At 73.6% G+C, this 84699-nt stretch carries 68 protein-coding genes; 39 read left to right on the top strand and 29 right to left on the bottom strand.

From position 1 onward, the window contains the following. The first annotated feature begins 416 nt into the window (after positions 1–416). Positions 417–1622: an extracellular catalytic domain type 1 short-chain-length polyhydroxyalkanoate depolymerase gene (locus tag ACWEFJ_RS30515; protein ID WP_449715823.1), complete on the top strand. Its 1206-nt coding sequence runs from the start codon at positions 417–419 to the stop codon at positions 1620–1622. Positions 1623–1660: 38 nt separating this feature from the next. Here ACWEFJ_RS30515 and ACWEFJ_RS30510 read toward each other — a convergent pair whose 3' ends face one another. Next, on the bottom strand, positions 1661–2536 hold the full coding sequence (locus ACWEFJ_RS30510; protein ID WP_449715822.1) for an alpha/beta fold hydrolase: 876 nt from the start codon (positions 2534–2536) through the stop codon (positions 1661–1663). Between the two features lie 109 nt (positions 2537–2645). Here ACWEFJ_RS30510 and ACWEFJ_RS30505 point away from each other — a divergent pair, with 109 nt between their 5' ends. Together ACWEFJ_RS30505 and ACWEFJ_RS30500 are read left to right on the top strand one after the other, a co-directional pair. Beyond that, a complete protein-coding gene (locus ACWEFJ_RS30505; protein WP_449715821.1) occupies positions 2646–3488 on the top strand; it encodes an AGE family epimerase/isomerase in 843 nt (280 codons plus the stop codon). 110 nt (positions 3489–3598) lie between these two features. Beyond that, complete coding sequence (locus ACWEFJ_RS30500) at positions 3599–5005, top strand: amidohydrolase (protein ID WP_449715820.1); 1407 nt, start codon at positions 3599–3601, stop codon at positions 5003–5005. 10 nt (positions 5006–5015) lie between these two features. On the opposite strand, the gene ACWEFJ_RS30495 is transcribed toward ACWEFJ_RS30500, so the two are convergent. From ACWEFJ_RS30495 to ACWEFJ_RS30475, 5 genes are all read right to left on the bottom strand, one after another. Beyond that, positions 5016–5594 (bottom strand): hypothetical protein, encoded by a 579-nt coding sequence (locus ACWEFJ_RS30495; protein ID WP_449715819.1) that lies wholly within the window; start codon positions 5592–5594, stop codon positions 5016–5018. 18 nt (positions 5595–5612) lie between these two features. Next, complete coding sequence (locus ACWEFJ_RS30490; protein WP_449715818.1) at positions 5613–6947, bottom strand: hypothetical protein; 1335 nt, start codon at positions 6945–6947, stop codon at positions 5613–5615. After that, positions 6944–8299, bottom strand: a complete 1356-nt coding sequence (locus tag ACWEFJ_RS30485; RefSeq protein WP_449715817.1) for an alpha/beta hydrolase domain-containing protein — start codon at positions 8297–8299, stop codon at positions 6944–6946. The genes ACWEFJ_RS30490 and ACWEFJ_RS30485 overlap by 4 nt, the downstream gene beginning before the upstream one ends. 106 nt (positions 8300–8405) lie before the next feature. Then, entirely contained in the window at positions 8406–8981 is a 576-nt protein-coding gene (locus tag ACWEFJ_RS30480) for a QsdR family transcriptional regulator (protein WP_378090769.1), read from the bottom strand. Between the two features lie 165 nt (positions 8982–9146). After that, positions 9147–9563 (bottom strand): hypothetical protein, encoded by a 417-nt coding sequence (locus ACWEFJ_RS30475; protein ID WP_449715816.1) that lies wholly within the window; start codon positions 9561–9563, stop codon positions 9147–9149. 183 nt (positions 9564–9746) lie between these two features. Here ACWEFJ_RS30475 and ACWEFJ_RS30470 point away from each other — a divergent pair, with 183 nt between their 5' ends. Together ACWEFJ_RS30470 and ACWEFJ_RS30465 are read left to right on the top strand one after the other, a co-directional pair. After that, positions 9747–10121 carry an ATP-binding protein gene (locus ACWEFJ_RS30470; RefSeq protein ID WP_378090771.1) on the top strand — a complete coding sequence of 125 codons (375 nt, stop codon included), beginning with the start codon at positions 9747–9749 and terminating at the stop codon, positions 10119–10121. Positions 10122–10194: 73 nt separating this feature from the next. Continuing rightward, on the top strand, positions 10195–14553 hold the full coding sequence (locus ACWEFJ_RS30465; protein WP_449715815.1) for an HAD-IC family P-type ATPase: 4359 nt from the start codon (positions 10195–10197) through the stop codon (positions 14551–14553). Here the strand turns inward: ACWEFJ_RS30465 and ACWEFJ_RS30460 are convergent. Genes ACWEFJ_RS30460 through ACWEFJ_RS30450 form a run of 3 tightly spaced genes read right to left on the bottom strand, consistent with a single transcriptional unit; the run spans position 14534 to position 17554 of the window. Then, complete coding sequence (locus tag ACWEFJ_RS30460) at positions 14534–15349, bottom strand: carbohydrate ABC transporter permease (RefSeq protein WP_449715814.1); 816 nt, start codon at positions 15347–15349, stop codon at positions 14534–14536. The genes ACWEFJ_RS30465 and ACWEFJ_RS30460 overlap by 20 nt on opposite strands. Then, complete coding sequence (locus ACWEFJ_RS30455) at positions 15346–16248, bottom strand: carbohydrate ABC transporter permease (protein WP_449715813.1); 903 nt, start codon at positions 16246–16248, stop codon at positions 15346–15348. Before ACWEFJ_RS30455 ends, ACWEFJ_RS30460 begins: the two co-directional genes overlap by 4 nt. Before the next feature lie 4 nt (positions 16249–16252). Beyond that, positions 16253–17554 (bottom strand): ABC transporter substrate-binding protein, encoded by a 1302-nt coding sequence (locus ACWEFJ_RS30450; RefSeq protein ID WP_449715812.1) that lies wholly within the window; start codon positions 17552–17554, stop codon positions 16253–16255. A 205-nt stretch (positions 17555–17759) separates the two neighbouring features. Between ACWEFJ_RS30450 and ACWEFJ_RS30445 the strand changes: the two genes are divergently transcribed. From ACWEFJ_RS30445 to ACWEFJ_RS30435, 3 genes are all read left to right on the top strand, one after another. Continuing rightward, the gene (locus ACWEFJ_RS30445; RefSeq protein WP_449715811.1) at positions 17760–18965 is read left to right on the top strand and encodes a GDSL-type esterase/lipase family protein; all 1206 of its coding nucleotides are present in this window, start codon (positions 17760–17762) and stop codon (positions 18963–18965) included. A 249-nt stretch (positions 18966–19214) separates the two neighbouring features. Beyond that, positions 19215–21209: an alpha-glucuronidase gene (locus tag ACWEFJ_RS30440; RefSeq protein WP_449715810.1), complete on the top strand. Its 1995-nt coding sequence runs from the start codon at positions 19215–19217 to the stop codon at positions 21207–21209. A gap of 411 nt (positions 21210–21620) precedes the next feature. Beyond that, complete coding sequence (locus ACWEFJ_RS30435; RefSeq protein ID WP_449715809.1) at positions 21621–22769, top strand: cytochrome P450; 1149 nt, start codon at positions 21621–21623, stop codon at positions 22767–22769. A gap of 170 nt (positions 22770–22939) precedes the next feature. Here ACWEFJ_RS30435 and ACWEFJ_RS30430 read toward each other — a convergent pair whose 3' ends face one another. The 7 genes from ACWEFJ_RS30430 to ACWEFJ_RS30400 form a co-directional block, all read right to left on the bottom strand. After that, positions 22940–24961, bottom strand: coding sequence for a beta-galactosidase (locus tag ACWEFJ_RS30430; RefSeq protein ID WP_449715808.1), 2022 nt, complete (start codon positions 24959–24961; stop codon positions 22940–22942). Further along, complete coding sequence (locus ACWEFJ_RS30425; protein WP_449715807.1) at positions 24958–25656, bottom strand: glycosyl transferase; 699 nt, start codon at positions 25654–25656, stop codon at positions 24958–24960. The genes ACWEFJ_RS30430 and ACWEFJ_RS30425 overlap by 4 nt, the downstream gene beginning before the upstream one ends. Continuing rightward, positions 25653–27185, bottom strand: a complete 1533-nt coding sequence (locus ACWEFJ_RS30420; RefSeq protein WP_449715806.1) for a GH39 family glycosyl hydrolase — start codon at positions 27183–27185, stop codon at positions 25653–25655. Before ACWEFJ_RS30420 ends, ACWEFJ_RS30425 begins: the two co-directional genes overlap by 4 nt. 185 nt (positions 27186–27370) lie before the next feature. Then, positions 27371–28966, bottom strand: coding sequence for an ABC transporter substrate-binding protein (locus tag ACWEFJ_RS30415; protein WP_449715805.1), 1596 nt, complete (start codon positions 28964–28966; stop codon positions 27371–27373). An 86-nt stretch (positions 28967–29052) separates the two neighbouring features. After that, positions 29053–29988: a carbohydrate ABC transporter permease gene (locus ACWEFJ_RS30410; RefSeq protein WP_378095502.1), complete on the bottom strand. Its 936-nt coding sequence runs from the start codon at positions 29986–29988 to the stop codon at positions 29053–29055. Continuing rightward, positions 29985–30974 carry an ABC transporter permease gene (locus ACWEFJ_RS30405; protein WP_449715804.1) on the bottom strand — a complete coding sequence of 330 codons (990 nt, stop codon included), beginning with the start codon at positions 30972–30974 and terminating at the stop codon, positions 29985–29987. Before ACWEFJ_RS30405 ends, ACWEFJ_RS30410 begins: the two co-directional genes overlap by 4 nt. After that, positions 30971–33367, bottom strand: coding sequence for a beta-xylosidase/alpha-l-arabinosidase (locus ACWEFJ_RS30400; protein ID WP_449715803.1), 2397 nt, complete (start codon positions 33365–33367; stop codon positions 30971–30973). Before ACWEFJ_RS30400 ends, ACWEFJ_RS30405 begins: the two co-directional genes overlap by 4 nt. Before the next feature lie 303 nt (positions 33368–33670). Here ACWEFJ_RS30400 and ACWEFJ_RS30395 point away from each other — a divergent pair, with 303 nt between their 5' ends. Then, positions 33671–34729, top strand: a complete 1059-nt coding sequence (locus ACWEFJ_RS30395) for a LacI family DNA-binding transcriptional regulator (protein ID WP_378095511.1) — start codon at positions 33671–33673, stop codon at positions 34727–34729. 15 nt (positions 34730–34744) lie between these two features. Here ACWEFJ_RS30395 and ACWEFJ_RS30390 read toward each other — a convergent pair whose 3' ends face one another. Beyond that, entirely contained in the window at positions 34745–35953 is a 1209-nt protein-coding gene (locus ACWEFJ_RS30390) for an erythromycin esterase family protein (protein ID WP_449715802.1), read from the bottom strand. 111 nt (positions 35954–36064) lie between these two features. On the opposite strand from ACWEFJ_RS30390, the gene ACWEFJ_RS30385 reads away from it, so the two are divergent. Continuing rightward, positions 36065–36757: a MerR family transcriptional regulator gene (locus tag ACWEFJ_RS30385; protein ID WP_378095517.1), complete on the top strand. Its 693-nt coding sequence runs from the start codon at positions 36065–36067 to the stop codon at positions 36755–36757. A 192-nt stretch (positions 36758–36949) separates the two neighbouring features. Here ACWEFJ_RS30385 and ACWEFJ_RS30380 read toward each other — a convergent pair whose 3' ends face one another. Beyond that, positions 36950–37954, bottom strand: coding sequence for a glutathione S-transferase family protein (locus ACWEFJ_RS30380; RefSeq protein ID WP_378095532.1), 1005 nt, complete (start codon positions 37952–37954; stop codon positions 36950–36952). A 223-nt stretch (positions 37955–38177) separates the two neighbouring features. On the opposite strand from ACWEFJ_RS30380, the gene ACWEFJ_RS30375 reads away from it, so the two are divergent. The 12 genes from ACWEFJ_RS30375 (at position 38178) to ACWEFJ_RS30320 (ending at position 49604) form a co-directional block, all read left to right on the top strand. Next, a complete protein-coding gene (locus tag ACWEFJ_RS30375; RefSeq protein ID WP_378095520.1) occupies positions 38178–39332 on the top strand; it encodes an AI-2E family transporter in 1155 nt (384 codons plus the stop codon). Between the two features lie 73 nt (positions 39333–39405). Next, complete coding sequence (locus ACWEFJ_RS30370) at positions 39406–39855, top strand: winged helix-turn-helix transcriptional regulator (protein ID WP_378095523.1); 450 nt, start codon at positions 39406–39408, stop codon at positions 39853–39855. A gap of 129 nt (positions 39856–39984) precedes the next feature. Then, the gene (locus tag ACWEFJ_RS30365; RefSeq protein WP_449715801.1) at positions 39985–42312 is read left to right on the top strand and encodes a helix-turn-helix domain-containing protein; all 2328 of its coding nucleotides are present in this window, start codon (positions 39985–39987) and stop codon (positions 42310–42312) included. 133 nt (positions 42313–42445) lie between these two features. Further along, positions 42446–43636 (top strand): hypothetical protein, encoded by a 1191-nt coding sequence (locus ACWEFJ_RS30360; protein ID WP_449715800.1) that lies wholly within the window; start codon positions 42446–42448, stop codon positions 43634–43636. Further along, positions 43633–43968, top strand: coding sequence for a hypothetical protein (locus ACWEFJ_RS30355; RefSeq protein ID WP_449715799.1), 336 nt, complete (start codon positions 43633–43635; stop codon positions 43966–43968). Before ACWEFJ_RS30360 ends, ACWEFJ_RS30355 begins: the two co-directional genes overlap by 4 nt. Then, positions 43965–44762 carry an ESX secretion-associated protein EspG gene (locus ACWEFJ_RS30350; protein WP_449715798.1) on the top strand — a complete coding sequence of 266 codons (798 nt, stop codon included), beginning with the start codon at positions 43965–43967 and terminating at the stop codon, positions 44760–44762. Before ACWEFJ_RS30355 ends, ACWEFJ_RS30350 begins: the two co-directional genes overlap by 4 nt. A 44-nt stretch (positions 44763–44806) precedes the next feature. Beyond that, positions 44807–45154 carry a YbaB/EbfC family nucleoid-associated protein gene (locus ACWEFJ_RS30345; protein WP_449715797.1) on the top strand — a complete coding sequence of 116 codons (348 nt, stop codon included), beginning with the start codon at positions 44807–44809 and terminating at the stop codon, positions 45152–45154. Beyond that, on the top strand, positions 45151–45471 hold the full coding sequence (locus ACWEFJ_RS30340; RefSeq protein ID WP_449715796.1) for a WXG100 family type VII secretion target: 321 nt from the start codon (positions 45151–45153) through the stop codon (positions 45469–45471). The genes ACWEFJ_RS30345 and ACWEFJ_RS30340 overlap by 4 nt, the downstream gene beginning before the upstream one ends. After that, positions 45465–46499, top strand: a complete 1035-nt coding sequence (locus ACWEFJ_RS30335) for a hypothetical protein (RefSeq protein ID WP_449715795.1) — start codon at positions 45465–45467, stop codon at positions 46497–46499. The genes ACWEFJ_RS30340 and ACWEFJ_RS30335 overlap by 7 nt, the downstream gene beginning before the upstream one ends. Next, positions 46496–47611 carry a serine hydrolase domain-containing protein gene (locus tag ACWEFJ_RS30330; protein ID WP_378098100.1) on the top strand — a complete coding sequence of 372 codons (1116 nt, stop codon included), beginning with the start codon at positions 46496–46498 and terminating at the stop codon, positions 47609–47611. The genes ACWEFJ_RS30335 and ACWEFJ_RS30330 overlap by 4 nt, the downstream gene beginning before the upstream one ends. After that, positions 47611–48681 (top strand): alpha/beta hydrolase, encoded by a 1071-nt coding sequence (locus ACWEFJ_RS30325; RefSeq protein WP_378098103.1) that lies wholly within the window; start codon positions 47611–47613, stop codon positions 48679–48681. The genes ACWEFJ_RS30330 and ACWEFJ_RS30325 overlap by 1 nt, the downstream gene beginning before the upstream one ends. A 95-nt stretch (positions 48682–48776) precedes the next feature. Further along, entirely contained in the window at positions 48777–49604 is an 828-nt protein-coding gene (locus ACWEFJ_RS30320) for an ATP-grasp domain-containing protein (protein ID WP_449715794.1), read from the top strand. Positions 49605–49721: 117 nt separating this feature from the next. Here ACWEFJ_RS30320 and ACWEFJ_RS30315 read toward each other — a convergent pair whose 3' ends face one another. From ACWEFJ_RS30315 to ACWEFJ_RS30305, 3 genes are all read right to left on the bottom strand, one after another. After that, positions 49722–51317, bottom strand: coding sequence for a cellulase family glycosylhydrolase (locus tag ACWEFJ_RS30315; RefSeq protein ID WP_378097527.1), 1596 nt, complete (start codon positions 51315–51317; stop codon positions 49722–49724). A gap of 100 nt (positions 51318–51417) precedes the next feature. Then, positions 51418–52038: an alpha-ketoglutarate-dependent dioxygenase AlkB gene (locus ACWEFJ_RS30310; RefSeq protein ID WP_378097524.1), complete on the bottom strand. Its 621-nt coding sequence runs from the start codon at positions 52036–52038 to the stop codon at positions 51418–51420. A gap of 76 nt (positions 52039–52114) precedes the next feature. Beyond that, the gene (locus ACWEFJ_RS30305) at positions 52115–52282 is read right to left on the bottom strand and encodes a hypothetical protein (RefSeq protein WP_378097522.1); all 168 of its coding nucleotides are present in this window, start codon (positions 52280–52282) and stop codon (positions 52115–52117) included. Between the two features lie 150 nt (positions 52283–52432). On the opposite strand from ACWEFJ_RS30305, the gene icmF reads away from it, so the two are divergent. Continuing rightward, entirely contained in the window at positions 52433–55672 is a 3240-nt protein-coding gene (gene icmF / locus ACWEFJ_RS30300; RefSeq protein ID WP_449715793.1) for a fused isobutyryl-CoA mutase/GTPase IcmF, read from the top strand. A 32-nt stretch (positions 55673–55704) separates the two neighbouring features. Here the strand turns inward: icmF and ACWEFJ_RS30295 are convergent, their stop codons facing one another. Further along, positions 55705–55899: a hypothetical protein gene (locus ACWEFJ_RS30295; RefSeq protein ID WP_449715792.1), complete on the bottom strand. Its 195-nt coding sequence runs from the start codon at positions 55897–55899 to the stop codon at positions 55705–55707. Next, positions 55896–57596 carry a hypothetical protein gene (locus ACWEFJ_RS30290; RefSeq protein ID WP_449715791.1) on the bottom strand — a complete coding sequence of 567 codons (1701 nt, stop codon included), beginning with the start codon at positions 57594–57596 and terminating at the stop codon, positions 55896–55898. The genes ACWEFJ_RS30295 and ACWEFJ_RS30290 overlap by 4 nt, the downstream gene beginning before the upstream one ends. Positions 57597–57743: 147 nt before the next feature. On the opposite strand from ACWEFJ_RS30290, the gene ACWEFJ_RS30285 reads away from it, so the two are divergent. From ACWEFJ_RS30285 to ACWEFJ_RS30270, 4 genes are all read left to right on the top strand, one after another. After that, a complete protein-coding gene (locus ACWEFJ_RS30285; protein WP_449715790.1) occupies positions 57744–57914 on the top strand; it encodes a hypothetical protein in 171 nt (56 codons plus the stop codon). A gap of 59 nt (positions 57915–57973) precedes the next feature. Continuing rightward, positions 57974–58780: an MBL fold metallo-hydrolase gene (locus ACWEFJ_RS30280; RefSeq protein WP_378097517.1), complete on the top strand. Its 807-nt coding sequence runs from the start codon at positions 57974–57976 to the stop codon at positions 58778–58780. A 286-nt stretch (positions 58781–59066) separates the two neighbouring features. After that, a complete protein-coding gene (locus ACWEFJ_RS30275) occupies positions 59067–59411 on the top strand; it encodes a hypothetical protein (protein ID WP_449715789.1) in 345 nt (114 codons plus the stop codon). Beyond that, positions 59411–60328, top strand: a complete 918-nt coding sequence (locus ACWEFJ_RS30270; RefSeq protein WP_449715788.1) for a hypothetical protein — start codon at positions 59411–59413, stop codon at positions 60326–60328. Before ACWEFJ_RS30275 ends, ACWEFJ_RS30270 begins: the two co-directional genes overlap by 1 nt. A gap of 97 nt (positions 60329–60425) precedes the next feature. On the opposite strand, the gene ACWEFJ_RS30265 is transcribed toward ACWEFJ_RS30270, so the two are convergent. Beyond that, positions 60426–61460 carry a LacI family DNA-binding transcriptional regulator gene (locus tag ACWEFJ_RS30265; RefSeq protein WP_449715787.1) on the bottom strand — a complete coding sequence of 345 codons (1035 nt, stop codon included), beginning with the start codon at positions 61458–61460 and terminating at the stop codon, positions 60426–60428. Positions 61461–61732: 272 nt separating this feature from the next. On the opposite strand from ACWEFJ_RS30265, the gene ACWEFJ_RS30260 reads away from it, so the two are divergent. From ACWEFJ_RS30260 to ACWEFJ_RS30245, 4 genes are all read left to right on the top strand, one after another. Further along, entirely contained in the window at positions 61733–62977 is a 1245-nt protein-coding gene (locus ACWEFJ_RS30260; protein ID WP_449715786.1) for an ABC transporter substrate-binding protein, read from the top strand. Further along, a complete protein-coding gene (locus ACWEFJ_RS30255) occupies positions 62977–63897 on the top strand; it encodes a carbohydrate ABC transporter permease (protein ID WP_378092156.1) in 921 nt (306 codons plus the stop codon). Before ACWEFJ_RS30260 ends, ACWEFJ_RS30255 begins: the two co-directional genes overlap by 1 nt. 15 nt (positions 63898–63912) lie before the next feature. Then, positions 63913–64794, top strand: a complete 882-nt coding sequence (locus tag ACWEFJ_RS30250; protein WP_378092154.1) for a carbohydrate ABC transporter permease — start codon at positions 63913–63915, stop codon at positions 64792–64794. A 106-nt stretch (positions 64795–64900) separates the two neighbouring features. Then, entirely contained in the window at positions 64901–66250 is a 1350-nt protein-coding gene (locus ACWEFJ_RS30245) for a GH1 family beta-glucosidase (protein ID WP_449715785.1), read from the top strand. A gap of 339 nt (positions 66251–66589) precedes the next feature. Here the strand turns inward: ACWEFJ_RS30245 and ACWEFJ_RS30240 are convergent, their stop codons facing one another. Together ACWEFJ_RS30240 and ACWEFJ_RS30235 are read right to left on the bottom strand one after the other, a co-directional pair. After that, the gene (locus tag ACWEFJ_RS30240) at positions 66590–67387 is read right to left on the bottom strand and encodes a DUF3152 domain-containing protein (RefSeq protein WP_378092150.1); all 798 of its coding nucleotides are present in this window, start codon (positions 67385–67387) and stop codon (positions 66590–66592) included. After that, positions 67384–68961 (bottom strand): putative glycoside hydrolase, encoded by a 1578-nt coding sequence (locus tag ACWEFJ_RS30235; protein WP_378092148.1) that lies wholly within the window; start codon positions 68959–68961, stop codon positions 67384–67386. The genes ACWEFJ_RS30240 and ACWEFJ_RS30235 overlap by 4 nt, the downstream gene beginning before the upstream one ends. A 130-nt stretch (positions 68962–69091) precedes the next feature. Here ACWEFJ_RS30235 and ACWEFJ_RS30230 point away from each other — a divergent pair, with 130 nt between their 5' ends. Then, positions 69092–70135 (top strand): polysaccharide deacetylase family protein, encoded by a 1044-nt coding sequence (locus ACWEFJ_RS30230; RefSeq protein WP_378092146.1) that lies wholly within the window; start codon positions 69092–69094, stop codon positions 70133–70135. A 171-nt stretch (positions 70136–70306) separates the two neighbouring features. On the opposite strand, the gene ACWEFJ_RS30225 is transcribed toward ACWEFJ_RS30230, so the two are convergent. After that, the gene (locus ACWEFJ_RS30225) at positions 70307–72340 is read right to left on the bottom strand and encodes a hypothetical protein (RefSeq protein ID WP_449715784.1); all 2034 of its coding nucleotides are present in this window, start codon (positions 72338–72340) and stop codon (positions 70307–70309) included. Between the two features lie 80 nt (positions 72341–72420). After that, a complete protein-coding gene (locus tag ACWEFJ_RS30220) occupies positions 72421–72849 on the bottom strand; it encodes a hypothetical protein (RefSeq protein ID WP_449715783.1) in 429 nt (142 codons plus the stop codon). A 229-nt stretch (positions 72850–73078) separates the two neighbouring features. On the opposite strand from ACWEFJ_RS30220, the gene ACWEFJ_RS30215 reads away from it, so the two are divergent. Together ACWEFJ_RS30215 and ACWEFJ_RS30210 are read left to right on the top strand one after the other, a co-directional pair. Then, a complete protein-coding gene (locus ACWEFJ_RS30215) occupies positions 73079–75121 on the top strand; it encodes a DNA gyrase/topoisomerase IV subunit B (RefSeq protein ID WP_378092140.1) in 2043 nt (680 codons plus the stop codon). A 30-nt stretch (positions 75122–75151) separates the two neighbouring features. After that, positions 75152–78559 (top strand): DNA topoisomerase (ATP-hydrolyzing), encoded by a 3408-nt coding sequence (locus ACWEFJ_RS30210; protein WP_449715782.1) that lies wholly within the window; start codon positions 75152–75154, stop codon positions 78557–78559. Between the two features lie 31 nt (positions 78560–78590). Here the strand turns inward: ACWEFJ_RS30210 and ACWEFJ_RS30205 are convergent, their stop codons facing one another. After that, positions 78591–79649: an acyl-CoA dehydrogenase family protein gene (locus ACWEFJ_RS30205; RefSeq protein WP_449715781.1), complete on the bottom strand. Its 1059-nt coding sequence runs from the start codon at positions 79647–79649 to the stop codon at positions 78591–78593. Between the two features lie 144 nt (positions 79650–79793). Here ACWEFJ_RS30205 and ACWEFJ_RS30200 point away from each other — a divergent pair, with 144 nt between their 5' ends. The 5 genes from ACWEFJ_RS30200 to hisG all read left to right on the top strand — a co-directional run bounded on the left by ACWEFJ_RS30200 (position 79794) and on the right by hisG (position 84469). After that, positions 79794–80867: an LLM class flavin-dependent oxidoreductase gene (locus tag ACWEFJ_RS30200; protein WP_378092134.1), complete on the top strand. Its 1074-nt coding sequence runs from the start codon at positions 79794–79796 to the stop codon at positions 80865–80867. Continuing rightward, positions 80864–81445, top strand: coding sequence for an FMN reductase (locus ACWEFJ_RS30195; protein WP_378092132.1), 582 nt, complete (start codon positions 80864–80866; stop codon positions 81443–81445). The genes ACWEFJ_RS30200 and ACWEFJ_RS30195 overlap by 4 nt, the downstream gene beginning before the upstream one ends. A 66-nt stretch (positions 81446–81511) precedes the next feature. Further along, complete coding sequence (locus tag ACWEFJ_RS30190) at positions 81512–82219, top strand: GNAT family N-acetyltransferase (RefSeq protein ID WP_449715780.1); 708 nt, start codon at positions 81512–81514, stop codon at positions 82217–82219. A gap of 73 nt (positions 82220–82292) precedes the next feature. Continuing rightward, complete coding sequence (locus ACWEFJ_RS30185) at positions 82293–83420, top strand: acyltransferase family protein (protein WP_449715779.1); 1128 nt, start codon at positions 82293–82295, stop codon at positions 83418–83420. A gap of 185 nt (positions 83421–83605) precedes the next feature. Next, positions 83606–84469, top strand: coding sequence for an ATP phosphoribosyltransferase (hisG, locus tag ACWEFJ_RS30180; RefSeq protein ID WP_378092126.1), 864 nt, complete (start codon positions 83606–83608; stop codon positions 84467–84469). Positions 84470–84699 lie beyond the last annotated feature (230 nt).

The raw sequence follows: 84699 nt of genomic DNA, 5'->3' as shown, positions 1-84699 counted from the left end.
CGCCGGCCAGGGCCGCGGCCAGGCGTCGTCGCGCGCCACGGGTCACCGGCCTGCCGGCGACGGTGACAGCAGTTCTGGACATCACTTCCTCCAAGGGCTCGAACCGCGGCAACCGCGACCGGAGGCGATCGAAAGTTGCGATATGGGTTTGTGAGGCTTTCGGAAAATAAGCCCGATGATCGAGTGAGTCAAGAAGAAGACTTCACCTATAGAGACGGAAGTCCGCAGGTAGAGCCGCTAGCAGCACTGATCGCACTCCGTGATGCGGGTTTCGAAAGTATCGGACTGCGGTGTGGTACCTCCACACCTGCGCGGACCCAAGAGTGGCGTGCGCCACCAGGGACGGGCGGCCCGGCGGACTCCTAGCGTCGCGGTAACGAACGTGACCGCCATCACTCAACGTGGAGGATGCGCCCATGTCGGACCGTCGCCCTGCCCCGACCGCCCGCCGTCGCGTCGCGACCCTCGTCGCGGTGCTCGCCGCCCTGGCCGGCGCCGCCGTCTCCCTCCTCGCGTCGCCGCGCCCGGCCGCCGCCGCGACGTTGCAGGAGGTCACCGGGTTCGGCTCGAACCCCGGCAACCTGCAGATGTTCCGCTACGTGCCCGCCGGCCTGACCGCGGGCCGCCCCGTGGTGGTCGCCCTGCACGGCTGCACGCAGAACGCCACCGGGTACGGCCCGGCCACCGGCTGGCTGCAACTGGCCGACCGGTGGAAGTTCACCGTCGTGGTGCCCCAGCAGAAGTCGCAGAACAACCTCAACTCCTGCTTCAACTGGTTCGAGCCCGGCGACACCCGCCGCGGCTCCGGGGAAGCGCTGTCCATCAAGCAGATGGTGGACAAGGCCAAACAGGACAACGGGGCGACGTCGGCCTACGTCAGCGGGTTGTCCGCCGGTGGCGCGATGACCGCCGTCATGCTCGCCACCTACCCCGACGTGTTCTCCGGCGGGGGCATCGTCGCCGGGCTGCCGTTCCAGTGCGCCACGACCGTGGCCGCCGCCTACGGGTGCATGAACCCCGGCACGGACCTCACGCCCGCGCAGTGGGGCGACCGGGTGCGGGCGGCCTTCCCGTACTCCGGTCCCCGCCCGAAGGTGTCGATCTGGCACGGCGCCGCGGACACGACCGTCCGGCCCCTCAACGGCACGGAGCTGGTCGAGCAGTGGACGAACGTCAACGGCACCGACCAGACCCCCGACGTCAGCGACACCGTGGCGGGTTACCCGCACCGCGTCTACGGCGGGACGGTCGAGCACTACTCGATCACCGGCATGAACCACGGCCAGCCCGTCGACCCCGGCGCCGGCGCCACCCAGTGCGGCGGCACGGCCGCCTACATGCTGGACGTCAACGTGTGCGCCGCCTACCACCTCGCCCGCTTCTGGGGCATCGACGGCGGCGGCGCCACCCCCACCACGACGAGCGGCGGCAACCCCACCACGACGTCCCGGCCGCCGTACACCGAGGTCGTCACCGCCACGGCGACCGCGCACTACGTCGCCCAGCGGATCGACGTCACCGAGTACAACACCCTCGGCGCGAGGTACGGCTACTCCACGCCTTTCGCGCTCTACCGGTGCGGTGCGGAGTGGACCGACAAGGCGGACTGTTCAGCGATCTGACACGACTTCGTACGCGGTGCAACCTCCGGGGGTGTTCGTTACCGGCTCAGGGCCTGACCGGAGTCGTGGCGGCGGACGTGGTCGAGGATCGCGTCCGCCACCACCCCGTGCACGGCGGACGGCAACGCGTGCCCGAGGCCCGGCACCTCCAGCAGCCGGGCGTCGGGCAGCACGTCGGCCAGGTGGCGGCCGAAGCCGGGCGGGAAGAACGGGTCCTCGGTGCCCTGGACGACCAGGGCCGGGGTCCGCACCTCGCGCAGGGCGTCCCCGCCGTGCGGCAGCGGCACGGAGGCCAGCCGCACGTGCCCGGTGGCGGGGAGGAACGTGCCGGCGTGCGCGATGGCGCGGCGCTCCAGCGCCCGGTACTCGTCCGCGTCGAACGGCAGCACGTCGCCGTGCAGCACCCGCCACAGCGCGACCCGGCGCTCCAGCTCGGACTCCTCGTCCGCGCCCGGCTCGGCCAGCGCGATCATCCGCTCCAGGCGCTCGCCCTGGTCGCGCGCCTCGCCGGTGCTGCCCATGTCGAGCGCGCCGGTCAGGGCGAGGGTGAGCGAGCGGAGGCGGTCGGCGTGGTCGATCGCCAGCAACTGGCCGATCAAGCCGCCCAGGGACACCCCCACCACGTGGGCGCGGTCCACGCCGTGCGCGTCGAGCACGGCCACCGCGTCGCGGGCGAGGTCGCCGACGTCGTAGCCCGCGCCCTCGGCCGGCCGCGTGGTGGACTTCCCGGTGTCGCGGTGGTCGTAGCGGACGACCCGGCAGCCACCGCGCACGAGCAGTTCGACGAACCCGTCCGGCCAGCCCGCGGACGACGCGTTCGCGCCCATGACCAGCAGCAGGGGCGTGCCCGCCGGGTCGCCCAGGTCCTCGCTCCACAGCCGGACGTCGCCCGCCTCGACCACGCGTTCCGCCACCGCACACCCCCGAGTTCTTGATCGACTCGGCCAACCTACCCGAGCCCCCCTCACCTCGACGTGGCGCGGGTGTCGGGTCACGGGCAGCAAAACCGGTTAAGTTGTGCCGGTGAGCGCTGTGCTCAGGGGTGCCGGCGGCGATGCGACGACCGACCGCGAGCTGCGGCCGGCGGAGACGGAGCTGCGGCACCGCGTGCTGCCGTTCTGGCTCGGCCTGGCCGACCGGGAGCACGGCGGCATCCACGGGCACGCCGACGCCGACCTGGTGGTGGACCGCGCGGCCGACAAGGGCGCGGTCCGGGCGTGCCGCTACCTGTGGACGTTCTCCGCCGCCTACCGGGCTTTCGGCGACCCGTCCTACCTCGCCGCCGCGCGGCACATGTACCGGTTCGTCACCGGGAGCCTGCTCGACGCCGTGCACGGCGGCGTGTTCTGGTCGGTCGACCGGACCGGCGCCCCGGCGGACACCGACGAGCACGTCTACGCCCAGGCGTTCGCGCTCTACGCGTTGAGCGAGTACCACCGCGCCACCGGCGACCGGGACGCGCTGACCAGGGCGACCGAGGTGTACGAGGTCGTGACCGGCGTCGGGTTCGACCCCGCGCGGGGCGCGTACCGGGAGCAGTTCGACCGGGCCTGGACGGCGAAGCCGAACGCCCTGCCGGCCGAGGGGCGGCCCGCCGAGATCACCATGAACACCCACCTGCACGTGCTCGAGGCGCTGACCGCCTACCACGCCGTCGTCCCGTCGCCGGCCGTGTCGGAGCGCGTCGCGGAGCTGGTCGGGATCTTCCGCGACCGGCGGCCAACGTGCCGCTGCGCCTGGAGGCGGCGGGCATGTGGAAGTGCTGCTACCACAACGGACGCCTGTGCCTGGAGCTGGTGTCGCGCCTCGCCGCGGCCGGCTGATCACGGGGTCCGCCACGCCGGCCATCCACCGATCGGGCGATAACCACCCACCGCAGTGGATCTTGCACGCGGCGTGGGCGAGGATGGCCGCGACACGAGCGAAGCGTCGCTCCCCGAGGCGACCCGACGCCCTGGCACGAACGGCGAGCCACCATGACATCTGTCGCGCGGACATCCGCCGCGAACCACCTCCTGCCGCCCTCCACCCCGGCGGAGGCCGACGTCGCAGCCGCCCCGGCGGCCGACCTCCCGCCCGAGTCGGCGGCCGACGTCCTGACCGGCACGGCGGCCGAGATCCCGGTCGGCACCGGGGCCGAGACCTGGTCTTCTGTGACGGCCGACCTCCCCGGCACGGCGGCCGAGGACCCGGTGCCGGTGGCCGACGCGGGGGAGGGGCGCGGCCCGCGGTGGCTGGACGAGTGGCTCGCGGCGAACCTCACCCGCGTGGTCTCGTGGCGGCGCGCCCTGCACGCGCACCCCGAGCCGATGCGCGCCGAGTTCCGCACCACCGCGATGATCGTGGACGTCCTGCGCTCCCTCGGCCTGGAACCGCGCGTGCTGCCCATCGGCACCGGCGTCCTCTGCGAGGTGGGGACCGGACCGCGCTGCGTCGCCCTGCGCGCCGACATCGACGCGCTGGCCGTGGCCGAGGCGACCGGGGAGCCGTTCGCGTCCCGCGTGCCCGGTGTCTCGCACGCCTGCGGCCACGACGTGCACACCGCGGTCCTGCTCGGCGCGGCGGCGGCCCTGGCGTCCGCGCCGGAGCTGCCGGGCCGGGTGCGGCTGCTGTTCCAGCCCGCGGAGGAGGAGCCGGGCGGCGCGCACGACGTGATCGCGGCCGGCGGGGTCGAGGGCGTGGAGCGCGTCTTCGGCCTGCACTGCGACCCGAAGGTGCCGGTCGGTCGGGTCGGGATCAGGGTCGGACCGGTCACCTCGGCGTGCGACATGCTCGCGCTGCGGGTCACGGGCTGCGGCGCGGGCCGGCGCAACGAGTTGAGCGCCGACGTGGTGCACGCCCTGGGCGTGGTGGCGACCGGGCTGCCCGCGATGCTCGCCCGCCGGGTCGACCCGCGGTCCGGCACCGTGCTGGCGTGGGGGCTGATGGACGCGCCCGAGACGCCCGGCGGCACGCCGCGCGAGGGCACCCTCCGCGGCACGCTGCGCACCGGCGACCCCGTGGTCAACGCCCAGTTGCCCGCCCTGGTGGAGGAGATCGTCGGCTCGCTGCTGCGGCCGACGGGCGTGCGGTTCGCGCTCGACCACGTCCGCGCGGTGCCCGTGGTGGACAACGACCCGGCCAGCACCGCCCTGCTGGAGGCCGCCGTCGCCGCCGCGATCGGCCCGCAGGCCGTCACGTCCACCACCCAGTCCACCGGCGGCGAGGACTTCGGCTGGTACCTGGAGCACGTGCCCGGCTCGTACGGTCGCCTGGGCACGTGGTCGGGCGAGGGCCCGCAGGGCGACCTGCACCAGGCGACGTTCCGCCCGGACGAGCGGGCGTTGCCGGTGGGCGTGCGGACCATGGTGCACGCGGCGCTGGCCGCGCTGACCTCCGGCTGACCGGAGCGCTTCACCAGTCGAACACGTACGTGTACCACGGTCCTCCCGACGGCCAATACTTGTAGCCGTCCACCCCGGCGCTGACCGGCGCGCGGTCGGGGCAGTGGGCCCACCCCGTCTCGTTGAGCAGGCCCGCGTCCTCCACGGCCAACAACGTGCACCCGTTGGCGGCGTCCGTCGACACGTCCACGGTGAACAGCCCCACCCGCCGATCGCGGATCGGCCGCTCCGGCGCCGTGACCGCCTCCGCGACCACCGCCTCGAGCGCCGCCCGGTGCGCGTCGAACGCGAACCGGTGCGCCACGTCGCCGCCGGCGGCGGTGAGGCTCGCCGCCGACAGCGCCGGCGCCAGCAGGAACGGCCACAGCCGCGCGACGTGCCGCCGTCGCGGCAGGGGCAGCGCCAGCACCGCGACGGTGCTCGTCAAGAGCCACGCCAGACCCACCGCGCCCCAGCACGCCAACGCGAGCACCGTGAGCACGAAGTAGCCGCCGGGTGGGGCGGACGCCCACACCAGGAGCACCGCCGGCGCCGACGCCGCGACGGCCGTCCACCACGGGGACGGCCATCGCGGCACGCGTGCGACCATCGCACCCCCTTCCGCCGATCAAGGGGACGCTGCGGACCACCCCCCGGTTGCGCCGTCGAGGTAGTCCTTGAACTGCACGGTGACGGAGTGGGTGTCCGACGGCCAGTTCGGCACCGCGATCGTGCGCGTCCGGCCCTCGCCGCCGCGCGGGGCCTGGGTGACGCGGATCGTGCCGGCGGCGTCGGGCCGCGCCGGCAGGTAGGCGTCGACCGCGGTCAGGAACGGCAGCGTGGTGAACGGCGGCAGCACGACGCCGGGCGTGGAGACCCGGTCGCAGTTGTCGTCGAACAGGAACGCGGCGAGGACCTGGCGCAGCTTCGGCGAGACGGCCGGCCCGAGGACGTCCACGCCGTTCAGCTCCAGCCGGTCGCGGTCGGGTTGGTCGGACCACCACTCGCGGTTGCGGACGACGGTCAGGGCGCTGTGCGTCGGGCACCGGTCGATGGTGTCGGTGATGCCGCCGGGGCGGGACACCTGGAGCCGCACGAAGCGGTCGCTGCGCTCGAACGGCTCGAAGTAGTGGTGGTGCGGCGGTTCGCCGTCGCGCAGCACGACCAGTTCGTGGTGCGCGCGGCCGTTGACGGGCAGCGGTCCGAACGAGCCGTCCGGTCCGGTGCGGACGCCGTGCCGCGGGCCGCCGAGCCGCGCGCCGGTGCGGCTGTCCACTTCCCAGACCTGCACCACGCCCTCGACGCCGGTGTTCTGCGGGTAGTACGTGGCCCGGCCGGAGATCCGGACCAGCGCGGGCAGCTCGGGCACCACGCGTGTGGTGAGCGCGGGCCGGCCGCGCAGGAACCGGTACATGGGGGCGAACCCGTCGGCCGAGGTCGTGGTCTCGGTGTGGCCCAACGTCGTCAGGTACACGTTCGTCGCACCGCCGATGGACCCGGTGGGCTGCGCGCTGCCCCACAGCGCCAGCGTCGGCACGCCACCGGGCAGGGCGGCGCTGGACCGGCCGTCCACGTTGACGTACTTCCGCACCGACGCGGCCCGTTCGGGGTCGGACAGGTACGTGTGCAGCACCGTCGTGCCGCGGGAGTGCGCGATCACGTCCACCTGGGACGCCCCGGTCCGCGCCTTCACCGCGGCGACGAACGCTTCGAGGCCGGCGACGGCGTGGTCGTTGGTCGGGATGCTCGTGTCGTACTCGTAGGCGTGCAGCAGGGCGTCCGGGACACCGTTGCCGGAGAACCGCTTGGCGTTGGACTGCCACTGCTGCGCCGAGCCCTGCTGGCCGTGCACGAACACGATCGGCGTGAGCGGGTCGGCCCGGGCGGGCTCCGGCGCGACGGTCGGGACGAGGGCGAGCGCGAGGGCGAGCGCGAGGGCGAGCGCCGCCGACGGGATCCTCATCGCCCGCCCCCGATCGCCAGGGCGTCGGCCAGGTTCCGCCGCGCGTCGGCCGGCTGCAGGTAGCCGGCGCGCACGTTGCCGCGGTCGGCCGCCACCACCTGTCGCAGGTGGTCGCCGCGGGTCGGGTAGAGCCGGGCGAGCGTGGCCGCGTCGAACGGCACGTGCGTGCCGAACAGCCGGCAGAACGTCTCGCCGGAGTTGTCGCCCGTGTTGAGCGCCCGAGGCGCGGCCACCTGGGACAGCCGGATGCCGCCCAGGGCGAGGCCGAGCGCGTCGCGCTTCCTGGTCACGCCGTCCGCCTCGAACTCCAGCGGCCGGGCGGTCGGCGGCGGCGTGCCGCGCTCGACCCACCGGCGCAGGTGGTCGTACGCGGCCGCGGTGACGTGGTGCATCGGCACCCGGCTGAACGGCGGGCGGTCGCAGTCGTACTGTGGCGCGCCGCCCAGGTCGCGCTCGGAGAGGGGCGCGCGGTACGCCTGGCCCTCGTAGCCGGAGTGCGCCGCGCCCGCGACCTCCCACCGGCGGAACCGGTCCGTGTCGGCCGGGCGCTGCGCGGTCCGCACGTCGGTCTCCGACAGCACCTGGAAGACGGGTTCCGCGCCGACCCGGCTCGGGGCCGTGCCGACGATGAAGCCGTACCCGTCGAACACCGGCTGCTGGTGGGGCAGCACGCGGTCGTACAGCACGGTCATCCGGGCGGCGGACTGGGACGCGCCGATGGCCAGCAACGTCCCGGTCCGCAGCCCGCCCGTCACCGCGCCGCTCGAGACCGCCCGGCCGGCCTGCGTGAACACGTCGTAGGACAGCTCGTCGGCGGTGAACCGGCCGCCACCGGTCACGTCCAGGCCGCCGTACCGGGCGGGGCTCCACGCGCGGAGCCGGTCGACGCCGACCCGCTGCGCGGACACGCCGACCCAGGCGTGACCGGCGCGGACGACGGACTCGGCGTGCCACAGCGCGTCGAGGTCGTATCCGGCGGTGACGTTCTGCCACTCGACCAGCGTGGTGCCGGAGAAGTGCCGGGCGCTCGCCGGGCGGCGGACGATCACCCTGGTCGTGTAGGGCACGCCGGTCGCGACCCGCGTGCCGTCGGGGGCGAAGCCGTCGGCCGTGCCGGACAGGTGGAACTCCTGCTCGACGTACCCGGCGGCGGCGAGGTCGTAGGTCGTGGCGAAGAACGGGTAGGTGTCCTCGATCCGGTCGGCGAGCCGGTCGCCCGGCACGGTCCCGGGCAGCGGGCCGACCACGTGCGGCGCCGGACCGGTGGACGCGGAGGCGGGGACGGAGGTCGGCAGCAGCAGGCCGAGGACGGCCGCGGCCAGTCCGACGCGACGCCAGGGGGAAGGGGGCATACCGGCTCCCACAGCGATGGGGGATGGGGCATCGCCGACCGTAGCCGGCCGCGCACGGCCCGCACCAGGACGCGCGGGGATCGTGAGACCGCCGTCGCAGCGCCGGTCAGCGGTGCTGGAGCAGCACGGTCCGGGCGGCCGTCTCGGCGAGGTCGGGGTCCAGCGGCGCGCCGGTCAGCAGCTCGGCGTACAGGGCGGACTCGACGATGCGCACGTACAGGAACGCCACCTGGTCCAGCGAGGCCGCCGACCACGGCCCGCCGTCCACTTCGAGCAGGATGTCCTTCTGGGCCGACACCGCGCGCCGGTGCACGCCGGCGGAGGCGTGGAACAGCACGCGTGCCGCGGTGTCCGGTTCCCGGCGCAGGAAGGCGCGGAACGGCGCGGCCGCGCGCAGCTCGGCCACGAACCGCCGGGTGACCTCCAGGACGCCTTCGACACCGCCGCGGGTGCGTTCCTCGCGGGCGCGGGCCAGCAACCGGTCCGCGAGCGCCCACAGGACGTCGGCCAGCAGCCCGTCGCGGCTGTGCACGACCCGGTACAGCGTCGCGCGGCTGATCGCGAGGCCGGCCGCCAACGCCTCCATGTCGACGTGTCCGTGCCGGAGGAAGAACCGGCACGCGCCGACCACCACCTGGTCCCGGCTCACCACCCGCCGGGCGCCGGTCGAGCCCACGGCCACCCCCGCTCCCGCCGGCCCGTCCGTCCGGCCCACACGGGCATCATCGCGCCCGGGGCGGACCCGAGGCGAGGGCCGTGCCGGTGATCACCGCCGGCGGGCTGTCACTTCGGCGGGCGGTCAGTGCGGCGGGCGGTCACTTCGGGGCGCTGTCACTTCGGAGGGCGGTCAGTTCGCGGACGGGGCCGGCTCCTGGAACAGCACCGGCGGCGCGTCGCCGACCGGGCGCGGGGACGTCGGGGCCGGCTGCGGCACCCACTGCGCGACCACCGGCTCCGGCTCGGGCACGACCTCTTCGACGACCGGCTCCGCGACGGGCGCGGCGACCGCCTGCACGGCCAGCTGCTGCTGGACCTGGCCGATCCACATCAACCACATGGCCTCGTCGCGGTGACCGCGGTACTCCGCCTTCAACCCCGCCAGCGCCCCGCGCACCCGCGCGGCGATCACCGGGTCCTCGCGCACCGCGGACCAGACGGCGCGCGCGGCCGCGTCCCGGGCCTTCACCAGGAGGCGGACCTGGTCGGTCAACTCCGACGCGGGCAGGCCCGCCCACGCCGCTGCGATTCTCTGTGCCTTGGTCACCGTGCCATCCTTGCCGAGCGGACGGCGCGTGATGGCCGTGACGCGATGTTATCAACCTCTCGTTTTACGAGGTCAGCCCTCGGGAATCCGGTGACGTTCCGGGACCGCTCCGGCACGGCGCGTCCGGAAATCGCAAGGCAGTCGTCAGGTGCGCGCGGGCCCGGTGGTGGGACGCTGGTCGGCGTGGCGGCCGATCAGGACACGGCGGTCCTCGTCGTCCAGGACGGGGACCGGGTCTCGCCCGACGAGGTCGCGCGGTGGCTGCGCGAGCGGCTGGAGGGGTGGCCGCCGTTCGACGTGCTGCTGGTCGGCGTCGTGGTCGGCGAGCTGTTCGACAACGCCCGACGGCACGGGTCCCCGCCCTACGTGCTCGAACTCGTGCTCGACCGGTGGCGCGAGGCCCTGGTCGTGAGCGTCCGCGACCGCGCGCTCCGCGGCGCCGCGCCCTGGTCGTCGGCGGCCGGCCTGCTCCTGGTCGGCGGGCTGTCCGAGCGCTGGGGCGTGCTGACGCAGGGGCCGTCCACCACCGTGTGGGCCGAGCTGGTGTTCGCCGACTGATCTTCCCGACCCGGTCGGGTGGTGCTCCGGCCGCGGCCGCATGCGGGGCCACCCGGTCGGGAAGACAGGCACGGTGGAACTCCTCGGCATCGACCCCGTGCGCGCCGCGGGCGGCATCGCGAAGGGACTGGTCGGGCTCGCCCTCGCCCCGCTGGAGCAGGCCGCGGTGCTGCGCCGCGACCGCCGCCGGGTGTGGTCGTGCCCGGGACGCCTGCACATCGAGGCGCACGGCGTGCACGGCCCGCGCGGCGGGCAGGTGGCCGAACGGGTCGAACGGGTCCTGGAGGACCACCCCGGCGTGCGGTGGGCCCGCGTCAACGCCCCGTCCGCCCGCGTGATCGTGGCCGTCACCGACCCCGCGCCGCCCACGGAGGAGCTGGTCGCGCTGGTGCGGCAGGCCGAGGCCGAGCCCGACACCGAGGACGAGCGCCTGGTCGAGGACGAGCTGCACCACCCGGCGGACGGGCTCAAGGGCACCCGCCTGCTGCCCACCCTGGCGGTCGACGCCGCCGGCCTGGCACTGGCCGCCGTCACCAGGCTCGTCCCGTGGGCGCCGCTCCCCGCCGAGCCGGCCGCGGTGATCGGGGCCGTCGACCTGCACCCGGGTCTGCGGGACCGGGCCGCCGGCCGGCTGCGGGGCCGGGAGCGCGCCGACACCGCCACGTCGGTGCTCGCCGCCATCGCGCACGGCCTCGCCTCGCGCAGCCAGAGCACGTTGCTGGACGTCGCCCAACGCGTGGAGCAGTGGCGCGAGGTGCGCGCCCACGAACGGGCCTGGTGCGCGGCCGAGGCCGACCTGATCAAGGGCCCGGACGACGCGGCGGCCGAGCCCGTCGTGGTCGAGCGGCCCCGCCCGCTGCCCGAGAGCCCGGTGGACCGCCACGCTCGGCGGTCGCTGGCCGCGGGCGCGGCGGCGGTGGTCGGCGCGCTGCCGTTTACGGGGCCGCGCCGGGCCGCCGCGCTCGGCGTGGCGAGCCTGCCGAAGGCCCCGGCGGTCGGGCAGGCCGCGTTCGCCGCGCAGCTCGGCCGGGTGCTGGCCACCCGCAACGCGCTGGTGATGGAGCGCTCGGCGCTGCGCCGGCTGGACGCGGTGGACGTCCTCGTGCTCGACGAGACCGCGTTCGGTCCGGGCCGGTCGGCGCTCACCGACCTCGTGCCGCTGCCGGGCACGTCGCCCGCCGAAGCCGCCGAACGGGCGTTCGCCCTGTTCGACCCCGCGGACCCCGCAGCCGTGCGCGAGGACGGCGAGTGGGCCATCGGCCCGGTCGACCGGCTCGACCCGCACGGGCGACGGGGCACGCGCGAACAACGCCGCCTGGCGGCCCACGCGGCCGTGCTCGGGCTGACCCGGGGACGGCGGCTGCTGGCCGTGCTGGCGGTCGACGTCGAGACCCCGCCCGCCGTGGACGCGCTCACGGCGGCCGCCCGGGAGGCCGGGCTGCGCGTGGTCGTGGCCACGGATCGCGACCACGCGTCGGTCCGGTCCGCCGACGGCGTCGTCCCGTCCGGCAGGGGCCTGGTCGGCGCGGTCCGCGAGCTCCAGGGCGACGGGCACGTGGTGCTGCTGGTGTCCGCCCACCGCCGGGCGCTCGGCTCGGCGGACTGCGGCGTCGGCGTGCACCACGACGGCGACCCGCCGCCGTGGGGCGCGCACGTCGTCGTCCGCGACCTGGACGCGGCGGTGCTGCTGGTCGAGGCGGTGCCGGCGGCCCGCCGGGTCGCCCGGGACGGGATCGTGCTCGCCCGCGCGTCCGCCTGCGTCGGCGCGGTCGGCGCGTTGGGCACCCGCGGCCCGGAACCCGCCCGCAGCGCGGCGCAGGCGGTCGACGGCGCGGCGGCCCTCGCGTTCGCGGACGGCGTGTGGCGGGCGAAGCGGCTGTCCGCCGGCCGGGCCGCGGCGGTCGCGCCGGCCACCGCGCAACCCTGGCACCTGATGCCGGCGGCCGCCGTGCTGGACCGCCTCGGCTCCGGCCGCGACGGGCTGACCGAGGCCGAGGCCGGCCGCAGGCTGGGCACGTCCACCGGGCGGCAGGCCGTCGGCACGAGCCTGGGCAGCGCGTTCCTGGCCGAGCTGGCCAACCCGCTGACCCCGGTCCTCGCGGGCGGCGCGGCCGTGTCGGCGGCGGTGGGCTCCCCGGTCGACGCGGCCCTGGTCGCCGGCGTGGTGGGCGTCTCCGCGTTGATCGGCAGCGTGCAGCAGGTCGTCACGGACCGGGCGCTGGCCACCCTGCTCGGCCGGTCCGCGGTGCGCGCCACCGTCGTGCGCGACGGCCGCGACCGCGAGGTGACCGCGGACGGGCTGGTGCGCGGCGACGTGGTGCGGCTGACGCCGGGCGACGTGGTGCCCGCGGACTGCCGGCTGCTCGACGGCGACGGCCTCGAAGTGGACGAGTCGTCGGTCACCGGCGAGTCGCTGCCGGTGGCCAAGGACCCCGCGCCGGTGGTGGCCGCGGACGTGGCCGACCGCGCGTCCATGCTCTACGAGGGCACCACGATCGCCGCCGGCGAGGCGCTGGCCGTGGTCGTCGCGACCGGCGACGCCACCGAGGTCGGCCGGGGGATGGCGGCAGCCCGCCGCAACGCGCCCACCACCGGCGTGGAGGCCCGGCTGGCCGAGCTGACCCGCAAGGCCCTGCCCGTCGCGCTCGGCTCGGCGGCGGCCGTCGCCGGCGCGGGGCTGCTGCGGGGCGTGCCGCTGCGGCAGAGCATGGGCGCGGCGGTGAACCTCGCGGTCGCCTCGGTGCCCGAAGGGCTGCCGTTCCTGGTCAACGCGGCCCAACTGGCCGCCGCGCGCCGGTTGGCCGAGCACGGCGCGCTGGTCCGCAACCCGCGCACGATCGAAGCCCTCGGCCGCGTGGACGTGCTGTGCTTCGACAAGACCGGCACGCTGACCGAGGGCAGGCTGACCGTGAGCCGGGTCGACAACGGCCGCCGCGGCGCCGCGCTCGACCGGCTGAACGACGAGCTGCGCCGCGTCCTGGCCGCCGCCGTCCGGGCCACCCCCGCCGCCGACGACCCGGGGGAACTGGCCCACCAGACCGACCGGGCGGTGCTGGAGGGCGCACGCCGCGCCCGCGTCACCGCGACCACCGGCGCGCGCGGCTGGGCCCCGGCCGAGTCGCTGCCGTTCGAACCGTCGCGCGGCTACCACGCGACCGTCGGCCGGGTGGGCGCGCGGCGGGTGCTGAGCGTGAAGGGCGCGCCGGAGACCGTGCTGCCGCGCTGCGACGTCGACCCGGACCGGCTGCGGCGGCTGGAGCAGCGGGTGCGGCTGCTGGCCGGCCGCGGCCACCGGGTGCTGGCCGTCGCCGAGCGCACCGGGTTCACGGGCGACGCGGTCACCGACGACGACGTAGAGGGCCTGGAGCTGCTCGGTTTCCTCGCGCTGGCCGACCCCGTGCGCGACGGCGCGCCGCCCGCCGCGGCGAAGCTGCGCGAGGCGGGCGTGCGGATCGTGATGCTCACCGGCGACCACCCCGCCACGGGCGAGGCGATCGCCGGCGAGGTCGGCGGCGGCGCGCACCTGACCGTGGTGACGGGCGCGCGGCTCGACGGGCTGGACGACGACGAGCTGGACGCCCTGCTGCCGACCGTGGACGTGATCGCCCGCTGCACGCCCGCCCAGAAGGTGCGGATCATCGAGGGCTACCGGCGGCTGGGCCGGGTGGTCGCGATGACCGGCGACGGCGCGAACGACGCGCCCGCGATCCGGCTCGCCGACGTCGGCATCGCGCTGGGCCGGCGCGGCACGCCCGCCGCCCGCGCCGCCGCCGACCTGGTGGTCACCGACGACCGGCTGGACACGATCATCGCCGCGCTGGTCGAGGGACGGGCCATGTGGGCGTCGGTGCGCGAGGCGCTGGCCATCCTGCTCGGCGGCAACCTCGGCGAGATCGCGTTCAGCGTGCTCGGCTCGGCCCTCACCGGCCGGTCGCCGCTGACCGCCCGGCAGTTGCTGCTGGTGAACCTGCTGACCGACCTCGCGCCGGCCCTCGCCATCGCGTTGAGCAGGCCCGCCCGCGAGTCCGTGCCCGACCTGCTGCGCGAGGGACCGACCTCGTCGCTGGGCAGCGCGTTGACCCGGGACATCACCGCCCGCGCGATCACCACCACGGTCGGCGCGACGGCGGCGTGGACGGCGGCCCGCCTCACCGGCCGCGCCCGCCGGGCCGGCACCGTGGCGCTGGCCGCGCTCGTCGGCACGCAGCTCGGCCAGACCCTGCTGACCGGCGGGGCGGACCGCGCGGTGCTGGCCGCGAGCCTCGGCTCGGCCGCCGCGCTCGCCGCCGTGATCCAGACACCCGGCGTCAGCCGGTTCTTCGGCTGCACGCCGCTGGGCCCGGTCGGCTGGGGCATCGCCCTGGCCGCCGCGACCGGGGCGAACGCCCTCGGCCTGCTGCTCGACCCGCTGGTCACTCGACGTGCTGGGTGACCGTGCCGCGCACGAAGTGCCGTTGCGCGACCAGGAACAGCAGCACCATCGGCACGGTCGCGATGGTGCTCGCGGCCAGCACCAGCTCCCACTGCTCCTCGCCGCCCTCGCCGAACCGGTCCAGCACCGCCTTCAACCCGCGCGGCACCGTGTACAGCTCGGGGTCCCGCAGGTAGATCAACGGCTTGACCAGGTCCGTCCACGCGGCCTTCAGCTCGAACACGAACACCACGACCAGGCCCGGCTTCGCCAGCGGCAGCCCCATCGACGTGAACAGCCGCCACGCGCTCGCGCCGTCGACCTTCGCCGCGTCGAACACCTCGCGCGGCAGGCCGAGGAAGAACTGGCGCAGCAGGAAGATGTAGAACGCCGAGCCGAACAGGTTCTGCGCCCACAGGGGGATCTGGGTGGTGGCCAGGCCCAGCGCGTGCCACTCCAGGTACACCGGCACCATCGTCACCGCGCCGGGCAGCATCATCGTCGCCAGCACCACGCCGAACAGCAGGTCCCGACCGGGGAAGCGGAACATCGCGAAGCCGAACGCCACCAGCGCGCTCGTCAGGGTGGCCGCCGCGGCGGCCGCGAGCCCCACCGCGACGCTGTTGCCGATCCACGTCAGCAGCGGCACCGCCCGCCACACCTCGACGTAGTTGCCCGGCGAGAACGGCCGGGGCAGCAGCGCGTTGTCGAACACGTGCGCGCGGTCCTTCAGCGACGCGCCGACCAGCCACCAGAACGGGTAGCCGAACGCCGCCGTGACGACGAGCAGCCCCGCCCACACCCCGAGGCGCTTCACGACTGCTCACCCTCGTAGTGCACGTACCGGCGCGACAGGCGCACCTGCACCACCGTGATGACCGCGATCACCGCGAACAGGCCCCACGCCAGCGCCGACGCGTACCCCATCCGCAGCGACCCGAACGCCTCCTGGAACAGGTGGATGACGTAGAACAGCGCGGCGTCGCCCTCGGCCGACTGCTTGGCCCGCGCGCCGAAGAACATCGCGTACGCCTCGGTGAACACCTGCAACGACGCGATGGTGTTGACCACGACGGTGAAGTAGACCGTGCCGCTGATCGCGGGCAGCGTCACGTGCCGGAACTGCCGCCACGGGCTCGCGCCGTCCAGCCGCGCGGCCTCGTACCGCTCGACCGGCACCCTGGTCAACGCGGCCAGGTACAGCACCGCCGTGCTGCCGACCGTCCACAGGCTCATGACCACCAGGCCGGGCTTGATCCACACCGGGTCGGTGGTCCAGTTCGGGCCCTGGAAACCGAACCAGCCCAGGACGGCGTTCACCGCGCCGTGCTGCCCGTTGAGCAGCAGCAGGAACATCGCCGCCAACGCCACCGGCGGCGTCATCACCGGCAGGTAGAGGATCGTGCGGAAGAACCCGCCCGCCCGGCCCGCCCGGCGCAGCAGCCCCGCCAGGCCCAGCGCGAGCACGATCTGGGACGGCACGTGCAGGGCGGTGAAGAACACCGTGTTCCACAACGCCGTGCCGACCCGCTCGTCGTCCAACGCCTCCCGGTAGTTCTCCAGGCCGATGAACGTCGGAGGCTTGAGCATGTCGTAGTGCGTCATCGACAGCCAGAGGCTGAACAGCATGGGCCCGGCGGTGAACGCCAGGAACCCGACCACCCAGGGCAGCAGGAACAGCCACCCCGCCCGCGACTCGCGCGCGCTCACCGCCACGGCCCTACCTCCCGCCGACCCGCTTCAGCGCCCGTTCCGCCTCCCGCTGCGCCTGCGCCATCGCCTCCTCCGGTCCCTGCCGACCGACCAGCACCCGGTTCACCGCCCCCTCCCACGCCCGCACCAGCTCGCTCGCGGCCGGGCTCGGCGGCAGCGAGAATGCCTTGTCCTGCAACGACAGCACCACCGGCACGCCACGGGCCAGGACCGGGTTGCCCCTGGGGTCGAACACCTCGCGGAAGATGCGCTCGTCGGCCTCCCGGTCGGCGGTGAACGTGCCGCCATAGGGGCGTCCGGCCTTGGCCAGCGCGTCCCGGCGCGCCGTCGCCGCCGTCACCCACGTCGCGGTGTCGGTCATCGTGACCAGGAAGCGGCAGGCCAGATCCGGGTGCCGCGCGCCCTTCGGGATCGCCCACGCCTGCCCGCCCGACTCGGTCAGCGCCCGGCCCTCGCGGTCGGTGAACGGCGCGATCGTCACGTCGACGTCGGGGGAGTTGGTCGCCAGCGTGTTGAGGTACCAGGAGTCCATGGGCATGGCCGCGAGCTGCCCGGTCACGTACTGGTTGTTCGCGCCGAACTGGTCGAAGGTGTCCCGGAACGCCTTGAACGACGCCCACCCGCCCTGCCGGGCCACCAGGTCGGTGGTGACGCGGACCGCCTCGACCACGCGCGGGTCGTCGAGCCGGGCGCCCGGACCGACCAGCTCCGCGCCGTTCGCCTTGGCCCACAGCGGCAGGAACTCCGGCACCTTCGGGTCGAAGCCGATGCGCTCCACCCGGCCGCCCGCCACCCTCGCCAACCGGTCGGCCAGGCCGCCCAACCCGCCCCAGTCGGCCGTGGACAGCGACGCCGGGTCCAGGCCCGCCGCGCGCACGACCGGGTTGTTGACGATCAGGAGCCGGACGCTGGAGAACTCCGGCAACCCGAAGACCTCGCCCTGGTAGGTCACCTGGCGCAGCGCCGCCTCCCGGAACCGGCCGAGGTCCACGCCGTGCTCGCGCACGCACCCGTCCAGGGACTGCACCGCGCCGCGCGCCGCGTACCCGCCGAGCTTGCGGCGGTCGGCGTAGACGAGGTCCGGCGGGTCGCCCGCGGCGACCGAGGACAGGAACTGCTGCTCGTCGAACGCGCCCTCGCCGATCCGCAGGTCGACGTCGGGGTTGGCCGCGCGGAACACCGCCACGCGGGCGGTCGCGTGCTCGTCCGGCAGGCCGAACCCCATGGTGACCAGGGCGTCGGGGGACCGGGAGCCGAGGCCGCCGCAGCCACCCGCCACCAGGAGCAACGTGACCAGGAGCCACCGCATGCCGCCTCCCCCCGCCCGGACGCCGCGCACGAGATCGGTCCGCCGAGGTCGCCGGCGACGTCACCGGGTCGGTTCCCGCTCGGGCGTCCCGTCACACCGGGGTCGCCCGGTTGGCGCAAGGCGTGCCGCACCCAGGGCCGGACCGACCGGCGCGTTGCACCAGAATCGGGCCGTCACACCGACTGACCGGGGAGGCGACCCAGCCATGAACTCCAGCGCACCACCCGTCGGCCGTTGGGTGCACACGTGGGTGTCCGCGCCGCAGCGGGCGGCCCCCGACGACCTGCCGCCCGCGCCGTTCACCGGGCCCGGCGGGGTGCTGGTCGACGCCACCCTGCGCCAGACCGCGCGCGTGTCGATCGGCGGGGACCGGCTGCGGTTGAGGTTCTCCAACGCGTTCGGCGGCGCGGTGCTGCCCATCACCGCCGTGTCCGTGGCGCTGCCGGCCGGGGGACGCGCCGGGGTCGGCGCGGTGGTGCCCGGTTCGAGCCGTCCCGTCACGTTCCGCGGGAGGAGGGGCGTGGTGGTGCCGGTCGGCGCGCAGGTCGTGTCCGACCCGTTGGACTTCGCCGTCGGACCGGAGGCGAACCTGACCGTGACGGTGCACCTCGCGGACGGGCAGGCGTCCGACCTCGTCACCTCGCACCCCGGCTCGCGGACGACGTCGTACCTGGCCGCGGGCGACCACGTGGAGGCCGACGACCTGCCCGGCGCGTCGACCACCGACCACTGGTACTTCCTGAGCGGCATCGAGGTGTGGTCGCAGCGCCCCGCCGCGGCGGTGGTGACGCTGGGCGACTCGTTGACCGACGGCCGGGGCTCCACCACCAACGGCAACGACCGGTGGCCCGACCGCCTGTCGGCGCGGCTGCGGTCCGACCCGGCCACCACCGACGTCGCCGTGCTCAACCAGGGCACGGGCGGGAACCGCGTGCTCAGCGACGGGATCGGGCAGGCCGCGCTGGCCCGGCTGGACCGGGACGTGCTGGCCCAGACCGGCGTGGCGTGGCTCGTGGTGTTCGAGGGGATCAACGACCTGTGCACCGCCGAGGCGACACCGGAGGCCCAGGAGCAGCTCGTCGAAGACCTCTGCGCGGCCTACGAGCAGATCGTGGTGCGCGCCCACGCGCACGGCATCAAGGTGTACGGGGCGACGTTGGCCCCGTTGGGCGGCAACGAGGCGTACGACGACCCGGACGGCCTCCGCGACGCCTCCCGGCGAGCGGTCAACGAGTGGATCCGCGGTGGTGGCGCGTTCGACGCGGTCCTGGACTTCGACGCGGCGGTGCGCGACCCGGAGGAGCCGCGACGCCTCCTCGCCGCCTACGACGAGGGCGATCACCTGCACCTCGGCCCGGCGGGCTACCAGGCGCTCGCGGACGCCGTGCCGCTGGGGCTGTTCGCCCGGTGACGCGCGCCGGTGGCGCCCTGCGCCGACCGGCTCGGCGTGTCCACCTGGGACGCGGAGCGGCCGGTGCGCGGGAAGCGTTGTCACGCAAAAGTTTCGTAGCCCGACCCGGAGCGGAACGTCGAGAGTGGACGAGCGCTTTTCCTTGCCCGCGAACAGCGCGGCCACCTAGGTTGGGGGTGTCACCGATCACCGACCGGGAGGAACCACGCCATGGCGGGCGCGTCACCACCGGATGCACTCGAGGACCGGATGCCGGTCGCGCCGCTGCCGGACGGCGTGCACCCCGCGTGGTTGCCCTCCGCCGCCCTGCGCGCGGTCGGCTCGCGCCGCGTCCGGGTCGTCGGTGACGGGCCGGTCGCGGCCACCGTGCGCGGCGAGGTGGCGGCGGCGGTCGCGGAGCACGGCGGTGCGCTGGTCGACGACGGTCCGGTGGACCTGGAGCTGGTGTGCGCGCCGGACGGCGGTGAGCCCGACCCCGAGGCGTTCGTCGTGGGCCGGAGCGGGACGACGACGCTGGTCCGCGCCATCGACGGGGTCGGCCTGCTCTACGGCTTCCACCACGTGGTGCGGCAGGGCGAGTCGGCGTTCCGGGGTGAGGCGGCGCCGGAGCGGCACGCGCCCCGCCAGCCCGTCCGCATGCTCGACCACTGGGACAACATCGACGTGCACCCGGTGATGGGGCAGGTCGAACGCGGGTACGCCGGCGGGTCGATCTTCTACGACGACGGCGTGGTGCGGGCGGACCTCTCGCGGGCCCGCGCCTACGCGCGGCTGCTCGGCTCGATCGGCGTGAACCGGGTCGGGCTCAACAACGTCAACGTGCACCGCACCGAGGCCCGGTTGCTCACCGACCTGCTGCCGGAGGCGGTGCGGCTGGCCGAGGTGTTCCGCCCGCACGGGATCCGGGTGCACCTGTCGGTGAGCTTCGCCGCGCCCATGACGCTCGGCGGCCTGCCCACCGCCGACCCCCTCGACCCGGCGGTGCGGGACTGGTGGGCCCGCACGACGGCCGAGGTGTACGCGGCGATCCCGGACTTCGGCGGGTACGTCGTCAAGGCCGACTCCGAGGGCCAGCCGGGGCCGTTCGCCTACGGCCGCGACCACGCCGACGGGGCGAACCTGCTGGCCCGCGCCCTCGCGCCGTTCGGCGGCACGGTGTTCTGGCGGGCGTTCGTCTACAACCACCGCCAGGACTGGCGCGACCGCACCACCGACCGCGCCCGCGCCGCGTACGACCACTTCGCCCCGCTGGACGGCGCGTTCGACCCGAACGTGGTGCTCCAGGTGAAGGCCGGCCCGATGGACTTCCAGCCGCGCGAGCCGGTGTCCCCGGTGGTCGCGGCCATGCCCCGCACCTCGCTCGCGGTGGAGGTGCAGGTGACCCAGGAGTACACGGGCCACCAGAAGCACGTGTGCTACCTCGTCCCGCTGTGGCGCGAGATGCTCCGCTTCCGGCCGTGGGGCGAGGGCGGGGCGACCGTGGCCGACGTCGCCGCAGGCCGGACGGGCGCGCCGGCGGGCGGTGTGGTGGCAGTGTCGAACGTCGGCGACGACCCGTTCTGGACGGGGCACCCGTTGGCGCAGGCCAACCTGTACGGGTTCGGCCGGCTGGCCTGGGACGACCGGCTCACGCCGGAGGCGGTGCTGGACGAGTGGATCGGCCTGACCTTCGGCGAGGCCGCGGACGTCCGGGAAGCGCTGCACGACATCATGGACGGCTCGTGGCCGACCTACGAGCGGTACACCGCCCCGCTGGGCGTCGGCTTCATGGTGAACCCGGGCGACCACTACGGGCCGGGCATCGACGGCTACGAGTACTCGTCCTGGGGCACCTACCACTTCGCCGACCGCGACGGCCTGGGCGTGGACCGGACGCGGGCCACGGGCACCGGGTTCACCGGCCAGTACCCCGCGCCGTGGCGGGACGTCTACGAGTCGACCTCGACGTGCCCGGACGAGCTGCTGCTGTTCTTCCACCACGTGCCGTACGGGCACGTGCTGCGGTCGGGGAAGACGGTCGTGCAGCACATCTACGACACGCATTTCGAGGGGCGGGAGGAGGTGGTCCGGATGGCCGGGAGGTGGGCCCGGTTGGAGGGTCGCGTGCCGGGGGAGGTGTTCGAACGGGTGACGGCGTTGCTGCGGGAGCAGTTGCGCAGTGCGACGGAGTGGCGTGACCAGGTGAACACGTACTTCTGGCGCAAGTCGGGCGTGCCGGACGCGCACGGCCGTCCGATCTACTGACCCCCGTTGAACGGGTGGTCGGTGGCGCGGACCCCGGCTCTCGCCGATCACTCGGTGGCCGGGTGGGACGTGCCGCACCGGACCGTCAGCAGGGCGTGACCCGGGCGGGCTGGAACTCCCCGAGGGCAATGCGGATCTCGTCGTCCCGCCGCCGCAGGGGAAGGTGCCTTGACCTTCGACCCGGTTCGGTCCGGCCGGGTAAGGCTCACGGGGCAGCACGCAGCACGGTGTGGCGGGTCTGTTGTGAGTGCTGGCCGCGGGTCGGGCGTGGGTCGGTTGGCGGGAGTCGTGCGGTCGGTGCCGCCACTTTCGGGTGGTGTGGTGAGGTGGCGCTTCCGTCGCGTTGGGCCGGGTGGTCTAGTGGTCCTGCGGGTTGTCGGGGGCCCGCACGCGATCGGGGAGGGTCGCACGATGAGGTTGGCGGACAAGCGTCGGTTCCGCCGGGATCCGCTCGCGTACCTGGAAGACCTGCACCGCCACAGCGTGGACGGGGTGATCCGGCTGCCCTGGGGTGGGCGGTGCGTGGGCGACGTGGAGCTGGCCAACGCCTTGTTGCGCGGTCGGGAGTTCAACGCGGGGCGGTCCGGGTTCTTCGGTGGGTTGTTGCCGACCCGTGAGGCGCAGGTCCGGGTGGGACACGCGGTGCGGGACGTGGTGCGGGCGGGGCTGCCCGCGTACCGGGAGGCGCTGGCGGTCGCCGTGGATGGGCTGCCCGGGACGAGCCGGTGGCCGGACGCGGCCGGTGATCTCGTGTACCGGTGCCTGGTGGACGTGTTGCTGCACCCGCGGACGCCGGAGGACGTCAGGGGGCTGTTGGACCGCGCGGCGCGCGGTGATGTCGTGTTCCACTCGCCGCACCGGTGGCGGCGGGTCGGGGCGGAGGTCGTGCGGGCCAGGTTGGTCGCGGCGGTGGCCGGCGAGGTCCGGCGGCGGCGGGGGTGGGACGGCGGGGCGCGCGACGTGCTGGACGCCGTGGCCGGAGCGTGCCCGGGCGGTGTGGCGGACCGGGCGGTCGCCGAGCTGCACCTGATGCTGGTGCGGGCGGTCGTGGTGCCGGTCGCCACGATGCTGGCGTGGTCCGTGCTGCTCGCCTGCCTGCGCCACCCGCCGGGCACGCCGCTGCCCTGGCCGGTCGACTGGGTGGTGCGCGAGGCGCAGCGGCACCGGCCGGTGGTGTGGATGGTCGGCCGCGCCGCGCCGCACCCGACCGAGTTCGCCGGCGCGCCGTGCGACGCCGGTGAGCTGATCTCGGTCAGCCCGTACCTGCTGCACCACGACCCGGACCGGTGGGACGACCCCGACGAGTTCCGGCCCGAGCGCTGGGCGGAGCCGGGGCGGCGCGGCACCTACATCCCGTTCGGGGCGGGCCCCTTCACGTGCGCGGGCGCGTCGGTGGCGCACGAACTGCTCACCGAGGCGCTGGGCGCGCTCACCCGCGACGCCACCCTCGCGGTCATCGGGGGCGACCTGCGCCCGGCGATGGTCGAGGGCGCGGTGCCCCGTCCTTTCACGCTCCACCGCACGCCCGTGCGGCAGGCAGCCCGAACGGAAGGGGGGTGAACGACGATGACCGCCATGGTGCGACGCATCTTCGACAGCAAGCCGGCCCGCCGTTGGTACTGGTACTGACCGGCCACGGCGTGGGCCGGCCCGGCGCGCCACCGGCCCACGCCGTGTGTCCTACGTTGGCGTCGCGTGTGTCCTACGTTCGGAACACCCGAGTTCAACGTTCAGGACGTCGCCAGGCGGACGACGCGGACGGCGGTGGCGGGCAGGGGCAGGTCGTCGCCGGCCACCAGGACCTCGCCGGTGAGCAGGTCCGTGCCGTCGAACGGCGTTCGCACGGTCCGCGCCTCGCCGTGGTTCAGCACGAACGCGTACCGCGTGCCGTCCGGCGTGACGCGTTCGGCCACCTCGACGTCCGGCACGTCGCCCAACGGCCCCACGAGGTCGTGCCCGGCCAACGCCCGGCCGACGACGGCGGCCACGCCGGCGTCGTCCAGCAGGGTCGCGACGTACCACGCGTGCCCCCGTCCCCGACTCGACCGGGTGACCGCCGCCGTCCCGGCGTAGAAGTCCGCGCCGTAGGTGCCGACCACCTCCGCGCCCTCCGGCACGACCACCTCGAACACGTGCCGCGCCTCGTGCTCCACCCCGAACAGCGTCACGGGGTTCACCACGTCCGGCTGCTGGGCGTCCGTCTCCTCCACCCGCACCCCGAGCAGCGACGCGAACGGGCCGGGGACGTCGGTCGGGAACGCGTTGTCGTCCTCGTCCACCCGCCCGGACAACGCCGTCGTCACGAACGTCCCGCCGCGCTCCACGAACGCCGTCACGCGGTCCGCCAGGTCGCCCTTGACCATGTGCAGCAACGGCGCGACCACCACGTCGTACCCGGACAGGTCGGCCGTCACCGGCACGACGTCCAGCGGCGCGTTGGCCTGCCACAGCGCCCGGTGGTAGGCGGTGAGCACCTCCAGGTAGCGCACGTTGCGGTTCGGCCCGTCCGACATCTCGACGGCCCACCAGCTGTCCCAGTCGACCAGCAGCGCGGCCCGCGCGGGCGTGCGGCCGCCGAGCAGGGCGTCGCCGACCCGGGCGAACTCGTCGCCCAGCTCGGCGACCTCGCGGAACATGCGGGTGTCCGTGCGGCCCGCGTGGTCGAGCACCGCGCCGTGGTACTTCTCGCACGCGCCGCGCGACTGCCGCAGCTGGAAGTACAGCACCGCGTCCGCGCCGTGCGCGACGGACTGCCACGACCACAGCCGCAGCACGCCCGGCCGCTTCACCGGGTTGACGTCGCGCGAGGCCGTGACGGACGGCGTCTGCTCCATGACCCAGAACGGCGCGCCGTCGCGCAGCCCGCGCATCAGCCGGTGCGCCAACGCCATCCGCGCCGCCGTCCGCGACGACGAGCGGTCCTCCGGCGGGTAGTTGTCCCACGACGCGAAGTCCAGGTGCGGCGCCCACCGGTGGTAGTCGATCGGCTGGTACAGGCCCATCATGTTCGTCGTCACGGGCGTGTGCGGCGAGTGCGCCCGGATGGCCGCCTTCTCCGCCACGAACCCGCCCAGCAACGCGTCCGACATGAACCGCCTGTAGTCCAACGTGATGCCCTGGAACGCGGTGTGGTCGGGCCCGCGCCAGTGCTCGGACAACGCGTTCGGCGGCTGGATCTCCGCCCAGTCGGTGAACGTGTGCGACCAGAACGTGGTGTTCCACGCGTCGTTGAGCCGGTCGAGCGAGCCGTAGCGCTCCCGCAGCCACCTGCGGAACGCCTCGCCGCACGCCGGGCACCAGCACGCGCCGCCGTACTCGTTGCCCACGTGCCACGCCACGACCGCCGGGTGGTCGCCGTACCGCTCGGCCAGCCGGCCCGCCAGCCCGACCGACAGCCGGCGGAAGTCGGGCGACGACGGGCACGCGTTGTGCCGCTGCCCGTACACGTGCCGCCGACCCTCGAAGTCGACCCGGCACGCCTCCGGGTACCGGCGCGCCAGCCACGGCGGCATCGCGCCGCTCGGCGTGGCCAGCACGATCCGCATCCCCTCGGTCGCGGCCCGCGCCACGATCGCGTCCAACGTCGAGAAGTCGTACCGGTCCTCGGCGGGTTGCAGGTGCGCCCACGCGAACACGCCCAGCGTGACCGTGTTGACCCGGGCCGGCGCGAACGCGGCGTAGTCGGCGTCCCAGACCTCGCGGGGCCACTGCTCGGGGTTGTAGTCGCCGCCGTATCCGATCTGCGGGGTCACGCGGTGAACCTCTCGGTGGCGTCGCGCAGCACCGGCTCGGCGTTGCGCAGGAGCAGCAGGGTGAACGGGGACGCGAGCAGCGCGAGCACCCAGTCGGAGGTGAGCACGACGAGCCCGCCGGCGGCGATGAGCAGCGACAACGCGCCGAGCGCGCTCGCCGGCCGAGCGGCCAGGTAGTAGGACGCCAAGCGCGCGGTGTCGCGCGTGCGCAACGACAGGGTGGACGACAGCACGAGCGCCTGGGTCGACCACACCAGCACCGCCACCGCGACCACCACCAGGACCAGCCCGTACCCGGCGGGCACGCCGGCCAGGTCCAGGTTGGCCAGGGTGAAGCCGATGACGGTCAGCACCGCGAGCGCGGGCAGCCACCAGCGCAGCACGTCGAGCCAGTTGAGCCGGTAGCCGCGCCGGAAGTGCCGGGCGGGGGAGAGGTCGCGGTCGCCCAGGAACACGCGCCACGCGTAGACGGCGGCCGACAGCGCCGGGCCCACGGGCGCGAAGCACAGCCCGATCAGCGGCGCGTTGCCCGCGCTGCGGTCCAGGAACAGCAGGGCGAGGAACCCCGGCGCGGTGGTCAGCAGCAGCATGACCTCGATGACCAGGAACCAGTACACGACGGACGCGATGCGCGACAGGATGCCCGCGCCGATCTCGGCGGCGGGGTCGGCCCGTCGTTCGGCGGCCACGGTCACGGCCTCTCGTGCGGCGCGACGAGCCGGTCGTCGGACGCGCCCAGCAGCCGGCGGTCGTCCAGCCCCTCGTGCACCTCGGCGTGGACGGGGACGACCTCGACGAACGTGACCTCGTGCCGCGCCAGCGCCAGGTCCAGCTCGACCCGTCCGCCCACGACCGGGGCCGACCGGTGCTCGACGGCGGGCCGGGCGCAGTCGCGCAGCAGGTCGAGCGTGCGCGGGTCGGGGGAGCGGGGCCGGCCGAGTTCGCGCCACGCGCCGAACGCGTTGCCGTCGTGCTCGTTCACCCGCTCCCGGCGGACGAACGCGCGGGGACCGGCCACCGGCACCGACAGCCGCACCTCGTGCCGCTCGGGCGCGTCCGGCGCGTCGGTGCCGCCGACCGGCTGCCAGGCCAGCGCGGTGATCCGGCCGTCGGGGGCGGAGCACACCAGGTGGTCCTCGCCGCGCGCCAGCACCCGCCGGCCCATCCGCGCCATGAACGCGTAGAGGTGGTAGGTCGGCTTGCGCACCTGCCGGTGCGTGAGCAGGCCGAACCCGCCGTGGAACAGCGAGGTCGGCACGTTCTCCTCCTCGAAGACGTCGCAGAACGTCCAGTAGGAGTACGAGTCGACCAGCTCCGTGCCGCCGGTCAGCACGGGGGCCAGGTAGGCGGCGTGGTAGGCCGTGTCGTGGATCGGGTTGTCCGGCCGGTAGGAGCTGTTGTACTCGGTGATGTGCACCGGCAACCCGGCCAGGGCGGTGCCCGCGAGGTGCGCGCGGGGCGCGTCGAACTGGTCCAGCAGCCGCTGCGGCGCGGAAAGCGTCTGGTAGGTGCCGAACGGCACGTGCTGCGCCGGGCCGGACGAGTAGGCGTGCCGGCTGACGAAGTCGATCGGCACGTCGCGGCGGGTGACGAACTCGGCGAACGGGGCCCACCACTCGTCCGAGCCGGGCGAGATCGCCGGACCGCCCACCTGGAGCCCGGCGTCGACGTCCTTCACGGTGCGCGCGGTGACCTCGTAGAGCCGGAAGTACGCCTCCTGGTCGGCGTCCTTCCAGAAGTTGACCAGGTTCGGCTCGTTCCACACCTCGATCGGCCAGGTGCGCACCTCGTCGAGGCCGTAGCGGTCGACCAGGTGGCGGACGACGGCGCGGACCAGCGCGGCCCACTCGTCCCAGTCCTTCGGCGGGGTGATGTTGCCCTTCCACCAGAACACGGTGTCGTCGCCCGAGGCGAGCGCGGTGGGCATGAACCCCAGCTCCACGAACGGCCGGACGCCCAGCTCCAGGAACCGGTCGAACACCTGGTCCAGGTACGTGAAGGAGTAGCGCGTCACGCCGTCGGCGGACCTGCGGTGCACGCCCATGTCGTCGGACAGCAGCCCGTGGCCGCGGATGTGCCGGAAGCCGATCTCGCGCTGCACCAGCGCCAGGGACTCCTGGTAGTCCGCGCGCAGCGCGAGGTTGAGCCGCCCGGTGCCCACGCAGTGGCGCCACGACTCGGACAGGCGGCCGATCGGCTCGCCGGGAACGACAACGCGGTGCAAAAACCCTCCAGGACACTCTCGCCGGGCCGACCACCGTCGCCGGGGCCGGCCACCGTCGCCAGGTCGCGTCGGTCGTCCGCGACCCATTTCCCGGCGATCACGCTTTTCGATCGCCGGGAAATCGGGCGCGGACGGCCGACTTCCCGGCGACCTGGCCGCCGTCCGCGGAGCAGCGGCCGTCACACTCAGCCGTTCTTCTCCTTGTAGCGCTTGTACGCGCCGTTGACCAGCTCGACCAGGTCGTTCGAGCCCTTGGCCTCCAACTCCTTCACGTAGGCGTCCCACGTGGAGATGTCGCGCTGACCGAGGATGAACTGCAGCGTGGACTGCGTCACGAGGTCCTTGAGCGGGCTCTCCAGCAGCGCGGCGCGCTCGCGCTCCTCCTCGTTCAGCGGCGCGGGCGGCGGCAGCGGCTCGACCTTCTTGTCGGCCATGGTCTTCTGGAACGCGACCTCTTCCTCGGTGAACATCGACTGGAGCAGCTCGGTCGCGCCGCCGTAGTAGAAGACACCGCCCTGGAAGCCGAAGTCGCGCTGGAGGTTCTTCGGCGCGCCGACGTTCATGCCGCCGAACGCGATGTCGGGCTTGAGGGTGCGCTTGCCCGACGCGTCCTTGTCGTAGGTCGTGCCCAGCACGCCCCACTTGGTGAACTCCTGGGCCTCGTCGGAGTACCAGAGCCAGTCGATGAACTGCATCGTCGCCACGAACTTGTCGCTCTCGACCGCCTTCGCCGAGACCATCAGGCCGCTCTCCAGGCGCGAGCCGCGGATGACGTCGCCCTTCGGGCCGGCGGGCAGCGGGATCTTCGCCACGGTCGCGCCGGGGATCTTGGAGATGTTCGGCCGGTAGTCGTTGACGATGTTCTGCGCGTTGCTGCTGATCGCGAAGGACTTGCCGCTGGCGAACTTCTGGATCGCCGCGTCGTCCTTCTGCGTGAAGCTCTCGGGGTCCATCAGCCCTTCCGCGACGAGCTTGCGGAAGTACTCGATGAGCTGCTTGTACTCCGGGGTCGCGCCGGTGAACTCGTACTTCTGCGCGGACGCGTTCCAGATCGTGTTCTTGACGTAGCCCCAACCGGCCTGCGTGCCGAAGGTCTGGCCCGCGTAGTTGAGGATCGACTTGCCCTCGAACCGGTCCGACAGGGGGTAGCTGTCCGGGTTCGCCGCCTTGATCGCCTTGAGGACGGTGTAGACCTCGTCCCAGTTCTTCGGCGTCTCCAGGTTCAGCCGCTTCAGCTCGTCGGTGCGGAACGCGAGCGTGTAGTCCTGCCAGATCTTCTCGTGCATGCCCGGCAGCACGTAGAACTTGCCGTCCTCCTGCCGCAGCGTGTTCAGCTCCGGCTGGAGCTTCCACCTCTCGACCTTGTCCTTGAAGTGCGGCATGAGGTCGAGGTAGTCGCTCACCGGCAGGATCGCGCCGGAGGACACGAACTGCTCCTCCTGGCCCGGGTAGGTCTTGGAGATGATCGTCGGCGCGTCACCCGAGCTGATCAGCAGACCGCGCTTCTGGTCGTAGTCGCTGTACGGCACGACCGTGGGCTTGATCGTGACGTTGGTCCGCGCGGTGATCTCCTTCCACAGCAGCCAGTCGTCCTTGATCGGGTAGTGCGACTGGTCGAGGTAGAGCAGGCTGACGTCCAGCGGCTCGCTCGCCTTGAACTGCGTGCCCGCCTTGTAGTCGGCCATCGACGCGGTCTTCTTGCCCTCGAGGTCCACGCCCCCGCCCGCGTCCGCGCCCTCGTCGCTGCACGCCGCCAGGCCGACCACGAGGCTGCCTGCCACGAGAGTCAGAAGCCTGCGCTTCCATGTCGTTCGCATCGTGCTCTCTCCTCAGGTGATTGACACCGTCGTCAACTCAAGCGGACGCGCTACTGCTTGACCGCGCCGAGCATCACGCCCGACACGAAATAGCGCTGGATGAAGGGGTAGACCACGACGATGGGCAGCACGGTGAGCACCATCGTCACGGCTTTGATGTTGGCGGAGATGGCGACCGCGTTCGTCTCCACGGCGCCGACCGACGTCGCCGACGTGGCGCCGGCGATCATGTTGCGCAGGTACACGGTGACCGGGAACAGGTCGGACCGGTCGAGGTACAGGAACGCCTGGAACCACGAGTTCCAGTTCGCCACCGCGTAGAACAGGATCATCGTGGCGAGCACGGCCTTCGACAGCGGCAGCACGATCCGCAGCAGGATGCCGTAGGTGTTCAGGCCGTCGATCGCGGCGGCCTCCTCCAGCTCCGCCGGCAGGCTCTCGAAGAACGCCTTCATCACCAGCAGGTTGAACACGCTGATCGCGTTCGGCAGCACGATCGCCCAGATCGTGTTGGTCATGCCGAGGCCGTTCACCAGCACGTAGTTCGGGATCAGGCCGCCGTTGAAGAACATCGTGAACACCGCGACGCCGACCAGCAGGCCGCGGCCCTTGAGGCGGTGCTTGGACAGCACGTACGCGTAGATCGTGGTGAGCACGATGGAGATCGCGGTCGCCGTCACGGTGTAGACGACGGTGTTGAGGTAGCTGTTCCAGAACGCCGGGTCGGACGCGACGAGCTTGTAGGTGTCGAGGTTGAACCCGCGCGGCACGAGGTTCACCTGGCCGGTGCGGATGTAGACCTCGCTGCTGAACGACTGCGCCACGATGTTGACGAACGGGTACAGCGTCACCGCGACCACGCCGAGCAGCACGATCGTGTTCACGACCCGGAAGACCCGGTAGCCGCGCGAGTCGTCCAGCGAGATCCGGCGGCTGCCGACGGGCTTGTCGAGGCGGTCCAGGACGCGGGTGGGGTCGGTGGTCACCACAGGCTCGTCCCCACTGCTCGGCGCGAGATCGCGTTGGCGGACAGGATCAGGGTCAGGCCGATGATCGACTCGAACAGGCCGATCGCGGCGGCGTAGCTGAAGTTGTTGGACACCAGGCCGACCCGGTAGAGGTAGGTCGAGACGACGTCCGCGGTGGGGTAGGTCAGCGGGTTGTAGAGCAGCAGGACCTTCTCGAACCCGACCGCCATGAACGTGCCGATGTTGAGGATCAGCAGGGTGATCATCGTCGGCCGGATGCCGGGCAGCGTCACGTGCCAGGTCTGCTGCCACCGGTTCGCGCCGTCGATCCGGGCCGCCTCGTAGAGCTGCGAGTCGATCGTGGTCAACGCGGCCAGGTAGAGGATCGTGCCCCAGCCGACGGTCTGCCACACCTCGGACGAGACGTAGATGGTGCGGAACCAGCCCGGTTCCTGGATGAACGAGACCGCGTCGCCGCCGAACGCCCGCACGATCTGGTTGACCGTGCCCTCCAGCGACACGAGCTGCATGACCATGCCCGCGACGATCACGATCGACAGGAAGTGCGGCAGGTAGGAGACCGTCTGCACGAACCGCTTGAAGTAGCGCGACCGGACCTCGTTGAGCAGCAGCGCGAGCACGATCGGCAGCGGGAAGGTGAACAGCAGCGACAGCGCGCCGAGCACCATCGTGTTGCCGAAGACCTCCCAGAAGTTCGGGTCGTTGATGAACATCTTGACGTAGCGCAGGCCGACCCACGTCTCGCCGTAGATGCTGCCGCCCGGCACGAACTTGCGGAACGCGATGACGTTGCCGAGCATCGGCGCGTAGCGGAAGACCAGGAAGAACACCAGCGGCAGGATGGCGAGCGTGTAGAGCTGCCAGTCGCGCTTGAACGCCTTGCGCCAGGTGATCCGGTAGCTCGGCGGTTTCCCCGCCTTCGGCGGTTTGCGGGGCTGGTCCGGCGTGGCGGCGGACGCCGGCTCGTGCACCTGGGCGGTCATGCTCGCTCCACCTCCTCGTGGGTGACCGACACGGCGGTGAGCCAACGCCGAGTGTGGTCCACTTCGCGCAGCGGGCCGACGAGTCGCAGGTCGACCGCTTCGTGCACGTCCGCGCTCGACCGGGACACCCGCAACTGGACCGCGCCCGGCTCCACCACGCGCCGCCCCTCGCAGCCGGTGAACGACGTGACGTCCGCCGGGACGCGCAGGCGGACGCGGGCCGACGCGCCGCCGGCCAGCTCGACCCGCGCGTAGCCGACGAGCCGCACGACCGGGCGGGTCACCTGGGCGACGGGATCGTGCAGGTAGAGCTGCACGACGTCGGCTCCGGGGCGCTCGCCGGGATTGCGCACGTCGAGTTCCAGCTCGACCTCGCCGTCGGTGCTCCACGTGCCGTCGGCCGCCCCGAGGACGCGCACGGGCGACCACGTGAACGCGTCGTACCCGAGGCCGTGGCCGAACGGGAACACCGGCGTCGGGTCCACGTTGGACACTTCGGTCCGCCGGCCGAGCGGTGCGGACAGGTAGGTGCCGGGCTGGCCGGAGGGGTCGGCCGGGATGCCGACGGGCAGCCGGCCCGACGGCGCCACCGCGCCGGTCAGCACGTCGGCGATGGCCCGGCCGCCGAGCTGGCCGGGGAAGAAGGTCTGCACGACCGCCGCCGCGCCCTCGGCCAGGTCGCCGATCGCGTAGGGCCGGCCGGTGATCAGCAGCAGCACCACGGGTGTGCCGGTCGCGAGGACCGCGCGGACCAGGTCCGCCTGCGCGCCGGGCAGCCGCAGGTCCGTGGCGTCGCAGCCCTCGCCCGAGGTGCCCCGGCCGAACAACCCCGCCAGGTCCCCGACGGCGACCACGCACACGTCGGCGTCGGCCGCCGCGGCCACCGCCGCGGCGATGTCGTCCGGGCCGGGCTCGGCGGAGACCTCGCAGCCCTTGGCGTGCGCCACCGGCCCGCCCACCGCGTCGCGCAGCGCGGCCAGCACGGTGGGGATCTCCAGGCCCAGCCCGGCGTCCGGGTGGTGCACGCCGATGTGCGCGGGGAAGGAGTAGCAGCCCAGCATCGCCATCGGGTCGTCCGCGAGCGGGCCGACCACGGCGAGCCGGACGCCCGGCCGCAGCGGCAGCACGCCGTCGTTGGCCAGCAGCACCACGGACTCCCGCGCCAGGCGCAGCGCGACGTCCCGCGCCTCGGGGGAGTCCAGCCGCAGCTCGTCGACGCCGTCCGGCAGGGCGGTCCAGTCGGGGTCGAGCAGCCCGAGTTCCACCTTCTGCCGCAGCACGCGGCGCAACGCGCGGTCGACCAACGCCTCGTCCACGTCACCGCGCCGGACCGCGTCCAGCAGCGGCGCGCCGTAGCAGCGCACGGTCGGCAGCTCCACGTCCACGCCCGCGGTCAGGGCCAGCGCGGCGGCGTGCGCCTCGTCCTCGGCGACCCCGTGCAGGCTCTGCAGGAACTTCACCGCGAAGTAGTCGGCGACGACCGTGCCGTCGAAGCCCCACGTGTCGCGCAGCAGCGTGGTGAGCAGCGCCGGGTCGGCCGCCGACGGCACGCCGTCGACCTCGGTGTAGGAGTGCATGACCGACCGCACGCCGCCGTCGCGGACGGCCATCTCGAACGGCGGCAGCACGACGTCGGCGAACTCGCGCGGCCCGATGGCGACGGGGGCGAGGTTGCGCCCCGCGCGGGAGGCCGAGTAGCCGGCGAAGTGCTTGAGCGTGGCGACGATCCCGGATTGCTCCAGGCCGCGCACGTAGGCGGTGGCCACCGTGCCGACGAGGTACGGGTCCTCGCCGATGGTCTCCTCGGTGCGGCCCCAGCGGTAGTCGCGGGTGACGTCGAGGACGGGCGCGAGGCCCTGGTGCACGCCCGCGGCGCGCATCGACGCGCCGATCAGGCCGGACATCCGCGCGACCAGCTCGGGGTCGAAGGACGCGCCCCACGACAGCGGCGCGGGGTACGCGGTCGCCTGCCAGGCCGCGAACCCGGTGAGGCATTCCTCGTGCACCAGGGCCGGGATGCCGAACCGGTTGGCGGCGACCACCTGGCGCTGGGACGCGGCGAGCGAGCGGGCGCCCGCCACCGGGTCCACCGGGCGGGTGCCGAACGGGCGGGTGAGCTGGCCGAGGCCGGAGGCGATGACGTCCTCCCAGACCACGGGCTCGGCGGTCATGTCGTGCTGGTGCGGTGCGACGCCCGCGCCGGAGGGGTCCGCACCGACCCAGACGCCGACGAGCTGGGCGAGCTTCTCCTCCAGCGTCATGGCGCCGACGAGCGCCTCGACCCGGTCGGCGACGGGCAGGTCCACGTCCCGCCACACCGCGTCCGGCTGGTCGGCGGCAGTCGGGTCGGCGTCGCCCGCCGGCGTCGCCGCGACTTCCGTCGTCCTGTTCATCATCGACCAGGTACCCCCGCTCACGCGCTCGTGAAGCCCGAAAGTATCGATGTACTTTCCGACATGCCGATCTGGTGGGGGAACCGTAGGAGGATCTCCGCAAGACGTCAACAGTCCGTGTCCTTCCCGTGTCTTCGCAGTTCACAGGTGTGAACAGGCCCTTGTTTGACTGGACCAATCTCGCCGGAGATCGACGGAAAGAGGCGAAATGCTGGTGGTCGAAAGGTCGAACCTTTACGCTCAACGGTCGAAACTTTAGAACCGGGGTGCGGGCGCGGAGCGGTGACGCGAACAGGGGGCGGCATGAGTTCGTCGATCGAGCGGGACGCCGGCACGGAGCCGGAGAAGACGGTCAAGGGCGCGGCCTCGATCTCGTCCATCGCGGCCGAGGCGGGCGTGTCGATCCCGACCGTCTCCAAGGTCCTCAACGGACGGCCGGACGTCGCGCCCGACACCCGCGCACGCGTCGAGAGCATCATCGAACAGCACCGGTACCGGCGACGACGAGCGCGCCAGTCGTCCCGGCCGGCGCTCATCGACCTGGTGTTCCACGAGATGCACTCGGCGTGGTCGACGGAGATCATCCGCGGCGTGGAGCTGGCGGCCGCCAACGAGCGCGCCGCCGTCGTGCTGTCGGAACTCGGCGGCGAGCACCGGCCCCGCCGGGAGTGGTTCGACGACCTGCTGGCCCGCCGGCCGCTCGGCGTGATCCTGGTGCTGGCCGGGCTGGACGCGGAGCAGCGGCGTCAGCTGATCACCCGCAACATCCCGTTCGTGTTCGTGGACACCGCCGGCGAGCCGCCGCCCGGCGTGCCGACGGTCGGCTCGGCCAACTGGGCGGGCGGCCTGGCCGCGACCCGGCACCTGCTCTCCTTGGGGCACCGCCGGATCGCGGTCATCTCCGGGCCGACGACCATGTTGTGCAGCCGCGCGCGGGTCGACGGGTACCGCAGCGCGCTGGAGGCCGCGGACGTGGTCGTCGATCCCGACTACGTGCGCTACGGCGACTTCTACGTCCAAGGCGGGTACAGCCACGGCATGGACCTGCTCCGCCGCCCGGACCGGCCGACCGCCATCTTCGCTGGCTCGGACTTCCAGGCGCTCGGCGTGATGCGGGCGGCCCGTGAACTCGGCCTGACGATCCCGGACGACCTGTCGATCGTCGGCTACGACGACCTGTCGGTCACGGAGTGGATCGGGCCCCAGCTCACCACCGTGCGGCAGCCGTTGCGCGAGATGGCGAGCACGGCGGCGCAGATGGTGTTCAGCCTGGCGCGCGGCGAGCGGCCGCCGAACGAGCGGATAGACCTCGCGACGGAACTCGTGGTGCGGGAGAGCACCTGCCCGCCGCGCCTCGCTTAGGGACGGCCCGGGGCGTCACCAGTACTGGTGACGTCGCCCGTCGGTGTCGGCCACGAAGACCACCGCGTCCGCGCCCGCCAGGTCCGAGGGGCCCAGCGGCAGGTGACCGGGCACGATCGGGTCGCCCTTGCGGGTGGTCGGGGGGAGCGCGGCGCGCAGGTCCCCGGCGGGGAACAGGGCCCGGCGGGTGGTGGCCCGCGCCAGCTCCCCCTGGAGGGTTCCGGGCGCGCTGCGCGGGTTCGCGTCGGTGGCCACGAACAGGTAGCGCTCGCCGAGCGTGAGGGCGACGAGCGCGCCGGCGCTCGCCCAGCTCGCCTCGTGCTCCCCGAAGGACATGTGGGACGTGGTGCGTTGCAGGTGGACGTTGTGCGCGAACACCAGGCTCGGTCCCCGGTCCTGCTCCCGCGCGAGGACGGCGAGGAGGTTGTCGGCCATCATCTCCGCCCGCAGGCTGAGCAGGGTCGCGATGCGGTCGGGGCCGGGCGTGGCCATCGCCGCGTGGTAGCGCAGCAGGCCCTGGGCGGTGCGCGCGTGGGCCGGCAGGTCCGGGTAGGCCGCCGGGTCGGCGGTCAGGGCGGGCGCGGCCCGGCGCAGGGCGCTGGCCAGGTCGTCGGCCGCGATGCGCAGCGCCCGGACGCGGTCGGAGCCGCCGATGGACGCCGCCGGGTCGTACATGGCCGCCTCGTCGGTCCACTCCGCGTCGTCGCCGAGCAACGCGTCGAGGTCGCGGGCGGAAGCCGGGCGCAGCGCCTCGGGCAGGGCGGTGAGCACGGAGGTGAGCGCGTGGCGCGGGCTGGGCGCGGCGGCCGTCTCCAACGGCGCGTCGAACCCGTGGAAGCGCACCCGGTCCTCCGGCGCGCGGTCGGCGTTGAACGCGCGCAGCCACTCGACCAGCTCGCGGTTGCCCGGGACCGCGCCGAAGCGGTGGCTGAACCCGGTCGCCAGCACCTCGTCGAGGTCGCCTTCACCGCCGTTCACGTAGTCGTCCACGACGGGTGCGGTGAAGTGGTCGGTCTCCAGCACGACCGACCGGTACCCGCGTTCGGCGAGGTGGGCCAGGACGTCGTTGCGCAGCAACGGGAAGGCTTCGATCCCGTGCGTGGGCTCGCCGAGGGCGAACACGGCCGGCGGCGCGGGGCGCGCGGCGAGCAGTTGGTCGAGGGCGCGGCCCAGTCCCGCGGGGCCGTCGAGTTCGCGGCCCAGGGCGCGCAGGGCGGTGGACATGACCACTCCTTCCGGGGAAGCACTGCCTTCGACGCTATCGTTGAAGACTCGGGTGAAACTCCGGCGAAGACCACCTGGGTGTTCAGGGTTGAAGTCTCAAAGGGGGTGCCGTTGCGACCGGTCGACCTCGCGCGCGAGCACGGGCTGTCCGCGCAGGCGGTCCGCAACTACGAGGACGCGGGCGTCTTCCCGCCGACCGACCGCACCGGGTCCGGCTACCGCCGTTACACGCCCCGGCACGCGCAAGCCCTGCGTGCCTTCCTCGCGCTGCGCGCGGGCCACGGCCACCGGCGGGCGGTGGAGATCATGCGCGCGGTCAACCGGGGCGACACGGACTCGGCCTACCGGCTCCTCGACGCCGCGCACGTCGAGCTGGCGGCCGAGCGCCGGACCCACGCCGAGGTCGCGACGGCTCTGGACGCGCCGGCCACCACCGTGCCCGCGCCCGTCCCCGGCCGGCCGTGGACCGTGGGCGAACTCGCCCGGCGGCTCGGCGTGCACCCGGCGACGCTGCGCACGTGGGAGGTCGAGGGCGTCCTGCGCCCGGACCGCGACCCGGCCACCGGCCACCGCGAGTACGGCCCGGAGGCCGTCCGCGACGCGGAGATCGCGCGCCAACTGCGCCGGGGCGGCTACCCGCTGGCCCAGGTCAGCCGGTTCCTGGCGTCGCTGCGCGAGGCGGGCGGGCCGCGGGAGCTGTCCGCCTTCCTGGACTCCTGGCGACAACGCCTCGCCGACCGCGGCCGGGCGCTCCTCGCGGGCGCGGCCCAACTCGACGCCTACCTGCGCTCGCTCCCGACGTAGGCAGGCGACCGCGGGAGCCCTCGACTCGCGTCGGGAGCGGGCAACGCCCTCACCCCGGGACCGGCCGGGGTGGACCTCGGCGACCGAGCCGGGGTGGGCCACGCGCCCACCCCGGGACGTCCGGTGCCGGCGAGCGGACGTGGGTGGGCGAACGCGCTCACGTCCGGCGCCGGCCCCCACCGGACGCGCGGCTCACCGCAGCGGCGTGTGGGCCGGGTCGACCCGTTCCCCCTCGCGGACCGGGCCGGGCGGCGTGCCGTCGCCGAACGGACGGCCGCCCAGCGCCTCCCGGCCGTGCGGCGTGACCCAGCCGGACAGGTCCGGCCCGGCCGGCACGATCCCGCTCGGGTTGATGTCCTTGTGGACGACGTAGTAGTGCCGCTTGATCTGCGCGAAGTCCACCGTGTCGCCGAAGCCGGGCGTCTGGAACAGGTCGCGGGCGTAGGCCCACAGCACCGGCATCTCCGCCAGCTTCTGCCGGTTGCACTTGAAGTGGCCGTGGTAGACGGGGTCGAAGCGGACCAGCGTGGTGAACAGGCGCACGTCCGCCTCGGTGATCGTGTCGCCGACGAGGTAGCGCCGGTCCCGCAGCCGGTCCTCCAGCCAGTCCAGCGCGGTCCACAACCGCGCGTACGCCTCGTCGTAAGCCTCCTGCGACCCGGCGAACCCGCACCGGTAGACACCGTTGTTGACCTCGGTGAAGACCCGCCGGTTGACCTCGTCGATCTCGTCGCGGTGCCGTTCGGGCAGCAGGTCCGGCGCGCCGTCGCGGTGGTACGCGCGCCACTGCGTGGACAGGTCGAGCGTGATCTGCGCGAAGTCGTTGGTCACCACCGCGCCGGTCGTGGTGTCGACGATGGCCGGCACCGTGATGCCGCGCGGGTACTCGGGGTCGCGCGTGAAGTACGCCTCCTGGAGGCGCTCGATGCCCAGCACCGGGTCGCGCCCGCCGGGGTCGAGGTCGAACGTCCACGACCGCTCGTCGTGCGTCGGACCGGGCAGCCCGAGGGAGATCGCGTCCTCCAGCCCGAGCAGCCGCCGCACGATGATCGACCGGTTGGCCCAGGGGCAGGCCCGGGCCGCGACCAGCCGGTACCGCCCCGGCTCGACCGGGAACCCGTCCTCCCCGTCCACCGTGATCCGGGTCGTGATGTACCGGGTGTCGCGCTCGTACTCCTTGCCCTTGACGGAGTACACCCCGCCCCGCCGGTGCTCGTCCCGCTCGTCACCGACCGCGGCCGCCGAAGTCTCGCTCACGGTTGGTGAGCCTACGTCGCCCACCACGCCCCGGCCTCCCGTAGGGGACGGGCTCCGGCACAACCCGGGGATTCCCCTGGCCCGGGCCGCGGGGCGGGGCGGACGCGCCGGCGGGCCCGGTTCTGGCAGGCTGCCGCACAGGGCGTCGGAGGGATGGGGAGACGTGAGCGCAGGAGACCGCCGCTGGACCGATCGCGGTGAGGCCATCGGGCACGCAGTGACCTGGCTGGCGCGGTGGAGCACGCGCCTGGTGCTGGTCGCGCTGGGGGTCGTGCTGCTGTGGATGCTGATCGGCAGGCTGTGGGTGGTGGTGATGCCGGTCCTGCTCGGCCTGCTGATCACGACCGTGCTGTGGCCGCCCGCCCGCTGGCTGCGCTCGCGCGGGGTGCCGCCCGCGCTCGCCGCGACGATCGTGCTGGTCGGGGGACTGGCCGTGCTCGGCGGCGTGGTGGCGTTGATCTCGACGTCGATCGCGTCCGGCGTGCCGCAGATCGCGGACAGCGCCACCCGCGCGCTCCAGCAGGCGCTGGACTGGGCTTCGGGCCCGCCGCTCAACCTCGCCGCGGGCGACACCGACGCGCTGCTGGAGCAGGGCGTCAACCAGCTCCAGTCCAGCGTCGGCTCGATCGCGAACGGCCTGATCACCGGCGTCGGCACGGTGACCTCCGGCATCGTCACGGGCGTCCTGGCGCTGCTGCTGGCCTTCCTGTTCGTCAAGGACGGCCCGCGGTTCACGCCGTGGCTGCGCGGCGTGATCGGCGAGCGCGCGGGCGGGCATGTCACCGTCGTGCTGGAACGCGTCTGGACCACGTTGGGCGACTTCATCCGCACCCAGGCGATCGTGAGCCTGGTGGACGCCGTGCTGATCGGTCTCGGCCTGGTGCTGCTCGGCGTGCCGCTGGCCGTGCCGCTGGCGGCGCTGACGTTCCTCGGCGGTTTCGTGCCGATCGTGGGCGCGTTCGTCGCCGGCGCGCTGGCCGTGCTCGTCGCGCTGGTCAGCAACGGGCTGACCACGGCGATCATCATGCTGGTGGTCGTGGTGGCGGTGCAGCAGATCGAGGGCAACGTGCTCCAGCCGATCCTCCAGTCCCGGAGCCTGCGCCTGCACGCCGCCGTCGTGCTGCTCGCGGTGACGGCCGGCAGCACCATCTACGGCATCGCGGGCGCGTTCCTCGCCGTCCCGGTCGTGGCCACGGTCGCGGTCGTGCTGCGGTACCTGGGCGAGGTCGTGGACCGGCAGTCCGCGGCGCGACCCGCCGCGGCGGACCTGCCGGACGACCCGGACCCCGGCCCGGACCGGCACGCCGCGCGGGACTGAGGTCGGCGCGGCGATCGCGACCGGGCGGCGCTCAAGTGGGTTTCCTCATGAAACCCACGGTTATCATGCGCGGATGCTCCGACGCACTTACGACGGCCAGGTCTGCTCCATCGCGCGTGCGCTGGAGGTCGTCGGCGAGCGCTGGACGTTGTTGATCGTGCGCGACGCCCTCTCGGGCGTGACCCGGTTCGACGGGTTCCTCAACCGGATGCCGATCGCGCGCAACGTGCTCAGCGACCGCCTCAACGGCCTGGTCGAGTGCGGCGTGCTGGAGCGCGTGCAGTACCAGGACCGGCCGCCGCGCCACGAGTACCTGCTCACCGCCCGGGGGAGGGAGCTGACCCCGGTGGTGCTGGCGCTCATGGCGTGGGGCGACCGGCACATGCCGACGCCGACCGGCCCGCCGGCCGTGGCCGAGCACGTGGGCTGCGGCGGGACCGTGCGCACGCGCCTGGTCTGCGACTGCTGCGAGCGGCAGGTCGAGCCCACGGCGGTGGTCAGGCGGTCGAACGGCGCGACCTGACGTCACGCCCCGGCCGCCGGTACCGCCGGGTAACCCGTCGTGGCTAGGATTCGATCACGGAACGTGGACGAAGCGCGTCCGGTCGATGACGGGGCGTGTGCTCGACGTGCGTGGCGGTGGGGGGCGGTAGTGACGAGCCGGTTCGGCGGGCTGCTGCGGCGGTGGCGGCAGCGGGCCGGGTTGAGCCAGGACGACCTGGCCGAACGGGCCGGGCTCGGCGTCCGCACCGTCCGCGGGCTGGAGACCGGCGACCGGGGCAACCCGCAGGTGCGCACGGTCCGGCTGCTGGCCGACGCGTTGCGCCTGAACGGCGCGGAGCGCGCCGAGCTGTTCACCGCCGCCGGGCACGCCGAGCCGGCGGACGAGCCCGCCGACGACGTCCCGGCCGGTGACGTGCCGTCGAGCGGCGGTGTCCTCGGACCCGCCGGGCACGGCGGTGGTGTGGTCCTGGCCCCGCCCGCGCCGGCGCTCGGCGCGGACCCGCTGGTCGAGGCGACCGACGCGCTCGCCTACGCCGTGCACGCCCGGTGGCGGCGCGAGGAGGAGCAGCAGCAGGTGCACGACCCGGTGCCGCTGCCGGTCCGCTGGCGGCCCGCGCCCGACGCGCTGCGGGACAGCTGGGCCAACATCCGGGTCGCGAAGCCGGGGCAGCCCGCGCGCCCGCTCGACCTGGGCGGGCGGCTCGACCAGGTCGTGGAGGTCTACCGGCGGATCCCGTCGTCGCGGCTGATCGTGCTCGGCCGGGCGGGCGCGGGCAAGACGATCCTCACCACCCGGTTCGTGCTGGACCTGCTCGCCGTGCGGGCCCCGGCCGACCCGGTGCCGGTGATCTTCAGCCTCGGCTCGTGGCACCCGGACCGCGTGGCGCTGCGGGACTGGCTGGCCGACCAGCTCGTGCGCGACCACCCGGGCCTCGCCGCGCCCGGTCCCGGCGGCGCGACCCTGGCCGCCGCCCTGGTGGACGCCCACCGCGTGCTGCCCGTGCTGGACGGGTTCGACGAGGTGGCGGGCGGCCTGCGCCGGTCCGCGCTGGCCGCGTTGAACGCCACCACCCTGCCGCTGCTGCTGACCAGCCGGGTGGACGAGTACCGGGCGGCGGTGGAGGCGACCGGCGTGCTGCGCGCGGCGGGCGCGGTGGAGCTGGTCGACCTGACCGCGGACGACGTGGCCGACTACCTGCCCCGGACCACCGGGAGGGCCGGCGGCGCGGGCGCCCTGTGGCAGCCCGTCCTGGACGAGGTGCGGGCCCGGCCGGGCGGTCCCCTCGCCGCCGTGCTGACCACCCCGTTGATGGTGGCGCTCGCGCGCCGGATCTACAGCGACACCCCGGGCCACGACCCGGCGGAACTGCTCGACGCCGACCGGTTCGCCGCACCGGGCGCGATCGAGCGTCACCTGCTCGGCGGGTTCGTGCCGGCGGTGTACCGGGAGCACCGGGGCGGCCGGGGCCACGACGTCGAGCGCGTCCGGCACTGGCTCGGCCACCTCGCCGACCACCTGAGCCGGCTCGGCACCCACGACCTGGCCTGGTGGCAGCTCGGCACGTCGTCGAGCCGGTGGGTCAGGGCGGTGGTGGTCTCGCTGGTGGTCTTCGTCGTCGTGGGCCTGGGCGACGTCGTCATCGAGGGCCTGCTGATCGGGGAGGTCAGCGCCGAGCTGGTGGGCCTGAGCGCCCTGGTGGGGCTGATCGTCGGCGTCCCGTTCGGCCTGGTGCACGGGCACCTGGCGCGGGTGCAGCCGGTGCGGCCGGCGCGCTTCCGGCTGCGGTGGCGGTGGTCGGCGGGCGGCGGGACGCGCTGGCCGCGCGTGCGGTCGAGGGCCCGGATGGGGCTGTGGTTCGGCGCGCTGGTCGGCCTGGTCTACGGCGTCGTGATGGACCTGGTGAAGCTGCTGGCCGTGGGGCGCGAGATCACGCCGACGATGGTCCTCGTGGACTCGGGCGTGTTCACGGTGGTGTTCGGCGCCGGCGCGGCGCTCGCGTTCGGGCTGATCGCGGCGGGGGAGTCGCCGCAGGACCTCCGTTCGGCGGCGAGCCCGGCCGGCCTGCTGCGGGCCAACCGGCGGACCGTGCTCGTCCAGATGCTGCTGTTCGCGCCGCTGTTCGCGGTGTTCTTCACCGGGGCGACGTGGCTGATCACCACGGCGTTGATGTCGCTGCCCGGCGGCGGGCCGTTCGGCCTCACCCTGACCTGGCCCGCGCTCGCCGGGCTCGCGCTGGGGCTCGTGGGCGGGTTCGGCGGCGGGGTCGCCTACCTGCTCAGCATGACCGCGTGGGGGCAGTGGGTGGTGTTCGCCCGCTTCTGGCTGCCGTTGACCGGCCGGCTGCCGTGGGCCGTGCACGCGTTCCTGGACGACGCGTACCGGCGGGGCGTGCTGCGGCGGGCGGGCGCGGTCTACCAGTTCCGCCACGCCCGCCTCCAAGACCACCTGACCGAGGTCCACCGCCGGACGACCTGACCGGTCACCGCGCGTTCGCCCTGCTCAACGCCACCGGCCACAGATGGCCTCCCGGTGGCCTGTCCGTCGTGCCCCCGCCTGGCCAGCATGGGCCGGGCCGGTGACGTGACAGGTCCGGGAGGGGGATCGCGGGGTGTCGAACGAAGACCCGACGCCGACGGCGGGCGTCGTGAACTGGGAGGCGTACAGCCACGAGGAGCTGTACCGGATGCTGTGGCAGGACGCGGACGTGGCCGACGTCAGCGTGATCGCGACCGAGTGGGCGCGGCACCGGGAGGCGCTGGACGCGCACGCCCAGGTGTTGCGCGAGCAGCGGGCCGCGCTGCCGGACGGGTGGCAGGGGCAGGCGGCACGGGAGGCGGCCGACCGCCTGGGCGCGCTGGCCGACCGGGTGGAGAAGATCGGCGAACTGGCGCACGCGGGCCACCGGGCCGCGCAGGAGGCCGCCGACGCGCTGGCCGCGGCGAGGGCCATGATGCCGCCCCCGCCGGCCGGTGGGGGGACGACGGCGCCGACGGCCGCGCCGACGCCCCCGGCCTTGCCCGCGCTCCCCACGATCCCGGCCCCGTCCGCGCTGCCGCCCCTGCCCGCGCTCCCGGCGCTCCCGACCGCGCCGACGATGTCCACGTCGTCGTTCACCGCGCCGTTCACGTCCCTGCCGAACTTCGCCGCGATGGTCGCCCCGACCCCGGCCACCACCACGTCCGGCGTCGGCACGGCGTTCGGCGCGGTCGGCGGCGCGGGGTTCAGCTTCTACTTCGGCGCGGTGTCGGCGGACCAGCGGAAGGCCGAGGCGGTGCGCGCGATGCGGACCTACGAGTCGAGCCTGGTGGGCGGCAGCCGGCTGATCGACGGGGCGCGGGGCGCGATCCCGCCCGCCGCCGCGCCGACGACGCCCGCGACCGCCCCGCCCATGACGTCCACGGGCGGACCGCCGACCGGAGGGGTGTCGGGCGGCTCGCCGACGGGCGCGCGGACGCCGGTGCCGTGGTCGCGGCTCCTCGGCGGCGGGGCGAGCGCGGTCGCGGTCGGCAGTCCCGGCACGCCGGCGACCGGGCACGCCGCCCCCCAGCCCGGCCCCGGCCCGCGGGCCGGCGTGCTGCCCGGCGCGGTGGGCGGCACGCCGGCCGGGCATCTCGCCGCCGAGCCGGCCGCGGCCCGCAACACCGGGCAGGCGGCGGTGGCCGCACCGGTCGCGGGCAGCCGCCGCGACGACGACGAACCGCACGAGAACCGGATGCCGACCGTGGACCACGGGCTGTTCGCGGTGGACCTGCCGGTCAGCCCGCCGGTCATCGGCCACACGACGGGGGAGCAGCCGTGAGCGGGGGCTACCGCGTCGAGCCGGACCTGATCCAGGACCGGATCACGACGTTGACGAGGCTGGGCGACCTGACCGACGACCTGGTGGCGGCCGTGGGCGCGTTGGCCGAACGAGAGCCGAGGCTCGGCACCGCGCCACCGGCGGTGGAGCTGGCGGCGCGGCTGCGCGCGGCGGCGGGGGAGACCGGCCTGGCCGGCGAGCTGAGCGCGACGCGACGCGAGGTGGAGGCGTTCCGCCGGCTGCTCGCCGACGCGCGGGCGACCTACACCGCCGTGGACGCCGACGCGGAGTCCGCGGTGCGGGCCGCCGGGGCGCGGGAGGCCGCGTCGTGACCGCCGCCGTGGCGCACGAGGTGGTCTTCGCACCCGTCGAGCTGGACCTGCTGGCCACCCACGCCGGCGTCGCGTTCCCGTTCCCGCTGCGGGTGCCGTCGTTCGGCCGGTTCGCCCACGAGCGGGACGCGGTGCTGGCCGCCGCCGGGCACGCGCTGTGCGCCCGCGGCCTGGCCACCGGGGACGGGCCGGTCGGCGTGGCGGCGGAGCTGGTCACCGCCCTGCGGGAGCACCGGGGCGCGGTCGACCTGGTGGTGATCGGCGCGGGCGGCGTGACCGGCGCGGTGGCGATGGTGCACGGGGACCGCGCGGTGGTGTGCCGCCAGTCGTGGGGCGACGGGCGGGGGAGCGCGGTGCGGGTGACGGCGGTGCCGGCGACCGGGCTGGGCGACCGGCTGGCGCCGCTGATCCCCGGCGTCAGGGCGGCGGCGACCCTGCCGATCACGGTGCCGCCCGGCGTCGTGGAAGGCGCGTCCCGGCTGCTCGACGACCGCTCGGACGACCCGGTCGGCACGCGCCGGGCGCGGCGGCTCGTCCGCGCGTGCGGCGGCGACGAGGCCGTGGTCGACCGGCTCGTCGCCCTGCTCCCGGCGGTGACCGGCCGGGGGCAGCTCGGCGTCGTCCGGCGGTCCGGCGACGCGGTCAGCCGGCCGCACGAGCTGTCCTGGCTGGACGGCGCGCGGGGTCGGGTGCGGGTGGACCGCGGCGACACGGGCTGGCTGAGCGTCAACCCGTTGCGGCACGACGACCTGCTGCGCGTGCTGGGCGAGATCGCGACGGTCGCCCGCGCGTGACCGGTCGGGTGGATCACGGAGTGGAACCAGGGAAGGGGAGGACCATGGATGCGACCCAGTGGCTGGCGGACTACCGGCAGCGCCTCGAACGCGCGGCGCACGCCGCCCGGTCGGCGAGCGCGAGCCTGCGGGAGGTCGGCGCGACCGCGACCTCGCCGCGCGGTGAGGTCACCGTGACGGTGAACGCCGGCGGGGCGCTGGACGACGTCACGCTGACCCCGGCGGCACGTCGGCTGGAGGCGGACGCGCTGTCGGTGCTCATCGTCGCCACCGCCCGCGAGGCGCAACGGCTGGCCGGCGCGCGGATGGCCGAGGTGATGGCCGGCTACCTCGGCGAGGGCGAGGCGCGGGCGCGGGTCACCGAGCACCTGCCCGCGGAGGTCCGGCGATGACCGCGGGCGACTTCACCGCCGACCCGGAGCAGTTGCGCGCGCACGCGGGCAGGCTCGCGGGCCACGCCGACCGGCTCGCCACGACGGGCGCGCGGCTGCCGGACGCGCTGGGCGAGGGGGCGCTCGGCTCGTTCGCCGGGTTCCTCGCCGCCGGCCTCGGCGGCGCGATGGCGACCACGCTGGACGCGTTCGGCCAGGTCGCCGCCGCCGTGGACCGGGTGGGCGACGGCCTGCGGCAGGCGGCCGAGGAGTACCAGCGCACCGACGACGACAACGCGGCCGGCCTGGCCGGGATCGAAGGGAGCACCCGGTGGTGACGACACTGCCCCGGCCCGACGCCGCGGGGACGCCGGACGTGGGGCGGATCGCCGCGCTGCTCGCGGAGCTGCGCGCCGCCGGCGCCGCCGTGGAGGGCGAGGAGTGGCTGGCCGGCGGGCTGGCCGGCGACCCGGACGCGCCGCTGACCGCGTTGACCTCGTCCGAGCGGCCGCTGTCGGCGCTGGACAGCGCCGGCGTCGGGTTCCTGACCCCGATGATCTCGTTCCTGGAGGAGCCGCTGGACCGGTTGCGCGGCGACCCGGACGCGGTCTCCGCCGGCGCGGCCGAGTTCGCCGCGGCGGGCCGCGAGGCGACGTCCGTCGCCGACGACTACCGATCCACCGTCGGCGCGGAGACCAGCGGGTGGTCCGGCCGGGCCGCGTCGGACTACGTCAAGGCGGGCACGGAGCTGGCCGACGGCGTCCTGTCGATCGCGGAGACCTCGCTGACCTCGGCCAAGGCCCTGATCGCGGCCGGCGAGGCGGTGGCCAAGGTGGTCGCCGCCGTCACCGGGCACGTCGCCGAGGCGGTCGCCAAGATCACGCCCGTCATCACCGAGGCGCTGGCCGCCGCGCCGGCCACGTTCGGGCACAGCCTGGCCGTGGCGATCCCGCGGTGCGTGGAGATCGCGGTCGACTACGCGGGCCGGATCGCGGCCAAGCTGGCGGAGCTGCTGACCAGCGGCGAGAACCTGATCAAGCTGGTCGAAGGCGCGCTCGGCGTGCTCAAGGTGGTCAAGGAGGTCGTGAGGTTCATCGGCGAGCAGAGCCGGACGGGCGGCTCGACCGGCGAACCGGTGGACCCCGCGACGCCCGAGGCGACCGACAAGGCGGCCGACCTGCCCGCCACGGCCCAACCGACCGCCGCCGGTCGGCCCGCCACCGCGGGAACCGCTCCGGCGCGGCTCGGCACCGGTCAGCCGGCTGCCGCACAACCCGAACGCACCCCGGCGCAACCCAGCGCCGCGGCCTCCACCACACCGCAACCCGTCGCCGTGCACCCCACCACCCCGGAGGAGCCCGCATGAACCGCACGACCCGTCGCTGGTTCACCGGCGTCGCCGGCAGCGTCGTCCTCGCCCTGGCGGCCGGGACCACCGCGCCCGCGGTCGCCGCGCCGGACGACCACGCCGCCACCAAGGCCGTGCTCGACCGCTACCAGGCCCAGGCCGGACCGGGCGCGGCCGTGTTCGCGGGCGGGGCCGACGGCACCTGGACGTTGAGCACCGGCACCGCCCGGGTCGGCCAGAACCGCCCCCTCACGGCGACCGACCACTTCCGCATCGGCAGCCAGACGAAGACCTTCACCGCCGCGGTCGTCCTCCAGCTCGTGGACGAGGGCCTCGTCGCGCTGGACGCGCCGATCGGGCGCTACCTGCCCGGCGTGGTCACCGGCAACTACGACGGCGACGTCATCACGGTGCGCCAGCTCATGCAGCACACCAGCGGGCTGGTGCGGGACGTGCGCGACGCCGCCGCGAACCCGGACGGCACCTACGCCCTGGCCGAGCTGGTCCGATCCGCCATGGACGAGCCGCCGCAGTTCGCGCCCGGCGCCGGCCTCGGGTACTCCAACGTGGCCTACCTGGTGCTGGGCCTGCTGGTCGAACGGCTCACCGGCCGCCCGGTCCGCGACGCGATCACCGAACGGGTCATCACGCCGCTCGGGCTGACCGCCACGTCGTTCCCCGCGCCGGGCTCCCGCGCCCTGGCCGACCCGTACCTGCCCGGCTACCAGGGCGGTCGCCTCGGCCCGTTCTTCTTCTGGATCGACGCCACCACCGGCACCGAGCTGTCCTTCTGGAGCACCGCCGGCGCGATGGCGTCCACGATGGACGACCTGGTGACGTTCTACCGGGCGCTGCTGGACGGCCGGGTCGTGTCCCCGGCGGCGCTCGCGGAGATGCGGCGCACCGTCGCGCCCGACCACTCCTACGGCCTCGCCCTGGCCAGGGTGCCGCTGTCGTGCGGCGGCGTGGCGTGGGGCCACAACGGCGCGCTGCCCACCGGGCACTACTCGGTCACCCTGCTCACCGACGACGGCCGGTTCGCGGCGCTGGTCACCAACGGCGACGTGCTCAGCTCGCGGCCGCTGTCGATCGAGGTGCTGGACTCCGCGCTGTGCGAGGGGAGGGCGTGATGCGGCGACCCACCGCTGCCGCCGTCGTGCTCGCCGTCCTCGGCGCGCTGTCCGTGCCGGCCGGACCCGCGTCCGCCCAGGGCGCGCCGCCGGTGTTCGCCGACGCGCACGGGCTGACCGTCGTCGGCCGGCCCGCGTGGGTGGACGACAACCGGCGCACCTTCGTGTTCACCGTGCGCACCGCCCACGTGCCCGCGTACTCCGTGCTGCCGGGACAGGTCTCCGGCGAGCACGCGATCATGGTCACCCTGCCCTCGGGCTACGACCAGGCCGCCGCCACCCGCTACCCGGTGCAGTACCACCTGCACGGCCACCCGGACCGCCCGAACACGGTCGCGAACCAGCGGCTGTTCGAGGACACCACGGTCGGCGTCCCGCTGATCACGGTCGCGCCCAACGGCTCCGGCCGCGGCTGGTACTCGAACTGGGTGAACCCGCCCGCCGCGCTCGGGCCGCAGGACTGGGAGACCTTCCACCTGGACCAGGTGATCCCGTTCATCGACGCGAACCTGCGGACCGTCCCCACCCGGGACGGCCGGGCGATCTCCGGGCACTCGATGGGCGGCTTCGGCGCGTTCCACTACGCCGAGCACCGACCGGACCTGTTCGCCTACGTCGGCAGCTTCTCCGGCGGCCTGGACCTGCTCAGCCAGGAACAGCGGCTGGCGGTGGTCGCCTCCACCCAGTCGCCGGGCAGCGGCACGCCGACGGTCCCGCTGGAGTCGATCTTCGGCCCGCCGATCTGGCCGCTGGACGGCGTGTGGAACCGGGAGAGCCCGGCCCAGCACGTCGCCCCGCTGCGCGGCATGGGCGTCGCGCTCTACACCGGCGACGGCGGCGACCTCACCGAGGACCCGGTCCAGGCAGTGATCGAGAACCGGGCCTGGGCGACGAACATCGTCACCCGGGACCACCTCGTCGCCGCGGGCATCCCGCACACGTTCGTCGACTACGGCGACGGCAGCGGCTGGGCGGAGGGCTGCACCGGCAAGCACGCGCAGCTGCCGTGCCTGCTCGCCGACATGCACCACTTCGTGTCGCTGATCAGGGACAGGCTGACCCACCCGTGACGCACCGCGTCGTCGCCGGCCCTCCCGAGGGCCGGCGACGACCCGGTCGGGGTAATCCGCTGGCGGGAGCGGTGCCGGCCGATCACGATGACGGCATGATGCTGCTGGTGCCGGCGGACCCGCTCCGCCACACCCGACCGGACCCGCACTTCGCGCCGGAGGCCGCCGCCGCCCGCGACGCCGGGCACCGGGTCGCGCTGGTCGACCACGACGCGCTGGCCCGCGGCGAGGCCGAGCGCGCGGTCGCCAGGGTGCCCGCCGACGACGACGCGGTCTACCGGGGCTGGATGCTCCGCTCGGAGCACTACGCCGGGTTCGCCGACGCCCTTGCCGACCGCGGGGCCGTGCTGCGGACCACCGCCGACCAGTACCGCGCCGCCCACGAGCTGCCCGGCTGGTACGACGACTTCAAGGACCTCACGCCGGAGTCGGTCTGGACCGACGGCTTCGACCGGGACGGGTTCGAGCGGGCGCGGGAACGCCTGCACGCCGGGCCGGCCGTCCTGCGCGACTACACCAAGTCGGTCAAGCACCACTGGCACGAGGCCGCCTACATCCCGGACCTGGCCGACGCCGACGCCGCGTGGCGGGTCGCCCGCCGGTTCACCGAGCTGCGGGACGACGACGCGACGGGCGGCTTCGTGCTGCGCCGCTTCGAGCCGTTCACCTCGACCGAGGTCCGGACGTGGTGGGTGGACGGCGCGTGCGCGCTCATCGGCCCGCACCCGGACACGCCCAACGACGTGCCGGACGCGCCGGACCTGACCGCCGTCGGGCCGCTGGTGCGGCACCTGCGGTTCGTGACGGTCGACCTGGCCCGCCGCGAGGACGGCGAGTGGCGGGTGGTGGAGCTGGGCGACGGCCAGGTGAGCGACCGCCCCGCCACCACGGCCGCGGACACGATGGTCGCCATCCTGCGGTAGGCCCCCGGATCGCCCGTCCGACCGTCGCTCCGCCGCGACCTCCGGTGGGAGGGGAGGGCCGTGGCCGGCGGCCACGGCCCTCCCGGGTCGGTCACGCGCGGGTGGTCCCGCCCGGCGTCACCCGGTGCACGCGGAACCGGCCAGCGTCACGCCGGTCGGCGTGCCCGCCGTGCCGTTCGCGGTGAACCCGAGGGACACCGACGCGCCCGCGCCCAGCGACGGCGCGTAGGACGGCGCGGTCACGGTCACCGTCGTCCCGCTCTGGGTGAACGTGCCGTTCCACCCGCTGGCGATGGTCACGCCCGCCGGCACGGTGAACACGACCTTCCACGGGTTGACCGCGGCGGCGCCGGTGTTGGTGACGGTCAGCGAGCCCTGGAAACCGCCCTGCCACGCGTTGTCCTGCCGCCACGCGACCTTGCACGCGCCCGTGCCGCCACCGTTCGACGTGGTCGTCGTCGTGGTCGTGGTGGTCGTGGTCGTCGTCCCGCCACCGGTCGGCGGGATCAGGTACGGCTGGAGGATCGACTGCTTGGCCTGGTTCACCGTGGTCCAGTCGTCGCCCACGATGCCGCCCGTGTCACCCGAGTTCGGGTTCCAGGACCAGTAGGTGAACGAGATGCCGCCGACGCCCTTGCCGGTGTAGGCCATCAGGTTCTCCAGCCACACCTTGTCCTTCGGGTTGGCCAGCGTCGAGCCGAACTCGCCGATCATCAGCGGCGCGGTGTTGTTCTTGTAGAGGTAGCCCCAGTACTTGTCCCAGATGGCGGGCAGGTTCGCCGGGAAGTCCGGCGCGGTGAACCACTTCTGCTCGAACACCGAGGTCGCGTACTCGTGCGGCGAGTAGACCAGCCGGTTCGCCACGTTCAGGCGCACCGGGTACTCGCCCGCCTTGGACAGGTTGCCGCCCCACCAGCCGCAGTCCTCGTCGTTGGACGGGTCGTTGTCCCAGGTGTCCGACAGGCCGCCGCTGGGGCAGCTCACGCCCTCGACGAAGATCAGCCAGTTCGGCTGCACGGACAGGATCGCGTTGCCCGCCCGCTCGGCGGCCAGCCGCCAGTCGCGCTCCACGACGCCGCAGCCCCAGCACGCGCCGGTGGCGTTGGGGTTGGTGCCCTCGGCGTGCGGCTCGTTGTGCAGGTCGGCGCCGATCACCGTGGTGTTGCCCGCGTACCGCTGGGCCAGCATCTTCCAGTCGTTGATCCAGGTGCTCTCCGGCACGGTCGCGGTGTACCAGAGGGCGGACTGGCCGGCGCTGGTCGGGCGGTGCCGGTCGAGGATGACCCGCATCCCCTTCTGCCCCGCGTAGTCGATGACCTTGTCCAGGATCTGCAACGGCGACAGCCCGACCAGGTCGGGGTTGACGTAGTCGTTGACGCCCGACGCCGTCGCGCCCGGCTTGAGCGCGTCGTTGGAGAAGGGGATGCGCAGGGTGTTGTAGCCCAGCGACGCCATCTGGTCGAGCTGCTGCTTCCACGTCCGGTTGGACCACAGCCCGTGGAAGGTCTTGTTGTCGGTCTCCATGCCGAACCAGTTGATGCCGGTCAGCCGGACCGTCGCGCCGGTGCTGTCGACGATCTTGTTGCCCGCGGTGTGCAGGTAACCACCGGCCGGGGCCGCCGTGACCTGTCCCGCCGTGCCGATCGCGACGGCGCCGCCGACGGCCAGGGCGGCCGTCAGAAGGGCGCCGAGGATCGATCTCCGTTGCCGCATACCGCTCTCCTTTGAGGATGTTCGCAACGCGTTCTGGGAGCGCTCCCAGACGGAGGGTAGTGACGGCGGTCGGGTTGGACAAGGAGCAAATTCGAGCTGGTCAGCGGACTCCGCGCGGTCTGAATTGGACACTGATGCGGGGTCCGACCGCTTTGCCCGCTTTCGGCACGGCGTGTTCCCACGTGCGCTGGCACGAGCCGCCCATCACGATCAGGTCGCCGTGCCCCAGCGCGTACCGCACGGTCGCGCCGCCCCCGCCGCGCGGTCGCAGAGCCAGCGCGCGCGGCGTGCCCACGGACACGATCGCCACCATGGTGTCCTCGGTCGACCCTCGCCCGATCGTGTCGCCGTGCCAGGCCACGGAGTCCCGGCCGTCGCGGTAGTAGCACAGGCCGGCGGTCCGGAACGGCTCGCCCAGCTCCTCGCCGTACCAGGCGCTCAGCTCGTCACGGGCCCGCGTGAGCACGGGGTCGGGCAGCGGCGCGCCCTCGCCGTAGAAGCAGAGCAGGCGCGGCACGTCCACCACGCGCTCGTACATCTGCCTGCGCTCGGCCCGCCAGGGCACCTCGGCGGCCAGTCGCCGGAAGAGCGCGTCCGCGCCCGTCAGCCAGCCGGGCAGCACGTCGATCCACGCGCCGTCCCCGAGCACGGTCCGCCGCACGCCGGCCAGCGGGCGCAGCGAGGGCGCCTGCGCCCCGTCATCGAACAACGACACCTGCATGGGCGCAGCATAACTCGCGGTCGAACGCACGTTCGACCGCAACGATCTCTATAGCTTCAGTGTTAACTGAAAATAATCAGGCGTCCGGCTCGGGCTTGCGCCGTCGGCCGCCGGTCCGGACCTGCTTGGAGGTCTCGTCGGCGGGCTCGGTCTGCGGCTTCCCGGCCGCGGCCGCGTCGGCGGTGGCCGGGTGGTCGGCGAGCAGGATGGCGGCCAGCTCGTCGTAGATCGGTGTGCTGCTCATGGAAGATCCTCTACCCCGTTTGGACGGAAGTTACACCGGTGTATTCCCGGTCGCTCGGCCAGGGTGACCTGCCGCACAAGTCGTCGTACTTCCGATAGACGGATGTCCTAGTAATCTGGGGGCAGTTCCGCGCTGCCGAAGGAGCCAGTCGTGACCGCCGAACCCCTGCACACCCCGCTGCACCCGGTCCGCTTCGTGACGGCGGCGAGCCTGTTCGACGGGCACGACGCCGCGATCAACATCATGCGCCGGATCCTCCAGTCCCAGGGCGCGGAGGTGGTGCACCTCGGCCACAACCGGTCGGTGCGCGAGGTCGTCGCCGCGGCCGTGCAGGAGGACGTGCAGGGCATCGCGATCAGCGCCTACCAGGGCGGGCACGTCGAGTACTTCAGCTACCTGGTCGAGCTGCTGGCCGAGCGCGGCGCGGGGCACATCAAGGTCTTCGGCGGCGGTGGCGGCGTGATCGTGCCGGAGGAGATCGAGCTGCTGCACTCGCGCGGCGTGGCCCGGATCTTCTCCCCGGCCGACGGGCAGGAGCTGGGCCTCGCCCGCATGATCAACACGATGGTCCGGGCGTGCGACCACCCGCTGGCCGAGCGCCCGCCGTCGTCCTGGGACGGCCTGTTCGCCGGCAGCGAGGACGTGCTGGCCCGCGCCATCACGCTGATCGAGGCGGGCGCGCTGCCGCCGGACGTGCACGACCGGGTCCGGCGTGCGGCGGGGGAGCGGCCGGTGCCGGTGCTGGGCATCACCGGGACGGGTGGTTCGGGCAAGTCGTCGCTGACCGACGAGCTGGTGCGCCGGTTCCGGCTGGACCAGCAGGACAAGCTGCGGGTCGCGGTGCTGGCCGTCGACCCGACCCGGCGGCGCGGCGGCGGCGCGCTGCTCGGCGACCGGATCCGGATGAACTGCCTGGACGGCGACCGGGTGTTCTTCCGCTCGCTGGCCACGCGCCGGGCGGGGTCGGAGGTGCCGGACGGCCTGGCCGACGCGATCACGGCCTGCAAGGCGGCCGGGTTCGACCTGGTGATCGTGGAGACGCCCGGCATCGGCCAGGGCGACGCGGCGATCGTGCCGTTCGTGGACTTCTCGCTGTACGTGATGACGCCGGAGTTCGGCGCCGCGTCGCAGCTCGAGAAGATCGACATGCTGGACTTCGCCGACGCGGTGGCGATCAACAAGTTCGAGCGGCGGGGCGCGGAGGACGCGCGGCGCGACGTGGCGCGCCAGCTGGTGCGCAACCGGGAGGCGTTCGGGGCGTCGTGGGAGGACATGCCGGTGTTCGGCACGTCGGCGGCGACGTTCAACGACGACGGCGTGACCGCGCTCTACCAGCACGTGCGCGACGAGCTGGGCAAGCGCGGGCTGGACGTGGCCGAGGGCTCGCTGCCGGCGGTGACGGGCAAGGTGTCCACGTCGGCGGCGACGGTGGTGCCGCCGACGCGGGTGCGGTACCTGGCCGAGATCGCCGAGACGGTGCGCGGCTACCACCGCGCCACCGAGACGCACGTGGACGCGGTGCGGCGGGTCGCGCACCTGCGGGCGGCGAAGGCGGAGCTGGAGGCGGCCGGGCACGACACCGGGGCGATCACGGCGGTGCTGGAGTCGGCGGAGGCGCGGGTCGACGCGGTGGCGGCGGAGCTGCTGGCGTCGTGGCCGGGGACGGTCGAGGCGTACAGCGGTGACGAGATGGTCGTCAAGGTGCGGGACAAGGAGATCCGCACCCGGCTGACCCGCAAGACGTTGTCGGGCAACGAGGTGCGGCGGGTGTCGCTGCCGCGCTACGAGGACGACGGCACGCTGCTGCGGTTCCTGCGCAAGGAGAACCTGCCCGGGCGCTTCCCGTACACGGCGGGGGTGTTCCCGTTCAAGCGGGACGGCGAGGACCCGGCGCGGATGTTCGCGGGCGAGGGCGACGCGTTCCGCACGAACCGCCGGTTCAAGTACCTGTCGCAGGGCTCGGAGGCGACCCGGCTGTCCACCGCGTTCGACTCGGTGACGCTGTACGGCCGCGACCCCGACACGCCGCCGGACGTCTACGGCAAGATCGGCACGTCCGGGGTGTCGATCGCGACGCTGGACGACATGAAGGCGCTGTACGCCGGGTTCGACCTGACCGCGCCGACCACCTCGGTGTCGATGACGATCAACGGGCCGGCGCCGACGATCCTGGCGTTCTTCCTGAACACGGTGATCGACCAGCAGGTCGACAAGTTCCGCGCGGAGCACGGCCGGGAGCCGTCGGAGGCGGAGGCGGCGGAGCTGCGGGCGTGGGCGCTGTCGACCGTGCGCGGGACCGTGCAGGCGGACATCCTCAAGGAGGACCAGGGGCAGAACACCTGCATCTTCTCCACCGAGTTCTCGCTGCGGATGATGGCCGACATCCAGGAGTGGTTCATCGAGCACAAGGTCCGCAACTTCTACTCGGTGTCCATCTCCGGCTACCACATCGCGGAAGCCGGGGCGAACCCGATCAGCCAGTTGGCGTTCACGCTGGCCAACGGGTTCACCTACGTCGAGTCGTACCTGGCGCGCGGGATGGCGGTGGACGACTTCGCGCCGAACCTGTCGTTCTTCTTCTCCAACGGCATGGACGCCGAGTACAGCGTGATCGGTCGGGTGGCGCGGCGGATCTGGGCCATCGCGATGCGCGAGCGGTACGGCGCGAACGAGCGGTCGCAGAAGTTCAAGTACCACGTGCAGACGTCCGGGCGGTCGCTGCACGCGCAGGAGATGGACTTCAACGACATCCGCACCACGTTGCAGGCGTTGTGCGCGCTGTACGACAACACGAACTCGTTGCACACCAACGCCTATGACGAGGCGATCACCACGCCGACCGAGTCGTCGGTGCGGCGGGCGATGGCGATCCAGCTCATCATCAACAAGGAGTGGGGCCTGTCGGCGAACGAGAACCCGTTGCAGGGCTCGTTCGTGATCGAGGAGCTGACCGACCTGGTCGAGGAGGCGGTGCTGGCCGAGTTCGACCGCCTGTCCGAGCGCGGCGGTGTGCTGGGCGCGATGGAGACGGGCTACCAGCGCGGCCGGATCCAGGACGAGTCGATGCTGTACGAGCAGCGCAAGCACGACGGCTCGCTGCCGCTGATCGGGGTGAACACGTTCCTGCCGGAGGGCGGCGAGCGCGAGCCGGTGTCGATCGAGCTGGCGCGGGCGACGGAGGAGGAGAAGCGCTCGCAGGTGGAGCGGACGCGCGCGTTCGCCGCCGCGCACGCGGCCGAGGCGGAGCCCGCGCTGCGGCGGCTGAAGGAGGCCGCGGCGTCGGGGGAGAACGTGTTCGCGGTGCTGATGGACGCGGCGCGGGTGTGCACGCTGGGGCAGATCACCGACGCGTTCTTCGAGGTGGGCGGGCAGTACCGGCGCAACGTCTGAGCGGTCGGGGGCGGCGGCCGGTCCGCCGCCCCTCACCGGCGCGTGGTGACGCTGGAGCGCAGGTCGTGGTGCCGCGCCGCCTCGAACCAGATCCGGTCGTCCTGGTAGTCGGGGTCCCCGGCGTGGAACCGGTCCGCCCACCGGCGCGACTGCTCGTGCAGGGCCGACACGCCGTCGCCCGGCACCAGGTGGCGCAGACCGGGGTCGGCCCGGCGGTAGGCGTTCACGAGGCGACCGAGCGGGCTGGTGTTCTCCCGGTAGCCGCGGCTGCGGGCTGGATCCGGCCGGCGTGTCCCTCCGTGACGGCCTCGGGCGAGTCCAGGGGGAGCACGAAGTCGAGGTGTTGCACGGCGGCGGCCTCCCGGTCGGGACGCGGAACCGTGCGGGTCGGGTTCCAGGCGCAAGGGCGTCGAGGGTGCACGGGACGCCCGTCCACGGTCACCCGGAGATGGCCCTCGCGCAACGCGTGGCTGTACACGTCCGCGATGAGCCGGGCGATCACCCCGGGTTCGCCCAGCACGCGTCGCGCGTCGTGGCCGAGGTCGTCGATGGTGATCTCGACGTCGTCGGCGCGTCCGGGGTCGGGCGTCCGCCGGGACGAGGAGAAGGGGGAGTCGGCGTCCAGTTCGGTCAGGTCGAGCGTCAGCTCGGTCCACCGGCCGCCGAGGGCCGCGCCCATGGTGAGCCTGCGACCCAGCGGCAGGGCGGCCGCGTACAGGTGCGCGCCGAACGCGGCTCTGCGATGGTCACCGGATCCGGGGCCTCTCGTGGACCCCATGACGGACGGGAACCCGGCCGAGGCGATCCGCTGCCCTCGCGCGCGGACGACGACGGCGTCGGGTGTTCCGCCGGCACCGCGCCGCCGGGTGATGTCGATGGACACGGGGCTGTCCGCCGGGCCGTCGTGCGGGGTGTCGAGGACGAGCGCGTCGACCAGGCGCAGCACACAGCGTCGCGGGTCGCTGTCGTCGCCGTTCAGACCGGCGAGCAGGAGGGTGCGGGGCGACAGGCGCATGGGGTAGAGGACTCGGCCGTGGGGCGCGCCGACGAGGTCGTCCAGTTCGGCGGCGGCGCCTTCCAGGGCTGCCCGGCTGCCCGCCAGGACCGCGTCGGCCACGTCCTGGTCGAACTCACCCATCAGCTCGTGGTCGTCGGCGGTGACGGGTGCCGCGGCGACTTCGCGGCGAGCCGCGGCGCCACCGAGTTCGAGGAGCTGCCGGTGCAGGCGCAGGTGGTGTCCGATCGCGTCCTGGAGGATGCGGTTCGACCGGGCCAACTGGAGGTGGGCTTCGTTCAACTGCTCTTCGACCCGGGGGAGTCGGTGTTGCGCCTCGGTGACGCGGGCGTCGAGGTCGAGGGCTTTCGTCAGCGCCTCCTGCGCGGCTCGGCGATCGGCTCGTTCGGCCTCGGCGCGGACCCGCAGCTCGGCGTGCCGGGTCGCGAGCGTGTCGATGGCGGAGACGAGCCCGTTGAGCAGCCAGAGCAGGCGGTTGACGATCGCCTGGTGGACGTGGACCGCCGACTGGGCCCGCAGGCGCCGGGCGTCCGCCAGCTCGACCTCGGCCCGCAGTGCCTCGACCGTGTTCCGGGTGATGGGGAGCGGGGCCTTGCGGGCTCCCGCGTCGGCGGCATCCCACAACGGCTTCGCCTTGGCGATCAGCCGCTCCGACGCCTTGGGGTCGTGTGGTGCGCACGCCCGCAACAGGGCGACCACGAACTCCCACTCCGGCCTCCGGTCGCCGTTGAGGGCTCGGGAGATCGTGTCCTTGCCGCGCTTGAGAGGGCCGGTGAGGTCGCGCAGCGTCCTGCCGTGCTGGTCGAGCCGCTCGCGCAGCCACGAGATCAGGGCGTTGAGTTCGGGCTGCCCCTCGGGGAGCGGTCGCCACGGTCGCCCACCGCGCCGTTTCGCCTGCCCGTCGTTCATGCGTCCCCCGTTCGGGGTTGTCTCCGCGACAACCCCGTTGTCCTGACTTGCCCGCGGTCGACCTGGTCTTCGTCGTGGCGGGGTTGGAGACAACCCGGGCGCTGCGCAGGCTGGTCGTGACACCGAGTGATCAGAACGGAGAGCGTAATGGTGGAGCCGGACCAGACGGATGCCGCCACCCCGGAGAAGGACCCGGAGGACGTGGTGAGCGAGGTCCTGTCGAGTTGGTCGATGACGGCACGGCTGTGCGTGGTTTTGCTGATGGCGACGCCGTTGGCCGCCGGAGCGGTCGGGGTGCTGGTCGTCGTCCGGGGTTGAGCGGTGCGCGGGCGGGCGGTCCGCGGGTTGAAGGGCGGCGGGTGGGTTATCCCGTCGCCATGACCGGGGACAACTCGCTGTTCTTCGTCGGCAACGCCACGACCGTGCTGCGGTTGGGGCCGTTCACGCTGCTGACCGACCCCAACTTCCTGCACCGGGGGCAGTGGACGCACATCGGGCAGGGTGTCGTGGCGCGGCGGCTGAAGGACCCGGCGGTCGGGATCGGCGCGTTGCCCCCGCTGGACGCGGTGGTGCTGTCGCACTTCCACGGCGACCACTTCGACCGGGTCGCGTCGCGCGGATTGGACCGGGACCTGCCGATCCTGACCACGCCGCACGCGGCGCGCAGGCTGGGGCGACGGGGGTTCCGGGAGCCCGTGGCCCTGTCCACGTGGGAGGACCTGAGCCTGACCAAGGGCGGGGCGGGCGTGACCGTGACGGCGTTGCCCGGCCGGCACGCGCGGGGTCGGTTGGCGCGGTTGCTGCCGCCGGTCATGGGCAGCATGGTGGAGTACCGGGCCACGCCCGGGGCCGCGCCGCTGCGCCTGTACCTCAGCGGCGACACGCTGGTGCACGACGACCTGCGCGAGATCCGCGAGCGCTACCCGTCGATCGACGTCGCGGTGCTGCACCTGGGTGGCACGAAGGTGCTCGGCGTGCTGCTCACCATGGACGGCGCGCAGGGCGTGGACCTGCTGGAACTGCTGCGGCCGCGGCAGGCGGTGCCCGTGCACTACGACGACTACAGCGTGATGAAGTCGCCGCTCTCGGCCTTCACCGCCGAGGTGGAGCGCCGGGGTCCGCCGACCGCGATCGCCTACGTCGACCGCGGCCGGACGTTCACTCTTCCGGGGGAAGGTGCATAGCGCTGCCCGGTGCATCCGGGCGACCCTCCGCAACTCCTAGTGGGTGAGTCCCCGGGAGCTGCAGGGGTGGTGAGGCCCGATGAGGTGGTTGAGCGGGTTTGCGGTCTTGCTCTGCGCGGTCGTCGTCGGTTGCGGCGGGATGCCGGGAACGCCCAAGGCCGAGCAGGGCACCACGGCCTCGACGGAGGAACCCGGCACGGCCTCGGGGTCACGACCCGGGACGTCCACCTCGGCGGAGCGGCCGGCCACGACGCCCCGCGGGCCGGGGAGGACCGATCCGCCTGGGGTGCCCGGCAGCCCCATCAAGTATGACGCCAGCCGCATCGGCCAAGCGCCCGCGGACATGGAGGCGTACATCGAGGAGCAACTCGTGTCCCAGTGCGGCCGGGATGCGTGCGGGGTGCGGGTGGTCCCGCAGTTGCAGGGTGACCAGGGGTGCATCTCCAAGGTCGCGCCGAACCCCGTGCCCCGCGGCGGCACGGTCGTCATCTACCACGGTCCCGACTGCCCGGAACCGATCAGCGCCGTCCGGCCCGTCACCACGTCGACGACGACCACCACCACAACTACCACCACCCGACCCGCGCCCACCGCGTCCACCGCGTCCACCACGACCACGGGTAGCCGGTGATGGCCGCGACCCGCCGCACCACCGCCCCGCGGGCCGCGCCCGACCCGGACGTCCTCCCGAGCGGGCCGGGGCGGGCGTTGCGGGTGTTGGCCTCGGTGGTCGCCAACACGACCCTGCTCACCGCCCTGCTGTACTTCTTCGGCCTGGTGGCGACGCAGGTGTTCTTCGCCCACTTCCGGGTGCACTACACGTTGCTCGGCCAGACTGCGGACGAGGTGCTGGCCCGCGGTGCGGACGGGCTGTTCATGCCCCTGGCCGGGCTCGCGATGGCCGTCCTGGTCGTGACGTTCGCCGCCCGCTACCTCCGCGCCCGGCTGTCACCGCGCGCGTGGGCGGCGTTCCTGCGGGTTTGCACGCCCGTCGCCGCCGTGGTGGGGCTGGCGTTGCTCGCGGTGACGGTGCCGATCACGGTGAACCCCGAGCCGTTCCGCGCCTACCCGGGCCTGCCGGGGCTGGGGTTCGCGATCGGCGTGGTGCTGTTGGCGTTCGCGTGGCGGCGGTGGAGCGCCACCGCGCGCCGCGGCGCGGCGTTCGGGGTCGTGGAGTCCGTGGCCGCGTTCCTGCTGGTCGCGATCGGCCTGTTCTGGGCCGTCGGCGACTACTCGGCCTCGGTGGGCACGCGCCGCGGGTACGAGGTCGAGGCGCGCATACCGGAGATGGCCGACGTGGTCGTCTACAGCGCGCAGGGCCTGGACCTGGCCGGCGAGGGCGTGCGCCAGGTGGCCTGCGCGCAGCCCGACAGCGCCTACAGGTACCGCTACGACGGGCTGAAGCTGCTGCTCCAGTCCGGCGGCCAGTACGTGTTCCTGCCCGCCACGTGGCGGTCGTCGTCGGGCACCGCGTTCGTCGTCCCGCGCACGGACTCGCTGCGGCTGGAGTTCCGCCCGCCCGGCAGCAGCCCGCCGCCCTCGTGCTGACGCCCCAAGCGCCGACGACCGAAGTGCCGACGACCGAAGTGCCGACGACCGAAGTGCCGACGACCGAAGTGCCGACGACCGAAGTGCCGACGCCGGCTCACCGGCTGGAGGCGCGCACCACCAGCCTGGTCGGCAGGAACGCCGGCCCCGGCTTCTCGCCGCCGTGCACCATGGTCAGCACGGCCCGCGCCGCGGCCACCCCGATCCCCGCCTTGTCCTGTGCCAACGTGGTCAGCGGCGGGTCCACCAGGGCGGCCAGCTCGATGTCGTCGAACCCCACCACGGCCAGGTCCTCCGGCACCCGCAACCCGGCGTGGCGGGCGGCCAGCAACGCGCCCACCGCCATCTCGTCGCCGGCGCAGAACACGGCGGTCGGCGGCTCGGGCAGCGCGATCAGCGACCGCATCGCCGCCTGGCCGCTCGGCCGGTAGAAGTCGCCCTCCACCACGTACTCCGGCGGCAGCGCCAGCCCCGCCTCCGCCATCGCGGCGCGGAAGCCCTCCAGCCGGTCGGCCGCGGGCCGGTTCGCGCGCGGGCCGGTGACGGTGGCGATCCTGCGGTGCCCGGCGTCGACCAGGTGCCGCACCGCCATCGCCGCGCCGCCGACGTTGTCCGACGTCACGTAGGTCGCGCGCGGCCCGTCCACGGCCACGTCGACCGCCACGCACGGCAGCCCGGACTGGGCGAACGCGGCGAACGCCGGCGCGTCCGACCCGCTGTCGATGAGCACCAGCCCGCCGAGGTGGTGGCGGCGGGTCATGTTCACGTACGCGACCGGGTCCGCCAGCGACGCGCCCACCGCCCGCAACGCCGCCGAACCGCTCGTGGCGAGCATCAGCAGGTGGTAGCCGTGCGCGCTCAGCGCCGACTTCAGCCCGATCAGCAGCTCCTGCAGGTACGGGTGCCGCCACCCCGGCCTGCGGTGGTCGGTGTCCCACACCAGGCCGATCAGCCCGGACCTCTTGGTCGCCAGGGCGCGGGCCGACTCGTTGGGCCGGTAGTCCAGCTCGCGGGCCACCCGTTCCACCACTTCGCGCTTTTCCTTGCTCACCGTCAGCGGCTGGTTGAAAACGCGCGAAACGGTCGCCACCGACACCCCGCACAGCTGGGCGATCTCACGGATCGTGGTCATCTCCCGCCCTTTCTTTGTAACCGGTTTCAGTCCTCCGGCCGGTGGGTCCTGACCAGGGTGGACACGGTACCACCTGCGGAAACGTCGAAGTCCTGGAACGGTCAGGTTATCGGTTCGTTACTTGACGGTATCGCGGCCCACGGCTGTCATGTAGACCACACCGGCCGGGCCCACAACCCGGTCGAATTCGCCGGAAACCCCCGGACAGACCCCACGTGAGTCCGGCGTGCCCGAAAACGGCCCGCTTGGAGATGGAGAGGGAGAGCCGCGTTATGAGACGAACTCCGGCCCTGGTCGGCGCCGCCCTGCTGGCCGCGAGCGTGCTCGCCGGCTGCGGCAGCGGCGCGAGTGACGGCAAGACCAGGATCACGATCGGGCTGTTCGGCAACTTCGGCTACCAGCAGCTGTTCGAGGAGTACGAGAAGGCGCACCCGGACATCGACATCACCGACCGGACCGCCTCCTACTCCGACCACCACAAGAACCTCGCCGCCCACCTGGCCACGAACAACGGCGCGGCCGACGTCGAGGCCGTCGACGTGGGCTACATCAACCAGTTCAAGGCCAACCCCGGCCAGTTCGTCGAGCTGAAGTCCGACATCAAGGACCGCTGGCTGGACTGGAAGTGGGAGGGCTCGCTGTCCAAGGACGGCAAGCAGATCGGCTACGGCACCGACGTCGGCGGCCTGGCCATCTGCTACCGCCGCGACCTGTTCGAGGCCGCCGGCCTGCCCACCGAGCGCGACCAGGTCTCGGCCCTGTGGCCGACCTGGGAGAAGTTCATGGAGACCGGCAGGCAGTTCGCGGCCAAGGCGCCCGCGGGCGCCAAGTTCTTCGACGGCGGCCCGACCGTGCTCAACGCGATCGTCGGCCAGGCCCCCACCGGCTACTACGACAAGAACGACAAGATCGTGGTGGGGGAGAACGCCGACATCCGCAAGGGCTGGAACCTGGTCGCGCAGGGCGTGGCCGACGGTCTGTCCGCGGGCCTGCTGCACAGCACCCCGCAGTGGAACACCGGCTTCAAGCAGGGCCAGTTCGCCACCCTCGCCTGCCCGGCGTGGATGATGGCCAAGATCAAGGACCAGGCCCCGGAGACCTCCGGCAAGTGGGACCTCGCGAACGTGCCCGGCGGCGGCGGCAACTGGGGCGGCTCCTACCTGACCGTGCCCAAGCAGGGCAAGAACGTCGACAAGGCCGTCGAGCTGGTCACCTGGCTCACCGCGCCCGAGCAGCAGGCCAAGGTGTTCGCCACCGCCGGTCTGCTCCCGTCCACGCCGAAGCTCTACAGCGAGCAGTCGGTCGCCCAGAAGCAGGACCCGTTCTTTAACAACGCGCCCACCGGCAAGGTCTTCACCGACGCCGCACGCGCGCTCAAGCCCCAGTACCAGGGCCCGAAGGCCGGCGACGTGCAGACCGAGATGGGCAACGCCATGCAGCGCGTCGAGCAGGGCAAGCAGAGCGCCGACGAGTCGTGGCAGCAGTTCGTCTCCGACGTCAAGAGGCTCGAGGACTGATGAAGACGGACTGGCGCGAACGCCGCCACCGGTGGGACATCCGGTACGCGCCCTACGCCTACATCGCGCCGTACTTCCTGCTGTTCGCGGTGTTCGGCCTGTTCCCCCTGCTCTACACCGCGTGGGTGTCGCTGCAGGACCGCAACCTGCTCGACGGCGACGCCGCCACGTTCGTCGGCGTGGACAACTACGTCCGACTGCTCACCGCGGACCCGTACTTCTGGAACGCGATGGGCAACACGCTGAGCCTGTGGCTGCTCACCACGGTCCCGCAGATCCTGTTCGCGCTCGGCATCGCGCAGCTGCTCAACCGGCGGCTGCGCGGCCGGACGTTCTTCCGGATGGGCGTGCTGCTGCCGAACATCACCTCGGTGGCGGCCGTGACGATCATCTTCGCCCAGCTGTTCGGCCGGGACTTCGGGCTGATCAACTGGGTGCTGGACCTGTTCGGCGCGGGCCGGATCGACTGGCAGGCGGGCACGGCCAGCTCCCACACCGCCATCGCGGCGATGGTGGTGTGGCGCTGGACCGGCTACCACGCGCTGATCTTCCTGGCCTCCATGCAGGCCATCCCGACCAGCGTGTACGAGGCGGCCCGGCTGGACGGCGCGACCGGCTGGCAGCAGTTCTGGCGGATCACCGTGCCGATGCTGCGCCCGCAGATCATCTTCTCCACGGTGATCGCCACCGCGGGCAACATGCGGCTGCTGGCCGAACCGCTGCTGTTCAACCCCGGCGCGGCCGCCGCGACCGGCGGCTCGGACCGGCAGTTCCAGACCGCCGCGCTCTACCTCTACGAGCAGGGCTTCGCGAAGTTCGACTTCGGCTACGCGTCGGCCATCGCGTGGCTGCTGCTCATCGCGACGGTCGTGATCACCGGGTTGAGCTACCTGGCCGCGCGCCGCATCCGGACCGACTGAAAGGGCAGCCACACCATGACCAGCGTGCTCGACCGGCCCGCGCCCGCCGCACCGCCACCCGCCCGGCGCGGGCGCCGGGCGGTGCGGCTGCCCGGACCGTGGACCTACGCGGCGTTGATCGCGGTGCTCGCCGGGTCGGCGTTCCCCGTGTACTGGTCGCTCGTGGTGTCCTCGCAGACGCCGGACAAGGTGAGCAGCGTGCCGCCCGTGCTGGTGCCGGGCGGCAACCTGTTCGCCAACATCTCCCGCGTGTTCGACCAGTCGGACTTCGCGCTGGCGATGATGAACTCGCTGATCGTGTCGGGCACGATCACGCTGTCGGTGGTGTTCTTCTCCACCCTGGCCGGGTTCGCCTTCGCCAAGCTCAGGTTCCGCGGCCGGTCGGCGCTCATGCTCGTCGTGGTCGCCACCCAGGCGGTGCCGACCGAGCTGGGCGTCATCCCGCTCTACATGATGATGAGCGACTTCGGCTGGGCGGGGGAGATCCACGCCGTCATCGTGCCCGGCCTGGTCACGGCGTTCGGCGTGTTCTTCATGCGGCAGTACTTCGAGCGGGCCGTGCCCGACGAGCTGCTGGAGGCGGGTCGCATGGACGGGTGCAGCTCGCTGCGCCTGTACTGGCACGTCGTCCTGCCCGCCGCCCGGCCCGCCGCCGCCGTGCTCGGCCTGTTCACGTTCATGCAGGCGTGGAACGACTTCTTCTGGCCGCTGGTCGTGCTGACGCCGGAGAACCCCACCGTGCAGACCGCGCTGAACACCCTGGCCAGCGGCTACACCACCGACTACACCCTCGTGCTCACCGCCGCGACGATCGGTACCGTGCCGGTGCTCGTGGTGTTCCTGCTGTTCGGCAGGCAGATCGTCGGCGGGATCATGCAGGGGGCGTTGAAGGGGTGACGTCCTCCTCGCCCCGCTCGTCCCCACCGGGCACCTCCCCACCGGGCACCTCCCCTCGACCGCGCCGCGACCGGACGGCCGGCGCATCCGCGACTAGGAGTTTCAGTTGACCGACTTCCCCCAAGGGTTCCGCTGGGGCGTCGCCACATCGGCCTACCAGATCGAAGGTGCCGTGGACGCCGACGGGAGAGGACCGTCGATCTGGGACGCGTTCGGCGCGGTGCCGGGCGCGATCGCGGGCGGCGACACCGGAGCAGTCGCGTGCGACCACTACCACCGGCTGCCGGAGGACCTGGCGCTGCTGGGCGAGCTGGGCGTGGACGCCTACCGGTTCTCCGTGTCGTGGCCGCGGGTCCTGCCGACGGGCGCGGGCCGGGTCGAGCGGCGCGGGCTGGACTTCTACCAGCGGCTGGTCGACGGGCTGCTGGAACGCGGCATCGAACCGTTCCTCACCCTGTACCACTGGGACCTGCCGCAGGCGTTGGAGGAGCTGGGCGGCTGGCGCTCCCGCGACACCGCCGAGCGGTTCGCCGAGTACGCGGTGGTCGTGCACGACGCGCTGGGCGACCGCGTGTCGAAGTGGACCACGTTCAACGAGCCGTACGTGTCCTCGATCGTGGGCTACGGCGAGGGCCGGCACGCGCCCGGCGCGCGGGAGGGCCACGGCTCGCTCGCCGCCGCGCACCACCTGCTGGTCGCGCACGGCCTCGCCGTGCGGGCGATGCGCGGCACGCCCGGCCACGAGTTCGGCATCGTGCTCAACCAGTCCCCGTCGGTCCCGGTCACCTCCTCGGAAGCCGACGTCGCCGCGGCCCGCCGGCACGACCTGCTGCTGCGCCGCCAGTTCACCGAGCCGCTGTTCGCCGGGCGCTACCCCGAGGACTACGAGGAGACGTTCGCGGGCGTCACCGACCTGTCGTTCCGGCGCGACGGCGACCTGGAGCTGATCTCCACGCCGCTGGACTACGTGGGCATCAACTACTACTACCGGCAGCACGTGGCCGACGCGCCGCACCGCGACCCGAACCCGGCCACCCGGACGTCGATCGACATCGGCATCGACACCAGCCGGCTGCCGGACGTCCCGCGCACCGCGATGAACTGGCCGGTCGAGCCGCAGGGGCTGACCGACACGCTGGTGGGGCTGAAGGAGCGGTACCCGGACCTGCCGCCGGTGTACATCACCGAGAACGGCTGCGTGTACCCGGACAACCCCGGGTTCGTCGACCAGGAGCGCATCGACTTCCTGCGCCGCCACCTCGCGGCGGCCCGGGACGCGATCACGGCCGGGGTGGACGTGCGCGGCTACTTCGTGTGGTCGTTCCTGGACAACTTCGAGTGGGCGCACGGCTACAAGCACCGCTTCGGCCTGGTGCACGTGGACTACGAGACGCTGGTCCGCACCCCGCGGGCGAGCTTCCACTGGTACCGGGACCTGGTCGCCGCGAAGCGGTGAGCACCCGGGAAGCGTCGATCACCGACACCCCGCCCGCCGGGGTCGGCGATCTGCGAGGTCACCGTCGCGCGGAGGCGCGTCCGCGCGACGGTGGCCGCCCGGTCCTGGGAATCCCGACCCGGCCGCCCTGACCGGACCGCCCTGACCGGACCGCCCTGACCGAGCCGGGCTGGCCGAGCCGGGCCGGCCGGGACGGGCCGGCCGAGCCGGCCGGGCAGGCTTGAGCTGGGTCGCGCTCGCCGGGCCGCCGTGACGCGGCCGCCGTGACCGCTGCCGGGATTCGGCCGATCCGACCCCACCGACCCGCGCGGCGCACCGGGCCGGTCGCCGCGGACCGCCTCACGGCGCCGGCCACGGGTTCGGGGTGCACGACTTGCCGTCCGGGACCACCACGACCCCCTGGTCGCTGCCCGTCGTGATGGACGCCAGCACGTCGTTGTCCGCGCTCAACGTCTGCTGCATCATCACCGGAGCGGGCGCGCCGTCCTGCGGGCACACCTCGTGACCCAGCCCGAGGAAGTGCCCGACCTCGTGGTTGACCGCGTAGAGCCGGTACCGCCACAGGTCCCGGCCGTAGGTGTGCGAGCCGCGGAACCAGCGGGCCGTGCTGAGGTGCACCGCCGAACCGATCCGGCACGACGTGTCGTAGGGCAGCTCGAACCCGCACAGCGACCGCGCGGTCGCCTGCGACGTCAGCCGGATCCGCAGCTCCGGCTCCACGTCGCCGCCCACCCGCCGGAACGGGTGCCGACCCGACCACCCGCGCGGGTGCCGCAACGCGTAGTCCACCACGGCGGCGAACCAGTCGTCGCCCTGCGGCAGCACGACCCCGTCCTCGACCTCGACCACGTACGGGGTGCCCGCCGCTCCGCCCGCCCCCGGCGGTGGCACGACGTGCCACGTGCCCGCGCCGCGCTCCGGGAACGGCGGCCCGTCGGGCAGGTCCGCCCCGGCGCGGAACCCGTCGACCGCCGGCGTGCTGCGCGCCGCGCTCTGCGGCGCGGCCGACGGCACGACACCCGCCGACGGCCACGCCACGGAGGCCGACCGCGCCGCCGAACCGACGTCCAACGCGACGACGGTGGTCGCGGCCAGGCACACCCCGGCCAGGTAGGGGACCAGCGGGAGCACCCTCATGCGGGCTCCAAACCGGCCGAGCCGTACGTGCAGGCCGCGTTCCACAGCAGGAACGAGGGCGCTCCCGCCTCCGCCGACGCCCGGACCTGCGCCTGCACCTCGCCGGGGCCGTAGGCGACCCCCAGCGAGAACGCCTGCAGCCACGGGATGACCGTCGCCCCCGTGCCCTGCGTCATCCCGACGAAGTCGGCCACCGAGGCCCGCACGATCTCGTACGGCTGGGCGTTCGGGTTGCCCACGCCGTACTCGCCCGGACCCCAGTGCGACGGGTAGACCATCGGCGAGACGTAGTCCACGTGCGCCGCGATGGCGGGGATGTCCTGCGCCACGTCGCCCGGGCTGTGCGCGGCGATGCCGAACACCGACGCGCCCAGGTACGCGCCCAGCGGGCGGACCGCCGCCCGGTTGTCCCGCAGGAACTCCACGATCGACTGCTCCGGGCTGGTGGCCAGGCCGGGGAACACCATCTGCCCCAGCGGGCCGTCCGGCCGCCGCACATAGTCGTACAGGATGTCGTCGAAGCCCAGCGACGCCGCCTCCTTGGCGATCGCGATGTTGTAGTCGCGGACCTCGGGGTTGGCGAAGTTCGTGAACGCGTACTCGCCGTAGTGCGCCGACCAGGGCGCGCCGGACGAGTTCTGCGCCACCCGGTCCCGCGCGCCGGACTGCCACGACGCCTTGCCGAGCACCGGGTCGCGGAACGCCACCAGCCGGCCGACCACCCGCAGGCCGAGGCCGTGCAGCTCGTCGATCACCGCCTTGGCGTCGTAGTAGTTGCGGTTCGCGCCGATCTGCCGGGCCAGCGGCACCTGCGAGTCGTAGCCGATCTCGCCGCTCTCGTCCTTGATGTCGAGCTGCACGGTGTCGATGCGGCCCTCGCGCGCCATCGCCAGCACCGGGTCGCGCAGGGACGCGGTCGCCCACGCGGCGGCGCTCATGTGCACCGCGCGCATCCCCGGGTGGGTGACCTTGACCGCGACCTCCTGGCGCTGCGCGTTGCCGGCCGCGTCGGTGGCCTCCACCTGCACCCGGTCGGGCACCGAGTCGAGCGACGCCTCGAACTTCCCGTCACGCACCGGCACGGTCTTGTCGCCGACCTTCACCGACTGCGCGCCGTCCGCGCCGCCCTTCACCGTCACCGGGCCGCGCGGCGACTCGGCCTCGGCCGCGTCCACCTTCAGCGACGGCGGCGTGGCGTCCACGGTGAACTCCCGCTGCACCTCCACGTCCGGCATCCAGGGCAGCGGGTTGGCGGCCCGCACGGACAGGGTGTGCCTGCCCTCGGCGAGCTTGACCCCGGTCAACGTCATGCGGCCGTCGGCGCGTCGCGCCTCCACCGGCTGTCCGTCCACGTGCACGGTGACACGGTCGAGCCCGCCGACCTCCGCGGTGGTGATGGACACGCGCTCGACCCCCGAAGGAGTGACAGCCGTCCCGTCGCCCAGCTCCGCCACGGCGAGCCCGACGCCGCGGCCGTAGACGATCGTCGTCACGACCCCCGCGACGAGCAGCAGCGCCACCACCCCGACGGCCGGGATGAGCACGCGCTTGAACTTCCGGGGCGACTCCGACATCGGGCGACTCCGATCTGGGACGTGGCATCGGCTAACTGCTGCTTAGCCGATCAGCGGTGCGCCAAACGGAAGGTCATCCGATGGGGTGTACGAACGTGTCGGGTGGTCCCGGACGAGCAACCATCCGGGGGTGAACAGCACGCCGCGCACGTCCGCCGCCACCGTCCTGGCCCTCGTCGCGGCCCTGTGCTGCGCGTGCGCCGCCGACCCGGCGTCCGAGCCGCCCCGGGACGCCGCCGCGCAGCTCCCCGGGCCGTCCTCGTCCGCCGCCCCGTCGTCCGCCGCCCCGCCCGACCCGGCGGCGGTCGGGGCCAACGAGCTGGGCCAGGTGCCGATCCTGATGTACCACCGGCTCACCGACCAGCCCACCTCGGTCTACGACCGGACCCCGGCGGCGTTCCGCGCCGAGCTGGAACGGCTGGCCGCCGAGGGGTACGTGCCGGTGACGACCACCGAGTACGCCACCGGCCGGATCGACCTCCCGGCCGGCGCGCACCCCGTGGTGCTGACCTTCGACGACGGCGACGCGTCCCAGTTCGCGCTCGGCCCGGACGGGCAGCCCGCCCCCGGCACCGCGATCGCGATCCTGCTCGACGTGGCCGCCCGGCACCCCGGCTTCCGGCCCGTGGCGAGCCTCTACGTCAACGCCGGGCCGTTCGCGTCGCCGGACGGCGCGGCCCTGCGCTGGCTGCACGAGCACGGTTTCGAGATCGGCAACCACACCCGCGACCACACCAACCTCTCGTCCACCGACGACCGGGGCGCGCAGGAGGCCATCGCGTCCGGGCAGGCCGAGATCCAGCGGGCCGTGCCGGGGCACCGGGTGACGAGCCTCGCGCTGCCGTTCGGCGCGGCCCCCGCGAACGGCGCGCTCGCCCTGCGCGGGGCCGCCGACAGCGGGTCGTACGAGTACGTGTGCGTGCTGATGGTCGGCGCGGGCCCGGCCCCGTCGCCGTTCGCGGCCGAGTTCGACCCGGCGAACACGCCGAGGATCAGGTCGCAGGACCCGACCGGCGAGGACGCCCGCTACGGCTCCGCGGTGTGGCTGGACCAACTGGCCGCCGCGCCGGCGCAGCGGTACACCTCCGACGGCGTGCCGGACCGGATCTCCTACCCGGCCGCCGCCGGCACCACCCCCGCGCCGCGGTACGCCGACCGGGCCGCCGCCTACTGACCGGCCCGCCCGACCCCGGCCTCGCGCCGCCCGTCCCGACCGGCCGCTCCCGACGGGATCCGGCCCGATCCGGCAGCGTCCGATCCGGCTCCGGCCGACCGCGTCCACCCCGCCGGCCGTGCCCGACCCAATCCCCGCCGGCCGTGCCCCATCGACCCGGCCGGCCCCGTCCTACGCGGTGGCGCGGGCGTGGTTGCGCAGGGCCACCGCGGCCCGCTCCAGGCTGCCCAGCACCCCCGGCGGCAGCTCCTGGTGGCGACCCACCACCTCCTGCGCCATCACCTGCATCGGCGCGGACTCCTCCGCCTCCACCACCGCGAGCACCTTGAACGCCGTGCCCGGCGCGAACAGCACCCGCTCCTGCACCACGCTCCCGAACGGGTCGACCACCGACACCCGCCGCCCCGTCACCGACCACAGCAGGAACTCCACCCGCCCGTCGACCGGCACCGTCGGCCCCGCCACCGTGTTCAGCAGGCCGTGCTCCACCAGCACGTCACCCGTCCGGTACCGGTGCGCCTCGCCCAGGCACACCGTCACGCCCTGGTACGTCGGCAGGCGCCGCAGCCCCGATACCACCGCCGCCGCGTACGGCCACAGCCGGCCCAGCTTCCCGCTGCGCAACGCCTCGACCATGACCTCCTCGTCGTGCCGCAGGCACGCCGACACCGCGGCCAGGTCCGTCACCACCGCCTCGAACGCCTCCGGGTCGTCCGGGCGCTCCACGATGTGCCGGCACGCCACCGCCGCGTGCTCCCCGTACCGCTCGCCGAGCATCCGGCGCACCGCGTCGCGCTCCGACTCGGTGCTGCGGTGGTCCGGCGGCACGACCTCCTCGCCGCCCAGCTCGCCCCACACCGGCGCGGGGGAGTCGGCCAGCGGCCCGTCCACGCTCAGCGGCACCGGCTCGTCGGCCGGCACGGGCGGCGGCGGCTCCTCGGCCACCGGCGGCCGCGGCATCGGCGTCGGGTCGCAGAACACGACCTTCAGCAGCCGCCGCACCTCCGGCTCCAGCCGTTCCACCAGCGACGCGCCCGCCACCGCCACCGCGCCCGCGGTCGTGCGGCCCGGCGTGCCGACGGTCAGCCGGGCCCACTCCGGGTCCACCGGCAGCGCCCGCACCTCGGGGCCGTTGTCCTCCGCGTCGCGCACCCACAGCCCCGACGGCACGACCTCCAGCACCACGCCGCCGCCCAGGTCGAAGATGCCCGGACCCCGCTCCACCAGGTTCGGCACCGGCACCCGGTAGCCCGACACGACCGGCGCGCCACCCGGCGTGTACCGGACCTCGGTCACGTACGGCCGCCACGTCTGCTGGCCGCGCGGGTTCACCGCCACCACGGCCGCGCCGCTGCGCAACGACCCCACCGGCAGGCCCGTGAACAGCGAGATCGGCTCGCCGAGCTGGTCGGCCACCGCCTGCGCCTGGTGCTCGCCGCCGTACCACACCAGCCGCACCCGCGACCGCGCCGCCGACGGCAGCCCGCCCAGCAGCCGGCACACCTCCTCGGTCGGGATGGGCGGTTGACCGGGACCGCCGACCACGACGGTCAGCACGTTGTCCCGGCACGGCAGCCCCACGACCGCCCGCGCGTCCGGAGCCTGCGGGTCGAACCGGTCGCGCTGGGCCCGCAGCCACAACCCGGCCGGGATGGGCTCCGAGACGCCCACCTCGCCCGTCGGCCACGCCGTGTTCGGGTCGACCGCCTCCCAGTTCGGCACCGGGAACCGCCTGCCCATCGGCACCGGCGACGCGCCCGGCAGGAACCGCAGCCAGCAGCCGTACCCGCCGGAGCCCACCACGAACGCCGCGCCCGGCACGGTCGTGACCGCGCCGTCCGGCGCCACGACCTCGGCCTGCAACTGCTCGCTCAGCCACTGCGCGGGCGCGGTCGGGCGCATCGAGCCGGAGTGCGGCGTCATCAGCCGGACCGGTCCCCGGCCCTGCAACGCCGTGGCGACCACCGGCCAGAACGACGCCTCGTCACCGTGCGGCGCGTCCACGACGACCACCGTGCGCCCCCGGTCGACGGGCAGGCTGCGCCCGAGCGCGACCGCGGCCGGGCTCGCGCCGCCGGGCGGCCCGATCACCAGGGTCGCGCCCGCGAACGACGCCGAGAACCGGTCCGGCGCGGGTGTCGGCGCCGGTGTCGGCGCGGGTGGCGCGACCGGCGCGGGTGTCTCGCGCTCGACCACCGGCTCCACTTGCGGGGCACGCTCCTTGGGCGCGGCACGTCGGAACATCAAGGCGCCCGATCACCTCCAGGCAGGACAACGCGGGAATGTCAGCACTCTACGCGGGTGACACCCGAACGGGTGTGACCGCACTCGGCCACCACGTCCACTGTGGACCGCAGAACGGCTCCCACCAGCGCGCCGAACGCCACGTGGTCCGCCCACTGCGCCGCCCGGGGCAACCGCCGGACCGCCGGGAAGCGCCGCCCGACCACCTCCAGGTCCACCGCCGCGATCACCGCCCCGGCCACCGCGCCCCGGCGCGCGTCCAACCGCCACCGCCGGTCCAGGGTCGCCAGCACGACCGTCCACCAGGCCGACACGCCGAGGTGGGCGACCGCGCCGCGGATCACACCCGTGCCGCCCAGCAGCGTCGCCGCCGCCCGCGTCGAGCGCAGAACGTCACCGCGCGTCAACAGGGCGTGCACGGTCGACGGCACGCCGCTCAACGCCGACGCGACCAACCACGCCCGCACCACGCGTGGAACGCCCGCGTGACGGGTACGCCACACCGACCGGTCCCGCGCGCACCTGCTCCGTTGTGATTCCATGTTCGAACCTGTGTTCGAGTATGACAAGATCGCGGGTGAACCACCGAACCACCGTGCCCCGACCGTAGCGGGAGACCGGGGAGGTGCGCGGATCACGCGCGGTCCTCGGTTACCGTGAACCGCTCGACGCACGCCACGACCTGGGGAGAACGACCCGGTGACCGCTGAGATCCTGTACGGGGCCGACGACCTGACCCACCTGGAGGGTCTCGAGGCGGTGCGCAAGCGCCCCGGCATGTACATCGGGTCCACCGACAGCAGGGGCGTCAACCACCTGTTCACCGAGGTGGTCGACAACTCCACCGACGAAGGCGTGGCCGGCCACGCCACCAGGATCGTCGTCACCCTGCACGCCGACGGCAGCGTCCAGGTCGACGACGACGGCCGCGGCATCCCCACCGGCATCCACGCCAAGTCCGGCCTGTCCGGCGTCGAACTCGTCCTCACCCGGCTGCACGCCGGCGGCAAGTTCGGCGGCTCCGGCTACAAGACCTCCGGCGGCCTGCACGGCGTCGGCGCCTCCGCCGTCAACGCCCTGTCCCACCGCTACGACGTCGTCGTCCGCCGCGAGGGCAAGACGCACGAGATGTCGTTCAAGCACGGCATCCCCGGCGTGTTCGACGGCCCCGGCCCCCGGGCCGGCTTCACCCCCCAGTCCGGCCTGCGCGTCACCGGCCGCACCAAGCGCACCGGCACCTCCACCCGCTACTGGCACGACGCCCGCTACTTCGAGAACGGCGCGGCGCTCGACGTCGAGGCCGTCCGCACCAAGCTGCGCAACACCGCGTTCCTCGTCCCCGGCGTCACCTACGTCCTGCGCGTCGCCACCGACGACGGGATCCAGGAGGAGACCTTCCACTACCCGGGCGGCCTGGTCGACATGGTGGACCACCTCGCGCCCGCCGGCGACAAGCCCGTCTCCGGCACCCTGCTCGTCACCGGCACGGGCGTCTACCACGAGAACGCGGCCGACGAGAACGGCGTCATGCGGTCCAAGGTCGAGCGCCACGCCGAGGTCGAGATCGCGCTGCGCTGGGGCACCGGCTACGAGCGCACCGTCGAGTGCTTCACCAACACCATCCGCAACGTCCACGGCGGCACCCACCGCCGCGGCTTCGAACGCGCCGTGCTCAAGTCCCTCCAGGACGCCATCGGCCGGACCAGGGGCCTGCTCAAGCCCAAGGAGGACCCGCCCACCCTGGACGACGTGCTCGAAGGCATGACCGCCGTCGTCCACGTCCGCATCCCCGAGCCGCAGTTCACCTCCCAGACCAAGGACGAGCTGTCCACCGCCGGCATCACCAAGGTCACGCTCGGCGTGGTCGAGAAGCACCTCAAGGCGTGGACCGAGGACCGCCGCACCAAGGCCGAGGCCAAGATCGTCCTGCAGAAGGTCGTCGACGCCTCCCGCGTCCGCCTGACCCAGAAGCAGCAGAAGGACGCCGCCCGCCGCAAGACCGCCCTCGAAGGCGCGGCGATGCCCGCGAAGCTGGTCGACTGCCGCACCACCGGCGTGTCCCGCAGCGAGCTGTTCCTCGTGGAAGGCGACAGCGCCCTCGGCTCGGCCCGCATGGCCCGCGTGTCCGAGTACCAGGCGCTGCTCCCGCTGCGCGGCAAGATCCTCAACGTGCAGAAGGCCAGCCTCGCCGACACCCTCCGCAACGCCGAGATCGCGAGCATCGTGCAGGTCCTCGGCGCGGGCACCGGCCGCACGTTCGACCTCGCCGCCATGCGCTACGGCCGGGTCATCCTGATGGCCGACGCGGACGTCGACGGCTCTCACATCCGCACCCTCCTGATCACCCTGTTCGCCAAGTACATGCGGCCCGTGATCGAGGACGGGCGGCTCTACGCCGCCATGCCGCCGCTGCACAAGGTCGTGACCAAGGGCCGCAACCCCGAGACCCACTTCACCTTCACCCAGCGCGAGATGGAGCAGAAGGTCGCCAAGCTCGAGAAGGCCGGCAAGACGGTGGTCAAACCGGTGCCCCGGTTCAAGGGCCTCGGCGAGATGGACGCGGACGAGCTGTGGGAGACCACGATGAACCCCGCCACCCGCTCGGTGCGCCGCATCACCATGCACGACGCGGAGGCCGCGGAAGCCGCGTTGGAGCTGCTCATGGGCGAGAAGGTCGAGCCGCGCCGGGCGTGGCTCGTCGAGTCGGCCGCCCGGGTCGACCAGTCCGCGATCGACGTCTGACACGCCTGACACACGAGGGAACGACCGACCATGGCACGCCGCAAGACCCCCACCACCAGGGTCGACCCGTCCGCCTTCGACCGCGCGGGCGCCCAGGTCTTCGACAACTCGCTGACCACGGAGATCGAGGACTCCTACCTGGAGTACGCCTACTCGGTGATCCACTCCCGCGCCCTGCCGGACGCGCGGGACGGCCTCAAGCCGGTCCACCGCCGGATCCTGTTCTCGATGAACGAGCAGGGCCACCGCCCGACCAGCCCGTACGTGAAGTCCTCGCGCGTGGTCGGCGACTGCTTCGTGCGCGGCGCGCTCGTCTCCACCCCGGAGGGCCTGCGGCCGATCGAGGACATCGAGGTCGGCGACCTCGTGCTGGACGGGCGCGGCGAGCCGGTGGAGGTCGCCGAGGTCTACGAGAACCCCGGGTCGGAGCTGGTGCGCGTCACCTGGTCGGACGGCCACTCGATGCTCGTCACGCCCGGCCAGCGGTTCCACACCGGCGACCGGGACGGCTGGACCGACGCCGACTGGACCGCGGCCCGCGACCTGGCCGGCGCCCGCACGACCGGCTTCGGCCCCGAGCGCCACGCGACCCTGCTCGCCGACGGCGACGCGTCCGGTTTCGTGATCGGCCTGCTCGCCGCGTCCGGCGAGGTGCTCGCCGACGGCCGGGTGCGGCTCGGCCCGGCGGACGCCGACGCGGTCGACATCGCCCACGGCTGGGCCATCGCCCACGGCGTGACCACATCCCGCGACAAGGACGGCGACCGGCACGCCCTGACCTTCGCCCACCACCCCGACCTGGCCGCCGCCGCGACCGGCCGCCCGGACGCCGTGCTGCGCGACCGCACGTCGTGGACGCCGTTCCTCGCGGGCCTGTTCGTCGCCGGGGGAGCGGTCGGCGACGGCATCGTCCTGCCCGGCGGCGACGCCGAGTACGCCGTGCTCGCCGACTCGGGCATCCGCGCCCGCCGCGACGCGACGACCCTGACCGTCACCGGCCGCGACGCCGCCGCGCTCGCCGTGGCGCTGCTGCGCTGGACCGGCGTCGGCCCGCGCCAGGACGGCCTGGTCCGGGTGATCCGCGCGGCGAGGCACGCCCCGGACAACCCGTTGCCGCACGTCGTCTCCGTCGCGCCGGCCGCGCCGGACACCACCTACGACATCCAGGTGGCGAGCCCCGAGCACGCGTTCGTGGTGAGCGGCTTCGTGGTGCACAACTGCATGGGCAAGTACCACCCCCACGGCGACACCGCGATCTACGACGCGATGGTCCGCCTGGCGCAGGACTTCTCGCTCAACACCCCGTTGATCGACGGGCACGGCAATTTTGGAAGCCCGGACGACGGACCGGCGGCCTCGCGTTACACCGAAGCCCGGATGTCGCCGGCGGCCATGTTGCTGGTCGGGGAGCTGGACGAGGAGACGGTCGACTTCCGGCCCAACTACGACGGCTCGTTGCAGGAGCCGTCCGTGCTGCCGGCGGCGTTCCCGAACCTGCTGGTCAACGGCACGTCGGGGATCGCGGTCGGCATGGCGACGAACATGATCCCGCACAACCTGGGCGAGGTCGTGGCGGCGGCGCGGTACCTGGTCACGCACCCCGACGCGTCGCTGGACAAGCTGATGGAGTTCATCCCCGGCCCGGACCTGCCGACCGGTGGGGTGCTGCTCGGGCTGGACGAGGTGCGCAAGGCGTACGAGACCGGGCGCGGCGTGGTGCGGATGCGGGCCAAGGTCGAGACCGGGTTGCTGGAGGGCAGCCGTGGCCGGCAGGCGATCACGGTGACCGAGCTGCCCTACGGCGTCGGCCCGGAGAAGATCATCGAGAAGATCACCGACGAGGTCACCAAGTCCAAGCGGCTGACCGGGATCTCCGACGTCAAGGACCTCACCGACCGCGAGAACGGCACCCGCGTGGTGATCGAGTGCAAGGTCGGGGTGAACCCGCAGGCGTTGCTGGCCGACCTGTACCGGCTGACGCCGATGGAGCAGTCGTTCGGCATCAACAACCTGGTGCTGGTGGACGGTCAGCCGCGCACGTTGGGCCTCAAGGCGCTGCTGGAGGTGTTCCTGCAGCACCGCTACGACGTGGTCACGCGGCGCACCCGGTACCGGCGGCGCAAGCGCGAGGACCGGTTGCACCTGGTCGAGGGCCTGCTCAAGGCGCTGCTGAGCATCGACAAGGTGATCAAGCTGATCCGGGGCAGCGAGAACGCGGCCGCCGCGAAGGAGGGCTTGATGAAGTCGTTCAAGCTCTCCGAGGTCCAGGCGACCTACATCCTGGACACGCCGTTGCGCCGGTTGACCCGCTACGACTCGTTGGAGCTGGAGGCGGAGCAGGAGAAGCTGCGCCAGGAGATCGCCGAGCTGACCAGGATCCTGGACGACCCGGCCGTGTTGAAGAAGGTCGTGTCGACGGAGCTGGCGAAGGTGGCCAAGGACCTGCAGCAGGAGCGCCGGACCACGTTGCTGGACGGCGACCTGAAGGAGGTGCTGGCGGCGTCGAAGCCGGCCGGGCCGCTGGAGGTCGCCGACGACCCGTGCCAGGTGATCCTGTCCGCGACCGGGCTGGTGGCGCGGACGGCGGCGGAGTCGGAGGAGTCGTCGGAGGCGCGCCGCCGCAAGGGCCGGACCAGGCACGACGCGGTGGCGGCGACGGTGCACACCACGGCGCGCGGTCAGGTGTTGCTGGTGACGAACCGGGGTCGGGCGTTCAAGACGGACGTGCTGCCGCTACCGGTGCTGCCGGAGCAGAGCGGCACGGTGTCGTTGAGCGGCGGCATGGCGGCCGGCGAGCTGGTGGACCTGGAGGCGGGGGAGCGGGTCGTGGGCATCGCCCCGTTGACCGACACCGGGTCGCCGGGGCTGGCGCTGGGCACGAGGTCGGGCACGGTGAAGGTGTGCGCGCCGGAGTGGCCGGTGCGGTCGGACGAGTTCGAGGTGATCACCCTCAAGGAGGGTGACGAGGTGGTCGGCGCGACGTGGCTGACCGGGGCCGACGAGACGTTGGTGTTCGTGACGTCGGAGGCTTCGCTGTTGCGCTACTCCGCGTCGCTGGTGCGGCCGCAGGGCTTGCGCGGCGGCGGCATGGCGGGCATCAACGTCGGCTCGGGCGCTCGGGTGGTGTTCTTCGGCGCGGTGCGCACGGACGACGACGAGCACGGCGAGCCGATGGTGGTCACGTCGACCGGCCAGAGCGTCAAGGTGACGCCGTTGTCGGCGTACCCGGCGAAGGGCCGGGCCACGGGAGGTGTCCGGGCGCACCGGTTCCTCAAGGGCGAGACGGGCCTGGCGTTGGCCTGGGTGGGTCCGCGCCCGGCGGGCGCGGCGGAGAACGGCTCGCCGGTGGAGCTGCCGGCCCCGGACGACCGCCGCGACGGCTCGGGCCACGCCCACCCCGGTCCGGACGTCGTGGGTCACGTGATCGAGCGCGACTGACCGCGGTGGTGGCGACCGGGGGAGCCGTCGGCTACGGCTCCTTCGGTCGTCCGAGGAACACCGGGCCGTAGCGCTCCAGGCTCGCGTTCGGGTGGAGGATGGCGTGCAGGTTCAGCGCGTGCGCGTCCCGCCGGACGCGGCGCAGGGTGGGGTGGTCGCCGTCCAGGACGTCGACCGCGTCGCGGGCTCTCAGGCACGCCTCGCCGAGGTCGCGGCGGACGCCCGCGCGGTCCTCGGCGGTCCACTCCTCGCCGCACGCGGCCTTGTGGTCGACGACGGCGGCGCTGCGGCGGGCGTGGAACTCGGCTTCGTCGGCCAGCACGGTGGCCTCGCGGATGCGCGCCGGGGACGCCGACGGTCCCGCGGCGAACACCTCGACGGCGGCCCGGGCCAGGCCGGCGGCGGGGGCGCTGACGGTGGCGCAGGCGGCCGGGACGAACGGCGCGCGGAACATCGGGGCGGACGCACCCGGGTCGGCGCTCAGCACCGGCGCGAGGCGCAGCACCCGGTCGGAGGGGACGAACACGTCCTTCGCCACCGTGGTCACGCAGCCGGTGGCGCGCAGGCCGGTGGTGTGCCAGTCGTCCAGCACCTCCAGGTCCACCAGCGGGATGGCCAGGGCGACCGGCACGCGGTCGGGCGTGAGGAGGGCGGCGTTGGTGGTCCAGTGGCTCTGGGGCGCGCCCGTGGTGAACGCCCACCGCCCGTTGACCAGCACGCCGCCGCCGACCGGCTCGGCGGTCGCGGTGGGGCTGAGGATGCCGGTGACGCGCACGTCGGGTTTGGCGAAGACCTCCCGCCGGACCTCTTCGGGGAACTGGCCGACCACCCACGTGGAGACCGCCCACACGGCCGCGGTCCACGCCGCCGACCCGTCGCCGCGCGCCAGCTCGGCGATGACCTCGACCACGGTGGCGAGGTCCGCCTCGTGGCCGCCGTGCTCGGCGGGCACCCGCAGGCGCAGCACGCCGGCGTCGGCCATCGCCTCCAGCGCGCCTTCGTGCAGCCTGCGGTGCTCGTCACCCCAGGCGGCGTGGGCGCGCAGGACGGGGACGATCCCCGCGGCGCGCCGCACCAGCTCGTGCTGCACCGTGCCGTGCCTCCCCCATAGGTGACCCGTGACACTCACCTTGGCGTGCTCCGCGCCACCAGACAACACCGGAATAGCCGATCACCGGGTACTGTTGTGCCGGTTAGTTGAAAGTACAACTACCTGATCGAGGAGTGAGTGGCCATGCAGTTCGGTGTCTTCACCGTCGGCGACGTGACGCCCGACCCCACCACGGGCCGGACGCCGACCGAGGCCGAGCGCATCAAGGCCATGGTCGCCATCGCGCTCAAGGCCGAAGAGGTCGGCCTGGACGTCTTCGCGACCGGCGAGCACCACAACCCGCCGTTCGTGCCGTCGTCGCCGACGACGATGCTCGGCTACGTCGCCGCGCGCACGGAGCGGCTGATCCTGTCCACGGCCACCACGCTGATCACCACCAACGACCCCGTCAAGATCGCGGAAGACTACGCCATGCTCCAGCACCTGGCCGACGGCCGGGTGGACCTGATCATGGGCCGCGGCAACACCGGCCCGGTGTACCCGTGGTTCGGCAAGGACATCCGCGACGGCATCGACCTGGCCATCGAGAACTACGCGCTGCTGCACAAGCTGTGGCGGGAGGACGTGGTGGACTGGGAGGGCAAGCACCGCACGCCCCTGCAGTCGTTCACCTCGACCCCGCGCCCGCTCGACGGCGTGCCGCCGTTCGTCTGGCACGGCTCGATCCGCAGCCCGCAGATCGCCGAGCAGGCCGCCTACTACGGCGACGGCTTCTTCGCCAACCACATCTTCTGGCCCAAGGAGCACTTCCAGCGGCTGATCGGCTTCTACCGCGAGCGCTTCGAGCACTACGGGCACGGCGCGGCGCACCAGGCGATCGTCGGCCTCGGCGGCCAGGTGTTCATGCGCCGCAACTCGCAGGACGCCGTCCGCGAGTTCCGCCCGTACTTCGACAACGCCCCGGTCTACGGCCACGGGCCGTCGCTGGAGGAGTTCACCGACCAGACGCCGCTGACCGTCGGCAGCCCGCAGGAGGTCATCGACAAGACGCTGACCTTCCGCGACCACTTCGGCGACTACCAGCGGCAGCTCTTCCTGATCGACCACGCGGGCCTGCCGCTGAAGACGGTGCTGGAGCAGCTCGACTTCCTCGGCGAGATCGTGCCCACCCTGCGCCGGGAGTTCGCGGTCGGCCGCCCGGCCGACGTGCCCGACGCCCCCACCCACGCCTCGCTGCGGAAGGCGGAGGTCCGATGACGACGACGCTGGCGGTCGTGCAGGCGGGGCTCGGGTCGCCCTCGTCCACCCAGCTGCTCGCGACCCGGCTCGCGGAGGCGACCCAGCGGCTCGTGCCCGACCTGGACGTGCGCACCACGCACCTGCGGGACGTGGCCCGCGACATCGCGGACAACCTCGTCACCGGGTTCCCGAGCGCGCGACTGCGCGAGGTGGTGGAGTCGGTGGTCGGCGCGGACGCGCTGATCGCCGTGACGCCCACGTTCAACGCGTCCTACAGCGGCTTGTTCAAGTCGTTCGTGGACGTGCTGGAGCCTGGCTCGCTGGCGGGCAAGCCGGTGCTGATCGGCGCGACCGGCGGCACCGAGCGCCACTCGCTGGTGCTGGACCACGCGCTGCGGCCGCTGTTCGCGTACATGCGGGCGATCGTCGTCCCGACCGGCGTGTACGCGGCGTCCTCGGACTGGGGCGCGGAGGGCCTGCCCGGCCGCGTCGAGCGGGCCGCCGGGGAGCTGGCCGACCTGCTCGTCGGCCGCGCGCCCGCCAAGCCCGCGACCGAGGACTTCGTGCCGTTCGACCAACTGCTCGCCGGCCGCTGACCGGCGGGGTCGGACGCGGCGGAAATGGGCCTGACCACCGGCCGGGCGCCGAATAGGGTTCGGCCCATGTCCGCCTCCCTGCACCTCGCGGTGCGCAACGCCGCCGTCCTCACCACCGCGCTGGCCCGCACCCGCGGGCACGACCTGATCACCCGCGCCGGGTTCCTCGCGATGAGCGGGCCGACCCTGCTGCGGGTGCTCGCGGTGCGCCCGGACCTCGACCCGGACGACTTCGCGGAGTTGCAGCTGCTGGTCAAGCGGGCCGAGGCGCGGGTGGTGGTCGAGGACTCGTTCGGCACGATCGACGGCGAGGCGCTCGGCCTCACCGCGCGCCACCTGCCGGTCATGATCCGCCCGCCCGCGCCCGTGACGCCGCCCGCCCTGGAGGTCAGGGTGGTGCGCACGGCCGAGGAGTGGGCCGTGGCCGAGCGGGTGGTGGTCGACGGCTTCCCGATGCCCGGCTTCCCGACCGGCAACGCGCTGCCGTGGGCGCTGAAGGACCACGAGGGGTTCCGCGTGCACACCGCGTGGCGGGAGGGCGAGGTCGCCGGGGCGTGCCTGACCGTCGAGGCGGCCGGCGCGGTCGGCGTGTACTGGGTGACGACCCTGCCCGAGCACCGCTCGCGCGGCGTCGGCCGGGCGCTGATGCACGCGGTGATCAACGAGTTCCCGCTGCCCCTGACGCTCAGCGCGGCCAAGGCCGGGCTGCCGCTGTACGAGTCGCTCGGCTTCTCCGTCGTGACGCCCGCCGCCTGGTGGTCGAACGGGGCGTGACCAGCGGCCGGGCCGCCCGCGCGGGGCGAAATTCGCCGGGCGTGCGCGGGCCGGCAGCCGTTACCGTGGGAGGATGACCGCAGAGGTGGGGCAGCGGTCCCGGCTGGCCGCGGTGGACAACCTGAAGGTGCTGCTCGTCGCCTGGGTGATCGGCGGGCACGCGCTCCTCGGGTACTCGGCGGTGGGCGGGTGGCCGTACGACGAGGTCAACGAGGTCACGTTCGCGCCTCGGGTGGAGACCGTGCTGGCGGCCGTCCTCGGGCCGTCCGGGCTGTTCCTGATGGGCACCTTCTACCTGCTGTCCGGCCTGTTCACGCCGCAGTCGCTCGCGCACAAGGGCCCCCGCCGGTTCGTCGTGGACCGCCTCGTGCGGCTGGGCGTGCCGTTCGCGGTGTCGGCGTTGCTGGTGTGGCCGCTGACGATGTGGGTGGCCTACCGGGCCGCCGGGCACGACGTCACGCCGTGGTGGGTGTTCACCCACCGCGACCCGCTGCTGGACTCCGGTTCCCTGTGGTTCGTGGAGATCCTGCTCCTGTTCTCCGTCGCCTACGCGCTGTTCGGCCGGCCGGGCGACGGGCCGTTCGCGCTGACGGGCGGCCACCTCGTCGCGGTCACGGCCGGGGTCGCGGTGAGCACGTTCGCGGTGCGGCTGTGGTTCCCCGCGCGCAGCGGCCAGGTCGGCGACCTGCACATCTGGTGGTGGCCGCAGTTGATCGCGATGTTCGGGGTCGGCATCGTCGGCGCGCGCTCGGGCCTGGCGCGGTGGGTGCCGGAACGGATGTGGCGCGGCAGCCGCGTGGTGGCGGTGCTGACGCTCGCGGCCGTGCCCGTGGTCGCGGTCGCGCTGGGCGTGTCCGACCTCGCGGGACAGGCGGGCCCGTTCCTCGGCGGCTGGCGGTGGGAGGCGCTGCTGTTCGCCGCGGTCGAGGCCGTGCTGGTGGTCGGCGGGTCGGTGTGGCTGCTCGGCTGGGCGCAGCGGCGGCTCACCCGGGACGGACCGCTGGCCACCGCCCTGGCCCGCGGGGCGTTCGCCGCGTTCTTCATCCAGGGCCCGGTGCTGGTCGTGCTCGCGGTGGCGGCCCGGCCGTTGCCGTTCCCGGCCGAGGTGAAAGCGTTCCTGGTGGCGGCGGTCGCCATCGCGGTGTCATTCGGGGCCGGCTGGCTATTGACCACGCGCACCAGGGTCGGCCGTTTCTTCTGATTTGTTCGGCGTTCGGCGGTTATTCGGTTGAATGGACCCGCGGGACAATGCGGGAGGCGCCGCGCTCACGTGGTGGGAACCACGGACGGGTGACCCGGGCGCGACACCGCGTGGTTTCCACACCGTGGGACACCGGGGCGTCCCCGAGACGGGGATCCGTCCCCCGGTGTGGGAGACTGCGCGCCATGGCTCCTCTTCGCTTCGCCCTGCCCAACAAGGGCTCGTTGAGTGCTCCCGCGGCGCAAATGCTGGCCGAAGCGGGCTACCGGGTGAACAGGTCCGGCCGTGAGCTGATCGTGGCGGACCCGGCAAATGATGTGCAGTTCTTTTTCCTGCGTCCCCGCGACATCGCGGTGTACGTGGGCGAGGGGTCGTTGGACGTCGGCATCACCGGTCGTGATCTGCTGCTCGATTCCACCGTGTCGGCGAAGGAAATCCTGCCGTTGGGCTTCGGCCGGGCGTCGTTCTACTTCGCGTCCAAGCCCGGCGGCATCCAGGACGCCGCGGGCCTGGAGGGCCGGCGCATCGCGACCAGCTACCCGAACCTGGTCGAGCACCACCTGTCCGACCTCGGCATCAAGGCGCACCTCGTGCGGCTCGACGGCGCGGTGGAGACCGCCGTGGAGCTGGGCGTGGCCGACGCGATCGCCGACGTCGTGGAAACCGGCATCACGCTGAAGACCTCCGGGCTGGAGACGTTCGGCTCGCCGATCCTCAAGTCCGAGGCCGTGCTGATCCAGGGCGACACGGTCGCCGAGACCCCCGACGCGGTGCGCTCGGTCGAGATCCTGCACCGCCGGCTCCAGGGCGTGCTGATCGCCCGCCGGTACGTGATCCTCGACTTCGACTGCCCGGTGGAGGCGCAGGAGGAGGCGTTCAAGCTCGTGCCCGGCATCGAGTCGCCCACCGTCTCGCCGCTGGCCCGCGAGGGCTGGGTGGCCGTGCGCTCCCTCGTGCCGCGCGACGACGCGCCGTTCATCATGGACGAGCTGTGGCGCGTGGGCGCGCGCGCGATCCTGGTCAGCTCCCTGGACACCTGCCGCATCTAGCACCGCCCACCCGGACTCCACGTTCCCGCACGCCGTGCCGTGCGGGGGCGTGGAGTTCGTCGTTCCGAGCGTTGAACTCGGGGGTCCCGAACGTAGGACACGCGCGTTCTGAACGTAGGACACGCGCGTTCTGAACGTAGGACACGCGCGTTCTGAACGTAGGACACGCGCGTTTTGAACGTAGGACACGCGGGTGCTAGATCCGGTCTGGCGGGTCGTCTCGCGCCTCC

It is taken from the genome of Actinosynnema sp. NPDC004786, from assembly GCF_053601135.1.
This window is presented reverse-complemented; position numbering and strand designations above follow the sequence as displayed.

What these genes read in the sequence shown, in the direction of transcription:
- ACWEFJ_RS30500 (WP_449715820.1), top strand. Translation starts at nt 3,599, where the DNA reads ATGACATCTGTCGCGCGGACATCCGCCGCGAACCACCTCCTGCCGCCC.
- ACWEFJ_RS30310 (WP_378097524.1), bottom strand. Translation starts at nt 52,038, where the DNA reads ATGCAGGTGTCGTTGTTCGATGACGGGGCGCAGGCGCCCTCGCTGCGC.
- ACWEFJ_RS30440 (WP_449715810.1), top strand. Translation starts at nt 19,215, where the DNA reads ATGCCGGTCGCGCCGCTGCCGGACGGCGTGCACCCCGCGTGGTTGCCC.
- ACWEFJ_RS30325 (WP_378098103.1), top strand. Translation starts at nt 47,611, where the DNA reads ATGCGGCGACCCACCGCTGCCGCCGTCGTGCTCGCCGTCCTCGGCGCG.
- ACWEFJ_RS30200 (WP_378092134.1), top strand. Translation starts at nt 79,794, where the DNA reads ATGCAGTTCGGTGTCTTCACCGTCGGCGACGTGACGCCCGACCCCACC.
- ACWEFJ_RS30305 (WP_378097522.1), bottom strand. Translation starts at nt 52,282, where the DNA reads ATGAGCAGCACACCGATCTACGACGAGCTGGCCGCCATCCTGCTCGCC.
- ACWEFJ_RS30405 (WP_449715804.1), bottom strand. Translation starts at nt 30,974, where the DNA reads ATGACCGCCCAGGTGCACGAGCCGGCGTCCGCCGCCACGCCGGACCAG.
- ACWEFJ_RS30515 (WP_449715823.1), top strand. Translation starts at nt 417, where the DNA reads ATGTCGGACCGTCGCCCTGCCCCGACCGCCCGCCGTCGCGTCGCGACC.
- hisG (WP_378092126.1), top strand. Translation starts at nt 83,606, where the DNA reads ATGGCTCCTCTTCGCTTCGCCCTGCCCAACAAGGGCTCGTTGAGTGCT.
- ACWEFJ_RS30250 (WP_378092154.1), top strand. Translation starts at nt 63,913, where the DNA reads ATGACCAGCGTGCTCGACCGGCCCGCGCCCGCCGCACCGCCACCCGCC.
- ACWEFJ_RS30195 (WP_378092132.1), top strand. Translation starts at nt 80,864, where the DNA reads ATGACGACGACGCTGGCGGTCGTGCAGGCGGGGCTCGGGTCGCCCTCG.
- ACWEFJ_RS30210 (WP_449715782.1), top strand. Translation starts at nt 75,152, where the DNA reads ATGGCACGCCGCAAGACCCCCACCACCAGGGTCGACCCGTCCGCCTTC.
- ACWEFJ_RS30340 (WP_449715796.1), top strand. Translation starts at nt 45,151, where the DNA reads ATGACCGCGGGCGACTTCACCGCCGACCCGGAGCAGTTGCGCGCGCAC.
- ACWEFJ_RS30390 (WP_449715802.1), bottom strand. Translation starts at nt 35,953, where the DNA reads ATGTCCACCGCCCTGCGCGCCCTGGGCCGCGAACTCGACGGCCCCGCG.
- ACWEFJ_RS30190 (WP_449715780.1), top strand. Translation starts at nt 81,512, where the DNA reads ATGTCCGCCTCCCTGCACCTCGCGGTGCGCAACGCCGCCGTCCTCACC.
- ACWEFJ_RS30260 (WP_449715786.1), top strand. Translation starts at nt 61,733, where the DNA reads ATGAGACGAACTCCGGCCCTGGTCGGCGCCGCCCTGCTGGCCGCGAGC.
- ACWEFJ_RS30400 (WP_449715803.1), bottom strand. Translation starts at nt 33,367, where the DNA reads ATGAACAGGACGACGGAAGTCGCGGCGACGCCGGCGGGCGACGCCGAC.
- ACWEFJ_RS30435 (WP_449715809.1), top strand. Translation starts at nt 21,621, where the DNA reads ATGAGGTTGGCGGACAAGCGTCGGTTCCGCCGGGATCCGCTCGCGTAC.
- ACWEFJ_RS30235 (WP_378092148.1), bottom strand. Translation starts at nt 68,961, where the DNA reads ATGTCGGAGTCGCCCCGGAAGTTCAAGCGCGTGCTCATCCCGGCCGTC.
- ACWEFJ_RS30185 (WP_449715779.1), top strand. Translation starts at nt 82,293, where the DNA reads ATGACCGCAGAGGTGGGGCAGCGGTCCCGGCTGGCCGCGGTGGACAAC.
- ACWEFJ_RS30285 (WP_449715790.1), top strand. Translation starts at nt 57,744, where the DNA reads ATGGTGGAGCCGGACCAGACGGATGCCGCCACCCCGGAGAAGGACCCG.
- ACWEFJ_RS30490 (WP_449715818.1), bottom strand. Translation starts at nt 6,947, where the DNA reads ATGAGGATCCCGTCGGCGGCGCTCGCCCTCGCGCTCGCCCTCGCGCTC.
- ACWEFJ_RS30345 (WP_449715797.1), top strand. Translation starts at nt 44,807, where the DNA reads ATGGATGCGACCCAGTGGCTGGCGGACTACCGGCAGCGCCTCGAACGC.
- ACWEFJ_RS30330 (WP_378098100.1), top strand. Translation starts at nt 46,496, where the DNA reads ATGAACCGCACGACCCGTCGCTGGTTCACCGGCGTCGCCGGCAGCGTC.
- ACWEFJ_RS30270 (WP_449715788.1), top strand. Translation starts at nt 59,411, where the DNA reads ATGGCCGCGACCCGCCGCACCACCGCCCCGCGGGCCGCGCCCGACCCG.
- ACWEFJ_RS30290 (WP_449715791.1), bottom strand. Translation starts at nt 57,596, where the DNA reads ATGAACGACGGGCAGGCGAAACGGCGCGGTGGGCGACCGTGGCGACCG.
- ACWEFJ_RS30370 (WP_378095523.1), top strand. Translation starts at nt 39,406, where the DNA reads ATGCTCCGACGCACTTACGACGGCCAGGTCTGCTCCATCGCGCGTGCG.
- ACWEFJ_RS30265 (WP_449715787.1), bottom strand. Translation starts at nt 61,460, where the DNA reads ATGACCACGATCCGTGAGATCGCCCAGCTGTGCGGGGTGTCGGTGGCG.
- ACWEFJ_RS30450 (WP_449715812.1), bottom strand. Translation starts at nt 17,554, where the DNA reads ATGCGGTGGCTCCTGGTCACGTTGCTCCTGGTGGCGGGTGGCTGCGGC.
- ACWEFJ_RS30395 (WP_378095511.1), top strand. Translation starts at nt 33,671, where the DNA reads ATGAGTTCGTCGATCGAGCGGGACGCCGGCACGGAGCCGGAGAAGACG.
- ACWEFJ_RS30280 (WP_378097517.1), top strand. Translation starts at nt 57,974, where the DNA reads ATGACCGGGGACAACTCGCTGTTCTTCGTCGGCAACGCCACGACCGTG.
- ACWEFJ_RS30485 (WP_449715817.1), bottom strand. Translation starts at nt 8,299, where the DNA reads ATGCCCCCTTCCCCCTGGCGTCGCGTCGGACTGGCCGCGGCCGTCCTC.
- ACWEFJ_RS30255 (WP_378092156.1), top strand. Translation starts at nt 62,977, where the DNA reads ATGAAGACGGACTGGCGCGAACGCCGCCACCGGTGGGACATCCGGTAC.
- ACWEFJ_RS30320 (WP_449715794.1), top strand. Translation starts at nt 48,777, where the DNA reads ATGATGCTGCTGGTGCCGGCGGACCCGCTCCGCCACACCCGACCGGAC.
- ACWEFJ_RS30495 (WP_449715819.1), bottom strand. Translation starts at nt 5,594, where the DNA reads ATGGTCGCACGCGTGCCGCGATGGCCGTCCCCGTGGTGGACGGCCGTC.
- ACWEFJ_RS30315 (WP_378097527.1), bottom strand. Translation starts at nt 51,317, where the DNA reads ATGCGGCAACGGAGATCGATCCTCGGCGCCCTTCTGACGGCCGCCCTG.
- ACWEFJ_RS30445 (WP_449715811.1), top strand. Translation starts at nt 17,760, where the DNA reads ATGAACTCCAGCGCACCACCCGTCGGCCGTTGGGTGCACACGTGGGTG.
- ACWEFJ_RS30240 (WP_378092150.1), bottom strand. Translation starts at nt 67,387, where the DNA reads ATGAGGGTGCTCCCGCTGGTCCCCTACCTGGCCGGGGTGTGCCTGGCC.